The organism is Parafrankia discariae (genome assembly GCF_000373365.1).
Taxonomy (GTDB): domain Bacteria; phylum Actinomycetota; class Actinomycetes; order Frankiales; family Frankiaceae; genus Parafrankia; species Parafrankia discariae.
The window spans coordinates 115,145-230,487 of sequence record NZ_KB891103.1 but is presented as its reverse complement, the minus strand read 5'-3'; the positions used below and the strand labels follow the sequence as shown (position 1 = coordinate 230,487).

The window sequence follows — 115,343 nt, the reverse complement described above, 5'->3', positions numbered from 1 at the left end:
CGTGGGGGTGCGGCTTCGGGACGAACGCCGGCGGCATCAGCGTGTGTCGGTAGTACTCGCCCTCGAAGGCGAGCGGGGTGCCCTCCGACCAGGACGACCAGATCGCGCGCAGCGCCAGGACGAACTCGCGCAGCTGCGGCGCCGGCCGGCCCCACGGCATCGAGTAACGACGGGTGATGTGCGCCTTCACCTGCGAGCCGAGGCCGAGCCGGAGCCGCCCACCGGAGAACGCGTGCAGGTCGTGCGCGGTGTACGCCAGCGACATCGGGGAGCGCGCCAGTGCGACCGTGATCGAGGTGCCCACCCCGACCGTGGACGTCGCGTCCGCGGCGAGGGTCAGCGGGAGGAACGGGTCCTGGTTCACCTCGCCGGTCCAGACCGCGTCGTAGCCTGCGGCCTCCGCGGCGCGGGCCTGGCCGGCGGCGGCGTCCAGCGTGCCCAGGGTGCTGTCGACCTTCACGCTGCCGCCTCCCGGGTGGCTCTGCTGTCCTTGAAAGCCAGCTGTCCTGAAAGCTAGCTGTCCTGCAAGCTAACAGCGGGCGCCGTCCGGTGCCGTGATTACCCGCGAGACCCGCGCGGCCGTGGCCCGGCCGGTGGCCGAAAGAAAAACAATTCATTCGCCGCGACCTGCGTGAACGCGTTCCGGGACGCGGGCGGTCCGGACGCCGACGTTTAGTGCGGAGTGATTGGCGCAGAACGGCACGGGTGGGGCGCGCGCTCCATGACGCACACCGGAGGAAGGAACGCGAATGAGAAGAATGACCCGGGCGAGGAGAGCGATCTCGATCGCCGTGCTCGTGGCGACGGGGCTGTTGGTCGGATCGGTCGCGACCGCGTCCTCCGCCGGTGCCGCGCCGGCGGCCGTGGTGGAGGGATTCTCCACGCCGGTTTCGGGCCGGAACGGGACCACCGCCTTCGACGGCACCTTCACCACCACGGGATTCGAGCAGCGCGCCGGTGAGCTCGTCGCGCTGGGCACCGTCACCGGAACGGCCACCGACACCGCGACCGGTGCCACCGAACCGGTGAGCCAGGCCGTCGCGACACCGGTGACCGCCGCGGCGACCCCGCTCGGCTGCGACGTCCTGAACCTGGTACTCGGACCGCTTCACCTGGACGTCCTCGGCCTGGTGGTCGACCTCAACCAGGTGGTTCTGAACATCACCGCGCAGGCCGGGCTCGGGAATCTGGTGGGGAACCTGCTCTGCGGCGTGACGAACCTGCTCGACGTGCTGGGCGTGACGCAGCTGCTCAACATTCTGAACCTCCTGCTCGGCCTCTCCTGAGCGCCGCCGGTACGTGACCGGCGCCGAGCGTTGGAGGACCGCGGGGACCCGGTGTCCGGCCGTCGCGCCGCCCGGGTCCCCGCCGCGGCGCCAACCCACCCGGGCCCGGGTGGCGGGCCTTCCGGCGGTGTGTCACAGGTGGGCTCGGGGCCGGCAAAGACCGGATTCGGACAACGGTTCTTCATTTCCGCATGGCGGTGCGACCGAGCCCCGATCAGCCGGTATGTTGTGCCCCTGAACGCGGTGATCCCCGGTACCCCGGCGGTCACCGGTCCTCATCGTGGAGGTGTCTCATGAAGCGCATCGGAATGATCGTCATGCTGGTTGCTCTCGTTGGCGGCGGTTTCCTCGTGCGGCGTCAGCGCGGCAACTAGGGCGATCGCCGTCCACCAGGCGGGTATTTGTCCGTCCGGTGTCACCGGCGCTGCCCGGTGATCGTTGGATTGGTCCAGTACGCGCGCTGGTGTGATCCTTTCGGCAACGCTCCGGCGGAGACCTAGACTGCGCCGGGTGCACCCATTCGATGTGCCGATCTTCGGCGCGCAGCGCCCGGAGCTCGTCCAGGCGGTGGTGGATTACGCCCGCACTCGGATGAGTCTCGATCCCGTTCCGCTGGACGGGCCGAGCCCACCGGCCGAGCTGGCCGCGCGGGCCGGGCGCACGATCACCCCGGAGGGCATCGGCGGCCTGGCCGCCCTGCGGGTGTTCGACGAGGTGCTGTCGCGTGCCTGTATCTCGGCGGACCACCCGCGCAACCTCGCCTTCATCCCGGCCGCGCCGACCCGGGCGGCGATCCTGTTCGACCTGGTGGTCGGCGCCTCGTCGATCTACGGCGGGAGCTGGCTGGAGGGCGGCGGCGCCGTCCACGCCGAGAACGAGGCGCTGCGCTGGCTGTCCGACCTCGTCGGCTTCCCGGCGGGGGCCGGCGGGGTGTTCGTTCAGGGCGGGACGGTCGGCAACGTCTCCGCGCTCGTCGCCGCGCGGCACGCCGTCCGGGCACGCCGGGCGGCCCGTGGGCTCTCCCCACCGCCGCGCTGGCGGTTCCTGTGCGGCTCCGAGGCGCACTCCTCGCTGCGCCAGGCGGCCGAGGTGATGGACGTCGACCTGGTGGTCGTCCCGACCGACGAGGGCGGGCGGCTGACCGGCGGGGCGGTGGCCGCGGCGCTCGACGAGCTCGCCGGTGACGGCGGGGTGTTCGCCGTGGTGGCCACCGCCGGCAGCACCCAGTTCGGGATCGTCGACGACATCCGCGGTGTCGTCGACGCCTGCCGCCGGCACCAGGTCTGGGTCCACGTCGACGGGGCCTACGGCCTGGCGGGTGCCGCCGCCGCGTCCGTGCGGCACCTGTTCGACGGCATCGAGGATGCCGACTCCTTCATCGTCGACCCGCACAAGTGGCTGTTCGCGCCGTTCGACGCCTGCGCGCTGGTGTACCGGGACCCGGCCGCGGCCCGGGCCGCCCACGCGCAGCAGGCGGGCTACCTGGAGGTACTCGACACGCCCGGGGCCTGGAACCCCTCGGACTACGAGGTCGGGCTCTCCCGGCGGGCCCGCGGTCTGCCGTTCTGGTTCTCGCTCGCCACCTACGGGACCCGCGCGTACGGCTCCGCGGTCGAGCGTTGCCTGGCGACCGCGCGGACGGCGGCCGAGCACATCCGGGCCCTGCCGTTCGTGGAGCTCGTGCGCGAACCGGAGCTCTCGGTCGTCGTGTTCCGCCGCCTTGGCTGGCCGGCGGAGAACTACCACCGGTGGACGGAACGACTGCTCGCCGAGGGGCTCGCGTTCGTGACCCCGACCGTGCACCGGCAGGAGACGGTCACCCGGTTCGCGATCGTCAATCCGGCGACCACGCCGGAGGACATCGACCTGATTCTCGCCACCATGGTCTGAACGCCGGAACGGGTCTCACCGGCGGTTGTGGCCGGGCCTCCGACCGGAGTTCGGCCGGAGGCCCGGCTTTCCCTGTCGAGCTACCGAGCTACCGAGCTTGTCGGGCGGGCGGTCAGTACCCCACCGTGTAACGCTTGTTGCGGAACCGCGGCTTCTCCGCCTCGTCCAGGACGGCGAACGCGAAATCCTCGTACGAGATCCCGATGTTGCCCTGGGCGTCGGTCACCGGGCGGTCGCCGGCCGTGCGGTAGGCCTCCCGCCGGCGGCCCGGACCGAAGTTGCGCGGCGGCGGGGTGACGTAGGTCCACTTGAGGTTGTGCTTGGCGGCCCGCAGCACGTCGAGCGCGTCGGCCTGGTCGAGGGCCTCCTTGCGCTCGGCCGCGGGGAATTCCTGGGTGTCGACGATGCGCTCGCCGTCGGCGTTCTCCAGCAGCCCGCCGTTGCCGACGTGGATGACCGCGGGTGCCTTGGCGCCCAGCTTGTTCGCCACCTCGACGACCGCGCGCGCGGTGTTCGCGTGCTCGGGCCGGGCGGAGCCGGCGAGGGCGACCACGACCACGTCCGCGTTCTGCGCCTGCTGCTGGACCGTGTCGCGCGAGGTGAAGTCCCCGGTGACGGCGTTGGCCTGGCGGGGAACCCCCTTCAGCGCGTTCTGGTCCTGGTCGACCGCCGTGACCTCGTGGCCGCGCTTGACGGCTTCGGCGACGATGGACCGGCCTACCTGACCACCGGCACCGAGAACAACGATCCTTGCCATTCCTGACCTCCGGATTCGGATGACGCAGCGACCGTGGAGATATCGATCCGCTGGCGGAACGACGGTGGCATGGTCACGGATCGTTACCTTGCGCATCGACTATGACACGCTCCGGAGTCAACGCAACTCGACTTTGTTGGCGACCGGGGTTTGCGATCGGGAACAGCGATCCGCTGGAAGGGGTGACCGGGATCGGAACTGAAGACCGGAACAGGCAAACGCCGGGCAGACGACTGGTGCGTCTACCCGGCGTTTCGCTTGCTACCTGGGCGGTGGAGGTGGGATTTGAACCCACGGAGGGGTTGCCCCCTCACACGCTTTCGAGGCGTGCGCCCTCGGCCACTAGGCGACTCCACCGCGGGCTAGCTTACGCGACGTCGTCCTGGTCCGGTTAGTCGGGGGTGCGCGGACGGCGCGTGTCGCGGCGTTGCGTCCGCCGGTCGGCGAAGAAGGCGGCGAGCTGCTCCGAGCACTCCTGCCCGCGCACGCCCGCGACGACCTCGGGGCGGTGGTTCAACCGCCGGTCGCGGACGACGTCCCACAGGGAGCCCACGGCGCCGGCCTTGTCGTCCACGGCGCCGTAGACGAGCCGGTCCACCCGGGCCAGGACGAGCGCCCCCGCGCACATGGTGCACGGCTCCAGGGTCACCACCAGGGTCGCCCCGCTCAGGCGCCAGGAGCCCAGCCGGGCCGCCGCCCGGCGCAGCGCCACCACCTCGGCGTGCGCGGTCGGGTCGCCGGCGGCCTCACGCGCGTTGTGGCCACGACCGAGGACCGCCCCGTCCGCCGCCACGACGACCGCGCCGACCGGAACGTCCCCGGCGGCCCTGGCGAGATCGGCCTCGGCCAGGGCGAGCCCCATCGCCTCCCGGTAGCCGTCCGCCGCCGGTACGCGGGTGACCGCCGCCGGCGCGCCGGTACTCGCGACCGGCAGGCCGGCGGCGGCCACCGGCGAGCGGGTGTCAGCCACGGACCTCGTCGAAGATCTCCCCGGCGCCGGCCCGCTCGCTGACCGCGCTGATCACGTCGGCGGGCAGCATGCCCTCCTCGGCGATCAGCTCCAGCAGCGCCTCCGTGTTCGTCCCGAGATCCGCCAGCAGGTCGAGGTCGCCGACGGGTGACGCCTGGCCAACCGGGGCGTCGTCCTCCGCGTCGTCCTCCAGCGCCACCATGGACGGGAGCGCGTCGGCGAAGAGCCGCTCGGCGTGGTCGGAGCTCAGCAGGACCCGGCGGTCCGAGAGGAAGACCTTCGGATCGGGGTCCTGTGCGCCGATGCGCACGATGGCCAGGTACTCGTCGTCCTCCTCCACGAACGCGATGACCGTGCCCGAGGAGAGGTCGTGCATGGCGTCGACGAGTGCGTCGAGATCCTCCATGTCGGCGATGTCGAGGTCGTGAGCCGTCCATCGCTCGCCGTCACGGGCGATCGCTATCCCCTTAGTGGTCACTGTCTGTCCTCACGTCCCTTCCCGCCGGGTCCTCACGTGTCCTCACGTGATCTGTGCGTCCGCCGACCCGGGGTGATGCCCCATCACTTCTGTGATTCTCACCTCTGGGCGTCCTACTCATCCACCTGGGGCTGTGGTTGCCCGCTCATGAGTGCTCCCGAACCCCCGGCCGGGGGTTCGGGCCCGGGCTGGGTCCTACCCACTCGGCGCCGCCCCCGCCACGGGTGCGGGCCGGCCGCGCCTGCCGCGAACAGCCCGCGGGTACCGGCGAACGGCCCCGCGCATACCGCGAACCGCGTGAACGGCGCACAGCGCGGGGTGGGCACCGGTGGCGGGCGCGGGCATGGCAATCTGGAGGAGCGATGATGACCTCTCAGCCACGCCGCCGGCTCTCCGCCCGTACCCAGGCCGCGCTCGCCGTCGAGCGGTTGGCCGCCACGGCGTCCCGCCGTCTCGGCCGGGGTTCGGGCGAGATGATCGGCGGCAAGCTCGCCCTGCGGATCTCACCGAACGCGCTGGCCGAGGTCGGTTCGAACCGGCTCACGGCGTGCGTCTCGGCCACGAACGGCAAGACGACCACCACCCGCCTGCTGGCCCGCGCGCTGGGGACCCTCGGCCCGGTCAAGTCGAACAGCGGCGGCGCGAACATGGCGCCCGGCGTGATGGCGGCGCTGTCCAAGCCGCCCTACGACGCGGCCGCGGCCCTCGAGGTCGACGAGATCTGGCTGCCCAAGGTGGCGCGGGCGATCGGGCCGCGGGTGGTGCTGCTGCTCAACATCTCCCGCGACCAGCTCGACCGGTCCAACGAGACGCGGCGCATCGCGGCGCTCTGGCGCGAGCTGGGCGCCGACCTGCGCGACACCGTCGTCGTCGCGAACGTGGACGACCCGCTGGTGGCCTGGTCGGCGATGACCTGGTCCCGCCAGATCTGGGTGTCGGCGGGGCAGAACTGGACCGCCGACGCGATGGTCTGCCCGCAGTGCGCCCGGCTGCTGCACCGCAACGCCACCGGCTGGTGGTGCGAGTGCGGCCTGGCCCGCCCGGAACCGATCGTCTCCGTCGCCGGGCTGGGCGAGCTGATGTGGTTCGGGCGGCGCATTCCCGCGCACATCGACCTGCCCGGGCGGGTGAACCTCGCGAACGCGGCGATGGCCGCCGCCGCCGCGCGCGAGTTCGGCGTCGACGTCGAGGACGCGCTCGCGGCGATGCGTGGCATCGGTGACGTCCAGGGCCGCTACCAGGAGGTGCCGCTGGGCCCCGACGGGAAGCGGGCCCGCCTGCTGCTCGCGAAGAACCCGGCCGGCTGGGTGGAGATGATGGAGCTGCTCAACACCGCCCCACCCCGCCCGGTACTGATCGACTTCAACTCGCAGACGGCGGACGGGCGCGACCCGTCCTGGATCTGGGACGTCCCGTTCGAGCGGCTCGCCGGCCGCCAGGTGCTCGTCACCGGAGGCCGCAAGGAGGACATGAGCGTGCGGCTCGCCTACGCCGAGGTGCCCCACACCGTGCACGCCGACGCCGAGGACGCCGCGACCGCGGCGGACGACAAGGCACTGGACGTCGTCGCGAACTACACCGCCTTCCGCGACCTGCTCGTGCGGACGACCCGGTGAGCCGCGAGTCGGCGACCCGGATCGCCCTGATCTACCCGGAGCTGCTCGGCACCTACGGTGACGGCGGCAACGCGATCGTGCTCGCCCAGCGGCTGCGCTGGCGTGGCCTGCGGGCCGAGATCGTCGAGGTGCCGGCCGGCGAGGTGGTCCCGGCCGACTGCGACATCTACCTGCTCGGCGGCGGCGAGGACGAGCCGCAGATCCTGGCCGCGGACGGCATGCGCCGCAACCGCTCGCTCTCGCGCGCGGTGTCCGGGGGCGCGGCGGTGCTCGCCGTCTGCGCCGGCTACCAGGTGATCGGGGCGAGCTTCCCGGCCGGCAACGGCCGGGTCCACGAGGGCGTCCACCTGGTGGACATGGAGACCCGCCGCTCGTTCGACCCGCCGGACGCCCCGCCGCCCCCGCGGGCCGTCGGTGACATCGTGGTGGAGCCCGACCAGCGGCTCGGCCTGCCGACGCTGTACGGGTACGAGAACCACGGCGGGCGCACCCGCGCGCTTCCCGGGTCCCGGGGCATCCCGCTCGGCACGGTGCGCCTCGGCGTCGGCGACGGCACCCCCGCGCGCACCGACGGCATCGTCGACGGGAAGGTCATCGGCACCTACCTGCACGGGCCGGTGCTGGCCCAGAACCCGGCCCTGGCCGATCTGCTGCTCACCTGGGTGCATGGCTCGCTGGCCCCGCTGGACGCCCCGGTCGAGGCGGACACGCTGCGCCGGGCACGGGCGCGGGCACTCGCCGGGGGCTGACCGGGCGCCCGCCGGTGCCGGCCGGGGGCTGGGAAGTGCCACCGGCGTCGTCCCGCCCGGGTCCGCGTTGACGCGCTGGGCTGAATTCGGCGATTTCCTGGTGCCGGGTGTGGTTCGGTTGGATCGTGGCGTCGAATCCCCTTGCCGGCTGGTGGGGCAAGAACAAGAGAAACGTGATCATCGCCGGGGTGGCACTTGTGGCCATCTGGTGGCTCGTCGCGGCCAATGGCCGTCCCAAGGTCGAACGGGTCACAATCCCGGATGGCTATCCGTCGGCCGACCGGGAGCTGCTCGTTCAGGCGGACTCCAAACCGAACGACCCGTTGCCCCTGGTAATCATCCTGCACGATGACAATACGGATGCGAGTTCACTGGAACACGACAGTGGCGCGTCGTCGCTGGCGAACCGCCGTCACTTCGCGCTCGCCTTCCCGGAGGCGGTCGCCGGTACCTGGCGGCTCGACGACCCTAACGGAGCGGACCAGCAGTACCTGCGCGACGTCGTCCGTTACATGGACGAGGAGCGCACCGACATCGACCTGAATCGGGTTTACGTCTGGGGTATCGGGGAGGGCGCCCGGCTCGCCCTGCTCGCGGCCTGCTCGCCCGGCCCCCCCGTCTACGCGGCGGTGGGCGTCGTGGGACAGTTCGAAGCAGAGCCTGGCCCCACCTGCGACACCGTCGCCCCGCACGGGCGGGTCGCCGAGACGAACTGGAACAAAAAGGTCTCCAGCACGCTGTGGGACTTCTCCCGCGACCTTCGCCGGAAGGTCTGACCGGCTCGGTTCGGTGCACTGACTAGACAGTTCGCGCTAGTAGCAAAGAACTAGTCATTTAATGGATCGGGCGGCCGTTGGTCCTGTCGGGGACGGCTCGCTGGCCATTTCGGGGCTTGTGCCTGCCGCGGTGCTGTGTGTTCGCCGCGGCGAGGGGCCGCCCTTGGAGTCTTCCCGGAGCCCCGGCCGCCGCACCCGCGAGGGTGGAGCGGCCGGGGCCCGAGCGGTCCGTCGACGTCGCCGGGAGGGGGGGTAACGGCCCCGACGGACCAGCGGGCGGCCGGAAGGTTTACGGGGGTCCGCTGGCCGCCGGCCCGATGGGGGGGGGGATCGGACAGACGGCCAGCGGAGTCCGGGGCCTTCCGGCCGGACGGACGTCAGATGGGGGGGGATCTGACGTCCGTCCCACCGGAAGGATCGCGGAGCGGTGGGGTGTGGTTGACTTTTGTGTGGGTTTGCGTTGGGTGACGGGTTGGTCTGAATGGGGTTTTGCTGCCCGGTAGTGGCAGTCTGACCGGCTAAAGCTACATCTACGCTACTTATGCCGAAGTAGAATGATGCCGCAACGGCCTACTGCTCATGGCCGTCAACCGGCCCGATGAAGGCGTCACGTAGTGAAACCGTCACGAAAGGTGCTGGAGTCTGTCCACGGAAGTACTACCCCGGTCGTTGCGGGGCACGGACGTTCCGTGAGACAGCTCGTTCCGAGTGGACGCGACGACGATGGTCCGGCACAGGGGACCTGGTCAGCTCCGGAAGACCCGCCGGGTCGGGGTTGATCCCGACAACCCCGACCCGGCGGCGGAGCCGGGCGCGATCGGAGGGGGAGATCGCGCTGCGGCTCGTTCCGGGGGACGGGGCGTCCGTATCCTGGCAGCCCCGTCCGAGCGGTGCGTGGGCTTGTGGAACGACCGACGTCGAGAACAGCCAGTCTTCTTGCCGGGCCGCCCTGCTTAGGGGATGCGGCCGACCGAGTACGAGGTCGTGTAGATCGTCTGAAGCTTGACGACGTCACCACTGTGCGGCGCGACCCACATCTTGCCGTCGCCGGCGTAGATGCCGACGTGGTAGATGTTGCCGGGAGCCCCGAAGAAGATCAGGTCGCCGGGCGCCTTGTTGTACTGGGAGATCCGCGTGGTGGCGGCGTACTGCGCGTCGGTGGTGCGCGGCACGCTCTTGCCGAGCTGCCGGTACACGTACTGCACCAGACCGGAGCAGTCGAAGGAGCTGGGGCCCTCGGCGCCGTAGACGTACGGCTTGCCGGCCTGTAGCGAGGCCAGGTAGACGGCCTTCTCGCCGATGGTGCTGGCCGGCAGGTTGACGCTGACCACCGGGGTGCTGACGTTCACGCCCGTGCGGTCCGCGCTGCGTGAGGCCTGCGCGGGCACCGGCGGCGGAGCCGGGCGGACGTGCAGCGTGGCGTCGTTCTCCGAGTGCGCCGACTGGAGGGCGTCAGTCCCGTCGAAGATCGCCGTGACGTTCGTGGTGGTCAGCACCTTGGCGGTGTACGACGCGAAGCCGCGGTCGTCCGTGGTCAGGTGCAGGAAGGTGGCCCACCCGGTCGGCAGCTTGACCTGGACCTTGATGAGCTGGTCCGCGAGCGGGGCCTGCGTCTCCTCGTTGTAGAGCGAGAAGCCGATGTTGACGGGCTCGTCCGCGTTGACCGTGACCTCGGGGTTCGTCACGCGCAGGCCGACGTCGATCTTCGACGAGAGAGTCGGCGCGGAGATGTCCGTGGTGGCGTCGAGAACGGTTCCGGACCCGCCGCCGGTCGCGGTGGCGGCCTGGATGGCTCCGTCGACCGCCAGCCGGGACCCGATCTGGGTCGCGAGCGTCATCGGAGCGGTGTTCGTGCCGTCGTCCAGCGCGACGTCCGAGTTCACATCCTGGGCGCACCCGGCGAGTGCCACCCCGGAGACCGCGACGGTTCCGGTGGTGATGGCCGCGACGGTGCGGGCCCTGGCTCTGGCTCGGCTGGACGCCGTGGGGGCGGACGGCGCACGGTGGCGACCGCGCCCTTCCTGCCGGCGTCTCTCAGCATCAAGCTGCACACTTTGCGCAGACAACGTTGCGTTCCTTCCCGTACGCCTGCGAGGTGAGCTGTCGGGTTCGGGCTGGGCTGCCCGGTCCATAGCGCGACCTTCACGCGATGGACTTCACCCCTAGGCCAGCGCCGTGTCGTGGCGCCAGCCGGTGGAGGTGGGTCCCCCGCTCCTGCCCGTGGTGACGACTCGGAGGGGACACCAGGACCGCGGGCAGGATTCGGCGTTCGGTCCGGTGTTGTCGTGACGTCGGAAGCGAGACTAGTCCACACGGATGGTGCGGGTAAACACTAGTCCTCCTCAACTACGTCGAGTGTGCAAAGAAGGGCCCCTTGCGGCGCCGCATCTGCCCAGGTCAGGAGGGGTGCTGAGCTTCCGGTCACGTTTTTGTGCGGCCACACGAGGATCACGTCCCAACACGTTAGGTGACCAGAACTTCCTGGCTTGTGCGGGGGTTCCCAGCCTCGGCGGACCGAGCCGGTACCACCCGCCGGGCCGCTCGCGCGCCCGGTTCACTCCGTCCCCGGCCCGTCTCTTCCCGGCGGGATCCGGCGGCCGCGGACTACCGGGAGGCCCGACCCCCGGCCACCTTCACCGTGCACGTGTCACCGCGCACGTGGGACGTGAACGGAGCTCCTGGGACCGTTGAAACGGACCGGCGCGGTGCCGCCGGCCGGGAGAGCCTCCCGGGAGCCGCGTCGGGCGCCAGCCCGCAGGCGCCGCCGCCGCGGGCCGCCGCGGGCTGGCGTGGGCTGGCGTGGACCGCCGTGGGCTGGCGTGGGCTGGCCTTGACGCGCAGCGGGCCCTCGCGTGGGACGGGCCCAGCCGCCCTCGCCCTTTGTCGCCGGGCTCGCCCTTTCAGAGGCCAATCCGGCCTGATTCCGCCCCGAAGGGCGAGGCCGCCACCAAACGGCGAGCTGGACGCCGGTGGCGAGCGCGCCGCGGCCCGCCACGAACGGCGGCCGGCCGCTCACGGGCCGGGCTTCACGGATCGGGTTCCATCGAGCCGGCCGCTCCGCGGGCCGGGCTCACCAGGCCAGCCGCTCACCAGGCCAGCCGCTCACCAGGCCAGCCGCTCACCAGGCCAGCCGCTCACCGGGCCAGCCGCTCACCGGGCCAGCCGCTCACCGGGCCGGGTTCAGCGGGCTCGGTTCAGCGGGTCCGGCCGTTGCGGCGGCTCAGGAAGCCGGAGCTGTTGAGGACCTGGAGCTCGATCTCGAGCTGCTTCACCTCGGGCGGCAGCGAGCGGTAGCTGCCCTGCAGGGCCTCGACGGCCGCGCGGGCATGTTCGGCCAGGTCGTCCAGGGCCTGCTGGCGCTGGCGCATCCGGGCCCGCTCCTCCTGGATGGTCCGGACCGTGTCCTCCTGCCACTGCCGGGTCCGGATGAGGTGCTCACCGGCGTCCGCGGCCTGGCGCTCGGCGTCCTCGAGCCGGCTCAGCAGGGCGTCCAGGGCCTCGAGCCGGCTCGCCAGCTCGGCCATCAGGTCCTCGCGGTCGGGCAGGACGGAGATCTCGTGGTGCCGCGGGCGTGGGTGTGTCATGCCCGGCTCCGACGGCTGGCAGTGGCGCCGGGCCGGCCCGGGGGCGTCGTGGCGCGGTCCGGCAAGGCGTGGGATGTGCGCCACCGCGCCGCTCGCGACCGTCGCCGAAGTTCCGACACGGTTGGTTACGTTAGTCGACGCATCGGGTTTCCGGCATGCGGTCCGCCGGATCCGGCCGGTGGCCAACAGAAGGCGACGGAGACAGGTGTCACGTAACGGGTGTCGACCAACGGATACCCCCGTCCGCCCGGGATCAACCCGACTTGCCGAGCGGGCGGACGACGTTCGGACTCGATACCAACAACATGCCGTATCGCCACGGGATGCGGTCGAGGGGCGTCGGAGGTGGATCCGGTCGGTCTCGGCCATGGGTCGCACCGACGATGATGATTACTGTGAGTAGTATCTCTGGTTCCGGTGTCCGGCGTGCCGTGCTCTGCGGCACCCGGGAGACGCGGCATGCGCGGTGTACGGAGCGCGATTCCGTTGGTCTGCTGGAACGGGCCTGTTGGGTACCTCGGCGCCATCGGTGAGATCGTCGGACAATCGAATCGGGCGGCGGGAATCCGGTACGTTCTCGATCTCTGCCCAGAACAGCTACACGCAGCGCTGATCGGATCGATGCCTATCCGAGCGGCTGATGACCCGCGGTCGGATGCTCCCGGCTGGGCCGATTTGGGGTGATCTCCTCCTCTGTTCCGGGTGAGCCGAACTACGGTGTCGGGACATCGATTCGACGACCTGGGCCGGGCGGCCCGGGGCCAGCGCCGGGTGGCGTCGCAATGACCGGTCGCCGGCGCGGTCCGTGATCGGGAGCGAGGCTGTGGCGAAGCCCGGGGATCAGCCGAGGGGTTACCCGGAGGGTGAGTTCCGTTAGGCAATCCCGGTGGTGCGCCAGCTGTTGTTCCGGGCTCGGTGGAGCGCCGAACGGGCCGGTCCCCTCGAGGGTCTGATCGACGTCCGCCGGGTATTTCCGCGGCTGCGGAATATGGCCGGCAGCGGTCCCGCCGCTCCGGCGGCCGGGTATGGCGCGAATGACCCCCCCGGGCGAGCGGTCCCGCCGGCCCGGGCCCGTCGGCGGTCGGGCCGGCGCGGGGCCTGCCGCCGGCCACACGGTGACGCAAGGTCATGACCGCGGAGGATCCGGCAGCGGTCCGCCGTCTGGCGTACACGTAAAAGTGATCTTGATGTCGGTGGCTCGCCCCGCCGGGCGGGACGGGACCGGCCGCCGGGACGGCCGCCGCCGGCCGCCGATCCCCGGCTTGTGGCGGCGGGAGCGGTCCTGGTCGCCGGGACCGTGGCGCACCTTCCGGGCCCGCCTGGACGGGCGGACCCCAACGGGCCCCGGCTCCGGCGCGGCTCCGGCCCCCGAGCGCGGCTCCGGCCCGAGGTAGCCCCCGGCGGCCCCGGTCGGCGGCGAGATCAGCGGTGTCCCACGGGGACAGCGCGGTCGCCGACCGTATGGTGTCCGGATGATGTCCAGGGCGGACGGAACACCCGACATTCCCGCCGCGCCGGCGGGCGAGCCCACGGGCCGCCCGGCGGGCGCGCCGCCCGCGCTGATCCTCGACGCGCCGATCAGTGCGGTGGTCGTCTATCCCACCGCCGCACGCGTGACCCGTCGTGGCCGGTTCGACGTCGCGACGCTCGGTTCGCAGTCGGGGCGGGTGGAGGTGACGCTCGGCGGGCTGCCGCTCGAGCTCGACGAGGACTCGGTCCGAGTCAGCGGTACCGGCTCCGCGCGGGTCATCGGGGTGCGGGTCGTCTCCCAGGCCCGGGCGACCCCCGATGCCGGTGCCCTCGCGGACCTGCGTGCCCGTCAGGCCGAGCTGCGCGCGCGGCTGGCCGAGATCGGCGACGAGGACGAGACCGAGCGGGCCCGCCGCTCCTTCCTCGACGTGGCCGCCCGGGTGGGCGCCGGCGCGCTCGCCCGCGGCTGGGCCCACGAGGGCACCGACCGCCAGGGGAGCGGAGGCGGTTCTGACGGGCCGGGGGACGCCGCCGCCCGGCTGATCACCGTCGGCGACGCGCTCGCGGCGCAGATGTCGGCCGTCCACGCCCGCCGGCGGGCGCTCGCCGAGCTGCGGCAGGAGACGGAGCGGGAGCTGGCCGTGCTCGGCCGGGTCATCGAAGCCCGCCAGGCGCGGCCCGAGCCGGACACCCGCGCGATCATCGTCGACCTCGAGCCGTCGACGGCCACCGGTGACCCGTCGGACAGCCCGGCCGACGACCCGTCGGAGAGTCCGGAGCGCCCGGCCGGCGGCCCGGCAGCCGCCGGGACGGTCTCACCGGTGGACCTGGAGGTCTCCTACCTGGTCCGTTCCGCTTCCTGGAGATCCGGCTACGACGCCCGACTGGACGGCGAGCGGGTCACCCTCACCTGGTTCGCGATGATCAGCCAGCGGACGGGCGAGGACTGGCCCGTGACGGACCTGCTGCTGTCCACGGCCCGTCCGTCCAGCGGCGTGGACCTGCCCGAGCTGAGCCCGCGGTACGTCGACATCGCCCGCCCGCGGGTCCTTGCCCGGGGGCGTTCCAAGGCGAGGGCGTCCGCCGAAGGCCTGGCCGGCGGCGGCGGCGAAACGACCTTCATGCCGGCGGCGATGGCGGCGCCGGCACCGGCCGCGCCGCCGATGGTCGCCGCCGAGGCCACGCTGGAGTCGGCCGGTCCCGCGTCGACCTACCGCCCGCCGCGGCCGGTGGCGGTACCCGCCGACGGGGACCCGCACCGCACCACCGTGGCCGTGATCGAGCTTGACGCGGTCCTCGACCACGTCACCGTGCCCAGGCTCGCCGCCGAGGCCCTGCTGCGCGCCGCGGTCGTGAACACCTCGCCGCACACGTTGCCGGCGGGTAAGGCGTCGATCTTCCACGGCCCGGAGTTCGTCGGCACCACGCGCCTGCGGCTCGTCCCGCCCGGGGGGGAGCTGGAGCTCCGGCTGGGGGTGGACGACCGCGTCAGGGTGGAGCGCGAGCTGGTCAGCCGGGTCACCGGCCGGCGGGTGGTCGGCAACACCCGGCGGACGGACGTCGTCCACCGCACGACCGTCACCAACCACGCGCCACTGCGGGCCCGGGTCACCGTGCGCGACCAGGTGCCGGTCTCCCGGCACGAGAACATCCAGGTCAAGGAGGTCGAGGCCACTCCCGCCGCCGCCGAGCACACCGATCTGGGGCTGCTGACCTGGGAGCTGGAACTCGAGCCGGGCTCGAACCGCGAGATCACGCTGTCCTACCGGCTCGAGCACCCCCGCGGTGTGGAGATCACCGGCTGGGGCGACTGACGCGGCCGGTGCCGGGGGCCGTTGCCCCGCGGGCGGTCGCCAGGGGAGACCGGGAGCCGGGGGAGCCGGGCGGTCAGCGCGGGAGAGCGGCGGTGGAGGCGTCGAGCCCCCTGGTCCAGCCGCCTTCCCTGATCTGGCCGTTGTCGCCGATGATGGCCCAGTCGATCACCGCCGCGGCCGGGATGACGACGGGGCTGCCCATCCGGACGTGGAGCAGCGCGGGATGGGCACCGTCGTTGAGGCTCCGGCCGCGGATCGAGTGGATGTCCGGCCAGGACGACACGATGGCCCACAGCGCCTCCACGCCACCGGGGACGGACATCCGGTGGCGCACGATCAGGTGGCCCAGAGGTGGGAGCTCCTGGCGGATGAGAAGACTGCGAGCGTGGCCGAGCCGCGAACGGGCGGCGATGATCGCCTCGCTCAGTGGGGTGGGGGCGACGCTGCCGAGCATGTACTGAACAGTAGCCGAAACCCTCCGTACCGTAGGCATGGTCTTGTAAGGACTGGGAAAAATGTGTGATTCGGGTGGACGACAGCCGCTGGATGTGTAAGCGGCGTGATGCGGTCGGATACGCGTCGGCGTAGCCTGGTGCCACGGGAGGTCTGCAATGGCCGACAGCAGCAGAACGGACCACAGCGACCACAACGATCAGGGCAGTCACGACGCTCGGAACGGCCACGACGATCAGGGCGAGCGCGGCACGCGCGGCGATCCGGAGGGCCGGGGCCGTTCCCTGGCCGGTCTGGTCCACGCGGCGCACCGGGATGCCAGTGATCTCCTCGACCTCGCGGGCCGGGCCCAGGTGCTCCCCGCGGACCCCCGGCAGACCCTGCACGCCAGTGACGTGGCGGTCGCGGCCTTCAGCGCCCACCTGAGCGTCATGGAGAGCGTCGTGTACCCGCAGGCGGCCCGACTCGTCCCGCGTGGGCGGGCCCGGACGGCGGCGCTGCGCGGGCTGGCGCGCGAGGCGGCGGCGGTGATGCGCGGGATAGAGCAGTACGTCCAGGGGGACCTGAACCGGCCGGGCCGCGGCCTGGCCGAGCTGCGCGCCGACCTGACCGATCTGGCCATCGCCCACGCCCGCGCCGAGGACCAGCTGCTCGACGAGCTCGAGTCCGTCCTCTCCGAAGCCCGGCGCCGCCGACTGCGCACCGACTTCGAGCGGGCCATGCGGCGGGCGCCCACCCGGCCCCACCCGCACCTCGGGCACGGGTCGAGCCGCTCAAGCCGGCTCGCGGCCCGCGCGGCCGGGCACTGGGATCATCTGCTCGACACGATGGACGCCCGGGCGGTGGCGGGCCGGCCGATCCGCGCGCCGGCGCCCGCCGGCCTGTGGGGCTGGTACCTGCTGGGTCGCCCGACCGCGGACCAGCCACCGCGGGAGCCGATCCGCCACGCCGGCACGACTGTCCCCTGACCGTTTCGTACCGTCCCGCCCGGATCGGGCCGTCCCGCTGTCACCAGATGGTGAGAACTACCTGACCTTGGCGCGTTCGAGCATGTTCGCGGAGTGTGATTCGGCGTTCCATCGTTCGCGTGGCCCTTTCGTCATGCCATGCTGCGAAGTCCGGGCGCAGCCCGACATGGGTCGGTTATGCCTGATCCGACATCTGTACGAGACCTGTCGTTGACCTGTCGTCCCTGCCGAGGAGATGTGTCCGGAAGCGAGAGCCTTGCCGTGCGGCCGCCGGTGGCCGGTACGGAGGGCGTGGAAGGTGTGAGCTGGGCGGTCCTGCTGGTCGAGGATGACGACACCGATGCGTTCCTGGTGTCCGAGCTCCTCGACGAGGTGGCCGCCCCGCTCAGGCTCACCCGGGTGCGGACGGTCGCCGAGGCGATCCTCCACACCCGGAAGGCCGCGTGCGTCCTGCTGGACCTCGGGCTGCCGGACAGCGAGGGCCTGTCGGCCCTGCGCCGGCTGCTCGCCGTCGAGCGGGGCGCGCCGGTCGTCGTCCTCACCGGCCTGGTGGACGAGTACCGCGGGGCCGAGGCCGTCGCGGCCGGCGCCCAGGACTACCTGGTCAAGGGCCAGGTGGACGGGCGCGACCTGGTGCGCGCCGTCCGGTACGCCATCGAGCGGGAGCGGGCGGACACCGCGGCGCTCGCACTGCGCGAGTCGGAGCTGCAGGCCGAGGAGAAGGCACGCCTGGAGCGGGGGCTGCTCCCCAGGCCACTGGTGGACGACCCGACGCTGGACCACCGGGCCCGCTACCGGCCCGGTCACCGGCAGGCCCTGCTCGGCGGCGACTTCTACGACATGGTGTCGACGTCGGACGGCACGGTCCACGTCCTGCTCGGCGACGTCTGCGGCCACGGGCCGGACGAGGCCGCGCTCGGGGTGAGCCTGCGCATCGCCTGGCGCACCCTGGTGCTGGCCGGCGTGCCGGACGCCGACCGGCTGGGCTTCCTGCAACAGGTCCTGGTCAGCGAGCGGGAACGGGACGAGATCTTCGCGACGGTCTGCGAGCTGGCGATCGCGCCGGACCGGCGCAGCCTGCGGATGACCCTCGCCGGGCATCCGCCGCCCGCACTGCTGTTCCCGCGGATCGCCGCGCTGCGCGGTGACGTGGTCGTGCCGGCGCTGGGCATCCTCGACGAGGTGGTGAGTGACGAGGTGACCATCGAGCTCGGCGAGCGCTGGGCGCTGCTGCTGGCGACGGACGGCCTGCTGGAGGGTCGCGACGGCGAGGGCGGGGAACCGCTGGGCTGGGAGGGCGTGCTGCCCGAGGTGGCCCGGCTGTGGCCCGAGCGCGGGCCGGACGGCCTGCTCGACGACCTGATCGACCGCGTGGAGGAACGCAACGGCGGCCCGCTGACCGACGACGTGGCGCTGCTGCTGCTCATCCGGGGGCAGGTCCCGTGAGCGACCAGACCCCGCCGCCGGCCGAGTCCGAGCCCCGGCCCGAGCCCGAGCCCGGCCGTGGGGCGATCCTGCGCAGGATGCGCGGCTGGCGGCTGCGCCGGCGGCTCGCCGCGGTGTACATCGCGCTGTCGATGGTGCTGCTGCTGGCCGCCGGGATCGTCGCCTGGTCGCTGGTCCGGCTGGACGACGCCATCCACGTGCGCAGCGACGTGCTGGCACCCACGCAGACGGCCACGGCCCAGCTGACCTCCAGCCTGATCGACCAGGAGACCGGCATGCGCGGGTACCTCCTGCAGGGCGACCCCGCCTTCCTGTCCCCGTACGACACCGGACGGCAGTCCGAGGCGAGGCTGAGCTCCACCCTCGCCGACCGGGTGGCCGGCCGCCCGGAGTTCGAGCGGCTGCTCGGGGTGCTCCAGGCGCGGATCGCGGACTGGCACCGCGACTACGCCGATCCGTCGATCGCCGCGGTCCGCCGGGGGGGCACCGAGTCGGCCGGGATCCTCGACCCCGTCCTCGGCAAGTCGCGGTTCGACGCCGTGCGCGCCGCGGCCGCGAACTTCGACGACGCCGTCCGGGTGGCCGCGCTGGCGGCCCGCGACGACGTCACCGACGCGCTGCGAACGCTCATCATCTCGCTCGTCGTGGCCGCGGTCGCGCTCATCGTGCTGCTGGGGCTCATCTTCCGGGCGCTGCGGGTGTGGGTGACCCGGCCGCTAGAGGCCGTCGGTTCGGACGTCCGCGAGGTCGCCGCCGGGCGCCTGGAGCACGAGGTCGAGTCGGTGGGGCCCCCCGACATCGTCACCCTGGCCTTGGACGTCGAATCGATGCGTCTGCAGCTCATCGGTGAGCTCGAGGCGGCGCGCCGGGCCCGGCTGTCCACCGAGGCGCAGGCGGAGATCCTGCGCCGCTCCAACCGTGACCTGGAACAGTTCGCCTACGTCGCCTCGCACGACCTGCAGGAGCCGCTGCGCAAGGTGGCGAGCTTCTGCCAGCTGCTCTCCCGGCGCTACGGCGACCAGCTCGACGAGCGCGGAACCCAGTACATCCACTTCGCCGTGGACGGCGCGAAGCGCATGCAGCAGCTCATCAACGACCTGCTCGCCTTCTCCAGGGTCGGCCGCACCACCGACAGCTTCGCCGACGTCCCCCTGAACGAGGTCTTCGAACGGGTGCGCGGGACGCTGTCGCTGGCCCTGGAGAGCTCCGGGGGCGAGGTGACCGCGGGTGATCTCCCGACGGTGCCGGGTGACCCCGTCCTGCTCGCCCAGCTCCTGCAGAACCTGATCGGCAACGCGCTGAAGTTCCGCGGCGACGAGGCCCCACGGGTGCGGATCGGGGCGATCGACCGGGACGGCGAGTGGGAGCTGTCCTGCGCGGACAACGGCATCGGCATCGAGCCGGAGTACGCGGAGAAGATCTTCGTGATCTTCCAACGCCTGCACGCCCGGGACGTCTACGAGGGCACCGGCATCGGCCTGGCGCTGTGCCGCAAGATCGTCGAGTTCCACGGTGGCCGGATCTGGCTCGACGGTACGGTGGAGTACGGGACCACCTTCCGCTGGACGCTCCCGAAGCGCCCGGCCATGGTCCTGCCCGCCGACCTCGGGGCGAACGGCGCACCGCCGCTCACGGCCGCCGACGCCGTCAGCCCCGCCGGTCCTGCCAGCCCGGTCAGCGCCGCCGCTGCCGCCGCGGGTGCCGGTCCCGTCGTGGTCCCCGTCCCGCCGAAGTCAGGAGGTCCGTCGTGACCGAACCCGTTGTCCCGGTCGAGGTCCTGCTGGTCGAGGACGACCCCGGCGACGTGCTGATGACCCGCGAGGCGTTCGAGGACCACAAGCTCAAGAACAACCTCAACGTGGTCAGCGACGGCGTCGAGGCGCTGGCCTACCTGCGTGGGGAGGAGCCGTACACCAACGCGCCGCGGCCCGACCTGATCCTGCTCGACCTGAACCTGCCCCGCCGCGACGGGCGGCAGGTGCTGGCCGAGGTGAAGGCGGACGAGCGGCTGCGGCGCATCCCCATCGTCGTGCTGACCACCTCGGAGGCCGAGGAGGACGTGCTGCGCAGCTACGACCTGCACGCCAACGCCTACATCACCAAGCCCGTCGACTTCGAGCGGTTCGTGGCGGTCGTGCGCCAGATCGACGACTTCTTCATCACCGTCGCCCGGCTGCCCGCGCAGTAGCGGGTTAGCCGGGTGGGCGGCTCGTCCCCGGGGCGGCGGGTCCGAAGTGCCGTTACCCCCGCATCCATGGCCTAGAGTCACGGCATGGCTGCTGGGCGGGCAAGGGCACGACGGGAGAAGCTGGCCGATCTCCTTCGCGAGTTCGGGCCGGCGAGCCCCACACTGTGCGAGGGCTGGACGGCGCACGACCTCGCCGCGCACCTGGTCACCCGGGAGCGCGTGCCGTGGGCGGCGCCCGGTCTGGTCGTCGGCGCGCTGCACCGTGTCACCGAACGCGCCGAGCGCGCGACGATGCGCTCGCACACCTTCCCCGAGCTGGTGGAGATGTTCCGGGCGGGGCCACCGTGGTGGCACCCGACCCGGTTCGCCGTCGTCGACGACGCCGCCAACGCGATCGAGTTCTACGTCCACACCGAGGACCTGCTCCGGGCCGCGCCCGGGTCGGCCGCCGGGAGCGCGGCGGTCGGCGGTCTCGCGGGCGCTCGGGCGGGTTCGGGCGGTGCCGGCGGCTCCGGTGGTCCGGGTGCTCCGGCGGGCGGTGCCGGGCTCGGGCTGAAGCCGGGTGACGACGTGATCGCCGACCGGGAGGCGCTGTGGGGCGCGCTCCGGCTGGTCGGCCTCGCCGGCTTCCGACACAGCGCGGTCGGGGTGGTGGCCGAGCGCACCGACACCCCGGGGCGGCTGACCCTGCGGCGCCGCGAACCGGTGGTCGAGATCGTGGGACCCCCCGAGGAGCTTCTGCTGTTCGCCTTCGGCCGGCGCGGGGCGGCTCAGGTCGAGCTGCGCGGCGACCCGGAGGCGGTCAAGGCGCTGGCCGGGGCCCCCGCCGGCCTCTGACATCAGGCCCGCCGCCGCGGCCGGCCTGGCAGGCTGGACGGATGCCCGTCCTCCGCCGTGCCGCCCGGGTCGTCCTGTTCGATCCCGCCGACGCCTTCCTGCTCATCCGGTCGCACGACCCGGATCTTCCCGACGGGCCCACCTGGTGGCATGTGCCGGGCGGTGGCCTCGACCCGGGGGAGGAACCGGCGCAGGCCGCCGCGCGGGAGATTCGGGAGGAGGTCGGGGTGACCGTCGCCGACCTCGGGCCCTGCGTCGCCACCCGGACGGCCTACTTCACCTTCCTCGGCGTGGACTACCGGCAGGAGGAGTCCTTCTTCGTGGCGCGCCTGCCGCACCGGGTCGACGTCGACGACGCGGCGTGGAGCGCCGTGGAGCGCCGGGCCACCCTCGGCTGGCACTGGTGGACCCTGCCGGAGCTGCGAACCACCCCCGACACCGTCTACCCGCCCGCCCTGGCCCCGTTCCTCACCACCTGGCTGACCACCGGCCCCCCGGCCACCCCCCACTCCCTCACCTGACCGCCGCCCGAGACGACCGCGGCGGTCCGGGGAGCCGACGAGCTCCCCGAACCGCCACGTTTCGTGACAGGACGGCTACCAGAGGGACGCGTAGGTGCCGGCGCCGTTCGGGTTCTCGTTGGGGGCCACCAGCGAGGAGTGGACGTTGTTGGCCCGTGAGTCGTTGAAGTACGTCTCGTAGGCCAGGACGTCGGCGTTGGCCCGGAAGGTGTCGTACATCTTCTGGATGTACACCGGGTTGTCGCCGCCGGCCTGCCCGGCCCGGCCGGCCTCCGTGTCGGACCGCGCGACGAGGCCCCACTCGGGCACGGAGAACTGCTTGCCGTGCTGGCGGGCGAAGCGGATCGCCGAGCACAGGCCCACCGCCTGGTTGCACTGCTCGTCGAACTTGGCCGGCGTGGTGCTGGCGGGCCACTGGTCGTAGGAGTCGATCCCGATGATGTCGACGTATCCGTCACCCGGGTAGGCGGCCCACGGGCTGCTGCTGTGGGCGTTCATCGCCCAGTCGATGCGGACCTGCGGGTCGGTCGACCGGATCGCGCTGACGACCTGGCGGAAGCAGTTCACGTACGCGGTGGGATTGCCGCGCACCGCCCACTCGAACCAGTTGCCGTTGAACTCCCAGGCGAGCCTGATGATCGTCGCCGGCCGCCCCTTGGCGACCAGCCACCGGCCGAACTCCGCCCACTGGCTGTTGTAGGCGCCGGAGCCACAGGCCCCCATGCTGCCCTGGCCCTTCGGGAAGAACGGCTGCGAGATGACCCAGGTGCCGGGGAAGGTGGAGAACTTCTCCGGGCTGCCGCCGAGCCACGGGTGGGTGATCGTCTCCCAGCTGTTGCGGTCGGCGAAGGTCAGGACGACGTTCACCGGTGAGCCGCGCAGGCCCTCCCAGTTGCGGACCGTGGCCATCGAGTTCGCGTAGACGCCGCTCATCCCGCCGGGGACCCGGCCGCCGCCACCGCCGGCCGGGGCCGCCGGCGCGGCCGGTGCCGCCGCCCGCGGGACGGTGGCGGCCTGCGGGGCGCGCGTGGGCGGTGACGCCGCCGGTGCCTGGGTGGTGGCGGCCGGAGCCGGTGACGGGCTGAGGCTCGCCGCCGCGGACGGCCTGGCCGTGCCGGTGGGCCCGTTGCCGGGCGGGGTGTGCGTCCGGGTGGCGCGCAGGCCCTCGGCGTCGATGGCCGAGGCCTCGACCACCGCCGAACCGGCGCCGTCGTGTTCCGGGGCGAGCGTCCAGCCGACGGCCATGGCGACGATGGCCATGACGCCGAGCGACGCGATCCACGCGGGGTTGCGGGTGGGACGGCGCCGCTTGTGCGCGCCGGTCCGTGTGTTCGGGGGGTTGGGCTCACCCTCCGCACGATGTCTCACCGCGGATATCCCTCCGTGCCTGGCATCTGGCGTGCCGGGCGGTGTCGTTGTGGACCCCCCGATCCCCACCCGCTGCTTCGTGACGAAGCGGACGACTCCCACATGCCTTGGCTGGCGAATTCCTCCGGTCACTGTGACGTGACTAGACAGTTGTGACGGCAGAGTACACGGGTTCACATGAGCAGGTAGACGGGGGGAGGGATCCCGCATGGACTGTCGCCCTGCGTAGCGGATGGTTGTTTCGGGCCGCTCCTGTCGTCTAGGAGACAAGCAAAAGTGAAGTAGTTGCTCTTATGTAGTTCGTGTTGTTGATGGTGTCGCCTTCGGAAGCGTGTGTGTCGCGTGTGGCACAATGTCCGCCGCGTGGAGCGTCCGCGTCCGCGTGCGTAACGGTGCCTGTGTGGCGCATCGACAATTGGAGACGACGTGTCCCAGCCACCCGAGTACCCGCCGCCCGGCGGCTACGGCGGCCATGACCCCAATGCGGGCGGCCAGCACCCCCAGCAGGGCGGCTGGGGGGCGCCGCCACCCCCGCCCGGCGGCTATGGGCCGCCCCCGGGCGGCTACGGGGCCCCGCAGGACTTCGGTGGCTACTCCCAGCAGGGTGGCTACCCCCAGCAGGGTGGCTACCCGCCGCCGGTGAACGGGCCCGGCGGCTTCGGCCCGCCGCCCCCCTACGGTCAGCAGATCCCGACCTACCTGTGGCAGTCGATCGTCTGCACCCTGCTGTGTTGCCTGCCCGCCGGGATCGCCGCGATCGTCTTCGCGACGAAGGTACAGAGCCGGCAGCAGATCGGCGACTACGCCGGCGCCCTGGAGGCGTCCGGCAAGGCCAAGACCTGGTGCCTCGTCTCGTTCGGGGTCGGCCTGGTCTTCGTCGTCCTCGGCTTCGCCCTGGGGGTGACGGGCGCCCTCGACTCCGAGGCATCCGGCGCCTACGCGCCCTAGGGGCCCCGGCGTCGGTCGGCGGCGCGCCACGCGCCGCGGCGCCGACGCCTTGGGCGCCTCCGCACTCGGCGGAGACAGGTCGGCCACCCAAGTGTGATCGGTCCGGGAGCCGGCGCGGCTAGAGTCGGAGCGTGGCACGAGCCGAACTGCGGGAGATCAGGCTCACCGCCTTCAAGTCCTTCAGCGGAGCCGTGCTGCCGCTGTCCTCGTTCACTGTCCTCACCGGGCGCAACAGCAGCGGCAAGTCCAACGCTTTGGACGGCATCGAGGTGCTCGCGCGGCTGGCCGGCGGCGAGGACCTGTCGGACGCGCTGGACGGCCGGCGACGCGAAGGGGGCCCGGTCCGGGGCGGCTCACGCGGGTGCGCGCCGCACGGATCGAGCGGGTTCCAGCTTGGGTGCACTGTGAGCCTTGACGGCCAAGCGGTGCACTTCGATGTCGAGGTACAGGTCGACCCAGATCTTCGGATCATCTCGGAGACGCTCAGCGGGCCCGCGCCGACCGTTTCCGCGGCCACCGTCGACGACCACGTGCTCCTGCGGACCCGTCCGGCGCCTCCCGCGGCGACGGCGATCGAGGCGGAGACCTTCAACGGAAGGCGTGGGCGAAATCCCGTTCACACGTTTCGTGACTCACGGCTGGTTATTTCCCAGCTGGCTGGCCGTCTACCAGCCCGGAACCGGGCGGAGAAAGCCGTCCTGGACGCTGCGGACGCGGTGGTCACGGCTCTACGGGGGACTTTTCACCTGGATCCGGTTCCGCATCTGATGCGGGACTACGTCCCGGGTCGGGACCATGGTCTTCGCCGGACGGGAGAGAACCTCTCGGCCGCGATCGGCCAGCTGATCACGGAGGACCCCGGCGCATTCGCTCGCCTACAGGACCTCGTCCGGGAGGTGGCGGACGCTCCGGCCGAGGACATCATCGTCACCCGCTCCAGCCTGGGTGACGTGATGCTCGCGATCAGAGAGGGATCGGCTCCCGCCGATCTGACGCCCGCCCGCGAACTGAGTGACGGTCTACTGCGGTTCATGGCGGTGGCGACAGCGCTGCTGACGGCCGCCGACGGGCTGGATCTCGATCCCGGGGTCACCGACGGGAGCGCGGCGAAGGTGCTGCTTGTGATCGAGGAGATCGAGAACGGCCTTCATCCTTCACAGGCGTCCCGCATGCTCGCTCTGATCCAGAAGACGATCGAGGAGCGTGACACGCAGGTCGTCGTCACGACCCACAGCCCTGCCCTGCTCAACGCCCTGCCGGGATCTCTCAACCAGGACGTGATCGTCTGCTTCCGCGGCGGGGAGCACGGGTTGAGCGAGCTGAGCAGGCTTACTGATCTCGACGGCTACGCGGAGGCGATGGCGTCGGGCCGGCTCGGCGACCTGATCGCACTGGATCGGATGGTTCGCCCCGAGGTCCGCCGCCGGGATTTCGCGGATTTCGACAGGCTGCTGGGGATCGAATGAGACCTCCCATCTGGTTTGTTGACACATCCATATTATGTAACATTCTTGAGATTCCTGAGCGCGACCAGGAGCGTGCTCGGGTACTCGACGAACTCGGCAGGAGACGGAGCCTCGACGAGAGCCTGATCCTGCCCAGCGCGGTAGTCGTCGAGACTGGTAACCACATCGCGCAGGTCAAGAGTGGTTTCCATCGTCGTGATACCGCCATCCGGTTCGCCAAGATGCTCGAACTGGTGGCTGAGGGGAAGGCGCCGTGGAGTCTTAACAGCTCCGCCTGGGATGGTGATTTTCTGCGTAAGCTGGTCGATGGCGGCGCCACCGGCCTGGGTCTGGTCGATCACGCCGTGCAGGGTCTCGGCTGCGGTGACCTTTCGATTCTCGTCGAGCGCGAGATCTATCGGGAGCGGACCGGCCTTGCCGATGTTCGCATCTGGACCCTTGACCAGACGCTGGGCGCACACAGCTGACGAGACATCGCCGTCAGGGAAGGCGACGGCCAGGTCACTCGGTCGGCGGTGGGTCGGGTTCGGTGCGCCACGCGGGATGCTCGCGCAGGGCCCAGGCCCGGGGGACCACGCCGGTGCGCATCCCCAGCCGGGCGGCCGGGTCGCGGGAGGCCATCCACAGGTGGCCGCAGACTCCGGCGAACAGCCCGAGGGCCAGCAGGTCGTGCACGAACGTGGCACCGGTGCGGTAGGTGACGGCGAAGGCACCGCCGAACTGCATGATCACACCGGTGCCGAGCATGACGAGCACGGCTCCCGCGACGAACGCGGCGTACAGCTTCTGGCCCGCGTTGAACTTGCCGACCGCGGCCGGCTGCCGGCGGCGTGGTCTCGTTCGGAGCCACCTCCAGTCGGCGGGGGTGAAGCGGTCCAGCGCGGCGACGTCACGCCGGTATGCGGCGGAGAGCGCCGCGGCCAGCATCGGTACCGGCAGGGCGAGCCCGGCGTAGAGGTGCACCGTCGCGACCAGCTGGCGCCGGCCCACCAGCGTCGCCAGCGGTCCGAGGTACAGGACGGCCGCCGTCGCCAGGCACACCGCCGTCAGCGCCGCGGTGCTCCAGTGCGCCCAGCGGGTCGCCAGGCCGAACCGGCGCACGAACCCCACGGCCGGCCCGTCCCCGGCCGGGTCCTCAGACGGGCGCATCGTCGCGGCCGTTCGACTTTCCGATCCAGCCGTCGACGTCGTAGCCCTGCCGCTCCCAGAACCCGGGAGTGACGGTGTCGACCAGCTCGATCTCGGCGAGCCACTTGATCGACTTGTAGCCGTACATCGGTGCCACGTACAGCCGGACGGGACCACCGTGATCGTGCGTGACCGGACCGTCCAACATGGTGAGGGCGACCAGGACGTCGGGCCGGCGGGCCTGGTCGATCGTCAGGCTCTCGTCGTAGGCGCCGTCGAACGAGCGGAAGGTCAGCGCGGTCGCCCCCGGGCGGATGCCGGCCGCGTCCAGCAGGTCCGCGAGGCGCACACCCGTCCAGCGGACGGCGGTGACCCGCCAGCCCGTCACACACTGGAAGTCGCGCACGAGCTCGGTCTGCGGCATTCGGGAGAGGTCGTCCAGAGTGAGGGTGAGCGGCCGGTCGACCAGGCCGTGGACCCGCAGTTCGTAGTCCGCGGCCGTTCGTTCCGGCACGGAGGCGACGATCGAGTAGTAGCGGAACCCGCCGGCGGGGAGCAGGTCGATGAGCCCCGTCGGGTCGTTCTCGCGCAGCGGGACGATCAGCCGGTCGGTGCCGCGCTGCACGTCCGCGCCGACGGCGACGCCCAGCGCCCCGAGGCCGAGCATGGCGAAGACGACCCGCCGTCCCACCGGTGTGCCTTCGGTCATGCCCCCAGTCAACGCCGTGCCGGGGAGATTCGGCTACCGACCCGGGTGAGCTGGGCGAATCTCCCCACCGGACCGGACCGGGGTGGACCGGGGTGAACCGGTCCGCTCCGGAGCGGACCGGACCGGAGCCGGTGGCCTCGGCGGGCCCGGTCAGGCCGTGACGTCCCGGCGGCGCAGGCTCACCGCGCCGATCGCGGCGGCCACCAGCGCGTACGCGACGGCGGTGAGCAGCGCCGGCCGGTAGGAGGCGTCCGGCAGGCCGCCCCGGCCGACCGCGTCGAAGACGAGCCCCGGCAGGACCCGGGTGGCCCCGCTCCACGACTCCTGGACGATGTGCTCGATCGGGAACATCCACGCGATGCCGATGAGCAGCGCGGCGCTCGTCGAGCGCAGCAGGATTCCCAGCGTCGTGCCGACCAGGGCGAAGAAGACCGCCGCGAGCAGCGCGTTCGCGTAGGCGCCCGCCACCTCGCCGAACGCGGCCGACGTCCACCACGCGCTCGTGTCGACGTCCCGGACGGCGGCCATGACCGTCGCGGCGGCGACGCTCAGGCCGAGCGCGGCGACCAGCGACACCGCGACCGCGGACAGCGTGACGCCGAGCCGCCCGGCCAGCCAGCCCAGCCGGCGGGGCTCCTTCAGAAACAGGGTGCGCAGCGTTCCCTGACCGTACTCGGTGGTCATGCTGATCGCGAAGACCACGAAGACGAGCAGGCCGATGAAGGTCGTGCCGCCGCGGAAGCCCAGGATCAGGCCCTGGGACGACGCGAGCTGGGCGAGGGAGAGATCGAAGCCCGGCCCGGTGCCGGGGTCGGGCGGGGTCGGCTTCTCGTCGGCGAGGGCCATCGCCAGCACCGTCGACAGGACGGTGAGGAACCCGAGGACGGCCATCGCCAGCGCCGTGCTCGGCCGGCGCAGTTTGATCAGCTCGGCGTGGTAGCTGCGCGCCACGGTGTAGACGCCGGTCATCGGACTTCCCCTCCGTTGTCCTCGGCTCCGTCGCCTTCGGCTCCGTTGCTTTCGACCAGGCCCTGGTAGCGGTCCTCCAGGCTGGTCCGCTGGGGGGTCATCTCGACGAGCGTGATGCCGCGGGCGAGCGCGGCCCGGTTGAGCCCGGCGAGGACGGCGTCCGGCCCGCCCGGCGTTTCCGGTCCGTCCGGTCCGTCCGGCCCGGGGCCGCCGGCCGGCCCGGTGTGGTCGAGCTCGACGAGCAGGCGGTCGCCCGCGCGGTCCACGGGCAGCCCGAGGCCGGCCACCAGGTCCGCCAGCATCCCGAGGGAGTCGGCGTGCTCGGGGCGCAGCTCGACCCGGGTGGTCGTGGCGGCCATCAGGCCGTCCGTCGGGCCCTGGTAGGCGAGCCGGCCCCGCTCGACCACGATGATCCAGTCGCAGATCTGCTCGACCTCCGAGAGGAGGTGGGAGGAGACCAGGACGGTGCGCGGCCGGCCGTGCGCGCCGGTGTCCCGCTTGCCGTCGGCCAGTGAGCGGACCAGCGCCCGCATCTGCCGGATGCCGCTGGGGTCGAGGCCGTTCGTCGGCTCGTCCAAAATGAGCAGGTCCGGGTCGGAGAGCAGCGCCGCGCCGATGGCGAGGCGCTGCTTCATCCCGAGCGAATAGGTCCGGAAGGCGTCGTCGCCGCGGCCGGCCAGCCCGACCTCGGCCAGGATCGCGTCGACGCCGGCCGGGTCCTGCCCGGCGAGCACCGCCAGCGACGCGAGGTTGCGACGCCCGGACAGCGTCGGGTACAGCGCCGGGCTCTCGATCAGCGCGCCGACCCGGGGCAGGTACCGAGCTGGCGCGCCCAGCGGCTCGCCGAGGATCGTCCCGCCGCCCGCGCTCGGCCGGACCAGGCCGAGCAGCATCCGCAGCGTCGTGGTCTTGCCCGCCCCGTTCGGGCCGACGAAGCCGGCGACCACCCCGGTGGGCACGCTGATGTCGAGGTCGCGGACTACCGTCCGCCGCCCGTACCGCTTGGTCAGCCCGTGGACGTCGATCGCGGCCCGGGAGCGGCCCGGCCGGCCGCTCCCGCGGGCACCACCCGGGGTCCCGGCGGGCGGGAGGTCGATCACCGGGGCCCGCGTCCGGGCGTCCGGGCCGGTGTCGCTCGTCGTTGTCGTCATGCCGATCAGACTGGCCGTGACGCGATCCCGCGTCGTCCGGCGACGATCGTCATCCGGCTGCGCAACCGGGCGCATTCCGTGTACGCGGCTGTGCGCATCTCCTCGAAGCCGGCGCTACCGTCGCGGGCATGGAGACTCCCGCCGCGTCAGCCGCCCGGGCCTGGCGGAGCGGCCTGCCCCGTAAGCGGATGGCGGCCGGGGTGCTGTTCGTCGACGGTGCCGGCCGGGTCCTGCTGGTCCGCCCGACCTACCGGCCCGGCTGGGACCTGCCCGGCGGTGTGGTCGAGGCCGACGAGGCACCCCTGGCGGCGGCCCGCCGCGAGCTCGCCGAGGAACTGGGCCTGGACCGCCCGCCCGGCCGGCTGCTGGCCGTCGACTGGGTGCCCCCCGGGCCGGAGCGCACCGAGGGGCTGATCGTGGTGTTCGACGGCGGCGTGCTGACACCGGAGGAGACGGCCGGCATCCGACTGCCGGCCGACGAGCTCGCCGACTGGTCGTTCGTGGCGGCGGACGAGCTGCCCCACCGGATGAGACCGCCGCTGGCCCGGCGGGTGGCCGCCTGCCTGGCGGCGCGGGCCGACGGCACGACGGCCTACCTCGAGGACGGCGCGCCGCCGGGCTGACCCGTCCGGCGCGGCTGGCGCCGACGGCGCGGCGGCGGGTCAGCCGGCCAGGCCCGCCTGGTTGGCGAGGACGGCGAGCTGGGTGCGGTCCCGGGCGGAGAGCTTGACCATCACCCGGCTCACGTGGGTGCGGGCGGTCGCCGGGCTGATGACCAGCCGGGCGGCGATCTCGTCGTTGGACAGGCCCAGCCCCACCAGGCCCATCACCTCGCGTTCCCGGACGGTGAGGCTGGTCAGGTCCACCGCGGCCGGGGCCGCCGGCCGGCGGGCGAAGGTCTCGATGACGCGGCGGGTGATCGTGGGCGAGAGCAGCGACTCACCGGCGGCGACGACCCGGACGGCGCGGAGCAGGTCCGCGGGCTCGGTGTCCTTCAGGACGAACCCGGACGCGCCGTGGCGCAGCGCCTCGAAGACGTACTCGTCCAGCTCGAACGTGGTGACCATGACGACCCGGGTGGCGGTCAGCCCGGGATCGGCGGTGATCGCGCGCAGGGCGGCGAGGCCGTCCAGGACGGGCATCCTGATGTCGAGCAGGACGACGTCCGGGCGGGTGCGGCGGACCAGGGCCAGCGCGGCCTGGCCGTCCTCGGCCTCGCCGGCGAGCTCGAGGTCGTCCTCGGTCTCGATCAGCACCTTCAGCCCGAGCCGGATGAGCGGCTGGTCGTCGGCGACCACGACCCGGATCACCGGGCCGCTCCGAAACGACGGGACGCGGCCGGATTCGGGGCTGGAGCCGGTGCCGGGGCCGCGGGCGAGGCCGGGTCGGTGGGCGCGACCGGCGTGGGCAGGTCGGTGCGCACGCTCCATCCTCCCCGCGGGCACGGGCCCGCCGTCAGGGACCCGCCGAGCTCGTCCACACGTTCGCGCAGGCCGCGCAGCCCATGCCCGGTCGAGCGGACGAGCGGCTCGCCGTCGGCGGGCAGGTCGGCGCCGAGCTCGGTGGGCTCGTCGACGATCTCGACCTCCAGGCGGTCCACGGTGGAGCGGAGGGTGACCCGGGCCCGGGCCGGGCCGGCGTGCCGCAGCACGTTCGTCAGCGACTCCTGGACGATCCGGTAGGCGGCGAGATCGACCTCGGCGGGCAGGTCGGTGAGATCTCCTTCGGTGACCAGCTCCACGGCGATGCCGCACAGCCGGACCTCGGAGACCAGCCCCGGCAGCCGGTCGAGCCCGGTCAACGGCGTCCGGAGCGCCTCACCGGGGCCGGGGCCGGGACCGGTACCGCCCGCGCCGTCGCCCTCGCCTCGTCCGGCGGGCCCGCCGGACCCGGTGCCTCCGGGGCGCGCGGTGTCCCCAACGAGCACGGTGCTTCCCGTCTCCCGGGTGCTCCCAGCTCCGGCGGCTCCCGTCGGCGCGGCGGGCGGGGAGAAACGGTCCGCGCGGTCGACGCCGGTTCGGGCGTCGCGGGCGCGGGTGAGGGCGAGGGTCGCCCGCAGCTCGTCCAGCGCGTCGACGCTGGTGCGGCGGATCGCCTCCAGCGCGAGCTGTGCCTGCTCCGGCCGCCGGTCGAGCACATGCAGGGCCACCGCGGCCTGCAGCGAGATGATCGAGAGCCCGTGGCCGACGACGTCGTGGACCTCGCGGGCCATCCGCAGCCGCTCCTGCTCGATCCGCCGCCGGGTGGCCTCCTCCTCCGCCCGCGCCGAGGCGAGGCGGCTCAGCCGCAGCAGCGCGCCCAGCACTGCCGGGATGAAGGCCACGCAGAGAACACCGATGCAGGTGTAGGCGAGGTCCCACCCGCTGTCGAGATAGCCGCGGGCGAACGACACCGCGCTGGCGAGCAGCAGCACGACCGCGCACGCCTTCGCCGCGCGGCCGGCCGTCCGCGCGGGCACCCGCACGCCCACGGTGAAGGCGGCCGCGGCGACCGCCAGCATCGGTGGCCCGTGCGGATAGCCGACGGCGGTGTAACCGCCGATGATCAGGGTCTCGACGGCGAGCAGGACCCGCGGGGCGTACCTGCGCAGCGGGAAGACAACCACCGCCAGCGCCAGCAGCAGATAGGCGATCCCGTCCAGAGCGTGCCCGGGCGGGATCTGGTCGTGCGCCGCGTTCGTCGACCCGACCAGCAGGATCAGGCCGACGACGGCGGTGGGCAGGACGTCACCGGCGACCGCGGTCCCCGCTCGGCGGGCCCGCCCGGCGGGGATCCGCGCGATCAGGGCGCTGCCCGGGTAGCGGGGGAAGCCCTCGAGCCCCGCGACGGCCTCCAGCCGGTTCCACAGCCCGCGCGCCGCGGTCAGCCGTGCCGCCAGAGCGCGCACCCCGGCCCGCGGTGGGCGCTCGGCCGGCGGCGGGTGCTCAGCTCGCCGGGCTCCCTCCACCGCTCCGACGGTAGCGACCCCGGGCCGGGCGGTCATCCGTCCGCGGACGTATCCGCTCGTACCCGAGCCGACGTACGGCGCCGGTACGCGCGCTGCCGAGCAACCGTGGCGGTTGAGCGACAGCCGGGACTCACTCGACCGCCACGCATCGCCGGGCGGCGCGCCGGCCAGGCCGCTGTGGTCAGCGGCGGGCGGGGTCGCGCTGCTCCAGGCGCAGGCGGAGGCCTTCGGGGGTCGCGACGACGTCGGCGAGGCGGGTGCCTCGGGGGAAGGAGGGCAGCAGCACGACCGGTTCGGCGAAGACCGCGGTGTGCGCCGGAGTCATCAGCTCGCCGGGCAGTCGCTGGTCGCCCAGGACGATCTCCTCGGGTACCAGGGCGAGCCGGCCGTCCCGGACGAGGGGCGTGCCGATGATCCGGACCGGCAGTGAGCGGTCCGGCAGTTCGATCTCGGTGCCGATGGAGAGCCGTTCGTCCCCGCCGTAGGTGATCTCGGTCCACCGGGTGGGGGATGGCCGCCGCGCGCGGCACCCGTCGCCGACGCCGCCGCGACCCCTCAGACCACCCAGGCCTCCCAGATCGTCGAAGCCGTCCGAACCACCGAGGCCGTCCAGCGCGTCGAAGCCGTCCAGCGCGTCGAAGCCCTCGATGTCACCGAGGCGGTCGAGGGCGGCGAGGATGTCGGGATCGTCGGCGCGGCCGGCCGGGAAGGCGCCCCCGTCGCCGCCCCTGACCGTGCCCCGGGTCCGGCCGGGGCGGACGACCGGCCCGCAGGAGTCGCCGAACACCCCGGCGTAGCCGCCGAACAGTGACATCAGCGCGAACGACGGGTCGTCCCAGGTGTTGCCCTGAGCGTCGCAACCGCTGCGCAGGCGGCGCAGCTCACCGTAGGTGGCGGTCGCGGAGAGCTCCAGGGTGGACGGCCGTCCGGTGGCGGCGTTGAGCAGGTAGGGGAAGCTCGGCGGGCGGACGCGGATCGTCGCGCCGAGCTCGCCGAGACGTCCGCCGAGACGGCGGTTCGCCCGCGACACGGCGATCCGGGCGGCCAGCCTGTCGGCGAGGGTGCCGACCACCGCGCCGCAGATCACCGCCAGCACGGCCGCCTCGGCCCGAGCACGGGTGGTGGTGGGTGGGCGCGGACCGGTGGTGGGCGGCGTGGCGGGCGGCATGGCGGCTCCTCGAAGATCCGTGCTGGAGGCCAGGTGCTCGTGTTCGTCCGATCACGCTCACGTCGGCCGGGCTCGGCTGGGTCCTGAGCCGAGCGCACACCGTCCGTCTGTGAGCCGGATGCGAGAAGAAACAGAATTACCTGTGCACCCTCTGGTACGTCAGGAGGCCGTGTCAGACCTCACGCCGACCCGGGTACGCCGTCGGGAGCCAGCCGCCGACATCGTCCGGACCGCCCCCGCGCCCCTTCCCTGTGGGCCGGAACGGGCCGTCCACCGCAGGTCAGGCCTGGTCAGCGGGGGTCTGGTCGGAAACACCCCCAGGCAGGTACACCCGAAAGGAGGTGCCCCCCTCGGGGGTGCTGCTCACTTCGGCGCGACCGCCGTGCGCGGCCGCCGTGGCCGCGACGATCGACAGCCCGAGGCCGCTGCCGGAGCGGCCCCGGGCCCTGCTGCCGGCCGCCCGGTAGAAGCGGTCGAAGACGTGCCGCGTGACCTCCGGCGGCATGCCGGGCCCGCCGTCCTCGACCGCCAGGACGGCCGTGCGGTCCCGGGCCGGGGTGGCCGTGTCCCAGCCGGTGACTCGCACGGTCACCGGGGTGCCCGCGGGGGTGTGCACGCGCGCGTTGGTCAGCAGGTTGCCCAGCAGCTGGCGCAACGCGTCCGGATCACCGGGGACGTGCCGGCCGGCCTCGGGACCGGTCTCGACCTCGACGGTGACCGGGCGGCCGGGATCGACCGCCCGCAGGTTCGCGGCCGCGTCCTCGGCGATCGTCACCAGGTCGACGTCCACCCGGTCGCGGGGGCGCAGCTCGTCGAGGTGCGCGAGGTAGAGGAGGTCGTCGACGAGGGTCTGCATGCGGGCGGTCTCCTCGGCCACCCGCCGCAGCGTGTCGTCGGTCTCGGCCGGCGGGACCATGCCGGCCCGCAGCAGGTCGACGTAGCCGCGGATCGACGTCAGCGGCGTGCGCAGCTCGTGCGAGGCGTCCGCGGCGAAACGGCGCAGGTTGTTCTGGGAGGCGACCCGGGCGGCGAACGCGGCCTGGATCTGGCCGAGCATGATGTTCAGCGCCCGGCCGAGCTGGCCGGTCTCCGAGCGTGGCGACCCCTCCGGCACCCGGCGGGACAGGTCGCCGGCGGCGATCGCGGACGCGGTGCGCGCGGTGGCGCGCAGCGGGCGCAGGCCGCGGGTGAGCAGCAGCCAGGCCAGCGCGGCGATGGCGGCCAGCACCACCAGTGCCGCGACCGCCGCCGCGGCGACCAGCCGGCGCAGGGTGTCCCGGACGGTCGTCAGCGGCTGGGCGATCAGCGTCTCGCCGCCCGGGAGGTGGTCGAGCACCGCCCGGTACCGCTCGCCACCGTAGGTGACGGTGAACGGGGTGCCGTCGACGGCCGGCGGCACGGTCCGCCCCGCGGGGGATCTCTCCGTGGCCGCCGCCACGCCCCGCTCCGCGGCCGGCCCGGTGTCGATCCGTGTGAGCAGCGGCTGGGTGAGGTCCGCCGGGCCGGCCACCCGCAGGATCCGGCCGTCGGAGCGGCGGGCCTCCACCACGTAGTCGGTGGGCGCGACCGCCCGCTCCAGGACGGGCCGGCTGTCCGCGGGCGCCCCGGCCAGCAGCGCCGTCAGCGGCAGCCGGGTGACCTGCTCGACGGCCCGCAGCCGGACGTCGACGCGGTCGACGAGGTAGCCGCGCAGCGCGACGACGGTCGCGACGATCGTCAGGCTGAGGCCGATGGCGGTCAGCGCCACCAGGCCGAGCATGAGCTTCAGCCGCAGCGTCATCGAGAGCGCTCGGGCCCGCCGGTCTCGGGCCCGGGGGCGCGCAGGGCGTAGCCGAAGCCGCGCTGGGTGTGGATGAGCGGCGGCCCGTGCTGGCCGAGCTTGCGCCGCAGGTAGCTCACGTACTGGTCGACGACGGTCGGTTCGCCGTCGAAGTCGCTGTCCCACACCGCGTCCAGGATCTGGGCCCGGGAGAGCACCCGGTTGGGGTTGTGCAGGAAGTAGCGCAGCAGCGAGAACTCGGTGGGGGAGAGCTCGACCGGCCGGCCCGCGCGGCGCACCAGGTGGGCGTCCGGGTCGAGCTCCACGTCGGCGTAGGAGAGCAGGCCGGGCGCGGACGACGGCTCCGGTTCCGGGCGGCGGGTCCGGCGCAGCACCGCCCGCACCCGGGCGATCAGCTCCTCCACGGCGAACGGCTTGGTGATGTAGTCGTCGCCGCCGTAGGTGAACCCGGTGATCTTGTCCCGGTGCGCGTCGCGGGCCGTGAGGTAGACGACGCCGACCTCCGCCCCGTCCGCGCGCAGTCGCCGGCACACCTCGAACCCGTCGGCGTCGGGCAGCATGACGTCCAGGATCAGCAGGTCGGGCCGGTCCGCGGCGGCGCGGGTGAGCGCCTCCCGGCCGGTGGCCGCCGTGACGACGTCGAAGCCGTGGAAGCGCAGCGCCATCCGGACGAGGTCGACGATGTTGGGCTCGTCGTCGACGACCAGGATCCGGGGGGCCCGGGCCGGGGCGGTGGCGTCCTCACCGGGCCGCGGCGGCGGTGGTGGTGCGTCCCTCATCTCACCCATCCTCGAACAGCCGGCGTCCGGGACCGCGTCCCGGCGTGGCGGGTCGGCGGGGCACGGCGTGCACCGAGGAAACCCGCCCGACGTGAGAGGAACGTGTGAGGCGGTGGCGCCGAGAGCCGCCGGCGCCGACCCCGCCCGGCGGTGGGCGGGTGGCGGCAGTCGCGTGGCGTCAGCGGCAGTTGATGACGCAGGTGGGCACGGCGACCGGGGGGAGCCGGAGGTCGAGCACCGGCTCCTGGCCGTGACCGCCGCCCGGGCGCGGCCGCGGGGAGCGCGCGGACCCCGCCGCCCCGGCCGGGCGGGTGCCCGCCGTGGACGTCGAACCGGCCGGCCGGGTGCCCGAGCCGCCCGCCGCGACGGTCTCGCCGCCGGCACCCGAGCCGGGCGGCGGAGACCCCTGCCGCTTGGCCCCGGAGTCGGGAGTGCCGGTGACGGTGCCACCGGCGGGTGCGCTGGTCGTCGTCGGGGCCGGGGAGGGGGACCGGGCGGCGGCGGTGCTTTCCGGGCTGGCGCCCTTCTGACTGATCAGGACCGCCACCAGCAGGACGACTCCCGCCAGCACTCCGAACGCCGCCTGGATCGGGGAGATCCGGCGCGCGGACCCGCGATGCTCGCTCACTGCGCTCCGTCCGTCACAGCGCTCCGTCCGTTCCGTCCGTTGTCGGGCCGGTGCGACCGGATCATCCGGCCGGCACGCCACGGACACTACGGATGTCGGGCAGCCGTTACGAACACCACCCCCGCGTTCCCCCGGCCGGGCTGTTCCCCCGGCTCAGCCGACCGGAACCGCCGCGTCCTGCCGGTCCTGCCGGTCGCGGCCCTCGCGCGCCTCGCGGCGGGCCTGGGCGGCGGCCTTCTTCTCTTCCTGCCGGGTGGCCAGCGCGTCGAGGCCGGCCATGAACTCGCCGATCTCGTCCCGGGCCTTCGCCGCCTCGCCGGACAGCCCCTCCAGGTCGAGGAGCTTCCAGTGCCGAAGGATGGGCGAGACGACGTCGTCGTGGTGGATCCGCAGGTCGTAGATGCCGGCCTGGGCGATGTAGCGGGCCTTGCGGCCGAAGTCGCGGATGCCCGTGCCGGGCATCTGGAAGTTCACGATCTCGTCGCGGATGACCGGCACCATGCGGTCGGGCGCCAGCCCGAGGGCCGCGGCCACCAGGTTCCGGTAGAAGATCATGTGCAGGTTCTCGTCCGCCGCCACCCGGGTGAGCAGCTTCTCGGCGAGCGGCTCGCCGGTGACCCGTCCGGTGTTGCGGTGGCTGACCCGGGTGGCCAGCTCCTGGAACGACACGTAGGCCATGGCCTCCAGCGGGGTCTTGCCGCCCGAGTCGTAGCCGCGCTGCATCTGCAGCATCCGGTCGCGTTCGAGCGTCACGGGATCGACCGCCCGGGTCACCAGGAGGTAGTCACGCATGGCCATCGCGTGCCGGCCCTCCTCGGCGGTCCACCGCCCGACCCAGGTCCCCCAGGCGCCGTCCCGGCCGAACGCGACGGCGATCTCACGGTGGTAGCTGGGCAGGTTGTCCTCGGTGAGCAGATTGACCTCGAAGGCTATCTGGGCGGCCTCGGACAGCGCTGACTGGCCGGGCTCCCACGGGGTCGTGTCGAAGTCGCGGCCCAGGCTCCACGGCACGTACTCGTGGGGCATCCACTCGGCGGCGAGCCCGAGATGCCGGTTGACGTTGGTCTCGGCGACCGGTTCCAGCTCGCGCAACAAATCGATGTCCGTAGGTGATCCCATAGGTGAACTCTTGCATCGCGCCATGATTCGCCGCCATGGCCGCAGGGTGTGGAATCCGGGGACGGATCTGTTCCCTCGGAACAGATCTGGTTGGCTACTGTCCGGCCGGTCAGGGACCATCTCGCCATCTGGGGACAACTCGGGGACGAAATGTGGGTCCCGCGGCCGCGCGGTGGCGCGCTCGGGGTCAGGCGAACAGGGTGCTGAGGATCTTCGGGGCGCCCGTCTCGCGGTCGACGACCATCCAGGGCGCGACCCAGCCGTCCGCGGCCAGCGACAGGTAGATCTCGGCGCAGCGCGCCTGCAGGCCCGCGTCGCTCTCGAAGGTGTCCAGCGCCCGGGCGGTGTCCCGCGCCGCGCGGGCCCGCGCGGCGGCCCGCGCCGTCTCCACCGGGACGTCCAGCAGCACCTGCAGGTCGGGCCGGGGCAGGCCCAGCCGGGTCAGCTCCAGCTCGGCTATCCAGTCGAGGAACTCGGCGCGCTCGGGAGCGGGCAGCCGGGCGGCTCCGTAGGCCGCGTTCGAGCCGAGGTAGCGGTCCACGAACAGCACGTCGTGCGCGGCCACGCACCTTGCCAACTCGGGCAGGGCGTTCGCCCGGTCGAGCGCGAACAGCACCGCGGTCGCGCGGGCCGAACCGGCCAGGCCGGCGAGCCGTTCGTCGCCGTCGAGCATCGCCCGCACCGCCGTGCCCAGCGGGCCCGCGGTGTAACGGGGGAAGGCGAAGGTGCCGGCGGTGCGCCCCGTCGCGGTCACCGCCTCGACCAGGCGGGTCGTCAGCGTGTTCTTGCCCGCGCCGTCGACCCCCTCGATCGCCACGATCATCGGCCCGGCCGCCCGGTTCTGGTCACCGCGGGTACGCCGGTCACACCACAGCGGCCGAGGCGCTGGTCAGGCTGGTCAGTCCGGGTGCTGCTCATCAGTCGTCGAGCGTAGCGGGCGCCGGCGTGGTGACCCGGGGCCCACTCGACCGGCCGGGGGAACGCGACGACGTGACGGCGGTCGTCTCGCGCCCCGCCTCGGCGAGGCGGTAGATGCGCCGGGCGTTGCCCGCCCCGATGAGCTCGGCGACGCGCCCGGCGTCCTCGTCGGTCCAGTCGCCGTCCGCGACGCCGTCGCCGAGCACGGTGGACAGGGCCTGCCGGAACAGCCGGGCGCCGAGCAGGTAGAGCTCGGCGAGCCCGAACGCGTCGGTGGAGAACAGGAACCTGCTGAACGGGGCGAGCTCGAGCGCCTCGGCCAGCAGCGCCGGGGCGCGGCGCCCGACGTTGTGCAGGGCGAGCCCGACATCGAGGTGGACGGTCGGGAACACCTGGGCCAGGTAGCCGGCCTCCCGGTGATAGGGGTAGCAGTGCAGCAGCATCACCGGCACCCCGGTCGGCGCGAGGGCCCGCAGCAGGCCGGTGAGCAGCAGCGGGTTGCACCGGAGCAGGTCGAGCTCGGCGTCGCCGTACCCGACGTGGATCTGCACCGGCAGGCCGGCGTCCACGCCCGTCCAGATCAGGAACGCGTGCAGCACCGGGTCGGCGAGCCGGATGGGGACCCCGCGGCGGATCAGGCCGAGCCAGTCGCGGACGGCGGCCGCCACCTCCCGGTCGGTCGGGCGGCTCGCCGGCAGGTCGAGGCCGACCCGGTAGGCGGCGACCGACTTGAAGCCCACGGTCGTCGGGCTCGCGCCGGCCACCCGCTCGCGGACGGTGTCGGCGAAGTGGGTCACCCCGAGCTGGCCGGTGAGGATGTCGACCGCCAGCGCCTCGGCGAGGCGCTCCAGCCGCAGGATGTCGTGGCCCGTGCCGCCGCTGGCGGTGGCTATCTCGGTCGCCGACGTCAGCGGCTCGGGCAGGTAGCCGGCGTCCACGCAGAACGCGCCGATGCCGGCGGCGCGCAGGAAACGCCGGTTGACCTCCTCGACGCCGAGCTCCTGGCGCCGCGCGAGGTAGACGTCCGGCGCGGCGTGCCGGGGCAGGTCCAGGACGGGGGCGCACCAGCGGCGCACGGCGAACCCGAGGTGGCTGTCGAAGAGGGTCGTCCCGGCCGGGCCCGGCTCGTCGGCCTCGGTGAGCATCCGCTCGAAGCCGGGACGGTCGAGATCGCGCAGGAGCAGCCCGTGACAGTGATGGTCGACCAGGGAGAGGCTCTCCACACACGGCAGCACCACATGATCGTGCCCGTTTCACCGCCCGCGCATGCGTGCTGACGGAGGTTAGTCGGCCGCCGCCGTCCACCGTCAGCCACAGCCTGTGGATAACTTGTGGATGAATGCCCTCGCTCTGGGGACAACCGAACCGCGAAGCCAGGATGTCCGCTGCCCACCGGGGATTTCGGGGGTACCCGCCTGTGGACGACACCGGTGTGCGACCGGCCCCGATTCCGAGGATCATGCCGGTCATGAACCAGGACATGGCCGGGCCGGTGGCGGCCGAGCTGACCGCCCGGGACGTCGTGGCGGTCGCGCTCACCTGGGTGGACAACGCGGGCGTAACCCGGATGAAAGGCGTGCCGGTGGCCCGGCTGGCCCACGCGGTGAAGCACGGCGTGGGCGCGTCACCGACCTTCGACGCGTTCCTCGTCGACGACTCCACACTCGTCACCCGGTACGCCGGCGGGCCGGTCGGTGACCTGCGCCTGCGCCCCGACCTCGGCCGGCTCACCCCGCTGCACGCCCAGCCCGGCTGGGCCTGGGCGCCGGCCGACCGCTTCGACCTCGCCGGCCGGCCGCACCCGCAGGACTGCCGGGCCCTCGTCCGGGCCCAGACCGCGCGGCTGGCCGGCCGCGGGCTGCGCTGCCTCGCCGGGTTCGAGATCGAGTGGACGGTCTCCCCGGCCGGCCGGGACGACTTCGTCCCCGCCTGCTCCGGGCCCGCGTACGGGATGACCCGGGTGGTCGAGCTCTCCGACTACCTGCGGGATCTGACCGTCGCCCTGACCAGCCAGCGGATCGCCGTCCTGCAGATCCATCCGGAGTACGCCGCCGGGCAGTTCGAGGTGTCGGTCGCGGCGGAGGACCCGCTCGGGGCCGCCGACACCGCCGTGCTGACCCGGGAGACGGTGCGGGCGGTGTCGCTGCGGCACGGGCTGCGGGCCTCGTTCTCGCCCAAGGTCCTCGCCGGCAGCGTCGGCAACGGCGGTCACCTCCACCTCAGCCTGCACCGCACCGGCACCGGCACCGGCACCGGCACCGGCACCGGCACCGGCACGGGCACGGGCACCGGCAACGGCGATGGCGACGGCGACGGTCCCGGCGGCGGCACCGATGCCGGCGACGGCCTTGGTGGGACGAGTCTGATGTCCGGCGGGACGGGGCCGTGCGGCCTCACCGCGGCGGGCGAGGCGTTCGTCGCGGGCATCCTCGGACGGCTGCCCGCCCTGATGGCTCTCGGTGCCCCCAGCGTGGCCTCCTACCTGCGCCTCGTGCCGTCCCACTGGGCCGGGGCGTACGCGTGCTGGGGCCTGGAGAACCGGGAGGCCGCGATCCGGCTGATCGTCGGGGCCGAGGGGGCGCCGGGGGCGGCGAACGTCGAGGTCAAGTGCTTCGACCTGGCCGCGAACCCGTACCTGGCCGTCGGTGGCGCGCTGGCCGCCGGGCTCGCCGGCCTGGAGTCCCTGGAGGCCCTGGAGTCCCCGGGGTCTCCGGACGATCCGCGCCGGGCCGGCACCGCCGTACTGCCCGAGCCGGTCGGGTGCGATCCGGCGGGTCTGGCCGGCCCGGAGCTCGCCCGGCGCGGGATCCGCCGGCTGCCGACCGGGCTGGGTGAGGCGGTCGCCGCCTTCGAGGCGGACGAGGTGCTGCGCGACGCCCTGGGCATCGAGCTGCACGCCACGATCATCGCGGTCCGCCGCGGCGAGATCGAGCTGTTCGCCGGCGAGGATCAGGCCGAGATCGTCGCCCGGCTCCGCTGGCGCTACTGAGCCGGGCGCGGGCCCGGACGCGGGCCGGACGCGGGCCCGGGCGGGCCCAGGCACGGGCATGTGGCCGGTCGTGGCCGGCTCCCGGACCGGTGGCGTGGTTGGGTACCACCGAGTCGGGGGTAGGCAAACCTGTGCCCGCGCGTGGCGTCACATGTCACGACCTTTGGCGCCCGGCGGGGAATCCGCACAGAATTGGCGGACCTTCGGTCTGTGCGAGACGTACCGCCGACGTTCGTGAGGAGCCGCGCGTGCGCAAGGTACTGGTGGCAAACCGCAGTGAGATCGCGGTGCGGGTGTTCCGGGCCGCGCACGAGCTCGGGTTGCGGACAGTGGCCGTCTACACCCCCGAGGACGTCTCCGCGCTGCACCGCACGAAGGCGTCCGAGGCCTATGAGCTGTGCGAGCCGGGTCACCCGGTCCGCGGCTACCTCGACATCGACGCGCTGTTGCGGGTCGCCAAGCAGGCGGACGCCGACACGCTGCACCCGGGCTACGGGTTCCTGTCGGAGTCGGCGGTGCTGGCGGAGGCATGCGCGGCGGCCGGCGTGACGTTCGTCGGCCCGCCGCCGGCGGTTCTGCGGCTGACCGGTGACAAGGTGGCGGCGCGGAACGCGGCGATCGCCGCGGGGCTGCCGGTGCTACGGGCCTCCGAGCCGCTGCCGGACGGCGTCGGCGCGCGGGAGGCCGCGGCCGAGGTCGGATTCCCGCTGTTCGTGAAGGCCTCGGCGGGTGGCGGTGGGCGTGGTCTGCGCCGGGTCCTGCGCCCGGAGGACCTCGCCGACGCGGTGGCGAGCGCGTCGCGGGAGGCCGCGGCGGCGTTCGGCGACGGGACGGTGTTCCTGGAGCAGGCGGTGGAGCGGCCCCGTCACGTCGAGGTGCAGGTCTTCGCCGACGGCTACGGGAACGTCATCCACCTGTTCGAACGGGACTGTTCGGTCCAGCGTCGGCACCAGAAGGTCGTCGAGATCGCCCCGGCCCCGGCGCTGGACGGCACGCTGCGCGACGCCCTGTGCGACGCCGCGGTGCGCTTCGCCCGCCACGTCGGCTACGTCAACGCCGGGACGGTGGAGTTCCTGGTGGGCGCGGACGGCGCGTTCACGTTCATGGAGATGAACCCGCGCATCCAGGTGGAGCACACGGTGACCGAGGAGGTCACCGGCGTCGACATCGTCGCCGCGCAGCTGCGGGTCGCCGCCGGGGAGAGCCTGACCGACCTCAACCTCACCCAGGACGCGATCGCCCTGCGCGGCACCGCCATCCAGTGCCGGGTGACGACCGAGGACCCCTCGGACGGCTTCCGCCCCGACACCGGGACGATCACCTTCTACCAGTCGCCGGGTGGGCCCGGGGTCCGCCTCGACGGCGCCACCTACCCGGGCGCGGAGGTCAGCCCGTACTTCGACTCGCTGCTGGTCAAGCTGACCGCGCGCGGCTCCACGCTGGAGAAGGCGGCCCGGCGGGCCCGGCGGGCGCTGGGCGAGTTCCGGGTCCGCGGCGTGCGCACCAACATCGAGTTCCTCAGCCGGCTGCTCGAGGACCCCGACTTCCTCGCCGGCGGGGTGACGACCTCGTTCATCGACGAGCGCCCCGGGCTGGTGAACGCCCTCGACAACGGGGACGCGACGAGCCGGATGCTCGCCCGGCTGGCGGAGAGCACCGTCAACGGGCACGCCCGCCCGGCGGGGGTGGCCCTGACGGAGCCGCGCACGCTGCTTCCGCAGCTGCACCCGGCCGACACTCCGGCGGCCGGGTCGCGTCAGCTGCTCACCGAGCTGGGGCCGGCCGGCTGGGCCGCCGAGCTGCGGTCCCGGACCGCGCTGGCGGTCACCGACACCACCCTGCGCGACGCGCACCAGTCGCTGCTGGCGACCCGGCTGCGCAGCTTCGACATCCTGGCCGCCGCGCCCGCGCTCGCCGAGCTCACCCCGAACCTGCTGAGCCTGGAGTGCTGGGGCGGGGCCACCTACGACGTCGCGCTGCGTTTCCTCGCCGAGGACCCGTGGGAGCGGCTGAGCGCGGTGCGGGCGGCGGTACCGAACATCTGCCTGCAGATGCTGCTGCGCGGGCGCAACGCGGTGGGCTACACCCCCTACCCGGACGACGTCGTGCGCGCGTTCGTCGCCGAGGCCGCCGCCAACGGCCTCGACATCTTCCGGATCTTCGACGCGCTCAACGACATCGAGCAGATGCGCCCGGCGATCGCCGCGGTGCTGGAGACGAACGCCGTCGCCGAGGGCACCCTGTGCTACACCGGCGACCTGACCGACCCCGGCGAGCGGATCTACACCCTCGACTACTACCTGCGCCTGGCCGACCAGCTCGTCGAGGCCGGCGTGCACGTCCTGGCGATCAAGGACATGGCCGGGCTGCTGCGCCCGGCCGCCGCGCACGCGCTGGTCGCCGCGCTGCGGGAGCGCTTCGACGTACCCGTCCACCTGCACACCCACGACACCGCCGGCGGCCAGCTCGCCACCCTGATCGCGGCCAACGACGCGGGGGTGGACGCCGTCGACGCGGCGGCCGCGCCGATGTCCGGTGGCACCAGCCAGCCGAACCTCTCCGCGCTGGTCGCGGCCACCGACCACACCCCGCGGGCGACCGGCATCCGGCTCGGCGCGCTGTCCGCGATGGAGTCGTACTGGGAGGCCGTGCGCGACCTGTACTCGCCGTTCGAGGCCGGGCTGCGCGCCCCGACCGGGGCGGTGTACCGGCACGAGATCCCCGGCGGGCAGCTCACCAACCTGCGCCAGCAGGCCATCAGCCTCGGCCTCGGTGACCGCTGGGCCCAGGTGACCGAGTGCTACGCCGTCGCCAACGACCTGCTCGGCAAGCCGATCAAGGTCACCCCGACCAGCAAGGTCGTCGGTGACCTGGCACTGTTCATCGCCGGCGGCTCGGTGGACGTCGACCGGCTGCGTGAGCATCCCGAGGAGTACGACCTGCCCGCCAGCGTGCTGGGCTACCTGGCCGGCGAGCTCGGCACCCCGCCGGCCGGCTTCGCCGAGCCGTTCCGGGAGCGGGCACTGGCCGGGCGCCACCCCGAGCCGCCCGCGGCCACCCTCGCCCCCGAGGACGCCGCCGCGCTCGCCGAGCCCGGCCCGGGGCGGCGCGCGGCGCTGTCCCGGCTGCTGTTCCCCGGCCCGTGGAAGGACTACCAGCAGGCCGTCGCCACCTACGGCGACTCCTCGGTGATCCCGACCGAGGCGTTCCTGTTCGGCCTGGAGCCCGGCCGCCCGGCCAGCGTCATGCTCAAACCCGGCGTCGAGATCATCGTGACGCTGGAGACGGTCGGCGAGCCGGACAGCGCCGGCATGCGGACCCTCTACCTGCGGGTCAACGGCCAGCCCCGCCCGGTCCGGGTCCGCGACAACTCGATCAAGGCAACGGCCACCGCGGCCCGGCACGCCGACCCGTCCGACCCCACCCAGGTCGGCGCCGGCCTGCCCGGGATCGTCACCTTCGCCGTCGCGGCCGGCGACGAGATCGAGAAGGGCCAGAAGCTCGCCGTGGTCGAGGCGATGAAGATGGAGGCCGCGGTCACCAGTCCGGCCGCCGGGAAGATCGCCGAACTCGTCCGCTCCAGCGGCGAATCGGTCGAGGTCGGCGACCTGCTCCTGATCCTGCGCCCCTGACCGGCCCCCGCCCCCCGTTCCCCGTTCCCGGTGGGGCGGGGCCGCCGGGGCCTCAGAGCCGGTGCGCGCCGTGCCCGGAGCGGCCCGGGACGTCGCCCGGGCGGTCCGGGCCGCCGTCCGCTGACGGGTTCGCCGCGGCGGCCGGGCGGCGCAGCCGGGACGGGTGGAACACCCAGGCGCGCATCAGCAGGAACCGGATGACCGTCGACGCCAGGTTCGCCAGCACGAGCACGCTGACCTCCGGGAACCGCCCCGGGGAGTCGCTCGCCGCGTGCAGCGCGGCCAGCGAGCCGCTGGTCAGCGCCAGCCCGATGGCGAAGACGAACAGCCCCTGCAGGTGATGGCGGCCGGCGTCGCCGCGGCCGGTCACCCCGAAGGTGAGCCGGCGGTTCGCGGCCGTGTTCGCGACCGCCGTCACCAGCAGCGCGATCAGGTTCGCGGCCTGGGCCCCGGCCGCGGTGCGCAGCAGCACGAACAGCACCAGATACGCCAGCGTGCTGGCGATCCCCACCCCGGCGAACCGCAGCAGCTGCCCGGTCAGCCCGGCGGGCACGCCGATCACCGTGGCTCTTCTCCCCGCCGCTCCGGTCCCGCCGATCTCCGCCACTCCGGCTCCGCTCGTGGTCGTCTCCGGCCCGGCCGGCTGGCCCGGGCCCGTGTTGGCCGCCCAGGTCAGGGGGGCGCGTCCGAACTCGTGGCGCAGCTGCGCGACGGGCAGCGCGCCCGTCCCGAGGGCCCGGGTGAGCCGGACGACGCCCTTCAGGTCCGCCAGCGCGGTCGCGAGGACGTCCACCCGGCTGTCGGGGTCGTCCACCCAGTCCACCGGGACCTCGTGGATGCGCAGGCCGCACCGCTCGGCGATCACCAGCATCTCGGTGTCGAAGAACCATCCGGTGTCCTGCACCAGCGGCAGCAGGCTCGCGGCGACGTCCGCGCGGATGGCCTTGAAACCGCACTGGGCGTCGGTGAAGCGAGCGGCGAGGGTGCCGCGCAGCAGCAGGTTGTAGCAGCGGGAGATCACCTCCCGCTTCGGCCCGCGCACGACTCGGGACGACGGCGCGAGCCTGGTCCCGATCGCCAGGTCGGAGTGCCCGGAGATCAGCGGGGCGACCAGGGGGAGCAGCGCGGCCAGGTCCGTCGACAGGTCGACGTCCATGTAGGCCAGGACGGGCGCGGCGGAGGCGCCCCAGGCGGTGCGCAGCGCGCGGCCGCGCCCCTTCGCCTCGAGATGGATCACCGAGACCTCGGGCAGCTCCTGCGCCAGCGCCTGGGCGATGGCCAGCGTGGTGTCGGTGCTGGCGTTGTCCGCGACCGTGATCCGGAACGGGTACGGAAAGGCCCCCCGCAGATGGGCGTGCAGCCGGCGCACGCAGGGCGCCAGGTCGTTCTCCTCGTTGTAGACCGGGACGACCACGTCGAGCACGGGCTGGCCGGCCGGGAGCAGCCCGACCCGCGGCCTGGGCACCAGGTCGGTCCGTTCCGCCGGGGCGGAGCGGGTGGCCGTCACGTGGGAGCTGGTCACCCTGCTGTCGCTGGTCCTGGCATCCGTCGTCATGTTGTTCACGGTCCGCCCGGGGCCTGTGCCCGGAGTGTGCCATCCCTGTGCCCCCGCTGTGAGACCGCCTCCCGGGCGGGCCGGGAGGCGGCGGTGTCGCCGCGCTCTGGCCGGGCCGGGGTGTCGCCGGTGCCTCGGCCGTCGGCGATCCTCGGTCTGGCGGTGGAGGCCCCGGGGCCGATGCCGGTGCTCGGCTACTCGCGATTTGGTTTCTTTCTCGCCGTTTCAGGGGGCATTCCCGGCGCAGTCAGCTCTGAAGGGGCGAGCAGGATGCCAAACGGCGAGCAGGCTGCCCCGATGTCGGGGGTTTTTATCCGTTAGATGCAGGTGTGGGGTGCGCGTAACGCCGCGTGGCGGGCGGGTGAGTCCAGGGACTCGCCCGCCCGCCACAATTGTGCCGATTCGGGGTCAGGCTGTGGTGGTGCCGCCGGTGGTGGTGTCGGTGGTGGTCGTGGTGGTCGGGGTGGTCAGGTTGTAGAGGGTCGTGCCGTCGACGGTGGTGGCGGTGAAGTTCGCCGCCACCCAGGCGGCGATGTCACTGGACGCCTGGCTGCCGCCGTTCTGCCCGCCGAAGCCGCCGCCGCCGATGAAGTAGTGGATGCGGCCGTCCGCCACGTACTGCTTGAACTGTTCGAGGGTGGGGGAGGGGTCGCTGCCGTTGAAGCCGCCGATCGCCATCACCGGATCACCGCTGGCGAGCTGGTAGCCAGCCGCGGTGTTCGACCCGACGGACGCCGCCACCCAGGTGTAGGACGAGGCGTCCGCCTTCAGCAGCGCGAGGACCTCATCGCTGGGCTTACCGGCGTCGAGCAGGCCGCCCATGCCGCCACCCATACCGCCGCCGGGCCCGCCCTGAGCCGTGCCGCCCTGAGCCGCGCCGGCGCCGCCGGGGGCCGTGCCGCCCGTCCCGCCCGGGGCTGTGCCGCCGCCGGGGACCTGCGTCGTTCCCTGCTGCGCCCCGCCGTTGCCGCCGAACAGCTGCCGTCCGCCACCACCACCGCCCGGGCCGCCGCGGCCACCCGGGCCGCCGAAACCCGAGCCGGCCGGGCCCGCGGACGGGATGGAACCGGTGTGCGGGGTGGCCGCGGTCGCGACCGAGTAGCCGAGTGGCCCGAGCAGCGCCGCGACCAGCGCGGCCGCGACGACCACCAGCCGGGCCGCCCGCGGCAGCCGGGAGAGCACGATGAGCAGCAGGGCCGCCGCGAAGCCGACGATCAGCACCACCCAGCGCATCCACGGGTTCCAGTCGGGCGTGCGATCCAGCAGGACGTACGACCACAGGGCGGTCAGCACCAGGATGCCGGCCATGGTGGCCGCGGCGACCGGGTGCTCCCGGCGGCGCCACAGGGTCGCGGCCCCCATCCCGACCACGGCGCCGACCGCCGGCGCGAGCGCGACCGTGTAGTAGGCGTGGAAGATGCCCTGCATCTGGCTGAACACGATGCCGGTGACCAGCAGCCAGCCGCCCCAGACCGCGAGCGCGGCCCGTCCGGGGTCGGTGCGGGGTGCCCGCCGGGTGATCCACAGACCCGCCACCAGCAGAGCGAGCGCGGTCGGCAGCAGCCAGGAGATCTGCCCGCCGACCTCGGAGCCGAACATCCGGCCCCAGCCGGTAGCGCCCCACATGTTGCCGCCGCCACCACCGGCACCGCCCGGCGCGCCGCCACCGCCGACGCTGCCGGACTCGTTGCCGGTCAGCCGGCCCAGGCCGTTGTAGCCGAGGGTCAGCTCCAGGATGCTGTTGTGCTGCGACCCGCCGATGTACGGCCGGGCCGAGTCGGGGACGAGCTCGACGATCGCGATGAAGATCCCGGCCGGGACGACCAGCCCGAGCACACTCGCTCCGACCTGCCACAGCCGCCGGGTGAACCGCGTCGGCGCGGTGACGAGGTAGACGAGGCCCAGCACCGGGACGATCAGCAGCGCCTGCAGCATCTTCGTCAGGAAGCCGAAGCTGATGAACACCCCGGCCCAGACCAGCCAGCGGGTGCTCGCGGTCTCGACGGCGCGCAGCGTCGCGTACGCCGCGGCGACCAGCAGCAGGACGAGCAGGGCGTCCGGGTTGTTGAACCGGAACATCAGCGTCGCGACCGGGGTGATCGCCAGGACGGCCCCGGCGAGCAGCGCCGCGCCGGCGGGGAAGGCCCGGCGCACCGCGGCGTAGAGCAGGCCGACCGTGGCGACGCCCATCAGCGCCTGCGGGACGAGGATGCTCCAGGCGTTCACCCCGAAGACGCGCGCGGACAGCGCCATCACCCAGATCGAGGCCGGGGGCTTGTCGACGGTGATGGAGTTCCCGGCGTCCGAGGAGGCGTAGAACATCGCCTTCCAGCTCACCGAGCCGGCCTGCACCGACGCCGAGTAGAAGGCGTTCGCCCAGCCGGAGGCGCCCAGCCCCCACAGGTAGAGGACGGCCGTCGCCGCGAGCAGCCCGAGCAGCGCGGGCCGCACCCACCGCGGGTCGTCGGGACGCCCCCGCGCGAACCGGCCGATCCGACCGTCACCGGCCAGATGCCGCCCGGACGCCCCGCCCGCCCGGCCGGGAACACCGGCGGGCCAGCGCGTGCCCGGAACGGTCGCGTGGTCGGTCCCCGGGTAGGCCGCGTGGTCGGCCCTCGGGTAGGCCGCACGGTCAGCCCCCGCGTAGGCCGCGTGGTCGAACTGGTCGGTCGGCGGTGACGGCGTCGGTGAGGTCGGCATAAGGATCAGGGTCGGACGTCGACCTTTCCCGACCTTGTGCCCTGCCTGTGCATCACCTGTGGGTACTGGCGCCCAAGTCGCGCAGCACATCGCAAGAACGGGCCGCCGGGGCACCGGGCGGCCCGGCCGCCGGGGCAGCGCCGTTCCGAGTTGCCCGGGCCAGTCCATCTGCTGGTGGCGCGACTTGCTTCGACGGGCACACCCCGGCGGCCCGACAGACCTGATCTCGCCACGTCAGCCCAGCGCCGTCAGGCCGGGGAACCGCTCACCGAACGAGAGTGGCTGCCCGACGCCGTCCCGCCGCGCGGACTGGTCTCCGCGGCCGTCACGGCGGGGTCGGGGGCGTCGGGCGGGCAGCTGTCGACGGTGTCCGGCGGGTCGGGAGCGCCCGGGTCCAGGGCGCTTGGGTCGGGGGTGTCCAGGGGCAGGACCACGGTGAAGGCGGTGCGGCCGGGACGGCTCGCCGCCGAGACCCGTCCATGGTGCGCCTCGACCACCGCCGCCACGATGGACAGGCCGAGCCCGGTGCTGCCGGCCGCGCGGGAACGCGAACTGTCCCCCCGCGCGAAGCGCTCGAACACCTTCGGGAGCAGCGCGTCCGGGATGCCCGGCCCGTCGTCGATCACCGAGAGCACCGCGGACGGCCGGTCCGCGCCCGGCTCGTTCGCCGCCGGAGCGGAAGGCGTCGAGGCGGAAGGTCCCGAAGCGGAAGACGCCGGAGCGGAAGGTCCCGGAGCGGAAGGCCCCGGCTCGACGGTCAGCCGGGCTGTCACCCGGCTGCCCGGCGGGGTGTGCGTGCGGGCGTTGGCGAGCAGGTTGGCGAGGACCTGGTGCAGCCGGGCCGGATCGCCCGCCACGGTCACGGGCATGCTGGGCAGGTCCAGCTCGAAACGGTGTTCGGGCGCGGCCACATGGGCGTCGCTGACCGCGTCCACCACGAGCCGGGAGAGGTCGACGGCCTCCCGCACGAGCGGGCGTCCCGAGTCGAGGCGGGCCAGCAGCAGCAGGTCGGAGACGAGCGCGGTCATCCGCGCGCTCTCGGACTCGACCCGGCCCATCGCGTAGGCGACGTCCGGCGGGACGGTGCCGCGGGTGCGCCTGGTGAGCTCGGCGTAGCCGCTGATCGCCGCCAGCGGGGTGCGCAGCTCGTGGCTGGCGTCGGCGAGGAACTGGCGCATCCGCGTCTCGCTGGCGTGCCGGGCCGAGAAGGCCGCCCCGATGTGGCCGAGCATCCGGTTCAGCGCCGCGCCGACCTGCCCGACCTCCGTCCGGGGGTCGGTGTCGACGTCCGGCGCCACCGCCATGAGGTCGACGGCCCCGCGGTCGAGCGGGAGCTCGGCCACCCGGCTCGCGGTCGCCGCGACCCGGCTCAGTGGCCGCAGCGTGACCCGGATGATCGCCGCGCCCGCGATCCCGGCGGCCAGCACCCCCAGCGCCGCGACGATCGCGCCGGCGATCCCGACCTCGGTCAGGGTCGCGCTGACCTCGTTCATCGGCACGCCGGTGACGAGCACCGTCTGCCCGTTGGGGTCGAAGTGCGCGACGAGGCGGTAGTCGCCCCGGTCGGCGATCGCGCGGGTGTGCTCCTGGCCGTCGAGCGGGATCTGGGCCACCACGGCGGCGTCCACTCCGGTGAGCGGCTGCACTCCGCCGTCGCTGTCGATGACGGCGACGGCGGCGTTCTCGATCAGGGAGGTCAGGTCCGGGGCCGCCGCGCCCGGCGGTGGCGCGCCTCGCAGCGCCTCGCGCGCCGAGCCCTGGGCGGCGGTGTCGGGATCCCGTAGTTCGAAGACCGCGCCGAGGGCCCCCGGCGGCTGACCGCGAAAGTCCAGGAAATCGTTCACCCGCTCGTCGGCGGTCCGGGCGGGCCTGGGCTGGGTCAGGCCGGGTGTACCTGCGCCTCCCGGTCCGGCGATGCCGTAGCCGGGCAGCAGGACCGGTCCGGACTGGCTGGTCGGCCCCCAGCGGCGGCTCGCCTCCTCCAGCCGGTCGTCGAGCTGCTGGATGAGCACCCCGCGCAACGCGACCGCCGTCACGAAGACGATCACCGCGGACATCACGGCGAGCAGCGCGAGGAGCAGCGCGAGGAGCCTGGTGCGCAGCGACCAGCCGGCCGGGCCGTGCCGCCGGTGGGCGCCCGTGGAGCCGGCGGTGCTTACGGGGCCCGTGGCGTCTGCGGTGCCCGTGGTGCCTGTGGTGCCTGTGGCGCCTGTGGCGCCCGTCATCGTCACGGGCCCGGTCAGGTCGCCGGCCGGAGCACGTAGCCCGCGCCGCGCATCGTGTGGATCATGGCGGGACGGCCGGCGTCGATCTTCTTGCGCAGGTAGGAGACGTACAGCTCGACGACGTTCGCCTGACCGCCGAAGTCGTAGTTCCACACCCGGTCCAGGATCTGCGCCTTGCTCAGCACCCGGCGCGGGTTGCGCATGAAGAAGCGCAACAGCTCGAACTCGGTCGCCGTCAGGCGGATCTCGCGGCCGGCCCGGGTCACCTCGCGGCTCTCCTCGTTCATGATGAGATCGCCGACGACCAGCACCGCGCCGTCCCAGATCGTCGAGCGGTGCAGCCGGCGCAGCAGCCCGCGCAGGCGCGCGACGAGCTCCTCCAGGCTGAACGGCTTGGTGACGTAGTCGTCGCCGCCGGCGGTGAGGCCGGCGACCCGGTCCTCGACGGCGTCGCGGGCGGTGAGGAACAGCACCGGTACCTCCGGGCTGTCCGCGCGCAGCTTGCGCAGCACCTCGAGGCCGTCCATGTCGGGCAGCATGATGTCGAGCACGACCGCGTCCGGCCGGAAGTCGCGGGCGACGCGCAGCGCGCCGCGCCCGTCCGGCGCGGTGCGGACCTCCCAGCCCTCGTAACGCAGGGCCATGGACAGCAGCTCCGACAGTGTGTTCTCGTCGTCCACGACCAGAATCCGAGGGCTCGACGGCTGCATTCCGTCAGCATGAGGCGCATTCCTGTGGGCTTCCTGAACGTCGCCTGTGGGTTGGCTGTGCCCCGTGTGGGCGGTGTGCCCGGCCGGCCGGGCGCGGCCGGGCACATATCCAGCGCTCAGCGTCGTCACAGGCTGCGCACAGGTTGTCGGCCAAATCTCCTTCCGACGGCCGGGACCGACCCGCCGGGACGAGGAGTTCGGACATGAGTCACGTCGGGCCCGACGACCCGCCCGAGTCCTCGCCGTCGAGCGGGCCGGCCCCGTCGCCGGCCGGTGGGAATCCCCAGCCGCCCGGCTGGACCGGGTCACCGGCCTGGAGTGGGCCGCCGCCGTCGCCGGGATCAGCCCCGAGCGGGCCTGGGCCGGGTGTGCCTGTGCCTGGACCGGGCCCGGGGGCGAGCGCGCAGCCGCGGGTGGCTTCGGGTGCGCTGCCCCGGTGGAGCCTGGGGCGGACGGCCGTGGCCGGTGTCATCGCGCTCGGCCTCGCCGTCGGCGCGGCGGCCGCGGTGAACGCCAGCAGCCTCGGCTCGGACGGAGCCGGTGGTGGTGCAGGTGGGGCGCGCGGCGGGCCGTTCCAGCTGATGAACCCGGCCGGCTCGGCGGTGACGGGCGGTGTCGGCACCGGCTCGCTGCACGGGGAGTTCGTCACCGCGGACCGCTCCGGGGGCTACACGACCGTCCGGACCCAGTCCGGCGCGGTCACGACGGTGCAGCCCACCGCCGTCACGGTGCGCAGCACGGACGGTTTCACCGCGACGTACACGGTCACCGACGAGACCCTCGTGGACGGCCGCACGGGCGGGATCGACAACGTCGACGTCGGCGACACCGTCGGGGTCACCGCGACCGTGCCCGACGACAACCCGGCCGACGGCACCACGTCGACGGCCGCCGCGACCGCGACCGCGATCATCGAGGAGACGACCGGCCAGAGTCAGGGCCAGAACCAGAACCAGAACCAGGGTCAGGGCCAGGGAGGTCAGGGCCAGCTGCCGAACGGAGCGGGTGGCCCGATGGGAGGCGGCGGGCTGAACGGGGGCACGTTCCCCGGCTCGCAGCCAGGGCAGGGCGCGCCGTCGGGGCAGGGCACCGGGTCGACGAGTGGGGTGGCCCCGACCTCCCGGGGCGGAGCACCAGTGCCGCCCCCGCCCGGCATGGCCGGCCCGGTCGCGCGGCAGACCGCCCTCGTCCCGTCAGCCATCCGGCTGGAGGGCGGCCGGGGCGGCACCGAGACCGGCACGGCCGTGGCCACCGCCGCCTAGCCCTGGCCACCGCCGTCTGGTCCTGGTCGACAACGCGGGCGACATTTCCTCGACACCCGCCGGTCCGGGCCCGGACCGGCGGGTGTCGTCGGGACGACGGCATCGTGTCCAGGTGGCCCGCTATGGGTGTCAGGCCGCGCCTACAGTGGACCAATGGCCGTTCGTGTAGTCCTCGCTGAGGACAACGCCCTGCTCCGGCATGGTCTGGCGACGCTGATCGAGCGGGCGGACGGCCTGGAGCTCGTCGGCACGGCGACCGACCGGCCGTCCTTGGAACAGGCGGTGCGCGACCACGATCCGGACGTGGTGGTGACCGACATCAGGATGCCGCCGTCCCGTTCGGACGAGGGCATCAAGGTCGCCGGGTGGCTGCGCCGGGAACGCCCGGCGGTCGGCGTGGTCGTCCTCAGCCAGCACGCCGAGGCCACCTACGCCCTCGCGCTGCTCGAAGGCGGCTCATCCGGGCGGGCGTACCTGCTCAAGGAGCGGGTGGCCGGCGTGGACGACCTGCTGCGGGCCATCCGCGCGGTCGCGGCCGGGGAGTCGGTGATCGACCCGGCCGTGGTGGAGGGGCTGGTCGCGGCGAACGCGCGCCGCCAGCACACCGAGCTGGACCGGCTCACCCCGCGCGAGCGGGAGGTGCTGAGCCACATGGCCCAGGGCTGGAGCAACGCGGCGATCGCCGGGACGCTCGTCCTGTCCGAACGGGCGGTGGAGAAGCACAGTAACTCGATCTTCGCGAAGCTCGGCCTGACCGACGAGCCGGACCTGAACCGGCGGGTGAAGGCCGTCCTGCTCTACCTGCACTCGGGGCATCGCCCCGCAAGCGGGTCGACGGGGAAGGTAGCCACACCGACCTGATGACATGGTCGCACCCTTGGTCACCGTGAGCCGCACCGCGAGACTGTGTCCATGAGCTCCCCTCCGGCGGTCTCCGTGCTGGTCGTCGACGACCAGCGGCCCTTCCGGCTCGCCGTGCGCGCGGTCCTGCGCCGCGCCGCCGGTTTCGTCCTCGCCGGTGAGGCCGAGACGGGCGAGGACGCGCTTACCGCCGCCGCCGAACTGCGCCCTGACCTGGTGCTCATGGACGTCAACCTGCCGGGTATCGACGGCGTGGTCGCCGGCGCGCGCATCCGCGCGGACGCGCCCGACACGGTCGTCGTCCTGTGCTCGACGTACGGGCGGACGGACCTGCCGGCGGCCGTCGCGGCCAGCGGGCTGGACTACCTCTGCAAGGAGGACCTGGCGCCGAGCGTCCTGCGCGAGATCTGGAGCCGGCGCACGCCGCCGTCCGAGCCGCCCCGATAGCCGGGGCTGGCCCCTGCGGGGGGTGGTCACTCCCCGCGCAGGACGGCCCCCGGGAGCAGCCGCCACGCGCGCCAGGCGGGCAGGGCGGCGACGAGCAGGCCGACGACGATCGCGGCCGGTGGGAGCGTGACCAGCATCCACACCGGGATCGCCAGGTCGGCGGACACCCCGGTCGCGGTCGCGATCTCCCACCAGATCAGGCGTCCGATCAGCATTCCGGCCGGCAGGCCGACGGCGACGGCCAGCGCCGCGCTCACACACGAGGTGGTCAGCGGGATGCGGGCCGTCTGGGACGGCGTGAAGCCGAGGGTGCGCAGGATCGCGAGCTCGCCGTGGCGGCGCCGCCAGGTGGTGCCGGCGGCGTGGCCCGCGGCGGCCACGGCCAGCGCGGCGAGCACGGTCTGCAGCAGGGCCGGGAGCCGGCCGATGCCGCCCAGGTTGGCGATCTCGGTCGGCGGACGGCCGACGTCCAGCTCGTACTCGGTGCCCAGCGCGGCGGCGAGGTTCACCGGGTCCACCCGGTCGACGGCGCGGACGAGGGCGCTGCGCAGCGGCTGCGTCCGCTGGATCCGGGCGAGGGTGTCCGGCTCGACGAGCATGCTCTCGCCGAGGCGCTCCCCGCCGGGGACCGGACCGACCCCGATGCCGACGAGGGTGAGCAGGGCGTGCCCGCCGTCGTTCGCCGTCACGCTCACCGTGTCGCCCACCCCGAGGGCGAAGCGCCGGGCGGCCCGCGGGCCGAGGACGGCCTCGTCCGGGCTCCGTGGCGCCGCGCCCTCGAAGATCGTCCACCCCACCGGCTCAGTGGACGTGCCCGGTGTGGCCTTCGGTGTGGTCGCCTTCGGCGAGAGGGCGTAGACGGCGACGTCCTCACCGGGGCCGGTGTCGCCCCGCCCGATCGCGCCGGGGCCGGCGTCGCCCGGGCCGTCGCCCTGGACCGGGTCCGGTGCCCGCAACGCCCGGCCCGCGGCGTCGACCTCGACGGTCGCGGTCGACGCGTCGAGCATGCTGACGGCGGCGATCCGGGGGTCGGCCGCGAGCCGGTTGACGATCTCCGGGCGGGCGTCGGTGACCTCCAGGTCCGCGTTCCATCCGTACCGGTGCGGCTCGTCGACCAGGCGGTTCAGGCCGGCGGCGATCGTCGCGGCGGCGACCAGCCCGGTCACGCCGATGGCCGCGCCCGCGACGGCGGGCCGGCGGGTGGCCGGCGAGCGGTCCCGGCGGCGCCCGAGCGCGAACGCGGTGCCGATCCACAGCCAGACCGGGCCGCGCATGCCGGCCGCGCCGTGGGCCGGCGAAGAGCCGGCCCCGCCCCGGCCCGTCGCGACCGCAGTCGCCGACGCCGACGCGGGGTCGGCCGGGCGCCGTCCGACGCGGGCCGCGGTGCCGCCGGCGAGCAGCAGGGTGATGACCACGGCCGCCGCGCCGGCGCCGCACACCAGCGCGAGGTGCGGCGCGTAGCCGGGGTGGGGCTCCATCCCGGCGAGCGGCCCGAGTGGTTCGAGCAGGCCCGCGAGGAGGGGACCGGCGGCGGCGGTCACCCCGGCCAGCCCGGCGGCGGGCAGCGCCGCCAGGGTCCGCGCGCCGGCCCGGCCCGGCCCGGTGAGGCCGAGGACCGCCTCGATGCGCTGGGCGTGCGCCCCCGCCGCGTGGTGCCGGTAGAACGCCTGCCCCGCGGCGGCGAGGCCGGCGACGCCGACCACGACGGCGAAGACGACCAGCCCGGTGACGAGGACGCGCTGGGTCGCGCCGATGCGGGCGTCGCCGTCGGTCGCCGGGCTGGACACCTGAAGCGCGGGGAACTCCCCGGCCAGCGGGTCCCGTGCCAGGCCGTCCCCCAGCCGCCGCAGCGCCGTGCTGACGGCCGCGGCGGTCCGCGGGCCGGGCTCGAGCCGCAGCATGACCGAGGTGGAGACGGGATCGAGCCGGCCGGCCAGGGCCGGGCTGACGGTCAGCGGCATCTGCCGGGCGTTCTCGCCGGCCGTCCGGGTCAGGCCGGTGATCGTCAGCTTCAGGACGGGCCCGCCCGGGGTGCCGAAACCGGTGTCGAAGCTGAGGAAGTCCGACGGGGTCAGCAGCCGCAGGTGCAGCGTGTCGCCGACGGCCACCCCCCACCGGGCGGCCGCCCGCTCGTCGAGGACGGCCTCGTCCGGGTCGGCCGGGTCGTACCCGTGACCGCTGACGACCACGGGCTCGTACAGGCCGTGGTGATCGGCCGGGCCGCCGATGATGCCGAGGTAGGCGAGGGAGGGCTGGTCCTCCAGCCGGCCGACCATGCCGACGCCCGTCCACGCCTGGGCGACCCCCGGGACGGCGGCCACCCGCCGGGCCAGCTCCGGGTCGTGGCTGAAGTAGCTCACCTGGAGGTCCGCCACGGCGGAGGCGCGTTCGAGGCGGTCGTGCGCCGTGGCGGTGCGCCGGATCAGCGCCGCCGTCCCGGCGACCACGGCGACGACCAGGCCGATGAGCACGCCGAGGGCGACCAACGCCGCCCACCGCCGGCGCAGCTCACCGCGCGCGATCATCCCGATCGCGCCGAGGACGGCCATCAGCCGCCGCCCACGGGCACGACGCCGATGACGCCCGTCCCCGAGCCGGGGGACGACTCCCAGCGCAGCGTGCCGCCGATCGCGCCGATGCGGTCCGCCATGTTCGTCATGCCGTGGCCACGCGCCGAGCCCTCCGGTTCGAAGCCGGCGCCGTCGTCCCACACGGCGAAGGTGAGCGACCCCTCCCGCTCGCCGAGCGTGACGTCCACCGAGCTGCCGGGGGCGTGCTTGGCCGCGTTCTGCAGCGCCTCCAGGCAGCAGAAGTAGACGGCGGCCTCGACGTCCGGGGGGTAGCGGCCGATGTCGTCGGCCCGCACCGTCACGCCGACCGTGGAACGCTGCCCGGCGGCCCGCAGCGCCTCGGTCAGGCCCGAGGAGCGCAGCAGCGGCGGGTAGATGCCGTGCGCGAGGTTGCGGACCTCGGTGATCGTCTCGGTCACCTGTTCGGCCATGGCGGTGAGCAGCTCGTCGGCGGCGGCCAGGTCCTCGTCGCGTTCCGGCGCGCCGGGCACGCCGGCGCCGCCGCCGGTCGGGCCGCCGCCGTCCGAGTCGCCGCCGTCCGAGATGAGGTCGCGGACCAGCCGGAGGCCGACGGCGAGCGAGACCAGCTGCTGCTGGGCGCCGTCGTGCAGGTCGCGCTCGATCCGCCGCCGCTCGGCGTCCGCGGTGGCGACCAGCCGGGCCCGGGAGCCGCGCAGCTCCTCGTTGGCGTGCCGCAGGTCGGCGAGCGCGTCGCGCAGGTTGGCGTCGAGCTGGCGGTTGTGCAGCACGGTGCCGACCCGCGTGCCGAGCTCGGCGAGCATCCGGTCCTCCGCCTCGGAGAACCGGGGAGCCTCCGGCGGCCGCTGGGCGACGAGCATCCCGAGCAGGGCACCACCGGCGCGGGCGGGAACGACCCGCACCTGGGTGTCCAGGTACCGGCGGGCGAGCTGGGGGACCCACAGCGACAGCCAGCCGGGCCCCGCCACCCTGGTCCGGGCGAGCACGATGAGATCACCGGCGGTGAGGGCGATCGCCGAGCCGACCTCGGCGGGCCCACCGACGTCCGGTGTGCCGGCGGGTGGGCTCTCCGGGGTCACGACGGCGGCGGTGAGGCGACCGGCCGCGCCGGTCCAGATCTCCACCCGTTGCAGGGAGAGGCTGCGCCGGAGGGCGTCACCCAGCCCGGCCAGCGCCTCGTCCAGGCTGGTGCCACGGCTCGCGTCCTCGCCGAAGGTCCGCAGGACGTCGTCGGGCGCGTACCGGGCGCCCCGCACGGCGTGCCGGACGAGCGCCGCCGTCCGGGCCCGCGCCCCGGCCGCCAGGACGGCGGCGAGGGCCGCCGCCATCAGGACCGGGCCGGTGAAGCTCTCGCCGCCGTCCGGCGGGCGGTGCCCGAGGGTGGCCAGCGCGCCCGCGAGCCCCACCGCCGCGATCGCGGCGAGACAGGCGAGGTCGGCGGCGATCGTCAGGACACGTTCGGAACGGCGCCGCGCCCGGGGCGCCCAGCCGGCGGCCACCCCGGCGGTGAGCAGGACGGCGTCCAGGGCCAGCGGGGCGGACCACGGCGGCGTCCCGGCGCCGAGCAGGCGCGGGGCCGCGCACGCGGCGCTCACCGCGGCCCCGGCCAGCACGGCCGCGGTGAGCAGCTGGCGCCGCGGGTGCGTCACGCCGGCACCTCGGCCCGGCCACGACCGGCACCCGCGCCGCCGCCGGCGGCACCCGAACCGCCGCCGCCGCCGGCGCGGGTGCCGCTGACGGAGACACGGCCGTCGCGCATGGTGACGATCCGCTGCGCGCCGGCCGCCACCTGCGGGTCGTGGGTGACCATCAGGATGGTCTGCCCGCGCTCGTGCAGCCGGGTGAACAGATCCAGGACCTCGGCCGCCCCGGCCGAGTCGAGCGCCCCGGTCGGCTCGTCGGCGAGCAGCACGGTCGGCTCGTTCGCGAGCGCGCGGGCGATCGCGAGGCGCTGGCGCTGGCCGCCGGAGAGCGTGCCCGGCATCGAGTCGGCCCGCTCCAGCAGCCCGAGCAGGTCGAGCAGGTCATGCCCACGCCGGACGGCGGCGCGCCGGCCCGCGCCCGACAGCCGGGCGGCGAGCACGACGTTGTCCGCCACGGACATCGCCTCGAGCAGGTGGAAGAACTGGAACACCATCCCGACGTGGCGGCGGCGCAGCCGGGCGAGATCGGCCTCGGACAGCGCGGTCAGCGCGATGCCGGCGACGGTGACCGACCCGTCGTCGACCCGTTCGAGCCCGGCGACGACGTTCAGCAGGGTCGACTTGCCGCTGCCGGACGGCCCCATCACCGCGACGAACTCGCCGCGGGCCACGGTCAGGCCGGCGCCCCGCAGTGCGTGCACCGGGGCGGTCTCGGCGTCGAAGGTGCGGTACACCGACCGTAACCGGACGGCGGGCTCGTCCGCCCCCGTGCCCGACACCCCGGATGACCCGGATGACTTCGGCGTCCCGGGCGCCCCGGGCGAGGACGAACCGGATGACCCGGTCGAGTCCGACACGGCAATCGCTCCTCACACCCACCACCCGGCGACTTCCGCTGGGAACTGACCATTTCACCCGACCGGAGCGCTCGGCGGTAGGCCGGCACCCAGTCGGCGCGGGTGGTGGTGGCCTCACCTGAGTCGGGCCGTCGAGTCGGGGAGCGGGTGGGCCGGATGGTGTCCTCGCCCCGGTCCACCGGGTGGCATGTCGCATCTGGTGGTACTGGCATCCCTTGCACCGCAACGTGATCTTATGCGTGCAGTGGGTGGGATGTGGTCTGTCGGCAGCCTGACCGGTAACTCGCTCGATTTGGTGGGTTCATCTGCGCAGACTGGGTAGGTGCACCCCATGGCCCGACACCGCAGTCCTGCCTCGCCGCGCCGGTCGACCCGCCCCGGCGGGTCCCGGCGCGCCGCGCGTCCCGTTGTCACCGCCGCCACGGTCGTGGCCGCGGGTGCCGTCACGGTCGGTACGGCGTTCGCGGTGTCGGGGTCCACCTCGGCCGCGCCGCCGGTGCCCGCGCAGCGGGTCGGCGTCGTCACCGCGACCGCCAGCGGGCCCGGCACCGTGGCCCCCTCGGCGCAGGAGTCGTCGGTGATCGTGAACGCGGTCCGGAGCAGCGCCCTCACGTCCGCAGTCCCGCCGGAGAGCTACCGGGTCACGGGCACGGTCCTCGCCCGCAGCGACCAGAGCTGGGCCTGGGTCGAGCTCGTGCCCGTCACCGACGAGGTCGACCGGGCCGAGGGCGTCCTGCACCGCGGCGACTCGGGGTGGGAGCTGATCCAGATCGGCAGCTACGAGGTCGGCTGCGGCATCGTCCCGACCACCGTCGCGGCGGATCTCGACCTGGAGTGCCCGAGCGACCAGCCCGACTTCGACGCCTGACCGGCGTCTCGGCTGAGGCGCCCGTCCGGCGCGTGCGCCCGAAGTTCGAGTGACCGGCGGCTGAGCCCCGGGTTCGAGGCCGCCGGGCTGGGCCCACGGGGAGCCCAGCCCGGCGTCGGCCTTCTGCCCGCTCTCCGTCAGCTGTTCTGCGGCGGCTGAGCGACCAGCGGCACGGCGGCGGGGTGGCCGTTCGCCGCGAGCAGGTCGCGGATCTCGGTGAGCAGTCGGGCCTCGTCGCTGATCACCGGCTCCTCCTTGGGTTCCGGCTCCTCGCCGCGCCGGCGCATCTCGTTCGCCTTGGCGAGCGGCAGGACGATCACGAAGTAGATCACCGCGGCGACCACGATGAACGTGATCACATCGTTGAGGAACGTTCCGTAGTTGAACTTGCTGTCGTTGATGGTGAACGTCAGGCTGGAGAAGTCCGGCTCGCCGCCGATCGCGGCGATCAACGGCGTGAAGATGTTCTTCACCAGCGACTGGACGACGGCCGTGAACGCCGTGCCGACGACCACCGCGATGGCCAGGTCGACGATGTTGCCCCGCATCAGGAACTGCTTGAAGCCCCGCAGCCCCGGAGTGATCAGCCGCGTCGGGGGCTCGACGACACCGCGACCACTACTGACGACCTTCCGCCACCCGAACACGCCTGTTCCTCCACAACCTCGGGCCAAAACCGCCGAGGGGAGGCTATATCCGGATGATCGTGAGTAAAACCCCAGGTCATCGGATGCGTGAGATCCGGGCCCGCGGCCCGGTCAGCGCGCCGCGTCCGGCGTGTAGGTGATGTCCCACAGGCGGGCGGTCTTGTCCGTGCTGGTGGTGGCCAGTAGCAGGCCGTAGGGCGCGAACGCGCAGGCCATGACGGTGCTGCTGTGGCCGGTCAGCGTCGCCACCGCCGTCCCGGTGGCGACGTCCCACAGCCGGGCGGTGTCGTCGGTGCTCGCCGTCGCCAGCAGGACGCCGTCCGGGGAGAACGCGCAGCTCTGCGCCGAGCCGGGCAGGGTGAGCGTGGTCGTCCCGGTCGGGGTGTCGGTGAGGCGGGTGCCGTCGTTGCTGGTCGTGGCCAGCAGCAGGCCGTCGGGGGAGAACGAGCAGCCGTTCGCGAAGTTGGTGTGCCCGGCCAGACTGGTGATCGTCTCGCCGACGGTGACGTCCCAGAGCAGGGTCGACTCGGCGCCCGCGGTGACGAGCAGCCGGCCGTCCGGGGAGAACGCGCACCCGTACACCGAGCCGCGGTGCCCGGTCAGTGTGGCGATGTTGGTCCCGGTCGAGACCCCCCACAGCTTGACCGTCCGGTCCGTGCTGACCGTGGCGAGCAGCCGGCCGTCGGGGGAGAACGCGCAGCCGTAGACGGGGCCCTTGTGGCCGGTGAGGGTCAGGGTCAGCCGCTCGGTGGCGATCTCCCAGATCCGGGCGGTCTTGTCGCTGCCGGTGGTCGCGAGCAGGTCGCCGTCCGGGGAGAACGCGCAGCCGTGCACGGCGGAGATTCTGCGTCCGCTCAGCCGGCCGACGGTGCGCCCGGTCGTGGTGTCCCACAGCCGGGCGCCGTCCCGGCTGGTGGTGGCGAGCAGCCGGCCGTCGGGGGAGAACGCGGCCGAGGTGACGTCGCGTTCGTGGCCGGTCAGCGTCACCCGTGTGGTGACCTCGACGTTGCGGGACGGCCGGTTGCTGCGCTCGAACCCGCGCAGGTCGGCGGGGCGGGCCGAACCGGCCGGCGCCGGGCCGGACGGCAGCGTGGTGGCCAGCCAGTCGACGTCGCGCACCACCGAACCCGGCTCGGCGTGGGTCTCGACGAGGCTGCCCGGACCCTCGGCGGCCAGGTCGAACAGCGCGCCGTCGGTCAGCCGGACCCGGGCGAGCACCGCCCCGGCGTCGAAGCGGGCACCGGGCTCGACGAGCCAGCGGACCATCGTGGCCCGCCCGCCGGGAATGTCCCAGCGGGCCGGGCGTACCACCGGGTCGGGCCGCGCGGCGACGGTGCGCCGGGTCGAGACCGTCGCCGCCCAGGAGGCCGCGCCGAGCACGACGGCCTGGTCCGGCTCCGGGGCGGTGAACACGTGCTGGTGCGGCCAGTCGGTGCCCACCCCGAGCCGGCCGGCGAGGATCTCGGTGACCACCGGCATCCGCGACGAGCCGCCGACCGGCAGCACCCCGTCGAGCTGCTCCGGGCTGATGCCGGTGCTCTCCAGCAGGTGCTGGCAGCAGGCCATCGTCCGGGCCAGGGTCGGTGAGGCGAGCTTGTCGAACCGGTCCCGCTCCAGGCTGACCAGCAGGCCGGCGGGGCTGAAGACGTCCTCGACGAAGGCGACGTCGGTGAGCTGGTGCTTCACCGCGCGGGCGAAGTCCAGCAGCTCGTGGCGGGTCCGGCTGGCGGCGGTCTGGAACACCTCGCCGACGCCGGTCGGGTTGAGCAGTGGTTCGAGGCCCGGCCCGTAGTGGCCGAGGATCTCGTCGAACAGCAGCTGGTCGAAGTCGCGCCCGCCGCAGTCGTGCAGGCCGGCGTGCCCGAGCAGCTCGTGCCGGCCGTCCTCGCCGACCACGATCAGGGACGCCTCGAACGTCCCGCCGCCGAGGTCGTAGACGAGGACGAGGTTGCCGGGCTGCGGGCCGGCGGGGCCCATCGGCGCCCAGGCGGCGGCGACCGGTTCGGCGAGCAGGTCGACGTCGACGAAGCCGGCCTCCTCGGCGGCCCGGATCATCGTCCGCCGCAGCGGCCCGGCCGGGTCGTAGCTGGCCGGTACGGTCACGACCGCCCGGTGCAGCGCCTCCCCGGCGAGCTGGACCTCGGCCTCGGCGCGCAGCGCCGCCAGAACCGCGGTGACCAGCGCGGCCGGCTGGTGGGCCCGGCCGTCCAGGGCGATGGCGGTGTTCCTGGTCAGGTCGCGTTTGACCCCACCGCGGTAGGCCGCGGGCCAGATCCGCTTGCGGCGCTCGGCGAGGGTGCCGACCACCAGAATCTCGCCGTCGGCGAAGACGGAGGCCGGCCAGCCGGCGGCGCCGCTCGCGGGCTCCCGGACCGTGGCCACCTTGCCGTCGACGACCAGCGCCGCGGACGCGCTGTAGGTGCCGTAGTCGATCGCGAGGATCGGCTCCACCACCGGCACCCTCCCCGTCGACGTCGCAGGCCTACGTCACCGGACCACGTCACCGGACAGAGGTGATCCCTCACCGCCGGTCGGGTGTCCGACCTGTTGATCAAGATGAGTTGTCCGGAGATGGCCGAAGTATTCCGGGAATCGTAGCGACGGCCGCCCACGCGCCGCCGGGCGCGTCCCGCCCGGGAGGTCGGTGACCGCTCGGCGTGGCCGTCCGACGTCAGGGCGCGACCGGGCGGGTTCGGGGAAAGCCGGGTGGGGGGTGTGCTCCGCGGTGACGCGGGTAGGCGACGAGAGAGATCACCAGGCGTCGGGCGCGCGGCGAGCGGGTCCGGGGCACCCGGCGACGAGGAGGTTCCGGCCATGTTGATCAGGAACGTGGAGTCGATCGCCAGCGGGGACGTCGCGGTGACGCCGCCCGGCCCGGGGCCCGATCCCGTCCCGCCCAGCCCGATTCCCGATCCGGTGCCCCCCGGCCCGGGCCCGGATCCGGTGCCGCCGGGTCCGGGTCCGGATCCGGTGCCGCCCGCTCCCGACCCGGATCCCGTCCCGCCCGGTCCGGTGCCCGACCCCGTCCCGCCGGTGCCGGGGCCTGATCTGCTGCCCGGTGGTGCCCCGGCGTGAGCGCGAAGTGCATCGGGGAGTGGGAGACACGTCCGCACGGGGTAGTGGTCCTTCATGAGCCACCGCCCCGAGGGAATTCCCGCGCCCGAGCTCTCCGACTCCGACCTCGTCCGTGAAGTCCGGCATCTGCACCTGACCAGGCACGACACGTTCCTGGCCGGGAGCGAGGACGCCTTCGAGACCCACACCCAGCGGATGCTGGAACTGGAGCGGGAGTACCTGCGCCGGTTCCCCGACGCCGGCAGCCCGGACCCGCGGCGGACCCGGGCCGGCCGTCGCCGCGCCGCCGGCGTCGGGGGCTAGCACCGGGCACCCGCCGGTCGACACCGGGCGCCTGTCGTCGGTGGCCGTCGGCACGGGGATCATCCACCGTCGGCGGGCGTCACGCGGGGGACGCGGGGGAGAGGAACCCGCGGACCTCGTCGTCCGTGGTGGCGCCGAAGTCGCGGTAGTACGGCCCGACGGCCACGAAGCCGTCGGGGACGGCCAGGCAGACCAGGGCGTCGACCTCGGGCCGCAGGGCCCGCGCGCCCTGGTCCGAGGCGACCGGTACGGCGGCGGTCACCCGCGCCGCGCCGGCCGAGCGCATCGCGCGCACGGCCGCGATCATGGTCGCGCCGGTCGCGAGGCCGTCGTCGACGACTATCACCTCGCGACCGGCGGCCGCGGGTGGCGGCCGGTCACCGCGGTAGGCGCGTTCGCGGCGGGCCAGCTCGTGCCCCTCGCCGTCCGCGATGGTGTCGATGACGTCGGGGGCCAGCCCGAGCCGGCGCACCACGGGCTCGTTCACGATGCGGATCCCGCCGGTCGCGATCGCCCCGATGGCGAACTCGGGCTGGCCGGGCGCGCCGAGCTTGCGCACGGTCAGGGCGTCCAGTTCGGCGCCGAGCCGGCGGGCGACCTCGGCGGCGACCGGGACACCGCCCCGGGGCAGGCCCAGGACGAGCCCGCCCGGGGCGGCGCCGGCGAGCCGGTCCGCCAGCAGCGCGCCGGCCTCCCGCCGGTCGGCGAACAGGTACATGCGGGTGGGCCTACCCCGCCGTGCCCGCCATGACCCGAGCGCCGCGATCCGCGGCCCGTCCGGCGGCGCGGCCCGTCGCGCGGGCCGCCCGGCGGTCGTGGGTCAGGCGGACGGCGTCGTGGGCGCCGGCTTGTTCGGGCGCCACGCGGTCGCGAGGAGGCCGGCCGAGCCGCCGATCCCGAGCACGAGGGCGATGATCGCGCCCACCCAGCCGTCGAGGTCGTCGTCGATCCCGATCGCGTGGTCGAGCGAGGCCTTGCCCGGGCCGAGGATGGCGATTCCCGCGCACAGGACGGCGATCATGAGCACGTACTCGTAGCCCTGGCCGGGCTTGAAGATGAAGAAGCCGTTCTTGCGGTGCGCGGTGATCCCGGCGACCACCATCGTCCCCATGATCGCGCCGGCGCTGAACGGGTTCAGGAAGCCGAAGGCGAGCCCGAAGCCGGCCGCGATCTCCACCAGACCGGACGTCCAGGCGTGCACGATGCCGGGCCGCAGGCCCATGCTCGCGAACCAGCCCGCGGTGCCCTGGATCCCGCCGGGCCCGAAGACGTGGTTGTAGCCGTGGGCGACCAGCGTGAGGCCGACGATGATTCTGAATATGAGCGCCGCGGTGTCGGGCGAGGTCACGGGTACTGCCTCCCAGGAGGGGACCGGCCGGTCCGGACCGGTTCGGACCATCGGGTGTAGGTGATCGGTTGTGGGTGCCCGGTTTCGGATGCCTGTGGAACCGGCGCCGTCGTGGGTCAGGTGGACGATGAGATCAGACGGTAGCGGTACTCCGGCCCAGATTCGACAGCTTGGGTGACAAAGTAACCGCTCACTCCCTCGGTGGTGACGCTACGGCGGACATCGATCGGCACCGGCTGTCAGGCACCGGCCCCGAGCTGGCGCGGCACCCGTTCCGGGCGGACCCCGTCCACCTGTCCCAGCGAGGTCAGCGCGGCCACGGTGCGCAGCCAGGACGCCGTCAGCTCGGCCCGGGCCGACCCGGTGGTGCCCGGGTCGTCGAGGGCGTCCGCGACCGGGCGGACGGCTCCGTCGGAGCCCGTCCAGGTCGGGCTGTAGGTGAGGCCGACGATCATCCAGCCGAGCGCGGTGCGCCGTACCCGGGCGTGCAGGAGGGCGCCGTCCCGGCCGCGCCCGGCGGCGCCACCGCCGGCGGCTCCGGTGGTGGCGTCCGCCGCCGGGGTGGTGATCGACCCCGTCCCGTAGGCGACGTACTTGCCGTCGACGCGTTCGACCGGCCGCACGGTGCCGGTGCCGGTGCCCACGACCAGGTCGACGAGCGGTGAGTGGAGCAACTCACGCGCGGTCGCCCGCTGCCGCTGCGTCGGCGCCGTCCCCGGCGGTGCCGACGCGCCCGGCGGTGTTCCCGGCGGTCCGGTCGCCGGTGGTTCGGTCCGGTCCGGTCCGGTCTGGTCGGGGGCCCAGGACAGCGCGACCACGACCAGATCGGCGCCGGCCGCGCGGGCGCGGGCGGCGTCCCGCAGGATCCGGGCCGAGTCCAGTCCGCTCACCGTCCAGCCGGCGGCACCCGGGTCCGCGGGGGTGGTCCCGGTGGTTCCGGTGGTTCCGGAGTTCTCGGTGTAGGAGAGCAGCGAGATCTGCGCGCCGCGTACGGGCAGCAGTGACAGGGTGCCGGCCTCCAGCGGGTCGCGGGCCGTGCCGCTGTGGTCGATCGCCGCGCCGTCGAGGGCGTCGAGCAGGCCGCGCACCCCGGCGCCACCGAGCCGGGCGGCCCGGTTGGAGGCGGTGGCGCAAGCGTCGAAACCCACCCGCCGCAGGGCCTCGGCGACGGCCTCCGGTCGGGTGGTGGGCGTCGGCCCGCGGCAGATCGCGAGGTCGGCGGAGGACAGCAGACTGCCGAGCGGCGCCAGCGCCGCGCGGGCGCCGGACGGGTCGAGGTCCAGATCACCGCTGAAGGTGAGGGTGAGTTCGGTCGTGTCCCCGGCACCGGACGCGCTGCCCGCCCGCGGTGGCCAGACCGGTCCCGGTTGCTCGCCGGCCGGGGTGCCCCAGGGGGGCTGTCCCGCCTCGTCCGCGGTGGCGCCCAGGCCGGGTGGTCCCTTGGCGGCGCCCACGGATGGTGGGCCGCCGGCCCGGCCGGGACCGAGGGTCAGGACGTGCCGGGTCAGGACGTCGGAGAACAGCCCGAGGCCCACGGCCGCCACCGCCAGGACGCAGACCGCCACCACCAGGGGCCGCGTCGGCGGCAATTCGTGCCGCGTGGGCCGGGGGCTGTGCCGCGTGGGCCGGGGTTCCTCGGGCCGCGCCGACGGCGGGTCGTCGTGACCCGCCGCCGGCGGTGACTCGTGGTGTTCCGCGGCTCCCGCCAGCCCGGAACGGCCCGCCTGGAGCGGTGGGCCGCGGCGCGGGCCGCGTGCGGAGCGTCTGCGGAACATCGTTCCCATCGCCTGGGTCTGATCGGAGGGGTGGACCCTTCCAACCTAGGCGACGGGTGTCTGGCTCACTACTTTGAGTAGTTGGATCCGATGTTGATCGGATCTTGTCGGTGTTACGGCCGATCCCGCCGTCAGACGGCGGCGTTCCCCTCGGCCGCCGAGATCGCCGGCACGGACTCGACGATCCGCGTCAGCATGGAGAGCAGGGCGGTGCGTTCGTCCGCCGAGAGCGGGGAGAGCAGGAGGTCGTTCATCCGCTCCACCCGCCCAGCGACGTGGCTGTGGGTCGACTCGCCGCGCTGCGTGAGCCGCAGTACGTTGCGGCGGCCGTCACGGGGGTCGCGCACGCGGCGGATCAGCCCCCGCTGCACCAGTCGCGCGACCACGTCGGCGACGGTGGAGCGGTCCAGCGACGCCCGTTCGCCCAGCGTGCGCTGGTCGATGTCGGGGTCGGCGAGCAGGCTGTTGAGAACCACGAACTGTGGCGGGGTTGTCTCGGTGGACACGGTGGCGGTCCACAGTTGATATGTGACCTGCTGCAGACGGCGGGCAAGCTGTCCGGGGTGTGTCGACAGGTCTGCGACGGGCCGCGCGCGGCCGGGGTCGGTCTCCTCGGCCGGCCGTCTCGGTCCCGGGTATCGCTGGTTCACGGCGTCCTCACCGGTCTCGATGGTCACATGCTCGGATCGTGCGGGCGGGGTCAGGGCTTCGTTCCATTCCTGGATGGTGGGCGGGGACGTTCGAGCGCGCGACGGCAGGGCTTCGCGTTGGTCATCATCTCGCATCTGTACGCCCGTTGCCGGCAAGCCGGAGGAATCGAGTCAGGACGACCCCCCGGAACGGGTAACTCATCCGGCATGCACCAAAACATCGCTACTCGACGAAAGATATCCGCCGGCTGGTCTTCGGGCGCCTCGCCGCGTGTCTCTCGTGGTGTCCGTGAGGTCCCGGCGGCGGCGCCGACTGTGCCGCCGCACGGGCCGAGCTATGCAGGACGGACAGTTTCCACTGGCCCGACAGTGTCATCGCCGACAGCTCGGCGTAGCCCGTCAGGGCCGTTGCCGAAGTGCTCGACCAGCGGCTTCAAAGCACGCTCCGGCGCAGCGCGGCGGCATGTGGCGACTGTTGGAGTGCATATGTCCGCGGGACCTATGTCGGCAAATATCGTCGGCGGCTACCGGATGGTGCGTACACTCCTCGCTCCGAGGGATGCGTAGGTCACGCCCGTCCCGCGCGGGAACAACAAGGCGCACTTCTTCGTCTCGGTCGTGAAGAACGGTCCGGGCGCGGGCGCGGGCGCATGTTCCGCCCGACGTTCCGCCCGGCGTTCCGTGGAAGCGGTAGGCGGTGGAACGGCGTCGGCCGTGTGCAGTTGGCGCCGGCGGAAGACCGTGTGCGTACGTGTCGTGAACACGACATGGGGTCGGCTCTGTCACCGAGGTGCTGCCGCGCGGTTGTGTCCGAATTGGCGGTGATGCGCCCGAGCGCCGCCCGATGCGGGGGGGCCCGGCACCGGATGCGGCCTTCGGGGAGTCAGGACGATCGGCGCGGGTACCCCGATGGTCATGGATGATGCGCCCCGCGGTCTGCGGGAAAGTCTCAAACGTGTCGCCGTGACGTTGAAAGAGGCGGAGATCCCCTTCGCGCTCGGCGGCAGCTACGCGTGCTGGGCCCGCGGCGGGCCGGAGCCCGTGCACGACGTGGACTTCATGCTCCGCGAGGCGGACGTCCCGCGCGCCGTGGAGGTCCTCTGCGCGGGTGGGCTGCGCCCGGTGGACCCGCCCGAGGACTGGCTGACCAAGGTCTTCGACGGCGACGTCCTGGTCGACCTGATCCACCATCCGGTCGGTCGGGCGGTCACCGACCAGATGCTGGCCCGCTCGAGCGAGATGTCCGTCGACTCGGTCCGGATGCCCGTCCTCGACGCCACCGACTGGTTCGAGATGACCCTGCTCGCCCTCGACGAGCGGTACTGCGACCTCGGCCGGGTGATCCCCATGATCCGCGCGATGCGCGAGCAGGTCGACTGGGAGCAGGTCCGCCGGGCCACCGCCGAGTCGCCGTTCGCCGAGGCCGCGCTGCTGGTCGCCACCCGGCTGAAGCTGATCCCACCGCCCGCCGTGGGCGGCGGCGAGCCGGTCACCGTCCTGGACGTCAACGAGCCGGCGGAGTACCTGGCCGGTGACCTGCACGAGCGCCTGGCGGAGGATCCGCGGGTCGCCGAGCTCGGCCTGGACGTCGCCGTCGGCCCGGAGGGGATCACCGTGCGCGGGGAGGTGGCCACCGAGGGCCGCCGCCGCGCGGTCGACGCGGTGCTGGCCGACGCGGTGCCCGGCCGGCCCGTCCGCAACGACGTCGTCGTGTCGAAGCGCGACTCACCGTCGACGATGGAGAGTGTGTCGTGATCCGGATCGCCGCGGTCGGGGACATCCACCTGGGTACCGACTCGCGCGGGTCCTTCGCGCCGTGCCTGGCCGGGATCGGCGACCTGGCTGACGTCCTGCTCGTCGCCGGTGACCTGACCCAGCACGGACGGGTGTCCGAGGCCGAGGTGGCCGCGGCCGAGCTCGCCGCGTCGGAGATCCCGGTGATCGCCGTCCTCGGTAACCACGACCATCACAGCGACCGTGCCGACGAGGTGGCCGCCGTGCTGGGGCAGGCCGGTGTCGAGGTGCTTGAGGGCTCCGCGGCGCTGGTGCGGGTCGGTGGGCCGCGGGCGGGCGGGTGCCGCCTCGGCGTCGCCGGGGTCAAGGGCTTCGGCGGAGGCTTCGCGGGTGCCAGCGGCAGCGACTTCGGCGAGCCGCTGATGAAGGCGTTCGTCCGGCACACCAAGGAGGTGAGCGCCGGTCTGCGAACCGCCCTGGAGAGCCTGGAGTGCGACGTGCGGGTGGCTCTCACTCATTACGCGCCCGTCCCGGACACCCTCGCGGGCGAGCGACCAGAGATCTTCCCCTTCCTCGGCAGCTACCACCTGGCGGAGGCGGTGGACGCCGGCGGCGCCCAGCTGGCGCTGCACGGGCACGCCCACGGGGGGACGGAGAGGGGGCGGACGGCCGGCGGGGTCCCGGTGCGCAACGTGGCCCGTCCGGTGATCGGGAAGGCGTTCGCGCTGTACGAGGTGGGTGCCCGGCTCGACCCGGCGCCGGCGGTGCCGGCCTCCGTTTAGTCGCCGTGAGTGCTAGTTCCGTCGCGGAGGGGAACTCCATCGGTGCAACGCGCATCCGTTGAGGGACACACCTACCGAGAGGCATGACATGCCTGAGCGAGACGTCGTCGATGTGCTGACCGCTGACCACGCGCGGGTCGAGCGGTGGTTCCGCGACTACGAGGGGACGCCGTCGCCGGCCGAGCGCAGGCGCCTGATCACCAACATCGTCATCGAGCTCGTCCGGCACGCCGAGGCCGAGGAGATGTACGTCTACCCGCGGGCCCGGCTCGTCCTCCCGGACGGCCCGGCGGTCATCGACCGGGAGATCGCCGAGCACTCCGAGGCCGAGCGGATCATGCACCGGCTGGAGCGGTGCAAGCCGATGGACGCCGAGTTCGACCCGTTGGTGCGCGACCTGATGCGGGTGATCCGGGGCCACGTGCGTGAGGAGGAGAAGGACTGGTTCCCGCGGCTGCGCCGGCTCATGCCCGCCGCGGAGCGCCGCCGGCTCGCCGAGCTCGTCGAGGGCGCGAAGGTCGTCGTGCCGACCCGCCCGCACCCGGCGGCTCCCGACCGGCCGCCGTTCAACGTCCTCCTCGGGGTCGGGACGGGCATGGCCGACCGGGCCCGTGACCTGCTCTCCGGGCGTCGACAGCGCTAGGCCTGACCCGGAGGTGGGGTCCGGCGGCGAAAAGTCCGTGCCCGGAGTGCGCGGACCGGCCGAGGCCGGGTAGGTCCCTGACACACCGGTGGTACCGGGCGGCGGGTGGCCGCTCGGCACCACCGGATGCCACCGGATGCCACAAGGGGCGCCCGCCACCGGCGCGGTGCCCGGCGCGACGAGGCATCACGAGGAAAGAGGACGCCACATGTCGATGGATCGGGGCAGCGCCAAGCACGGGGCCGTGCGCGACGAGCTGATGGCCCACGAGGTCGAGGGCCTCGTCCGCGCCCGCCGGGACACCCGAGCCGACGAGTGGAGGTCGCCGGAGCCACCGGGCGAGGACGTTCCCGCGCTCGCGGCCCGCCCGGACGGCGCCGGCGTCCTCGGCAGCGCCCCGCCCGGGATGACGACGGTCGATGTCGAGGAGCGTTCGGAGCTGGCCCGGTGGCTCGGGCGCGCGGTCTTCCCCGCCGAGCGGGACGAGGTGATGGACCACCTGCGTCACTACCACGCGCCGGACCGGGTGGTCGACGAGGTCCGCGCGGCACCCGAGGGGGTCCAGTTCACCTCGCTGGGCCAGCTCTGGCGCGCGCTGCGCGACGACGCGCACGTCGAGTCGCACCGGTACTGAGCCCGAGTCGAGCCCGCGTCGGGTGAGTCGCGTGGGTGAGCTGGCGGTGCGCGGTGCGGGGGGTGCCGCGCCGAGGCCGTAAACCGGGAACCGGGGTGAGGAACGCCGCGGGTGAGGGGGCATATCGGTGGGCGAGGCAGGCATGACGCTCCGGAGCACGGGCACAGACGCTGGCATGGATGGTCCTGTCCTGGAACGACGCTCCCGTCAGCGGCGCCGGCCCTTCGGCGGCCCGCAGGTACCCAGCCCGATCGGCGTGCGCCCCGACCCCGTCGCCGAGGACGGCGCGCGTGCGCCCGCTGCACGCCGGCCGCGGCCGGCCGCGGTGGGCGCCGGCAAGGTGGGCGCCGGCAAGGTTCCGCGGCGCCCCGCCTCGGCCGGGTCCGTGGCGGTGCGGGGCGGGAACGGAGTCACCGGGTGGGTGGGTGCGCATCCGGTCGCGTTCGGGCTGATCGGGGCGGGTGTGCTACTCGTCGCCTCGGCGCTGGTCGGCGCGCTGGACCTGTTCGCGGTGGGCGCCGTCCTCGGATTCTGGACGCTCATCGCCGCGACGGGGCTGGTGCTCGGCCGGCCGGGGGTCGACTGGCAGGTCCCGACGGAGGAGCTCCGGGCCGGTGCCCGCCGCGCCGCCGTCGTCGGCCGGCGGGAGGCCGGTCGAGCGGCCCGCGGCCTGGCGCGGACGGGGGGCAGGACGGCCCGTCGCGTCGAGAACCGGGCCCGGCGCGACCGGCCGGCCGGCGACTGACAGCCGGCGGCTGACAGCCGGCCGCCGGCGACTGCTCGCCGGCCACAGGTCGGGTCGTTCGCGGGGCGGTCGGTCACCCCAGGTAGTCGAGGCGGCACGCAGGTCGTCGTGCCCAGGCGTGCCGGCGGGCAGACCTGGGTAGGGGACTGCCATGGCTGGGACCTTGGGCGGTGTGTGCGGGCCGGGATCCTCCGACCTGCTGGCGACATTGGCGGACGGCCTCGACGAGCGGGAACGCGACGAGACGCTGCGGATCATCACCAGGCGGCTCAACGCGGAGCGCGCGGCTGCTGCCGGGGGCCAGCGCGACCGGCAGGTCGACGTCGGTACCCGCAGCCGGGCCGCGCGCAGCCCCCGTGGCCCGCACGCCGCCCCCTGCGAAACCGTGGCGGGTGAGTGAGTCCCAGGGACTCACTCACCCGCCACGCATCGGCTTGGCCGGGGTGTCAGGCGCAGCAGCCGCCGCCGCAGCAGGAACCGCCGCCACCGGCGGCAGGGGCGGGGGCCGCGGCCATCGCGGGGGCGGACGCGCCGCGGCTCACCGCGACCGCGGAGAAGATCCGTGAGGTCTCGGCGTGGCCGGCCGGGCAGGGTGCCGGTGCGGTCGTGTCACTGTTGATTCCGCGGCGGACCTCGAAGGACGCGTCGCAGACACGGCATCGGTACTCGTAAGCGGGCACCGGCCCAGGATAGGCCGGCGATCGGCCGTGGCGCCGGCCGATCGCCCACCCGCAGCGCCAACCTGTTCGGAGCGCTCGGTCCGCCCGCGCGCCCGATCGGCGGTGCCTGGTCAGAAGTGCCTGGTCAGAGGCGCCTGGTCAGAGGCGCTCGATGATGGTGGCGTTCGCGAGGCCGCCCGCCTCGCACATCGTCTGCAGTCCGAACCGACCGCCGGTCTGGTGCAGCGCGTGCACGAGGGTCGTCATGATCCGGGCGCCGCTGGCGCCGAGCGGATGGCCGAGCGCGATCGCGCCGCCCCGGGCGTTGACCTTCTCCGCCGGGGCGCCGATCTCGGCGCGCCAGTCCAGCACGACGGCGGCGAAGGCCTCGTTCACCTCGAACAGGTCGATGTCGTCCAGGCTCAGCCCGGAGCGCTCCAGCACCCGGCGGGTGGCCGGGATGACACCGCGCAGCATGAGGAACGGGTCGTCGCCGACGACGGCGAAGCTGTGCAGTCGGGCGAGGGGCCGCAGTCCCAGCTCACGGGCCCGCTCCGAGGTGGTGATCAGCAGCGCGGCGGAACCGTCGCTGATCTGCGAGGCGTTGCCGGCCGTCACGTTCCAGCCGATCTCCGGGAAGCGCGCGGCGGTGGCCTCGTCGTAGAACGCCGGGCGCAGACCCGCGAGGGCCCGGGTGTCCGACGCCGGGCGGATGCCCTCGTCGGCGGAGAACTCGACGACCGACCCGTCCGGCCCGGTGACCTTCACCGGCGCGATCTCCGGGGTGAAAAGGCCGTCCCGGGCCGCGGCGGCGGCGCGCTGGTGGCTGGCGAGGGCGAACTCGTCCAGCTCGGCGCGGCCGAGGCCGCGCCGCGCGCCGATCAGTTCGGCGCTGATGCCCTGCGAGATCAGCCCGTCCGGGTAGCGGGCGTTGATCCGGGTGCCGTGGCTGTCTCCGGGGAGCGTCGCCGAGCCCATCGGGACCCGCCCCATCGACTCGACCCCGCAGGCCAGGGCCATGTCGTAGGCACCGGAGATCACGCCCTGCGCGGCGAAGTGGACGGCCTGCTGGGACGAGCCGCACTGGCGGTCGACGGTGGTTCCGGGCACGGACTCGGGCAGCCCGGCGGCCAGGGTCGCCCACCGGGCGATGTTCGCGGCCTGCTCACCGCTCTGGGTGACACAGCCGGCGATGACGTCGTCGATCAGTGCCGGATCGACGCCCGACCGCTCGACGGCCGCGGAGATGCTGTGCGCCAGCAGGTCGATCGGGTGGACGGGGGCGAGGCTGCCGTTGGCGCGTCCCCGCCCGATCGGGGTCCGTACCGCTTCGACGACGACGGCGTCACGCATCGGAGGCTCCTTTTCCAGGAGTGAGTTCGAAAACCAAACTCACTGGTGGTCCCAGTGTGCGCGTAGTCAGTTGGAAAAAGCAACTGATGCGGATCGCCCAGGTGCGGGTCCCGGGCGGTGGCGGGGGGCGCGCTTACCCTGATGTGCATGACGGATTCGCGATCATGAACGATTCCGGATCGTGAGCGAGTCCGGAGGAGACGCCGCCCCGCCCGTGGTCGCGTGGATCGAGCGGGACACCGGCGATGACACGGTTCTGGTCGAGAGCCGGATCCGGGGGACGGTCGTCGGGCTGGACCCGACCGGCGCGGTGGTGCTGGCCGTCGGCGACCCGACCGCGGTGATCTCCCCGCGGTCCACGGTGAAACCGCTGCAGGCCGTCGGGATGCTGCTCGCCGGGCTCGACGCGGCGTTCGGCCCGGGCGGTGGCATTCCGCCCGAACTGCTCGCGATCGTGTCCTCCTCACACAGCGGTGAGCCCGAGCAGCTGGCGGCCGTGCGGGCCGTGCTGGCGGCGGCCGGGTGCGGCGAGGACGCGCTGGCCTGCCCCGCCGACCTCCCCATCGGGCGGCTCGCCCACGAGCGGCACCTGGCCGCCGGCGGCGGGCCCGAACGGCTGCTGATGAACTGCTCCGGCAAGCACGCCGGGATGATCGCCACCTGTGTCGCCGCCGGCTGGCCGGTGGCGGGCTACACCGCCCCGGCGCATCCGCTGCAGCGCCGGATCCGGGCCACGATCGAGGAGCTCACCGGTGCCACGATCGAGTCCACCGCGGTGGACGGCTGCGGCGCCCCGCTGTTCGGCGTCCCCCTGCTCGGCCTCGCCCGTGGGCTGCGCGGGATCGCTCTCGCCGCGGCCGGCCCGAGTTCACCCCGGCAGCGCGTCGCGGTGGCGATGCGGGCCTTCCCGGAGCTCGTCGGTGGTCCCGGGCGACCGGACACGGAGCTGATGCTCGCCGTCCCGTGGATCATCGCGAAGGACGGCGCCGAGGGGGTGACCGTCGCGGCGACGGCGACCGGGTACGCGGTGGCGGTCAAGATCGAGGACGGTTCCCAGCGCGCGGCGATGCCCGTCCTGGTCACCGCGCTGCGCCGGATCGGCGCGCTCGACCCCGGCGCCGTCCCGGGCGCCGGCACCGGCCCGGCTCCGGCCGCGAGCCCGGACGTCGGCAGGCTCGACGCCCTGTCCGCTCCCGTGGTGCTCGGCGGTGGGGTTCCGGTCGGCCGGCTGAGGTGCTCGTCGCCCGGTTGAGGTGTCCGGTTGCCGGCTCGCCGGGCCCGGCCTCGGCGGGGCTCGACCGCGGTGGTTCAGTGAGGACCGGTGGCCGGTGCGCGGTGGCCGGAGAGCGGATTCCGGGCCTCCGGCCGTGGTGCTCGCCCGGCGTTCGGGGGTTGGCTGGCGCTTGCTCAGATGGTTTGACGTGCCTTGGAGCGGTGTCGCGTGCGCGTGATGGCGCCGGTGTGCAATGCTGTCCGTCACATAAGCCTCACTCTGGGACATGGTCTGGGGGCGGGAGTAGCCCGGACAGTTCGTCCGGTGACACATCAGGCGACACGCGTGATCCGCTTCACAGGATGGGGATATGTCCGACCAATCGATGATCGCCGCCCAGGTCGCGACGCTCGTCGACGAACCGGGAGTAACCGACCGCCTGACCGTGACCGGCCCCCCGGACGTCCTGCCGAGCCTCTACCGGGTGACAACCATGGCGGCGGCCAGCGTCGCCGCCGCCTCCGTCGGCGCGGGCCGGTTACTGGCCGCGCGCAACGCCAGCCCGTCCCAGCCGGCGGTCACCGTCGACACCCGGCATGTCAGCGCGGCCTTCCGCAGCGAGCGCTACCTGCGCCTCGACGGCCGTCCGCTGCCGAATCCCTGGGACCCGATCTCGGGCTACTACCGGACGGCCGACGACCGGTGGATCCAGCTGCACTGCAATTTCCCGCATCACCGCAACGGCATCCTGGAACTGCTCGACGCGCCGAACGACCGGGCGGCGGTCGAGCGGTCGGTGGCCCGATTCGAGGCCGAGTCCCTGGAGCTTGAGCTCCAGGCGATGGGCATGTGCGCCACGATGGCCCGCGACGAGGACGAGTGGCGGGCGCACCGGCAGGCCAAGGCCGTCGCCGAGCTGCCCGTGCTGGAGACCGAGCGGATCGGGGACGCCCCCGCGCAGCGGCTCGAACCGGCGGACCTGCCGGCCGAGGGCATCCGGGTGGTCGACATGACGCGGGTCATCGCCGGCCCGGTCTGCGGGCGGACGCTGGCCGCCCACGGCGCCGAGGTGCTGCGGGTCGGTGCCGCGCACCTGCCGGAGGTCCGGTCGTTGCTGATGGACACCGGGTTCGGCAAACGCAACACCTTCCTGAACCTGCGCGTCGCCGCGGACGCCCGCCGGCTGCAGGAGCTCGTCTCGACGGCGGACGTCGTGCTCCAGGCGTACCGCCCGCGGGCCCTCGACCGGCTGGGCTTCGGCCCGGACGCGCTGGCGCGGCTGCGCCCGGGGATCGTCGTCGCGACGATCAGCGCCTACGGTCGCAGTGGGCCGTGGAGCGGCCTGCGGGGCTTCGACAGCCTGGTCCAGACGGCGTCCGGTATCTCGTGGGCGGCGGCCGAGGCCAGCGGTGAGGAGACGCCGCGCCCGCTGCCCGCCCAGGCCCTCGACCACGCGACCGGGTACCTGGCGGCGTACGGCGTGCTGTCGGCGCTGGCCCGGCGCGCGGTGGAGGGCGGCAGCTGGCAGGTACGGGTCTCGCTGGCCCAGACCGGCCGATGGCTGCAGAGCCTCGGCCACCACGACACCCTCGCCGCCCCGGACCCGACCCGGGCCGACGTGGAGGAGTTCTGCCGGCGGCTGCGCAGCGAGTTCGGTGAGCTCTCCTACGTGGCCCCGACGGGAACGGTCGACGGCCGGGCACCGGCGTGGACGATGGCGCCGGCCTCGCTCGGCACCAGCCCACCCGAGTGGGAGCCCCGCCCGCTCTGAGCCACCGGCCCGGACGCCCGGCCCGTTCGGCGTGGCCGTCCGGCCCGGGCGTCCGGCCTGGCCGTTCGGCCCGGGCGTGCGGCCCGATCGGGCCGTTCGGGCCATGCGGCGGGTCGACGTCGCGTAGGACTGGGTCTGCGACATCTCGACGGTGGCACCCGGAGGAGAGACAGCATGATCAGGCGACCGGCCGTGGGCGCGATCGTCGCCGCCGCCCTGACGGCGGTGATCGTCGCGGCCTGTAGCGGTGACGGGGTCTCCTCGTCCGGTGACGGCCGCCGGACGGTCACCATCGGGTTCCAGGGCGTCCTGTCGGGCGGCGACAAGCAGCTGGGGGTCAACGCCCTCTACGGGGTGCGCACGGCGATCGAGGAGATCAACGCGGACGCCAGCCTGCCGTTCCGGGTCGAGCTCGTCTCCGCCGACGACGGCGGGTCGCCCGAGCGGGCGCCGGCCGCCGCGCGCGAACTCATCGACGACTCCGACGTGGTCGCCGTCATCGGCCCGATGCTCTCGGACGCGACGGAGGCCAGCGAGCCGTTCTACAGCGAGGCCGGTCTGCTCTCGGTGAGCCCGTCCGCCACCGCGCCGGCGCTCACCGACCTCGGCTTCACCACGTTCTACCGGGTCGTCGCCCCCGACTCCGTGCAGGGCCGGGCCGCGGCCGACTACCTCTCCACCGTCCTCGACGCGGGCAAGGTGTACTCGGTCGACGACCGCAGCGAGTACGGCGTCGGCCTGTCGACCGCGCTGGAGGCGGAGCTCTTCTCCGACGGCGTGGACGTCGTCCACGACGGGATCGACCCGACCCGGGACTACACGCGCGAAGCCGCGAAGATCCTCGCCGAGAACCCGGACGTGCTTTTCTACTCCGGCCGGTACGCCGAGTTCGCGCTGCTCAACAAGGCACTCGAGGACGGCGGCTTCACCGGCGCCGTCATGGGCGGGGACGCGGCCCGCGACCCGCGGTTCGTCACGCGGTCGGGCGCGGCCGCCGCCGAGGGCGCCTATTTCTCGTGCGCCTGCTCCGACGTCGGCACCGACCCGGCCGCGAAGGAGTTCGTGGCGTCGTACAGGGACGTCAACGGCGGTGCGCTGCCCGGGACCTACTCGGGGGAGGCCTACGACGCCGCCCGGGCCCTCGTCGACGTCCTGCGGCGGCTCGGGAACGGCATCAGCCGGGAGTCCGTCGCGCGGGCCTTCCGCACCGTCAGCTGGGACGGCCTCACCAGGAAGATCGAGTTCGAGGAGAACGGCGAGCTCAGGCGCTCGACCGTCTACCTCTACAAGGTGCAGGACGGCGAGATCACGGATCTCGGGCGGATCTCGGACCTGATCACCTCCTGACCGCTTCTCCGGCGCGCGCTCCTGGCTGGCCCCGTCGCTGTCCGCGGGGGACGATGTGCTCTCCGTTCCGCGGAGGGGGCAGGCCATCGGATGACCGCGTCGACGCCGGCGGCGGTGCCCTCGGGCACGAGCCTCGGCCGGCTGGCCGAGCTGTCGATCGAGCGGACCGGCGGCACCGGCCCGCTGATCTTCGAGGGGCAGCGCTGGACGGCCGGGCAGCTCGCGGCCCGGGCCCGGCGCCTGGCCGGCGGGCTGCGCTCAGCCGGGCTCGCGCCGGGGGAGCGGGTCGCGGTCTGCATGGCGAACTGCCCCGAGGTCGGCATCACCTACCAGGCGACCTGGCGGGCCGGCGCGGCCGTCACACCGGTGCTCTTCCTGCTGGGGGACACGGATCTGCGCCACGTGCTGGCCGACAGCGGCGCCTCGTTCGTCGTGACCACCCCGGACCTCCTGGGCAGGGTCCACGCGGCGGCCCGGGGCCTGCCCACGCTGCGCGCCGTCGTGCTGGCCGAGCGGCCCGACCGTGCGCCCGAGCCCGCCGGCCACGACGAGCCCGCGGGCCGCGACGGGCCACCGGTGCTGCTGTTCGCCGAGCTGGAAGCCGCGGCCGAGTCCGCCCTGGTGGACGTCGACCCGTCCGACATGGCCGCGCTGCTCTACACCGGGGGGACGACGGGGCGGGCCCGCGGCGTGGTGCTCTCCCATGACAACGTCTCGGCGGCCGCCTGGGCGGTGCACTCGACGCGGCTGGGCGAGGGCCTGCCCGGCCTGCTGCCGCTGCCGATGTCGCACGTCTACGGGATGACCGTGAGTGTCATGGCCACCTACGCCGAGACCCCGGCGACGGCTGTCCTGATGCGCTGGTTCGAGCCCGTCCGGTTCCTGGAGCTGGCGGTCGAGCACCGGGTGGCGCAGACGGCGGTCGTCCCCGCCATGGCCCGGATGATCCTGGACCAGGATCTCGACGGCTACGACCTGTCGGCGCTGCGCCAGGTGGTCTCCGGGAGCTCGGCGCTGCCGCGCGAGCTGGCCGACGAGTGGGCGCGCCGGCTGCCCGGGGTCGAGCTCGTGGAGGGCTACGGCTGCACCGAGGCGTCCGCGATCGTCACGGTGATGCCACCGGGGCGGGCCCGGCTGGGCAGCGTCGGCCGCCCGGCGCCCGGCGTGGAACTCCGGATCGAGCCCTTGACCGACACCGACACCGGCGGCGACACCGACGGCGACCATGACGGCGCGGATGACTCCCCGGTCGGGGAGATCTGCGTGCGTGGGCCGGGCGTCATGCTGGGCTACTGGCGTGATCCCGCGGCGACCGCGCGCACGGTCCGCGCCGGCTGGCTGCACACCGGCGACGTCGGCCGCCTCGACCGGGACGGCTTCCTCCACCTCGTCGACCGGCTGAAGGATCTGATCATCCGGGGCGGGTTCAACATCTACCCACGCGATGTCGAGGACGCGCTGCGGGAGCACCCGGCCGTCGCCGAGGTGGCCGTGGTGGGCCGTCCCGACCGCCGGCTCGGCGAGGAGATCGTCGCGTTCGTCCAGCTCGGGCCGGGTGCGGCCGTCCCGGCGGAGGAGCTCGTCCGGTTCGGGCGGGAGCGGCTCGGGCCGCTGCGGTACCCGCGGGAGGTCCGGATCGTCCCGGAGATCCCGCGCACCGGCATGCTCAAGACGGACCGGGCGGCCCTGCGGACGACGCTCACCCGGCCAGCCGCGCCGACCCCGCCGGCGGATCGCGGTTCCGCGGCGCGGCGCGGCGGGCCGGTTGGACCCGCGCCGCGGGTTTGGTCGTAGGGTGGGACCGACTGAACCTTCCACTAACGTAAGGGTTGTTCGTCTCCCATGGTGCGGTCGCCACTCAACGGAGTTCTCCCGCCCCCGGGCCGCCTGGCCGGCCGGGCGGCCGTGGTGACCGGTGCCTCCAGCGGCATCGGTCACGCGATCGCGCTCGAGCTCGCCGCCGCCGGGGCCCGCGTCCTGGCCACGGGGCGGGACGGCGCGGCACTGTCCCAACTAGCCCACACGGCCGCCGCCGACCAGGTCGACCTGCGCGTCTTCGCCACCGAGATAACCGACGCCGGTGGCCGGGAGCGACTCGTCGCGACGGCCCGGGCGGAGCTCGGTGAGATCTCCGTGCTGGTCCACTCGGCCGGGGTCTACCACAGTGGTCCGATGACCATGGCGAGCCTCGCCGACCTCGACGATCACTACGCGGTCAACCTGCGGGCCCCGTACGCGCTGACCCAGCTGCTGCTGCCCGATCTCACCCGCACCCTGGGCGACATCATCTTCGTCAACTCCACCCAGGGCCTGTCGGCGAGCCCGGAGGTCGGCCAGTACGCCGCGACGAAGCACGCGCTGCGCGCGATCGCGGACAGCCTGCGTGGCGAGCTGGGGCCGACGGGGCCGCGGGTCTGCACGATCCTGCCCGGCCGGACGGCCACCGCGATGCAGCGGAAGATCTTCGAGACGGAGGGCCGGGCCTGGGATCCCGAGGCCCTCATGCAGCCCGAGGATGTCGCGGCGATGGTGCTCTCGGTGGTGGAGCTGCCGCGCCGCGTCGAGGTGACCGACATCGTGATGCGGCCGGCGCAAAAGGTCTCCTGAGTCGGCGGGGGCGGCCCACCCTCCGGGTTCGGCGGAAATTACCCGGGAATTCCATCGGGATTTCCGCGGCGGTGCCGTGCCAACGGCAGGTTGGCCGGTCCGGCAACCGTTGGTGAACGTCCTGCTGATTTACCGGGAGCTTCCCGCGGGGCTGTAAGACTTCGACGCGCTGACCCCGCAACCCGACAGGAGCTCCCATGTCCAGAGCGGCCAGGATCCTTGGCGCTCTCGCGGTCGCCACCGCGGCTCTGCTCGGCTCGTCGACCGCCGCCTCCGCGGCGACACATGAACCCGTAATCTTCGTCTACGGTTTCAACGGATCGACATCCACCTGGACCGACATGGTCGCCGACTTCCAGGCGAACGGCTGGTCCTCGTCCGACCTGGTTATCTTCACCTATGACTCGCACCAGTCGAACGTCACCACCGCGAACCAGCTGGCAGCCAAGGTATCCGCCGTGCGCAGCGCCACCGGCGCGGCCAAGGTGGACCTCGTCACCCACTCCATGGGAGCGCTTTCCGCGCGCTATTATCTAAAAAACCTCGGTGGTACTTCCGTCGTCGACGAGTTCGTGTCGCTGGGCGGCCCGAACCACGGGACCACCACCGCGACCCTGTGCGGATGGCTCTACACGGCCTGCTCGGACATGAGCCCGGGGTCGTCCTTCCTGAACACCCTGAACTCCGGTGACGAGACGCCGGGCGCGGTCAACTACCGCACCTGGTGGTCGTCCTGTGACGACACCATCAATCCGGATTCCAGTGTCGCCCTCACCGGCGCCACGAACACCGCGGCCGGCTGCCTCGGCCATTCCGAGCTGCACGACGACAACACCGTGGCCAGTCAGGTCCGGGCCTTCATCGGCTGAGTCGGGCCGAGCCGCCGAGCGGGCGGTTCTCGAACGGTCCTGTCCGGCCGCGGTCGGTTCCGTCCCGACCGCGGCCGGACGGGTGTTGGTCCGGTGTGTGCGAAGGTCCTGGGAACGGGTACGCCGACATCCACCATGAATGGTCATGATCCGGCACGCACCCGGCTGGCGGGCTGGTTGCGCCGCCTACCGCTGCAACGCCGCCACCGCGACAGCCCCGCCCTGCCTTCCGCGCCCCCGCCGCCTTCGGTGGCTCCGCCGCCTCCAGCACCGGTCGAGCAGGCCACACCAGTCGACGAGCTGGCGCTGGTCGAGAAGCCGGCGTCGACCGAGGCGGTGGTGGCGGACGCCGCCCGCCCCGCTTCGCCGCGAGCCGGCGAGGATCACGGTGAAGACCGTGCCGAAGACCGTGCCGAGCTGGATGACCTGCTGCGGGCCGTGGCCCGGGAGGGTTTCGGGTTCGCCGAGCTGCGCCCCGGCCAGCTTGAGGCGATGCGGGCCGTGACCGCGGGCCGGGACACGCTGTGTGTCCTGCCGACCGGAGGCGGCAAGTCGGCCGTCTACCAGATCCCGGCCCTGCTCACCGCCGGGCCGACCGTGGTCGTCTCGCCGCTCATCGCGCTTCAGCGCGACCAGGTGCGCGGGCTCACCGAGCGCCTGGGCAGCCTGCTGGACGCGGTCCCCGCCGGCGGGCCCGGGTCCGGTGAGTCCGCCACCGACCAGCCGGCCGGGGCCGGAGCCGAGGCGGCCGCGCCCGCGGTGGCGGCGAACTCGCAGAGCGGGCGCGGCGGGGCGCTCGCGGCGATCGACGCCGTCCGCCACGGCCGGGCCGAGTTCCTGTTCCTGGCGCCCGAACAGCTCGCGCGCGACGACGTCCGGGAGGCGCTGCGCGCGGCCCGGCCCTCCCTGTTCGTCGTGGACGAGGCGCACTGCATCTCCAGTTGGGGCCACGACTTCCGCCCCGACTACGCCCGTCTGGGCCAGGTGATCGACGACCTCGGCCGGCCGGTGGTCGTCGCGTTGACGGCCACCGCGTCGCCGCCGGTGCGCCGGGAGATAACCGAACGCCTGCGGCTCGCGGACCCGGTGGAGATCGTCCGGAGATCACCCTGAGCGTCGAGTCCTTCGTCGACGACGATGACAAGAAGGCCCGGCTGGTCGAGCGGATCGCCGCCGAGACCAAGCCCGGCCTGGTCTACACGGCGACCCGCCGCGGCGCGGAGGACCTCGCCGCCGAGCTCGCGGACCTCGGGCTCACCGCGAGCGCCTACCACGCCGGGCTGCGCGCGGCGCGGCGCCGTGAGGTCGAGGAGGACTTCATGGCCGACCGGTGCGACGTCGTCGTGGCGACGACCGCGTTCGGCATGGGCATCGACAAGCCCAACGTCAGGTTTGTGATCCACGCCGAGGTGGCCGACTCGATCGACTCCTACTACCAGGAGATCGGGCGCGCCGGCCGCGACGGCCGGCCGGCCCTCGCCTGCCTGTTCTACCGGCCCGAGGACCTGGGGCTGCGTCGTTTCTTCGCCTCGTCACACCCGGACGAGACCGTGCTGCGCCGCGTCGCCGTGCTGCTCGGCCACGCCGAGGAGCCGGTCAGCGCGCGTGCCCTGGCGGAGGCCGCCGGGGTCGGCGACACCGCGCTGACCCGCATGGTGGACCTGCTCGAACGGGCGGACGCGGTCACCGTCCACGACGACGGGCGGATCGAGCGCAGCGCCGGGGCCCCGGAGCCCGAGCAGGCGGCGCGGCGCGCCGTCGAGCTGGCCGCGGCGCGGGTCGAGTTCGAGCGGTCGCGGGTGGACATGATGCGCGGGTACGCCGAGACCCGCGAATGCCGGCGGCGTTATCTGCTCGCCTACTTCGGCGACACGTCCCCCGCCACCTGCGGGAACTGCGACGTCTGCCGGTCCCGGCTGCCCGGGCAGCGAACGCCGGGCGGGGACGGCGCGGCGGCCGCTACCGCCACCGCGGCCGGATCGTCGGCTCCGGCGGGCGACGACGGGGCCCCGGCGGAGGACTCCCCGTTCCCGGCCGGGCTGGCCGTCCGCCATGTGCGGTGGGGGGCCGGCCAGGTGATGAAGGAGGACGGCGACCGCATCACCGTCCTGTTCGACGAGGTCGGCTACCGCACGCTGTCGGTGGCGGCGGTGACCGAGCGGGGCCTGCTGGCGGTCGCCGACTAGCCCCGCTGTAACGTCACCGCCGGCCGTCGACCTGTCGACCTGAGGAGCTGCGCTCGCGTGACCGACTTCCGGAACCGGACCGCGCTGGTCACGGGGGCCTCGTCGGGGATCGGGGCCGCGTTCGCCGAGGCGCTCGCGGCCCACGGGGCCGATCTCGTGCTCGCCGCGCCGTCCGAGGAGAGGCTGCGGCCGGTGGCCGAGCGGCTGCGCGCGCTGCACGGGGCGCGGGTGTGGGCGGTCCCGGTCGACCTCGCCCGGGAGGACGGCCCGGACCTGCTCGTCGAACAGGCCCGGGCGGCCACCGGTGACGCGGTCGACGTGCTGGTGAACAACGCCGGGTTCGGCACCTACGGCCGGTACGAGGAGCTGCCCGCGGACCGCGACCACCGCGAGGTCATGCTGGACGTCGTCGCGGTCGAACGGATGACGCACCTGCTCCTGCCGGCGATGGTCGAGCGGGGCCGCGGCACCGTCGTCAACGTGTCGTCGACGTCGGGGTTCCAGGCCGTCCCCTACATGGCCGTGTACGGGGCGTCGAAGGCGTTCGTGCTGTCCTACTCGATCGCACTGTGGGCGGAGTACCGGTCGCGGGGCGTCCAGGTGCTGGCGGTGTGCCCGGGGCCGACCGACACGCACTTCTTCGACGTCCTCGGCCGGCGGATGAGCGCCGGGGGACGGCTGCGCACCACCGACGAGGTCGTCACGGCCGCCTTCCGCGGCCTCGACCGCGGCCTGCCCTACGTGATCGACGGCCGGCTCAACTACCTGACCTCGAACGCGTCCCGCCTGCTGGGTCGGGGGCTCGTCGCGGGGATCACCGCCCGGACGCTCCGGCCGCGCGGAAACCCGTGACCCGCTCGCCGTCCCGCCCGCCGGCCTCGCCGTCCCGCCCGCCGGCCGGCTCCGCCAGCGCCAGCCGGGCGACCAGCTCGTAGGAGCGGATCCGGTCGGCGTTGGAGTGCACGTTCGTGACGATCATGAGCTCGTCGGCCTCGGTCGCCTCGAGCAGGGCGTTCAGGCCCTCCCGCACGGTCTCCGGCCCGCCCACGATGTGCGAGGACGTCGCCGACTCAGCCACCTCGCGCTCCCGCGGCGTCCACGGGTAGGCCGCGGCCTCCTCCGGCGTGGGATAGGCACCGGGACGTCCCAGGCGCAGGCGCAGCATCGTCAGGCGGGTGGGCCCGGCCAGCCACCGGGCCCGCTCGTCGTCCTCGGCGCACAGCACACCGGCGGCGACCATCGCGTACGGACGCTCCCGGCCGGGTGACGGCCGGAACGAGTCGCGGTACAGCCGCAGCGCGGGCAGCGTGCTGGCCGAGCTGAAATGGTGCGCGAACGCGAACGGCAGGCCGAGGAACCCGGCGACCTGGGCGCTGTAGCCACTCGAACCGAGCAGCCAGATCGGCGGCGCGTCCGCCCGCGGGTACGCCTCCACCCCGTGCAGCGGGTGTCCGGCGGGGAACGACCCGCCGGAGAGGAAGGTCGTCAGCTCGGCCAGCTGGTCGGGGAAGTCGTCCGCGGACAGCGGCCCCGGGCCGCGGCGCAGCGCCCGCGCGGTGCTCTGGTCCGTCCCGGGGGCCCGGCCGATGCCGAGGTCGATGCGGTCGGGGAAGAAGGCGCCCAGGGTCCCGAACTGCTCGGCGATCGTGAGCGGGGCGTGGTTGGGCAGCATCACCCCGCCCGAACCGACCCGGATGGTGGACGTCGCCGCGGCCACCTGGCCCATCAGGATGGTCGTCGCGGAACTCGCGATGCCCGGCATGCCGTGGTGCTCGGCCAGCCAGTAGCGGGTGAAACCGAGCGCCTCGGCCCGCCGGGCCAGCTCAAGGCTGCCGCGGACGGCCTCGCCGGCGGAGACACCGGTGCCCACCGGCACCAGGTCGAGGACGGACAACGGCACCGGTCTCGTCAGGCTCACCCTTCGGCCAACCGCCGCACCCGCGCCCGTCTTCCCCGCCGGGGCCCGGCCTTCCCCATCGGGGCGTCGCGTTTCCCTTCGAGGCTTGGCTCCGAAGTGCCTGGACGGCCCGGCGGGGAGCGAGAGGATGACAGGCATGGGCGAATACCGGCGGGCGTACGAAAACGAGCGGACCGACCCCGAGGCCTTCTGGGCCGCCGCCGCGCGGGACATCGACTGGACCCGCGCCCCGGAGCGGATCCTCGACGCGGGCGCGCCACCGTTCTACCGCTGGTTCCCCGACGCTGAGCTGAACACCTGCGCCAACGCCCTGGACCGGCACGTCGCCGCCGGCCGCGGGGACGCGCTCGCCCTGGTCTACGACTCGCCGGTCACCGGGACGTCCCGCCGGTACACGTTCGCGCGGCTCACAGACGAGGTGGCCCGGGCCGCCGGCGCGCTCGCCGCACTCGGGGTCGACCGGGGCGACCGCGTCATCATCTATATGCCGATGATCCCCGAGGCGGTCGTGGCGATGCTGGCCTGCGCCCGCCTCGGCGCCGTCCACTCGGTGGTCTTCGGCGGGTTCGCCGCCCCGGAGCTCGCCGCCCGGATGGACGACGCCCGCCCGAAGGTCGTGGTCAGCGCGTCCTGCGGGATCGAACCGACGCGGCTCGTCCCCTACAAGCCGATGATGGACGCGGCGATCGAGCTGGCCGCCCACAAGCCGGCCGGCTGCCTCATCGTGCAGCGCGAGCAGCACCGCTGTGATCTCGTGGCCGGCCGCGACCACGGCTGGGACGCCCTCGTCGGCTCCGCGGCCCCGCTGGACCCGGTGCCCGTCGCGGCCACCGACCCGCTGTACATCCTCTACACCTCCGGGACGACCGGGCGGCCGAAGGGCATCGTCCGGGACAACGGCGGCCACGCCGTGGCGATGTCCTGGTCGATGCGCAACGTGTACGGCATCGGGCCGGGTGACGTGATGTGGGCGGCCTCCGACATCGGCTGGGCGGTCGGCCACTCCTACACGGTCTACGCGCCGCTGCTGGTCGGCGCCACGACGGTGCTCTACGAGGGGAAGCCGGTCGGCACCCCCGACGCCGGGGCGTTCTGGCGGGTGATCGCCGAGCACGGGGTGAACGTGCTGTTCACCGCGCCCACCGCGATCCGGGCGATCAAGAAGGAGGACCCGGCGGCCGAGCTCGTCGGCCGGTACGACCTGGGGACGCTGCGGGCGCTGTTCCTGGCCGGCGAGCGGCTGGACCCGGCCACCTACGAATGGGCCTCGGCCGCGCTGGGCCGGCCCGTCGTCGACAACTGGTGGCAGACCGAGACGGGCTGGCCGATCTGCGCCGCGCCGATCGGGCTGGAACCGCTGCCGCTCAGGGCCGGGAGCCCGTCGGTGCCGATGCCGGGCTACGACGTCCGGGTCCTGGACGCGACCGGGGCTGAGGTCCCACCCGGAACCGAGGGGGCCATCTGCATCCGCCTGCCACTGCCGCCGGGCGCGCTGCCCACACTGTGGGAGGACGACGAGCGTTACATCGCCTCCTACCTCTCGGCCTTCGACGGCTACTACCTGACCGGCGACGGCGGCTATGTCGACGACGACGGCTACGTGTTCGTCCTGGGGCGCACCGACGACGTCATCAACGTGGCCGGGCACCGGCTCTCCGCCGGATCGATGGAGGCGGTGCTGGCGGCCCACCCGGCGGTGGCGGAGTGCGCCGTCGTCGGCGTCACCGACCCGTTCAAGGGCCAGGTGCCCCGCGGGCTCGTGGTGATGAAGAGCGGCGCGGAGATCACGCCGGACACGCTGGCGGCCGAGCTCGTCGCGCGGGTCCGCGCCGAGATCGGGCCGGTCGCCTCGATGCGACGGGTGGACGTCGTCGCCGCCCTCCCGAAGACCCGGTCCGGCAAGATCCTGCGCCGCACCATGCGTGAGCTGGCCGACGGCCGCTCACCGGCGATCCCCTCCACCATCGAGGACGTCGCCGTGCTCGACGCCCTGCGGCCCGTTCTCCTCCCGGACGCCTGACCGGGTCACGCGAGGTTGTCGGTGGCCTCCAGGTGGTCGACGTAGGCGTCGGCGATCTCGTCCAGCTCGTCCGGCGGGAAGCCGAGGCCCCGGCGGATCGCGCGGCGCCCGATCAGCAGCAGGTGGAGCATGTACACCGGGATGTCCGCGTCCTGGCAGCGGTGGAAGCCCATCGTGAACCAGGTGAGCGCCTCCTGCTGCCGGCCGTGCTCCGCGAGGGTCTCCGCGACCGCCGCGTAGACGTCCGGATTGGTGGAGCGACTCGACTTGATCTTGGCGCGCAGCGTCGTGGCCTCGGCCTCGTCGCCCTTGCGTACGAGCGCGTCATGGAGCCAGACCCGCGGGTCGATGTCCGCCGCGTCGGCCGCCGTGGCCTCGGCGGTTGCCGCGTCGTTGGCGACCACCGCGGCGCGGTAGCACCGCACCGCCTCGCCCCACTCGTCGGCGAGGCCGAACTGGCCGCCGGCGTGGACCAGCAGTGTCGACGCGCTGACCTGGCCGTGAAGCTCAGGCCGCGCGGCGAGACCCTCGAACTGTGCCGCGGCCTGCCGGTGGCGGCCGTCGCCCGCGGCCTCGATGACGATCTCTTCGATGTCGTCCTCGGTGAGGATGTCGTCCTCGGTGAGCGTGCGCATGACGGCCATTGTTCTCCGCCCGCGCCCCGTCCCGGCCGGGCGGGGAGGAGGAGGCCACAGGGGGGTGCAAGCGTCGCCCGACCACCGGGTTCCGGGCCGAACCGGCGGGGTAGCAGGCTGCGGTGACGAGTATTCCGCCCGAGAAGACGAGGATTCCGCCTGAGAAACAGCCGGGGCCGGTGGCGTTCGTGCTCGGCGGTGGCGGCGTTCTGGGCGCCGCCGAGGTGGGAATGCTCGACGCACTGCTGGCCGCGGGCGTCCGCCCCGACCTGGTCGTCGGGACGTCCGTCGGTGCCATCAACGGTGCCGCCGTCGCCGCCGACCCGTCCAGAGCCGCGATCGAGCGACTGACCGACCTGTGGGCCGACCTGGGCAGCTCGGACGTCTTCGGCGGCGGGCCGGCAAAGCGGCTGGCCACCGTCGTCCAGCACGGCTACCTGCACTCGAACGCGCCACTGCGCCGGATTCTGAAGGCGAACCTGCCGTCCTCGTTCGATCGGCTGGCGGTGCCCTTCCAGTGCGTGGCCGCCAGCGTCGAACGGGCGGCGGCCCACTGGTTCGACCGCGGCCCGCTGGTCGACGCCGTGCTCGCGTCGTGCGCGGTGCCCGCGCTGCTACCCCCGGTGAAGATCGGGGACGAGCACTTCGTCGACGGCGGCCTCATCGACAGCACCCCGGTGGGCCGGGCGGTGGCGCTGGGCGCGCGAACGGTCTACGTCCTGCACGTCGGGCGGATCGAACGGCCGCTGCGCCCCGGCCGCTGGCCCTGGGAGGCCGGCCTCGTGGCCTTCGAGATCGCCCGCCGCCGCGGCTTCGCCGACGCGATGGCAGCCCTGCCGGCGGACGTCGCCGTCCACCTGCTGCCGATCGGTGACGCCACCGGGGTACCGCTGGTCGGGCTGCGGTACCGGTCCGCCAACGGGGTCCGCCGCCGGGTCGAACGGGCCCGCCAGGCCACGGCCGACTATCTCGACCTCCTGGCCGCCCCGGGGCGTGGGGCGTGAGAGTGCCGCCGAGGGCGATCCGCCGGCTCGTGGTCGATCCCCTGTTCGTCCCGGTCGCGGCGGCTGGCGCGGTGCTGGGTGTGCTGGTCGCTTTGCTCGGCCTGGCCAGCGTGCCCGTCGACCGCCGGTTACGGGTGTCCCGGGTGGCGGCCCTGGCCGGGGCCTATCTCGCCGCCGAGGTCGTCGTGATCGTGAGCGGTTTCGGGCTGTGGCTGGCCCGGCCGCTGCTCCGGGCCAGGTGGGAGGAGGTCCACCTGCGCCTGCTGCGCGGCGTCCTGGGCTTTGTCACCGCCGCCGCCGGGCGGCTGGTCGCGTTCCGGCTGACCGTGCGCGAACCACCGGCGGGCACTGTCGACTGCGCCGGCCGACCCGTCCTGGTCGCCAGCAGGCACGCGGGGGTCGGCGACTCCTTCGCCTTGGTCCACCTGCTGCTCGACCGTTACCAACGGACGCCGCGGGTCGTGCTCCTGGCGAGCCTGCAGCTCGACCCGGCGATCGACATCCTGCTCGGCCGGCTGGGCGCCTGCTTCCTGCGCACGGAGGGCGCCGACCCTACGGCGCCCGCCCGGGTGCACGACCTGGCCACCAGGCTGACGTCCCACGACGCCCTCGTCATCTTTCCCGAGGGGGCGAACTTCACCGCGCGACGCCGCCGGCGGGTGATCCGCGGGCTGCGGCTGCGCGGCCAGTCGAGCCGGGCCGCGGTGGCCGAGAACCTCACCCACGTCCTGCCGCCCCGCCCCGCCGGCGTGCTCGCCGCACTGGACGCGCGAACCGTGGGGGGAACGGCCGTGGTCGCCCACACCGGCCTGGACCTCCTGGTCACACCAGGTCTCGTCTGGCGGGCCCTGCCCCTGACCGCCCCGATGGAACTGCGCTGGTGGTGGTTCCCCACACCCGAACTACCCCCCACCGGAACAGAACGCGCCGACTGGCTGACCATGAACTGGGCGGTGGTGGACGCCTGGATCGACTCCCGCCGCCCCCCAACCCCCGAATCCCCGGGTCCCGAACCGATGCGTGGCGGGTGAGCGCGTCATCCTTATGGCGAGAGAGAAATCAAACGGCGAGCAGGACGCCCTGGCGCGTGCCGGTTTTATCTGATGGATGACGCTCTGGCGGTGCTGTGGGCCGTGGCTTCGCTTCTCGCGCGGGCGGGGGCGGCATCGCCGGCTGGCCGGGTGTCTCCAAAAAAGTGTGGCGGGTGGGTGAGCCCATGGGCTCACCCACCCGCCACACATCTGGAGCGGTGGGGATATTGAGTCAGCTGGGGAGGGGGCGGCGGCCGGCGAAGCCGAGGTCGGCCCGGTGGTACCAGGCGAGGTTTGGCTCGCCCTCGATCCAGCACAGCAGCACGTTCTCGCCGTCGAGGACGGCGGGGAAGTCGATCAGCAGCGGGGCCGCGCCCTTGACCTGGATGCCGTGGTCGGGAAACCAGGCCAGCGCTTCGGACAGCCAGGCCTGCAGGGCTTTCATCTCGGCGAGTCCCCCTTTGGGGGACGACGCGCCATCCGCCAGTGCGGCGCTGAGTTCGGTGAGGTCCGCCCGCCGCGCGACGAACTCGGCGGCGCGCTCGTGGATTTCGGGCATAAGGGCACGGGCCTCGTCCACGGAGAACATCTGGTCCACGTAGTCCAGTCCATCATGCCCGGACGTCAATGGGCCCAGGCGGGTGGCACCGACCGGCACGCGCGTTCGTGGATCATCGGGTCCGCCGCGGGCCCGCCAAGCCGGTCGGGGGAGGGCGGGGTCAGGATCGGCGGGCCATCTTGATGGTCTTCTCGAGCTGGTCCCGGTCCACTTCGGCGGAGCGGCCGTTCGTGGCGACGGTCGGGATCTGGTGGCCGCCGCCGAGGACCAGGTCGGTGGTGTGGCGCATGCCCATGTCGCGCTGCTCGACGTCGAGGATGGTCTCCTCCACCCGGTACAGCTTCTCGATCTTCGCGACCTTGGCCTCGACCTGCGCGGCGACGATCCGCAGCCGCCGTTCCGCCTTGGCGAGCCGGCGCTCCAGCCGCCGGTCGACGACGTTGGGCATCGGCTCGTCGCGCTCGGTCGGGTCGTGCAGGTAGAGCTCCACGGCCACCGCCACCAGCGGGATGAGCGCGGTGAACAGGATCGCCGGGCCGTCGCCGCCGTCGCCGGACGCGCCCTGGATCCGCACCAGCACCCCCGCGATCGACAGCAGCAGGAAGATCGTCGAGGTGAGGGTGAGGGCGAGGGCGGACGTCCTGGTGGTGACGAGCTGTTCGCGGACCTCCTGGTCCATCTTGACCTCGCCGACGTCCGCGGCCTTGAGGAGCTGGATCTGGGCCCGGGCCAGGATCGCGCTCTTGATCGCGTGGGCGAGCACCATTCCGGCGATGAAGACCGCGATGCCCAGGATGCCGCCGAGGAACCAGCTGACGCCGTAGTCGGCGGCGTCGGTGAGCACGCCGTAGGCGTCGGCGAAGACGAAGAAGTCGAGGGAGGCGAGCACCAGCAGGATGAGGTGGCGGACCGCCGGCGCGAACTGCATCTGCGGGATGCGTTCCTGGATGCCGACGCTGCGCCAGAGCCGGCCCTGTTCGACCTTGTTCTTGATCAGCTCGGTCCGGCGTTCCCGCCGCTCGGCCCTGGAGTCGATTTCCATCCGGAGCTCGGCGATCAGCTCCTCCAGGGTCCGGGCGTCCGCTCGGACGGCGGCGCGGACCTCCTGGATCTCCGCTTCTTCCAGGCTCTTCAGGACCTTGGGGCGGGTCTCGGCCCCCGCCAGGGCGATGTCGGCGTCCCCGACCTGGCGGATGAGCTGCTTGGCTAGACGGCCTGGCCGATTTCCCCTGCGCAGCACCTGAGGGTCTCTCTTCCGTGTCTTCGTTCGGGCGGCCTCAGCTGTCTGGACGGTTGCAGCCGGCTGGACGGCTTGCGCGGTCTGGACGGCCTCGTCGAGTCCGGTCAGCCTCAGAAATCAGAAATCAGAAAGCAGGACGGTCCTGGAACCTGGGACGGGCGGGAGAACGTCAGTCGATCGGCCGGGCAAAGGTCCCCCCCACGAAACAGAGCATCGCGCAGACGATCCCGAGCACCGAGGCGACCATGGCCTCCCGGGCGCCCTCCGTCTCGTCGCCGGCGAAGACCATGGTCAGGACGAGGGTGCCGACACCGACGACGGCACCGATCGCGCCGAGCAGGAAGCGTCGGGCGATGGTCTCCCGCGGCGGCAGGCTCGACAGCGCGTCGATGGGGGCGATCCGGCCGGCGCGGGCGCGGTTACCGACCCGGCGGCGGATGTCGCGCAGGCGGAAGGTGTTGCCGGCGATGAAGAAGCTGACAGCGGTCACGATCATCGACCCGGTGACGGACACCCGGGCGAACGGCGACGACAGGGTCAGCCAGACCCACGTCTCCAGGACGGCGAGCAGGGCGAGGCAGGTCAGGATCACCACGGTCGACCGCATCAGGGCCGGACTGAAATGTTGGTCCTCGGGCTCGAACAGCAGGCCCATCGGTCGTCTCCTCGCGGTTGCGTCGGCCACGGGCACTCGCGGCACCGCGGTGTGCGTCCCGGCGGAGGGCGTGGCTGCGATCCCCGGGCTTGGCGCACCCCCCAGCTGGGTGATGGGGGCGGCGTCAGCCGCAGTCACTGCTGATCCGTCGACACAGCTCGCCCTTCAGATAGCGGGCGATATCCTGCTGAGGCCTGGTCGCCGCCCCCTCGTTCACACCGATGAAGCGGACCTTGCTGTTCGCGATCGCCGTGAGCTGCTGGGTCTCCGGGGAGAAGCAGCGGCGCACCATGGCCTCCGCGATCTGCACCGACGCCTTCTTCCCGTCCACGTTGAGGCAGTCGGAGGCCTGGCCGGTACCGAGCAGATCGCTCCAGACCACGACGGTGACCGCGCCGATCTCGACGTTGGGCGCCGCCCGCAGCGTGGCGATCTCGTCGTTCACGCCGGAGAGCAGGCCGGTGACGCTGCCTGTGGGGCGGACCTGCTCGCTCTGCACGACGTGGTCGACCTCCTCGGTGAGCGCGTCGGTCGCCGCGGTGCGGTCCTTCTCTTCGCGGGTGTCGTTGTTCCGGTCGATCCTGAAGACGGCTCCGCCGTCGAGGCAGTCCGAATAGGTCAGGCCGGCGTCCCCGCCGCCGCTGGCGACGAGGCGGATGTACTGGCCCTCCCGCAGCGCGGCCTCGAAATAGGGCCGCAGGCCCTCGGAGACGCGGGTGGCGTTCTCCGGCGAGTTGTCGGAGACGTCCAGATAGAGCATGAGCAGCGGGGCGCCGCCCTTGGGCGCGTCCTCCTGGTAGCGGGTGCAGTCGAGCGGGCCGCCGGCCTCCCGCCCGAGCATCGTGTCCATCGCGTCGCAGGAGGTGAGCAGGGGCAGTGTGAGCAGCGCGGCGGCGAGCAGACCGGCCCCGCGGGCGCGTGGGCGTCCCGCCCCGCCGCGGCGCCGGGATGTCACCGGTGCCGCGGACGTCGTGGTCTTCGCGGACGTCGTGGTCGTTGTCGTCGCCCCGGTCATCGCAGCACGATCTCCACTCGGCGCCGGCTGGCGTCCGCGACCCCGTCGGTGGCGCCCTCCTCGCCCTTGGCCTCGACCTCGAGCAGCGAGGCCGGGATGTCCTGGCTCGTCAGGTAGGCCTGGACGGCCACCGCCCGCCGGCGGGAGAGGTCGAGGTTGTGCTCCGTGGACCCGAGGCCGTCGCTGTATCCGACGACCTGGACCCGCCCGTCGTGCTCACGGATCTGCGGGACGATCCCGGCGAGCGCGGTGGCGGCCGCGGGCCGCAGGTCAGCGCTGTTCGCGTCGAAGAGGTAGTCCGCGCTGACGGTCGAGACCCGGCTGCCGTCCGGCTGGGTGATGAAGCTGCTCAGCGGTGGGAGCGGGTCCGGAGCGACCGACGGGGGCACTCTCGTGGCATGCGGCGCGGGAGTGAAACTGGACGCGGCCGCGTCACTCGAGCAGGCTGCGGCGAGTCCGAGGACGACGGTGAGCGCGAGTGCCGCGCACGCCGGAACCCCGGACCGCCGACGTCGCCTGGACGCGGCACGTCCGGCGGTGCGAAACGCGTGATACACGGTCGGCCCCCAACGGCAAGTGCGGGGCCAACCATAACCGTGCCGAAAAGCACCTTGTCACCCAGGCTTGGGCGTTGTGTCGACTGTGGGATTAATCCGTATTGCGTTGATGTATGACATGTATCGATCATGTTTGTCGCTGTTCGGTCCGGTGGGTGCCAGTCACCGGTGATTGCGGTGCCGTGTGCCGTATCGGCCGAACAGGGTGGGGCGCGACACCGTGTGTCCGGTGTCGCGCCCCACCCTGTTGTCGCGTATTTCTGTTCCGGGGCGGCCGATCAATAGCTGGTGGTGGTCGTCCCGCGGCTGTGCGAGCGCCGACGGAGCCGCCGAAGCCCGCGAGCTCCGGCACGGTCGGCCTTGTTGACGTCGCGTCGGGCCTCACGGCGAATCCTGGGCAGCAACCTCATCGCCTTCTCCTTCGGCTCGTTACCGGGTGTTCTCCCCACATGGGGTCGCATTGTCCGTTCGTCGACCTGTTGCAGGGATTCCCCAAACGATGCCGTTAACACCTGCGATTTCGGAACTGTCCGGCAGACCGTGAGCGGCCCCCGCGCGGCAGCTGAGCGAAGCGTCTCAGCGGCGGCGCGCGGCGTTGACCGCCAGGACCGCCAGCGGCGGGATCACCATCGAGGCCAGCATCATGCCCAGCGCCACCGGGATGGAGTAGAGCCGCACCACCGCGCCCGCCAGCACGAACAGCGTCAGGCACAGCGCCATCGAGACCAGGTACCTGCGCTGTGCCCGCCGGCCGAGGTCCCGCCTGAGGTGGTCCTCGTCCGACCAGGTGGCCCAGGTCTCGGCCCCGCCGGTCACCTCGTACGGCGGCGGCCCGGCCGGACCGCCGTCCGGTGCCGTGGCCTGGCCGGGCGGCACGACCCACTCGGCGGCGTCGGCCGGTGGGCGCCGGCGCGAGCGGCGCCGCCCACCGGAGACCCCGCGCGGCCCGGGGTGTGCCCGCCGGTCCGGGCCGCCCCGGCCGCCGGGAGCCCGGCCCTCAGCCGACCGGGGATCGGCAGCGGCCTCGCCCCAGTCACCGGCGCTGCCCCAGCCGCCGGCCTCACCCCAGCCGCCGGCGGTGTCCGCGCCCTGGCCGGGCCCCCACTGATCGGAGGCCCGCCCGGACGCTCCCCGCCGGCCCGGGGCGGCACCCCCCGCGGGGGGTGTCCGGTCATCCGAGGTGCCCCGATTGCCGGGAGCCACCTGCCCGGGGTTGTCCGCCTGCCCGCCGGGCGTCGTGCGCCCGCCCGGGTTCGTTCGTCCGTCGGATCCGGGACGTCCGTCGGCGGGGTGGCGTCCGGAGGGCGGGGTCCGCCCGCCGGGCGAGCGCCCGCCGCCGGTGCGTCCCGGCTGGTCATATGCGTCGAGCAGATGGGCGAGCCACAGATCGTGGGCTCGCCGCATACCGGGGTCGCTCAACACCCGGTACGCCGCGTTCACCCGGAGGAACGCGCGTTGGGATCCGCCGGCGTCCGGATGGGCGCGTTTCACCACGCGCCGATAGGCGGCATGGACCTCCTCGTCCGAAGCCGTAGGTGCGATCCCGAGCACCTCGTACATCGAGGCCCGCAAGTACTGGGCCGACTGGCTTCTTGGCGTATCACGCATGGCGATCACCTCCCGGCGCCCGTGCAGTGGGGCGTCGCGTCGACCTGCACCCACCGTAGGCGGGATCTCGCGGGTCGACCGCCGGCCGTCGCGGTGAGCGAGACCACGGATGGCCCGAAGGTCGGTCGCCGTCAGCCCGGTTTGGCCGTGACGAAGATCGACGTCGACGGAACGAACTGCCCCCGAAGGGGTCCCCACTGGCCCCACACCCGGTTGTGACCCTCAGGCCATTCCGGCTCGATGACGTCGAGTAGGACCAGGCCGGCGGCGATGATCTCGCGCACGCGGTCGCCCATCGTCCGGTGTGCCTCTATGTAGGTCGGTTCCCCGGTGCCGGAGTGCTCCGTGTACGCCCGGCGGTCGAAGTAACTGTGGAAGACGACTAGCCCGTTGGCGTCGGGGGCGTCCGGCAGGCACCACACGAAGGGGTGGGTGGTCGAGAAGACCCAGCGGCCGCCGGGCCGCAGGGCCCGGGCGACCTCCCGCATCAGGGCCGCGCTGTCGGTGACGAACGGGACGGCGCCGAACGCCGAACAGGCGATGTCGACGCTCTCCGAGCGCACCGGCAGCGTGATGGCGTCGGCCTGGAACAGCGGAACCGACACTCCGGTGCGGTCGTTCAGCGCGCGCGCCTGCGCGAGCTGGCCGGTCGACAGGTCGGTGGCGACGACGGTCGCGCCCTGCCCGGCCAGCCACCGCGAGCACTGCGCCCCGCCGCAGCCGACCTCCAGGACGACCCGGCCGGCGACGTCCCCGAGCAGCCGCGCCTCGGACTCGCGCAGCCCCTCCGGGCTCCAGCAGAAGTCGACGTCACCCAGGAAGTCGCCGTGCTCGGCGTAGTAGGAGGGGGCTTCGGAATCCCAGTAGTGCCTGTTCGCGGCGCGGGCGCCGGCGGAGTCGATCTCGGTGTACCCGTACGCGGGCCGGGCGCCCTGCTCGTCGGCCACGGGCTCGCCGCCGTCGAGGCCGTCGCCGGTGCTGTCGAGGCCGGTGCCGTCGAGGCCGTCGCTGTCGAGCCGGTAGCTGTCGTCGCCCTGCTCGCCGTGCTCGGCGCTGTCGTTCCCGTGGGCGTCGATCTCGGAGGTGGAGATGTTCACGGCGGCCATGCTCGCATCGCGCCCCGACAGCTCACGGGGCGGTGTGGGTGACGGCGGTGCCGATCACCGCCCGGTCCTCCGCGACGCTCACCGGGGTGTAGACCACCGTGCCGGTGCTGTCCCGGTCGATCAGCCGGCCCCGCCGGCTCTCACCGACGAGGCGGGCCCGGCCCTCCAGGGAACCGAGGCCGACCTCGCGGTCCACCGGGCCGAACGGGCCGGTGCCGGCCAGGCCCGCCTGCTCCGGAGCCTGGGTGGCGTACACGCGGACCACAGATCCGGGCACGGTCGTCCAGCGCAGCACGGTACCGCCGAGGGTCTCCCGCGCCTCCAGGTCGACGACGGCGCGCGGTCTGGCGATCACCCGGGCGGTGACCTCGGCGCACGCCGCCGGGCGCAGCCCGTCCGACTCCTCGCCCGCCGCCACCCACACGCGGTAGCGGTAGACCGCGCCCGCCTGCACGTCGCTGTCGACGAAGGCCCCGCCGAAGCCGCGGTACCGCCGCATCGCCCCGCGCATCGAGGACGTCTGGTCGTGCGTCCGTTCGATGATCACCTCGTCGCGGCCCGGGACGGGACGCCAGGACAGCGCGACGGCGTCGTCCGTCATGTCGGCGCGCAGCGCGGTCACCGGCGGCAGCACCACCCGGGCGGGGCCGCGGGCGGGTGCCGACCGGGCGCCACCGCCCGCACCCGGCCCGATCGCGATGACCTCGTGCCACACCTGGACGCCCTTGGGCACCCCGGCGTCGAACAGCTCGGTCGCGGTGGTGCTGCCGAGACTGCGCTCCCGCCGCCCGCCGGCCGCGGCGGCGTCCGGGACGACCCGGATCACCCGGTAGGCCGCGGCGCCCGGCGAGGGCTCCCAGGTGATCAGCAGCGCGCCGTCCTGCTCGACGACGGAGACTTCGGTGGGCGGTGGCGGCGTGCCGACCGGCTCGTCCGCGGCACTGTGCCGCTCGGCGTCATCGTGCCCGTCGGGCTCAGCCCCGGTCTCGACGGGTGCTGGCCCGCCGGGACGGACGGGCGGAATGCCGGCGAGGGTCGTCGGGGCCTCGGGGTCCACCCGGGGTACCAGCCCGGGTGGCTGGATCCGACCGCTGCCGAACTCCGGCTCGCCTTCCAACGTGCCCGGCGCCCGCCAGGATTCGGCACCGTCCGCACCGTCCGCACGAGCCTGCCAGCCCAGCCCGTCGGCGCGCACGACCGGACGGCCGGCCCGGTTCCCGAGCACGGCGGTACCGGTCGCGGTCGCGCCGCCGACGGGCGAGCCGCCTCCGCCTCCCGCGGCCATCCCGCTCCTGATCAGTGTGTCGAGCATCGACCAGGCCACCCCGGCCGGCAGCCGCCGCTCCGGCTCCTTCTCCAGCAGTCCGGTCAGGACGTCCGCCAGCGGGCCGGCGAGCCGCATCGGCGTCGGCGGGTGCAGCAGCACCGAGGCGAGCATCGCGCCGAAGCTCTCCCGCTCGAACGGCGGTCGGCCCTCGACGGCGAAGTACAGCGTTCCCCCGAGACTGAACAGGTCGGCCTCGAAGGTGGCCGGAGCGTTGTTCAGCCGCTCGGGTGCCATGTACAGCGGGGTGCCCAGTACTCCGGTCACGGTGAGAGTCGGATCGCCGTCGCCGGTGGCGATTCCGAAGTCGGTGAGCACCACGCGCCCGTCCGTGCCGATCAGAACATTGGACGGTTTCACATCCCGGTGCACGATTCCCTGGGCGCGGGCGGCGAGCAGCGCGTCGATCATCGCGACGCCGATCCGGGCGACCTGCGGCACCGGCAGCGGCCCGTCGTCCCGCACCACCTCGAACAGCGACCTGGACGGGACGAGCTCCATCACGATCCACGGCAGGCCGTCCTCGAGGACGACGTCCAGGATGGTCACCACGTGCGGATGGCCGCGCAGCTTGGCCGCGTGCCGCGCCTCGCGCAGCGCCCGCTCGACCCGTTCGGCGCGCTCGTGGTCGGGCACGCCGCCGGCGAACTCGATCTCCTTGAGCGCCGCCTCGGTCTCCAGGACCTGGTCGAAGGCGCGCCAGACGGTTCCCATCGCACCGGCTCCGAGCCGTGCCACCAGCCGGTAACGACCGGCCACGACCCGTGCGCCATCCGGACCGACCGCCACCTGACCCCCTCGGCCGCACCCATCGCCCGAAGCCAGCATCCCAGGCCGGCGCCCGGACCGGGACGCGAGGACACATCGTAGACATCCAGCGGCCTTGACACGGCGGCGGTGGACCACAGCGGGCGGGTGGTCCACCGCCGGCAGCCGACTGTTACTTACGAGTAGCCGCCGTGCGGCCGCAACGACTGGGGCGGCCGACGAGTCGTCACAGGTCGAGGTCGAGAATCCGTACCGGACGGGCGGCCCACCGCTGCGGTGCCGCGGTCGCGATGACCGCGCCGTCGGGACGGCCGGGGGCGGGGTCGTAGCCGTTCCACTCCCGCGTCAACAGCGTCTGCGCGAGACGCGCCAGGTAGGCCCGCAGAGACAGACCCTCCGCCGCGGCCACCTCGGTGAGCCGGTCCCGGGCCTCCGCGGGGATACGAACATCGGCGTCGGCCACGCCGGACTCCTCTCCCGCTCACGTCTCCCGAACGGATACGGGCACGTGAAAGTACCCGCGATCCGTCGGACGGTAGGGGCCATGGCGCGGGGCAAGGCTCAGCCGGAGTAGGGATTACGCAGCGTCATGGGTTTGCGTGCGAGGTCGAGTGCCGGCTGAGGGAAGCGGGGGCCGGCCGTGTAGTAGCGGGCCCGGGTTCGGCCGACCGGTTCCAGGACCTGGGCGGTCGTGAGGTCGCGCAGGTCGCGTTGCGCCTGCTGCAGGCTCAGGCCCTCGGCCTGCTCGTAGCGTGAGCGGCGGACCCGCCCGGCCATGGCCACATCGTGCAGGGCGCTCACCACACGCTCGTCCAGACCGGTGCTCTCGGTGAATTCCGCGAGCGCCCCCCACACCCGCCCGGAGCGGTCGAGTCGGCCCTGAACGGTCTGGGCCTGCTGGTGGTAGGCGGTCAGATTGAACCGGATCCAGCTGGAGACGTTTTGGCCGGGAAGGTACGTCGCGCCCCGGTCGCTGAGTTCGCGGTAGTACTCCCAGGTGTTGCCGGGCCGGCCGAGCCACGCCTCGACCGACGAGAACTCCGGGGCCAGGACACCTTCGCGGGCGATCATGAGCGTCTGCAGCGAACGGGACATCCGGCCGTTCCCGTCAGCCCAGGGATGGATGGACACCAGGTGCAGGTGAGCCATTGCCGCCCGTACCAGCGGATGGGCGCCGTCGGCGGCGTCGAGCCAGCCGATGAGCTCGTTCATCAGCGCGGGGACGCCCTCGGCGCCCGGGGCTGTATAGGCCGCGATGCCGGGGTCGCGGGCGTCGGTGACGTAGACCGGGCCCCGGCGCCACTGCCCGGCCGGCTTGCGCACGGTGTGCCGGTGACCCTGCAGCATCCAGTGCAGCGCGTTGAGCAGCCCTTTGCTGTAGCTGAAGTCCTCGGCATCGTGGAGCGTCTGGATGTACGTCATCATCCGCTGATAGGCGAGGGTCTCCTCGCGGTTCTCGTCCGAGACCTCGACATCCCGCTCGCCGGCCATCAGATCCTGGACGTCGATCGTGGACACCTTGAAACCCTCGATGGAGTTCGAGGCCGCGACGGCATCGGCGGTCAGGAACTTCCGGAGCCCGTCAGTCCATTTCGGCGATGTGGTCTGGATCTGGTGCCGCAGCGCATCCCGCAGGCCGTCGATCTCGCCGAGCACCTGATCGTCGGCGGGCCCGAGGGCCGGAGTGGGATAAAGCATGCATCAACGATAGATTGACACAGTCATCACGTCGAGCGAGTCGGGGAGACCCGCGTGGCGTGGCCTGCCGCTCCACTGTCAGACGGCGCGGGGCAGCGTGATCCGGCCGTGCGCGGTGAGCGTCTCCAGCGCTTGCAGCGTGACGAGACCGCGCCACTCGACGGACTGTCCCGGTGACCAACCGAGCCAGTCGAACGTCCAGCCGCCGTCGGCGCGGGCCGGCTCGGGAACCTGGTCGAGGAAGGCGAGGGCGAACTTCAGCAGATAGCCGCTCAGCTCGTCCGGGCGCTTCAGCGTCGCCCAGCACCACTCGGTCGCGCGCCGCAGCCAGGGCTCGCGGGAACCCGCCTTCCACAGCGCGGCCGCGATCCAGGCGGCGGCATCGGTGACCATCGGATGGTCGATCTCGCCGATCGTGATGATCACATCCAGGGGGGCCTCCGGCAGCGGCACGGCCTGCTCACCCCACACGAGCGCCGCGTCGACCTGCCGGTCGCGCAGCTCCGAACCAAGGCCGTCCGGCGGCTGACCCGCCCGAGAGAACCCTGATCGAGCACCGCCGTTTCGGTTACTCGCTTCAATCTCCCCATTGATCGGTTTTTGGATACGTTCCGTATCCGAACTGGGCATTGGGTTCTTTGGGGGGACGGGGCATGAGAGTTCAATATGTGGGGCGTCGGCTGCGGAGAACCGGCCGGAGCAGACGTATGACGGTGGTCGGTGCCGTCGCGGCGCTCGCGGTTTTCGTCACGGTAAGTAGCGCTCTGGCGGCGACGGTCCGTCCAGGGCAGTTGCGGCTGACGACCAACTCGGTGGTGAGCGGGGCACAGGGCGTCGGGTTGAGCCTGGTCTACACCGCTCCCAGCGGGGCGGTACCCGGCACGGTGGGCGTGCGGGTGCCGGCGGGCTTCTCGACTCCGCAGACCGGTTCGGCGTCCGCCGAGGGCTTTCTGAGCACGAGTTCGGCGTGCGCGCAGTTCCAGATCACGGGGACCGCCGCGCAGCCGGACGGGTCGACCGCCGTCACGGTGGCGACGAACTGCGCCGCCGGGCAGACCGGAACCATTTCGTACGCCGGCGTCACGGTGCCGACCGCGCCGGGCAGCTACGCGTTCCCGGGCACGTTCACGCCGGTCGGCGCCGCGCCGATCCCGTTCCCGACGACCGACACGATCACGGTGAAGGCCGGGGTACTGGCCACGCTGGCGATCAGCCCGACCACCGCGACGATCGCCCCCGGGGCGACGCGGAACTACACGGTGCAGGGCTTCGACGCGGCCGGTAACCCGCTGTCGAACCTGGGCGCCTATCTCACGATCGCCCCCGACGGCAGCTGTACCCAGTCGACCTGCACCGCGACCGTGCCCGGCGCGCACACCGTCACGGCCAAGGCCAAGGGGCTCACCGCCACCGCGACGCTCACCGTCGTCGGTTCATCGGACGCGGACCTGTCCATCGCCCAGACGGTCAGCACCGCCACGCCGGCCTACGGCAGTGCGGTGACCTTCACGACCACGGTGACGAACACCAGCGCCACGGTCACCTCGACGGGTGTCACCGCCACCGTCCCGGTACCCGCCGGGCTGGCGTCGCCCGCCGCGGCCCCGTCGGGTTCCACGTCCTACAACCCGTCGACCGGTACGTGGACGGTCGGTTCCCTGGCTCCCGGGGCCAGCGTGACGCTGGCGCTGGACGGCCTCGCCGGCGACGTGTCCCTCGGCGCGCAGACGGTGACCGCCAGCGTCACGGCGGACACCCCCGACGCGAACTCCGCCAACAACACCGCCTCGGCCAGCGCGACGCCCCGGCCGGCGGCGATCGGTGTCGTCATCACCGCCGACCCCGGAAACCCCCCGCCGGACAACGTCGACATCGGTGTTCCCGGCACGGTGAGCTGGACGGCGACCCCCGTCAACGCGGACAGCCCCGCCGCGGCCACTCCGCCCGGGACGATCTTCTGGACCTGCGAGTCGGTGAGCGGCAATCCGTGCCCGGTCGTCCCGGCGCTCCTCCCGGGAAGCGACATCCGGGTACTGACGTTCGACCGCGGTCAGTTCTCCGGCGTCGACACCATCGTCATCGCCGCGCTGTTCGTTCCCGACGGCGCCACCACCGACTACGTCCCGGACCCGGTCTTCGCGACCACGACCTTCACCCTCACCAACAACGGCGCCGGCTGACAGCGGCGGCGCCGCTCGCCGGCTCGGCCGGGCCGTTCCTCGGCTCGGCCGGGCCGCGTGGAGCCTGAGCGGGTTCGGCCGGACGGGGTGGGCGCGTGCGGGTCGGCGGTGTGCGGGGCGGGCCCGCCATCACGATCGCGACGGCGCTCGCCAGCAGACAGGCGGTCGTGATCTCGGTCAGGACGGGGATCGGCGCGTCGAGGTGGGCGAGCCGGGCGAGGACGAGACCGCCGGCCGCGCCGACGGCGGCCGCGAGAACGGCGGTGAGGGCGCGCCGACCGCGGGCCGGGGCGAGCGCGTGGGCACAGGCCGCGGCGACCCCGCCCGCGCCGACCGGCCCGGTCACACCGGCCGCCAGGCCCGCCGCGGCGGCCCCGAGCAGGGCGGCGCCGGCCAGGCCCACCGCGGTCAACGACATCAGCAGGAACCACGCGGACGACACCGCGGAGCCCTGGTGATCAGAGCGATCCCGCGACGAGCCGGAGTCGGGGTGGCTGGGGGCATCGGGTGGCGCCGCGGAACCGGACGAGAGGGGAGCGGCGGGCGGGCCGGGGCGACCGCGGGGGTCGGAAACGTGCGCGATGACCGGGGGTGGATTCGTGCCGGCCCCGATCGAGGCCGTCGCCCGGGTCGCGTCGGCGTCCGCCTGGGGGCCGGCGCCGGCCCCCAGGCGGACGCCGACCGGCCGGCGTCCGCCTGTCGGCGCCGCGCGCGGGCCGTCGCCGGTCAGCATCGCGAGGAGGTCGCGGGCGTCCGGGCGTTCGTCCGGTGACTTGTCCAGGGCGGCGCGCACCGGTCCGAGCAGGTGCTCGGGGATGTCACTCAGGTCGGGTGGCACGGAGCTGATCTGCAACGCCACGATCTCCTGGGTGTCGCCGCGGAAGAGCCGGCGGCCGGTCGCGGCGAACCCGACGCAGAGGGCCCAGGCGTGGACGTCCGCCGCGGGCCCCGCGGTGTGCCCGCGGATCTGCTCCGGAGCCATCCACGCGACGGTGCCGACGACCTCGCCGGCCCGGGTGTAGCCGCTGTAGTCGGCGGAGCGGGCCACCCCGAAGTCGATGACCTTCGGGCCGGACCAGGACATCACGATGTTCGCCGGCTTGAGGTCGCGGTGCACCACGCCGGCCTGGTGGATGGCGACCAGGGCCTGGGCCAGGCCGACGGCGAGCGTGTCGAGCTGGCGGTCGACCAGCGGGCAGCCGTCGTTCACCGCCGCGTTCAGGCTCGGGCCCTCCACGTACTCGGTGGCCAGCCACGGCTGCGGGCCGTTCAGCTCGGCGTTGATGACGCGGGCGACCGTGGGGCCGTTCACGCCCCGCGCGGCCGACACCTCCGCCCGGAACCGGGCGCGGAACTCCGGGTCGGTGGCGTGCTGCGGGTTCGGCACCTTCACCGCGACCGGCCGGTCGTCCGGGCTGAATCCGAGGTAGACGATGCCCATCCCGCCGGCGCCGATCCGGTTGTACAGCCGGTAGGGGCCGATGACGCGCGGGTCGGAGTCGGTCAGCGGGCTCAGCACGGGTCACCGGCCACAGTCGGGTCCGCGGTCGAACCGTAGCCGGTAGTACTCGGCGGCGGCCGGATGCAGCGGGACGTAGCAGAACAGCGGGCTCTCGTAGACGGTCAGCGCGTCCGGGACGCGGCGGCCGGCCGGGTTGTCGCCCCACAGGGCGCGTTCGTACTCGGCCGGATCGGCGAAGAGGTCGGCTGTCGCCCGCCGGACCAGCGCCGGGTCGGCCCGCTCGTGCGCCAGGACGCCGTTGGGCAGCGAGACGGTGTCCACGTCCGTCATCCCCGGGTAGTCCCGTGGCCCGAGGTGGCCGGGGGGGAAGACGGTGCCGGGGAAGTACCGCCCGGGTGGGTGGTAGACCTCCTCCCAGTTCGCCGCGATCGCGTCGCGGAACTGCCCCAGGTCGAGGACCTGCAGTTTCGCGCCGCTCGCGAGCTCGGTCCGGATGCGCTCGGTGCCGGCGCCACCGGCCCAGAACACCGCGTCGACGGCGCCGGCGACCAGCAGCCGCAGCCCGTCGTCGATGGAGCCGTCCTCCAGCCGCGGTCGGCACCCGCTGCTCGGCAGGCCGACGTGCAGGAGGACGTCGCCGATCTGGCGGGTGCCCGAGTTCTGCTGCCCGGCGGCGATGGCCCGGTCGCAGAGGTCGGCGAAGGTCCGCACGTCCGCGCCGGTGCCGGGCGGGCTGGTCCCGGGCGCGCGGACGATCACGTGGAGGAGGTCGTCGTGGGCGGGCCCGAGGGTGCGCAGCCCGTCGACGAGGTGGCCGCCCCGCTGGGGGGAGAACTGGTGGATGGCGGACCCGGCGTCCACGGTCGTGCTGAGCTGGGCCAGCGCCAGGGAGCACGTCCGGTACTGCTGTTCCTCCAGGTGGTAGATGTTCTCCGCGGAGCCACCGGTCGTGACGACCTCGACGTCCCAGTGCTCGGGGGCGGCCTGCAGCCGGGTGCGCAGCACCCGCGCGAACCGGTTGTACGGCGAGTCCACCTGGCCGGTGAAGATCTTCACGTTCTGGCAGGACGTCGACTGCCGCCCCGGTGGCCAGGCCGGGCTCGGCGGGTCGTCGCGGGCGGTCAGGCCGAGGCCGACCGCCACCGCGGCGCAGAGCGCCACAAGGCTGACGACCGTGGCCCGTTGCAGGGTCGTCAGCGTTGCGCCCGACCGGTCGGGTCGCGGCCGGCCGAGCCTGGATTCCGTGGACAACCCCGCATCCTTAGAACGACCTCAGAATGACGATCCGTGCCGGACGCTGTTCGGAGCGGGCACGTCCGAACCGGACGCCGAAACGTTGCGCCGCAGGCTATCGACCGGCGATTAACCGGCAGTCAACAGCCGGGCCCCCGTCCTGTCCCGCGGTTTGGCTGTCGAACTCCGGACACCTGGTCACAGCGCGTCGCACGGGCGGGCCACACCGGGGTACCGGTGGCGCGCACGGGACGGTGCTCAGAGCACGGTGTTCAGTCGCAGTGTTCAGATCACGGTGATCAGGGCGTTGTCAGCCACAGCCGGACCCCGGCGACGTCCGCCGGCCCGGCGCCGGCCAGGCCGGTGACCAGCCGGGCGAGCTCGTCACGGTGCGCGGTCGGGCCGAGGATCACCGCGGCGGGCGCGAGCCGGTCGAAGGCGGCGCGCACGGCGGGATCGGCCAGCGCGCCCGCCGCGTCCGCCCGGCCCTGCTCGATCGCGACCAGCGCGCTGTTGAGCGGGTCGGTCCACGCGTTGAACACGGCGCGCCCGTCCGGCCCCGGGACGGTGCAGTAGCAGCCCGCGAGCCGGAACCGGTAGCCCGCCTCGGCCTGCCAGAGCATCGCCTCGGTGCGGGTCGGATAGGGATAGGGCAGCACCAGCGCCGTCGAGCCCGCGGGAACGGCCCGGACGGCGTCGCCGGTGAAGAAGGCGGGTGTCGAGACCGGCGTCGCCACGTGGCTGCGCGGCACGAGCGGCGCCAGCAGTACCGCGGTGAGCAGCACCAGCCCGGCCCGGGCGACCGGCCACGGCAGCCGGGCGGAGTCGGCCAGCCGGGCGGAGTCGGCCAGCCGGGTCAGGCCCACGGCGAGCACGATCGCCACCGACATCGCCAGGTAGAGCGCGAGCCGGGACGGGAGCGCGCTGCTGATCACCGGGAGGCTCTCCAGCGGCAGCCAGGGCAGGCGGATCCCGGTGACCCGTCCGTCCACGTGCAGGTGCCCGCCCAGGGAGAGCAGCGCCGTCACCGCGCCGAGCGGGGCGAACAGCGCCACCAGCGGCTCGCGGCGGAACCGGACGGCGATCGCGGCCACCCCGAGCAGCAGCGGAAGCCCCAGGTAGCCGGTCACCTCGACCGCGTTGCCGGTGAAACGCACGCTGTGCCGCAGCGCGACGTCGGGCGCGATCCGCTGGGCCGGGGTCGGTGTGACGAAGGTCAGCAGATCGGACACCGCGACGTTGTGCGGCTGGATGTTGCCGTGGACCCGCTGGCCGCCGAGGAACTGCGCGGTCAGCGGCCAGGCGAGCAACGCCCCGGCCGTCGCGCCGCAGGCCGCCAGGCCACGCAGGAGCGCGCCCACCCGCGCGCGGACGGCGGCGCGGTGGGTCAGCCCGGCGATGACGAGCCCGAGCGCGCCGAGCAGCGCGGCGGTGGCGAGGACCTCCTCGCTGATCATGGCCTGGGCGGCGACCGCGAGGCCGAGCCGCACCCCGGTGCGCACCGGCGGGCGCCGGCGCACGATCAGGTCGTCGAGCAGGAGCAGCAGCAGCGGCGGGAAGACGGCGAAGGTCAGATGCAGGTGCCCGTACGACTCGCCGACCAGGTACGGGCCGAAGCCGTAGAGCAGGCCGGCGACGGCGGCCGGCGCCGCCGGCACCCAGCGCCGCAGCACCCAGAACAGGGCGAACGCGGAGAGCGCCGGCGCCAGCGTCAGCAGCAGGGTGAGGGAGACGACGGGGCCGAACAGCGCGGTCACCGGCGCCGTCACCAGCCCGAGCAGCGGGACGGGTGTGCTCCACAGGATGTTCGTGCCAGTCGGGGCGTTCAGGTACGAGGTGACGAACGGGTCGAGACCTTCGGACAGGGCGTGCGGAACCCAGCCGAGATACCACGCGAACAGCACGGAATCGCTGTAGCCGTAGACCACGCCGCCCGGATCGGCCCACGCGGAGCGGAAGACGACGACGGCGAGCGTGAGGTACCCCGCGAGGACCGCGACCGGAACCAGCCCCGCGCGGCCCCGCGGCGGCCTGCGCCGGCGGTGACGGCGGTGGTGATGGCTCGGCCGCGGCCCGTCCGAGGGCTCGGCGGACTCGCCGGTTTCGGTGGGGTCCGCCGCGGTGCCGGTTGTCCGCACGGTTCCCCCTCGCTGCGCGCCCGTCGCGCCACCTGGGGTCGGGCGCGCTCCACCAGGGAGTGATCTGCCGCGACGAGACCCGGTTAAGCCCGCCTCGTGGCGTTGCGTGCTGATCTGACCCTAGCCGGCCAGGTCGTATTCCTGGTCGCCGCGTGTGACCTGGTATGGGCACAAAGACACTTCTGGTCACCCCCGTTCAGGTATTGGTCAGATTTACGCCACGTTGGGTGACCATTTCTGGGTGGGTGATCACGGGTGCGCCCATCGGTCATCGGGCTATTCGCCCGGCCCGGCGGGGCCCGGGTCGGCCGGCTCGCCGCCGCGGGGCCCCGCGGCGTGCCACTCGGCGACCAGAGCCGGCCACCTGCGGTAACGCGCGACCGCGTACCGGGGGGAGACGACGCCGCGGGGGTCGAAGACCGCGACCGGGTAGCCCAGCTGTGCCCGGTAGCCGCGCTCGGCGACGACCACCCGGCCGCCGAGCCGGGCCACGCCGATCACGCAGGGGCATCTCGTCCACCGGGGCAGCCGCGCCGTGATCAGCAGGGACGGATCGCGCCAGGCGTAGAGGCCGCACACGCAGTCCGCGCCCGGCAGGCGGTCGTGCTGCTCCTGCCCGGAATCGTCGGTGCGCAGGCAGTGCGCCTCGGTCAGGCCGTCCGGACGCCACAGCAGGAACTCGGGCGGGAAGGGTGACCAGGGGGTCCAGGCGGGGCGCAGCAGGCCGTCGGAGTCGACCGCCCACTGGCGCCACCCGAGCAGGCTCACCGCGGGAGCGGCCCGCGGCCGTCCTGCCCGGCCCGCCCGGTGCGGGCCGGCTCCTTCTCCGGCTCGGCCGGCACCGGCACCGGCACCGGTGGTGCGGTTGCCGGTGGTGCGGGGACCGGCGCGGGAGCCGTCAGCGGCTCCTGTTCCGGGAATCCGATCGGTTCGTCCTCGACGATGCGTTCCGGCTTGCCGACGTCGCCCATCAGACGACGGTCCTCCGGGATTCCCGCTGGGGTCAATGCCCCGATTTGCCTGTCTCGCCGGGGCAAGCGGGCTACCCGGGGTCCCGGCGCGGGGCCCCGGGTAGCGTTTCGACCTAGGCTGACCGCATGAAGGTGCGCATCGGTATCGGGTTCGCCGCCGTGCCCGGCCGGGATTTCGCCGCCCGCGTCGACGCCGCCGAGGCCCTCGGTGTGGACTCGTTGTGGCTTTCCGAGCAGCTCTCCGCCGCGAACGTCGACCCGCTCGCCGGAATGGCGTACGCCCTGGGCCGCACCAGCTCGATCAAGGTGGGTACCGGGGTCGCCGTCCTGCCCGGCCGCAACCCCGTTCTGCTGGCCAAGCAGCTCGCCACCATGGCCGCGCTGGCGCCGCGGCGGGTCCTGCCGGTGCTCGGGCTCGGGCCGGCCCGCCCGGCCGAGCGCGACGCGTTCCCGGTGCCCGCCGGGCGGCGCGGCGCGGTGTTCGACGAGGCGCTCCAGCTCCTGCGCCGGATGCTCGCCGAGGAGACGGTGACCTTCCACGGCGAGTTCTTCGACGTCACCGACATCGGGATCGGGGACCGCCCGGACCGTCCACTCGACATCTGGCTCGGCGGGGCCGCGCCGGCCGCGCTGCGCCGCATCGGCCGGTACGGGGACGGCTGGCTGGCCAGTCTGCTCGACCCCGCCGAGGCCGCCGCGGGCATCGCCGCGATCAACACGGCCGCCGCGCAGGCCGGGCGCGAGGTCGATCCGGAACACCACGGGCTGAGCCTGCGGATCGCGTTCGGCGAGGTTCCCGGGGCGACGGCGGCGGCACTGCGGGGGCGGCGCCCCGGGCGCGACCCGGCCGACCTCGTCCCGCGCGGCTGGGCGCAGGCCCGTGAGATCGTCGCCCGGTACGTGGACGCCGGGGTCAGCAAGTTCGTCGTGTACCCGCTGATCGACTCCGCCGGCTGGCCGGAGTTCCTCGACGGGTTCGCCCGCGAGCTCATGCCGCTGGAGACCTGACCGGCTCCCCGGGGCGGCACGGTCCCCGGGACAGCGGGATCACCGTGGGCGGCGCGGTCAGGTGATGGAGACGCCGCCGTCCACGACGAGGGTCTGCCCGGTGACGTAGCCGCCGGCGTCGGAGGCCAGGAAGACCAGCGCGGCGGTGAGCTCCTCGAGGTCGCCGAAGCGGCCGGCGAGGATGCGTCCCGACTGGCTCTCCAGGTACCCGGGCCGGTACTGGTCGGTCATCTCGGACTCGAAGAACCCCGGGGCCAGGGCGTTCACCCGGATCCCGCGCCGTCCCGTCCACTGCTGGGCGAGGTCGCGGGTCAGCCCGAGCAGCGCCGCCTTGCTGGCCGAGTAGGCGGCCTGCGGGAGGCCGGCGGTGGTCAGGCCGAGCACGCTGGAGATGTTGATGATGCTGCTGCCCGGTCGCATGACGGCCGCGGCGGCCTGGGCCATCCAGTAGCAGCCGTTGAGGTTGACGTCGATGACCGAGCGGAACTGCTCCGGGGTCTCCCGCAGCGCCGGGTGCGCCGAACCGACTCCGGCGTTGTTGACCAGGATGTCGACCCGCCCGAAGGCGTCCATGGCGGCCGCGACGAGGGCCTGGCACGACCGCGGGTCGGCCACGTCGGTGCCGACGGCGACGGCGCGGCGGCCCGCCGCCTCGACCAGCGCGGCGGTCGAGGCCAGGCGGTCGGTGCGCCGGGCACCGAGAGTGACGTCCGCGCCGGCCTGGGCGAGCCCGCGGGCGAAGCCGACACCGATCCCCGACGAGGCGCCGGTGACGATGGCGACTCGGCCGTCGAGGCGAAATCTGTCCAGGACCGACATCTGCCGCCGCCTTCGCTCCGCTCGGATGACATACCGGACGGACGGCGCGTACCCGCTGGGTGAGCTCCGCCGGTCGCGCCCGGGATCTCAGGATTCTCGGCCCCGCGGCGACCGGCCGCGACTGGTCCGCGTACGAGCGATCGGGGTGGGGCAGAAAGAAGATGACGGCGCCCGGATCACGTGGTAAGGGCAGGTCCGCGGATGCGGGGTGATCGAAGGGATGACGAGTCGGATGAGTGAACCACGAACGTTCCGCAAAATCAGATCTCCTTCGGCACTTCCCCTTTCTGGTGTTTCCCATCACAATCGTGGCCACCATCCTCGGCGGTAACTCGACCGGGACGGCGCCGGCGGAGGAGGAACCGTGGAGCAGGCTGAGGGACGTCGACTCGCCACGCGGACGACGTCGGGAAGTCATGTGATCGTGGGCCTACGCGCGGGTGACGCCGGAGATCTCGCCGATGTCCTGCTCGCCGCCGAGCTCGCGGCGCGCATGGGTTCCCGCTTAGTGGTGGTCGCCGTGCGTGACCGCTGGACGAGATGGGCCCGGTGGTCGGCCGGGATGTACGGAGCCTTCGGCATGGAGGGCGTGGCCTACGCGTCCCGCAGTGCCGAGCAGGAGGTCGACGACGAGTTCCAGCAGCGTGTCGCCGACGTCGTGGGCCTGGTGAACGTCGAGTGGACGCTGGAGTGGGTCAGCGGCTCCTGCGAACGGGCGGCCCTGCGCTACGCCCGCCGAAACCCCACCGCGCTGGTCATGTTCCGGCCCCCGTCGGCCCGGTAGCCGCGCCCGTCCCGGTCCCGGTCCCGGGCCGCTCCCGGGCCTGGGCCGTGTCCGGGCCGCCCCGGTCAGCCCCCGTTCAGCGGCCGCCGGCGACGTCCAGGATCGCCCCGGTCGTGTAGGACGCGGCCGGCGAGCACAGCCAGGCCACGGCCTGGGCGACCTCGTCGGCGGTGCCCACGCGGCCGATCGGGATGCTGCCCGCCATCCGGGCGGGCCGCCCCGGGTCCCCGCTGCTGGTGTGGATGTCGGTGGCGATGATCCCCGGTCGGACGGCGTTGACCCGCACGCCCTCGCCCGCGACCTCCCGGGCCAGGCCGAGAGTCAGCGTGTCGATCGCGCCCTTGCTCGCCGCGTAGTCGACGTACAGCCCCGGACTGCCGAGCCTGGCCGCCGCCGACGACATGTTCACGATCGACCCGCCGGCGCCGCCGTGCCGGGTCGACATCCGGCGGACGGCCTCCCCGGCGCACAGGATCGGCGAGACCGTGTTCACAGTGAACATCCGGGTCAGCCGGCCGGCGGTCATCTCGTCCAGCCGCGTCTGGCGGTCGACGATCCCGGCGTTGTTCACCAGGACGGTGAGCGGGCCGAGGCGGTCCGCCGCGGTGAAGACGCCGGGGACCTGCTCCGGGTCGGCGAGGTCCGCGGCGACCGCGACGGCGCCGGTCGGCGTGCCGAGGGCCCGCGCGGCGGCGTCGCACTCCCGGACGACCGCCGCGGCGGCGGCCTCGTCCGACCGGTAGGTGACGCAGACCGTCCACCCGGCCCGCGCCAGCAGACGGGCGCAGGCGGCGCCGATGCCCCGGCTGCCCCCGGTCACGACGGCGACCCCCCGGCCCCCGCTCGGCGGTGTCGCCTGGTCTGCCCACTCCGGCTGCGTCATCGTGATCCTCCCGATCAGCCGGGATCCTCCCGGCGGCCCCGGCCCGAGTTCCGGGGCCCATCCTGCATCGGGCGGGCTCGTCCCCGGGACTCAGGCGGCGGGACTCAGGCGGCGGAGCGGGCCAGCAGGCGGCGGCGGCGCGGCGGCGGGACCGGGACGGTGGCGGGACCTGAGACGGGGGCGGGGGTGGGGGCGGAGTCGCCGCCGGCGACGATCTGGTAGGCCCGGACGTCCCCGACCCGTCCCTTGACCGGCCGCGGGTCGAGGGGGACGACGACATCCGCGGGCAGCGCCGACGCGGTCGCCGCGCTCACGATCGTCACGCCCGCCTCCGCCATCGTCTGGAGCCGCTGCGCGAGGTTCATCGTGTCCCCGACCAGGGTGTACTCCCGGTGCGCGTCGCAGCCCAGCAGGGCCGCCGCGACCTCGCCGGTGGAGACCCCGATGCCCAGCCCGAACGGCTCCAGGCGACGCCTGGTCCACCGCTCGTCCAGGACGCGCTGGCGCCGGTGCATCGCGGCGGCGGCGCGCACCGCCCGCTCCCGGTGGTCGCTGGTCGGGTCCGGCGCGCCGAAGACGGCGATCACCGCGTCCCCGGCGTACTGCAGCACGGTGCCGCCCTCGGCCAGGATCGCCGCGTTCATCTCCCGCCGGTGCTCGTCGAGCTGGTGCGCCAGCACCATCGGGTCGGTGCGCTGCGCGATGCCCGAGTACCCGCGGACGTCCGACATCAGCACGGTGACGACGAGGCGTTCGGCGCGGCTCGCGGCGGTGGCGTCGTCGCGCAGCTTCTGCGCCAGGCCGCTGGGCAGCAGCCTGGTCAGGGCGACGTCCTGTTCCGCGCGCTTCATCAGCGCCTCGTGCAGCATGCGCAGCCGACGCAGCGCGCCGGCCTGGCCCGAGCTCGCGCCCTGGGCGAGCCGCAGCAGCAGCGCGTCGATCGCCGCGTTGACGGCGGCCGGGGTGTCGCCGTGGTCGGCGGCGATGGCGGCCACGGGACGCCCGTGGGCGACGTCGCGCAGCAGCTCCTCCTGCTCGCGGGTCAGCGTCCCGGCCTCGCGGACGGGCGTCATCACCGCGGCGACGATGTCCGGGTCCAGCATGGAGCCGCCCCCGGCGACCTCGCGGATGGCGCGGGCCAGCAGGTCCGGGTCGGCGACCCGCTCCTTGAGCAGGTAGGCGTAGCCGGACAGGCCGTCGCGCAGCA

100 protein-coding genes, 1 tRNA gene, 1 pseudogene and 1 riboswitch (2 of these 103 running past the window's edge) are annotated in these 115,343 nt (G+C 73.7%); of the genes and pseudogenes, 44 read left to right on the top strand and 58 right to left on the bottom strand.

Going from position 1 to position 115,343, the window contains the following annotated elements; genetic code table 11:
• On the bottom strand, positions 1–460 hold the 5' end (the start) of the coding sequence (locus B056_RS0103060; RefSeq protein ID WP_018500433.1) for a TIGR03617 family F420-dependent LLM class oxidoreductase. Its footprint begins 599 nt before the window's first position; 460 of the gene's 1,059 nt are visible here — the first part of the coding sequence; it begins with the start codon at positions 458–460; the stop codon falls past the left edge of the window.
• 289 nt (positions 461–749) lie between these two features.
• On the opposite strand from B056_RS0103060, the gene B056_RS0103055 reads away from it, so the two are divergent.
• Both B056_RS0103055 and B056_RS0103050 read left to right on the top strand, forming a co-directional pair.
• Positions 750–1,286 (top strand): hypothetical protein, encoded by a 537-nt coding sequence (locus B056_RS0103055; protein WP_230202796.1) that lies wholly within the window; start codon positions 750–752, stop codon positions 1,284–1,286.
• A gap of 591 nt (positions 1,287–1,877) precedes the next feature.
• Positions 1,878–3,176 (top strand): pyridoxal phosphate-dependent decarboxylase family protein, encoded by a 1,299-nt coding sequence (locus B056_RS0103050; protein ID WP_230202812.1) that lies wholly within the window; start codon positions 1,878–1,880, stop codon positions 3,174–3,176.
• A gap of 112 nt (positions 3,177–3,288) precedes the next feature.
• On the opposite strand, the gene B056_RS0103045 is transcribed toward B056_RS0103050, so the two are convergent.
• The 4 genes from B056_RS0103045 to B056_RS0103025 form a co-directional block, all read right to left on the bottom strand.
• Complete coding sequence (locus B056_RS0103045; RefSeq protein ID WP_018500430.1) at positions 3,289–3,933, bottom strand: NAD(P)-dependent oxidoreductase; 645 nt, start codon at positions 3,931–3,933, stop codon at positions 3,289–3,291.
• Positions 3,934–4,203: 270 nt separating this feature from the next.
• Positions 4,204–4,290: transfer RNA gene (locus B056_RS0103035), tRNA-Ser, on the bottom strand.
• A 34-nt stretch (positions 4,291–4,324) separates the two neighbouring features.
• Entirely contained in the window at positions 4,325–4,795 is a 471-nt protein-coding gene (tadA, locus tag B056_RS34875) for a tRNA adenosine(34) deaminase TadA (protein WP_051105528.1), read from the bottom strand.
• A 100-nt stretch (positions 4,796–4,895) separates the two neighbouring features.
• Positions 4,896–5,381: a tRNA adenosine deaminase-associated protein gene (locus tag B056_RS0103025; protein WP_020572285.1), complete on the bottom strand. Its 486-nt coding sequence runs from the start codon at positions 5,379–5,381 to the stop codon at positions 4,896–4,898.
• A 362-nt stretch (positions 5,382–5,743) separates the two neighbouring features.
• On the opposite strand from B056_RS0103025, the gene B056_RS0103020 reads away from it, so the two are divergent.
• The 3 genes from B056_RS0103020 to B056_RS0103010 all read left to right on the top strand — a co-directional run bounded on the left by B056_RS0103020 (position 5,744) and on the right by B056_RS0103010 (position 8,522).
• Complete coding sequence (locus B056_RS0103020) at positions 5,744–6,997, top strand: MurT ligase domain-containing protein (RefSeq protein WP_018500427.1); 1,254 nt, start codon at positions 5,744–5,746, stop codon at positions 6,995–6,997.
• A complete protein-coding gene (locus tag B056_RS0103015) occupies positions 6,994–7,746 on the top strand; it encodes a type 1 glutamine amidotransferase (RefSeq protein WP_018500426.1) in 753 nt (250 codons plus the stop codon). Before B056_RS0103020 ends, B056_RS0103015 begins: the two co-directional genes overlap by 4 nt.
• 107 nt (positions 7,747–7,853) lie before the next feature.
• On the top strand, positions 7,854–8,522 hold the full coding sequence (locus tag B056_RS0103010; protein WP_026239264.1) for a PHB depolymerase family esterase: 669 nt from the start codon (positions 7,854–7,856) through the stop codon (positions 8,520–8,522).
• Positions 8,523–9,475: 953 nt separating this feature from the next.
• Here B056_RS0103010 and B056_RS0103005 read toward each other — a convergent pair.
• Both B056_RS0103005 and B056_RS0103000 read right to left on the bottom strand, forming a co-directional pair.
• Complete coding sequence (locus tag B056_RS0103005) at positions 9,476–10,432, bottom strand: C40 family peptidase (RefSeq protein ID WP_018500424.1); 957 nt, start codon at positions 10,430–10,432, stop codon at positions 9,476–9,478.
• 160 nt (positions 10,433–10,592) lie between these two features.
• A riboswitch (cyclic di-AMP (ydaO/yuaA leader) is annotated at positions 10,593–10,769 on the bottom strand.
• Positions 10,770–11,716: 947 nt separating this feature from the next.
• Positions 11,717–12,106 (bottom strand): hypothetical protein, encoded by a 390-nt coding sequence (locus B056_RS0103000; protein WP_018500423.1) that lies wholly within the window; start codon positions 12,104–12,106, stop codon positions 11,717–11,719.
• A 1,472-nt stretch (positions 12,107–13,578) separates the two neighbouring features.
• On the opposite strand from B056_RS0103000, the gene B056_RS0102995 reads away from it, so the two are divergent.
• Positions 13,579–15,390: a DUF4139 domain-containing protein gene (locus B056_RS0102995; RefSeq protein WP_018500422.1), complete on the top strand. Its 1,812-nt coding sequence runs from the start codon at positions 13,579–13,581 to the stop codon at positions 15,388–15,390.
• A 73-nt stretch (positions 15,391–15,463) separates the two neighbouring features.
• Here the strand turns inward: B056_RS0102995 and B056_RS0102990 are convergent, their stop codons facing one another.
• Positions 15,464–15,844: a hypothetical protein gene (locus tag B056_RS0102990; RefSeq protein WP_018500421.1), complete on the bottom strand. Its 381-nt coding sequence runs from the start codon at positions 15,842–15,844 to the stop codon at positions 15,464–15,466.
• A gap of 157 nt (positions 15,845–16,001) precedes the next feature.
• Between B056_RS0102990 and B056_RS0102985 the strand changes: the two genes are divergently transcribed.
• The 6 genes from B056_RS0102985 to B056_RS0102960 all read left to right on the top strand — a co-directional run bounded on the left by B056_RS0102985 (position 16,002) and on the right by B056_RS0102960 (position 21,803).
• On the top strand, positions 16,002–16,811 hold the full coding sequence (locus tag B056_RS0102985; RefSeq protein ID WP_018500420.1) for a hemerythrin domain-containing protein: 810 nt from the start codon (positions 16,002–16,004) through the stop codon (positions 16,809–16,811).
• Positions 16,812–17,048: 237 nt separating this feature from the next.
• Entirely contained in the window at positions 17,049–18,257 is a 1,209-nt protein-coding gene (locus tag B056_RS0102980) for a PP2C family protein-serine/threonine phosphatase (RefSeq protein WP_035749943.1), read from the top strand.
• Between the two features lie 77 nt (positions 18,258–18,334).
• Positions 18,335–20,008 (top strand): sensor histidine kinase, encoded by a 1,674-nt coding sequence (locus B056_RS0102975; RefSeq protein ID WP_035750040.1) that lies wholly within the window; start codon positions 18,335–18,337, stop codon positions 20,006–20,008.
• On the top strand, positions 20,005–20,445 hold the full coding sequence (locus B056_RS0102970; protein WP_018500417.1) for a response regulator: 441 nt from the start codon (positions 20,005–20,007) through the stop codon (positions 20,443–20,445). Before B056_RS0102975 ends, B056_RS0102970 begins: the two co-directional genes overlap by 4 nt.
• A gap of 84 nt (positions 20,446–20,529) precedes the next feature.
• Positions 20,530–21,282: a TIGR03085 family metal-binding protein gene (locus B056_RS0102965; RefSeq protein ID WP_018500416.1), complete on the top strand. Its 753-nt coding sequence runs from the start codon at positions 20,530–20,532 to the stop codon at positions 21,280–21,282.
• A 41-nt stretch (positions 21,283–21,323) separates the two neighbouring features.
• Positions 21,324–21,803 carry an NUDIX hydrolase gene (locus B056_RS0102960; RefSeq protein WP_018500415.1) on the top strand — a complete coding sequence of 160 codons (480 nt, stop codon included), beginning with the start codon at positions 21,324–21,326 and terminating at the stop codon, positions 21,801–21,803.
• A gap of 75 nt (positions 21,804–21,878) precedes the next feature.
• Here B056_RS0102960 and B056_RS0102955 read toward each other — a convergent pair whose 3' ends face one another.
• Positions 21,879–23,171, bottom strand: a complete 1,293-nt coding sequence (locus B056_RS0102955) for a glycoside hydrolase family 26 protein (RefSeq protein WP_026239261.1) — start codon at positions 23,169–23,171, stop codon at positions 21,879–21,881.
• Between the two features lie 426 nt (positions 23,172–23,597).
• Between B056_RS0102955 and B056_RS0102950 the strand changes: the two genes are divergently transcribed.
• From B056_RS0102950 to B056_RS34870, 3 genes are all read left to right on the top strand, one after another.
• The gene (locus tag B056_RS0102950) at positions 23,598–24,119 is read left to right on the top strand and encodes a CD225/dispanin family protein (RefSeq protein WP_018500413.1); all 522 of its coding nucleotides are present in this window, start codon (positions 23,598–23,600) and stop codon (positions 24,117–24,119) included.
• Positions 24,120–24,250: 131 nt separating this feature from the next.
• On the top strand, positions 24,251–25,585 hold the full coding sequence (locus B056_RS0102945; protein ID WP_018500412.1) for an AAA family ATPase: 1,335 nt from the start codon (positions 24,251–24,253) through the stop codon (positions 25,583–25,585).
• On the top strand, positions 25,582–26,052 hold the full coding sequence (locus tag B056_RS34870) for a hypothetical protein (protein WP_035749940.1): 471 nt from the start codon (positions 25,582–25,584) through the stop codon (positions 26,050–26,052). The genes B056_RS0102945 and B056_RS34870 overlap by 4 nt, the downstream gene beginning before the upstream one ends.
• 34 nt (positions 26,053–26,086) lie before the next feature.
• Here B056_RS34870 and B056_RS0102935 read toward each other — a convergent pair whose 3' ends face one another.
• The 4 genes from B056_RS0102935 to B056_RS34865 all read right to left on the bottom strand — a co-directional run bounded on the left by B056_RS0102935 (position 26,087) and on the right by B056_RS34865 (position 29,542).
• Positions 26,087–26,734, bottom strand: a complete 648-nt coding sequence (locus tag B056_RS0102935) for a cytochrome b/b6 domain-containing protein (RefSeq protein WP_018500410.1) — start codon at positions 26,732–26,734, stop codon at positions 26,087–26,089.
• Positions 26,721–27,422 (bottom strand): molybdopterin-dependent oxidoreductase, encoded by a 702-nt coding sequence (locus B056_RS0102930; protein ID WP_018500409.1) that lies wholly within the window; start codon positions 27,420–27,422, stop codon positions 26,721–26,723. The genes B056_RS0102935 and B056_RS0102930 overlap by 14 nt, the downstream gene beginning before the upstream one ends.
• Positions 27,423–27,572: 150 nt before the next feature.
• A complete protein-coding gene (locus B056_RS0102925; protein WP_018500408.1) occupies positions 27,573–28,391 on the bottom strand; it encodes an ABC transporter permease in 819 nt (272 codons plus the stop codon).
• A complete protein-coding gene (locus B056_RS34865; RefSeq protein ID WP_018500407.1) occupies positions 28,388–29,542 on the bottom strand; it encodes an ABC transporter ATP-binding protein in 1,155 nt (384 codons plus the stop codon). Before B056_RS34865 ends, B056_RS0102925 begins: the two co-directional genes overlap by 4 nt.
• Positions 29,543–29,670: 128 nt before the next feature.
• Here B056_RS34865 and B056_RS0102915 point away from each other — a divergent pair, with 128 nt between their 5' ends.
• Positions 29,671–30,165 carry an NUDIX domain-containing protein gene (locus B056_RS0102915; protein ID WP_026239259.1) on the top strand — a complete coding sequence of 165 codons (495 nt, stop codon included), beginning with the start codon at positions 29,671–29,673 and terminating at the stop codon, positions 30,163–30,165.
• A gap of 39 nt (positions 30,166–30,204) precedes the next feature.
• Here B056_RS0102915 and B056_RS0102910 read toward each other — a convergent pair whose 3' ends face one another.
• The 9 genes from B056_RS0102910 to B056_RS0102870 all read right to left on the bottom strand — a co-directional run bounded on the left by B056_RS0102910 (position 30,205) and on the right by B056_RS0102870 (position 40,119).
• The gene (locus tag B056_RS0102910) at positions 30,205–30,852 is read right to left on the bottom strand and encodes a response regulator (protein WP_018500405.1); all 648 of its coding nucleotides are present in this window, start codon (positions 30,850–30,852) and stop codon (positions 30,205–30,207) included.
• Positions 30,849–32,489, bottom strand: coding sequence for a histidine kinase (locus B056_RS0102905; protein ID WP_020572281.1), 1,641 nt, complete (start codon positions 32,487–32,489; stop codon positions 30,849–30,851). The genes B056_RS0102910 and B056_RS0102905 overlap by 4 nt, the downstream gene beginning before the upstream one ends.
• A 181-nt stretch (positions 32,490–32,670) precedes the next feature.
• The gene (locus B056_RS0102900) at positions 32,671–33,657 is read right to left on the bottom strand and encodes a hypothetical protein (RefSeq protein ID WP_018500403.1); all 987 of its coding nucleotides are present in this window, start codon (positions 33,655–33,657) and stop codon (positions 32,671–32,673) included.
• A gap of 280 nt (positions 33,658–33,937) precedes the next feature.
• Positions 33,938–35,437 carry a sensor histidine kinase gene (locus B056_RS34860; protein WP_018500402.1) on the bottom strand — a complete coding sequence of 500 codons (1,500 nt, stop codon included), beginning with the start codon at positions 35,435–35,437 and terminating at the stop codon, positions 33,938–33,940.
• Positions 35,434–36,216 carry a response regulator transcription factor gene (locus B056_RS0102890; RefSeq protein ID WP_020572280.1) on the bottom strand — a complete coding sequence of 261 codons (783 nt, stop codon included), beginning with the start codon at positions 36,214–36,216 and terminating at the stop codon, positions 35,434–35,436. The genes B056_RS34860 and B056_RS0102890 overlap by 4 nt, the downstream gene beginning before the upstream one ends.
• 178 nt (positions 36,217–36,394) lie before the next feature.
• A complete protein-coding gene (locus B056_RS0102885) occupies positions 36,395–36,844 on the bottom strand; it encodes a hypothetical protein (RefSeq protein ID WP_018500400.1) in 450 nt (149 codons plus the stop codon).
• A 153-nt stretch (positions 36,845–36,997) separates the two neighbouring features.
• Positions 36,998–37,963, bottom strand: coding sequence for an acyl-ACP desaturase (locus B056_RS0102880; protein ID WP_026239258.1), 966 nt, complete (start codon positions 37,961–37,963; stop codon positions 36,998–37,000).
• A 187-nt stretch (positions 37,964–38,150) separates the two neighbouring features.
• Entirely contained in the window at positions 38,151–38,786 is a 636-nt protein-coding gene (locus B056_RS0102875; RefSeq protein WP_018500398.1) for a dTMP kinase, read from the bottom strand.
• Between the two features lie 94 nt (positions 38,787–38,880).
• Positions 38,881–40,119, bottom strand: a complete 1,239-nt coding sequence (locus tag B056_RS0102870) for an amidohydrolase family protein (RefSeq protein WP_018500397.1) — start codon at positions 40,117–40,119, stop codon at positions 38,881–38,883.
• 230 nt (positions 40,120–40,349) lie between these two features.
• Here B056_RS0102870 and B056_RS0102865 point away from each other — a divergent pair, with 230 nt between their 5' ends.
• On the top strand, positions 40,350–41,870 hold the full coding sequence (locus B056_RS0102865) for a type I glutamate--ammonia ligase (RefSeq protein ID WP_154676795.1): 1,521 nt from the start codon (positions 40,350–40,352) through the stop codon (positions 41,868–41,870).
• Between the two features lie 248 nt (positions 41,871–42,118).
• Positions 42,119–45,502, top strand: coding sequence for a pyruvate carboxylase (locus B056_RS0102860; RefSeq protein WP_018500395.1), 3,384 nt, complete (start codon positions 42,119–42,121; stop codon positions 45,500–45,502).
• A gap of 52 nt (positions 45,503–45,554) precedes the next feature.
• Here B056_RS0102860 and B056_RS0102855 read toward each other — a convergent pair whose 3' ends face one another.
• From B056_RS0102855 to B056_RS0102840, 4 genes are all read right to left on the bottom strand, one after another.
• The gene (locus tag B056_RS0102855; RefSeq protein WP_230202794.1) at positions 45,555–47,057 is read right to left on the bottom strand and encodes a bifunctional glycosyltransferase family 2/GtrA family protein; all 1,503 of its coding nucleotides are present in this window, start codon (positions 47,055–47,057) and stop codon (positions 45,555–45,557) included.
• A 408-nt stretch (positions 47,058–47,465) separates the two neighbouring features.
• Positions 47,466–49,757 (bottom strand): glycosyltransferase family 39 protein, encoded by a 2,292-nt coding sequence (locus B056_RS0102850; RefSeq protein ID WP_018500393.1) that lies wholly within the window; start codon positions 49,755–49,757, stop codon positions 47,466–47,468.
• Between the two features lie 248 nt (positions 49,758–50,005).
• Positions 50,006–51,988 (bottom strand): sensor histidine kinase, encoded by a 1,983-nt coding sequence (locus B056_RS34855; protein ID WP_018500392.1) that lies wholly within the window; start codon positions 51,986–51,988, stop codon positions 50,006–50,008.
• A gap of 8 nt (positions 51,989–51,996) precedes the next feature.
• Entirely contained in the window at positions 51,997–52,692 is a 696-nt protein-coding gene (locus B056_RS0102840) for a response regulator transcription factor (protein ID WP_026239257.1), read from the bottom strand.
• Between the two features lie 374 nt (positions 52,693–53,066).
• Between B056_RS0102840 and B056_RS34850 the strand changes: the two genes are divergently transcribed.
• The 3 genes from B056_RS34850 to B056_RS0102825 all read left to right on the top strand — a co-directional run bounded on the left by B056_RS34850 (position 53,067) and on the right by B056_RS0102825 (position 55,262).
• A complete protein-coding gene (locus tag B056_RS34850) occupies positions 53,067–53,954 on the top strand; it encodes a hypothetical protein (protein WP_230202792.1) in 888 nt (295 codons plus the stop codon).
• A 153-nt stretch (positions 53,955–54,107) separates the two neighbouring features.
• Positions 54,108–54,815 (top strand): response regulator transcription factor, encoded by a 708-nt coding sequence (locus B056_RS0102830; protein ID WP_018500389.1) that lies wholly within the window; start codon positions 54,108–54,110, stop codon positions 54,813–54,815.
• Positions 54,816–54,866: 51 nt separating this feature from the next.
• Positions 54,867–55,262 carry a response regulator transcription factor gene (locus B056_RS0102825; protein WP_018500388.1) on the top strand — a complete coding sequence of 132 codons (396 nt, stop codon included), beginning with the start codon at positions 54,867–54,869 and terminating at the stop codon, positions 55,260–55,262.
• A 26-nt stretch (positions 55,263–55,288) separates the two neighbouring features.
• Here B056_RS0102825 and B056_RS0102820 read toward each other — a convergent pair whose 3' ends face one another.
• Genes B056_RS0102820 through B056_RS34845 form a run of 3 tightly spaced genes read right to left on the bottom strand, consistent with a single transcriptional unit; the run spans position 55,289 to position 60,233 of the window.
• Positions 55,289–57,811, bottom strand: a complete 2,523-nt coding sequence (locus tag B056_RS0102820) for an ABC transporter permease (RefSeq protein ID WP_018500387.1) — start codon at positions 57,809–57,811, stop codon at positions 55,289–55,291.
• On the bottom strand, positions 57,811–59,460 hold the full coding sequence (locus B056_RS0102815) for a sensor histidine kinase (RefSeq protein WP_018500386.1): 1,650 nt from the start codon (positions 59,458–59,460) through the stop codon (positions 57,811–57,813). The genes B056_RS0102820 and B056_RS0102815 overlap by 1 nt, the downstream gene beginning before the upstream one ends.
• Positions 59,457–60,233, bottom strand: a complete 777-nt coding sequence (locus B056_RS34845; RefSeq protein ID WP_020572279.1) for an ABC transporter ATP-binding protein — start codon at positions 60,231–60,233, stop codon at positions 59,457–59,459. Before B056_RS34845 ends, B056_RS0102815 begins: the two co-directional genes overlap by 4 nt.
• A gap of 409 nt (positions 60,234–60,642) precedes the next feature.
• On the opposite strand from B056_RS34845, the gene B056_RS0102805 reads away from it, so the two are divergent.
• Positions 60,643–61,179: a hypothetical protein gene (locus B056_RS0102805; protein ID WP_026239256.1), complete on the top strand. Its 537-nt coding sequence runs from the start codon at positions 60,643–60,645 to the stop codon at positions 61,177–61,179.
• 137 nt (positions 61,180–61,316) lie between these two features.
• On the opposite strand, the gene mscL is transcribed toward B056_RS0102805, so the two are convergent.
• Complete coding sequence (gene mscL / locus B056_RS34840) at positions 61,317–61,826, bottom strand: large conductance mechanosensitive channel protein MscL (protein WP_018500383.1); 510 nt, start codon at positions 61,824–61,826, stop codon at positions 61,317–61,319.
• 111 nt (positions 61,827–61,937) lie between these two features.
• On the bottom strand, positions 61,938–64,280 hold the full coding sequence (locus B056_RS0102795) for an Hsp70 family protein (protein WP_026239255.1): 2,343 nt from the start codon (positions 64,278–64,280) through the stop codon (positions 61,938–61,940).
• 360 nt (positions 64,281–64,640) lie between these two features.
• Here B056_RS0102795 and B056_RS0102790 point away from each other — a divergent pair, with 360 nt between their 5' ends.
• Positions 64,641–64,901 (top strand): hypothetical protein, encoded by a 261-nt coding sequence (locus tag B056_RS0102790; RefSeq protein WP_051105512.1) that lies wholly within the window; start codon positions 64,641–64,643, stop codon positions 64,899–64,901.
• 54 nt (positions 64,902–64,955) lie between these two features.
• Complete coding sequence (locus B056_RS0102785) at positions 64,956–65,204, top strand: DUF6158 family protein (RefSeq protein WP_018500380.1); 249 nt, start codon at positions 64,956–64,958, stop codon at positions 65,202–65,204.
• Positions 65,205–65,283: 79 nt separating this feature from the next.
• Here the strand turns inward: B056_RS0102785 and B056_RS0102780 are convergent, their stop codons facing one another.
• From B056_RS0102780 to B056_RS34835, 4 genes are all read right to left on the bottom strand, one after another.
• Complete coding sequence (locus B056_RS0102780) at positions 65,284–65,922, bottom strand: phosphoribosyltransferase (RefSeq protein ID WP_018500379.1); 639 nt, start codon at positions 65,920–65,922, stop codon at positions 65,284–65,286.
• A 102-nt stretch (positions 65,923–66,024) separates the two neighbouring features.
• The gene (locus B056_RS0102775) at positions 66,025–66,552 is read right to left on the bottom strand and encodes a DoxX family protein (protein WP_026239254.1); all 528 of its coding nucleotides are present in this window, start codon (positions 66,550–66,552) and stop codon (positions 66,025–66,027) included.
• Positions 66,553–66,791: 239 nt separating this feature from the next.
• Entirely contained in the window at positions 66,792–68,120 is a 1,329-nt protein-coding gene (locus tag B056_RS0102770; RefSeq protein WP_230202791.1) for a CapA family protein, read from the bottom strand.
• A 338-nt stretch (positions 68,121–68,458) separates the two neighbouring features.
• The gene (locus tag B056_RS34835; protein WP_018500376.1) at positions 68,459–69,004 is read right to left on the bottom strand and encodes a MarR family winged helix-turn-helix transcriptional regulator; all 546 of its coding nucleotides are present in this window, start codon (positions 69,002–69,004) and stop codon (positions 68,459–68,461) included.
• Between the two features lie 936 nt (positions 69,005–69,940).
• On the opposite strand from B056_RS34835, the gene B056_RS0102760 reads away from it, so the two are divergent.
• The 6 genes from B056_RS0102760 (at position 69,941) to B056_RS34830 (ending at position 73,915) form a co-directional block, all read left to right on the top strand.
• A complete protein-coding gene (locus tag B056_RS0102760; RefSeq protein ID WP_230202789.1) occupies positions 69,941–70,732 on the top strand; it encodes a nucleotidyltransferase family protein in 792 nt (263 codons plus the stop codon).
• Complete coding sequence (locus B056_RS0102755; RefSeq protein WP_018500374.1) at positions 70,729–71,493, top strand: metallophosphoesterase family protein; 765 nt, start codon at positions 70,729–70,731, stop codon at positions 71,491–71,493. Before B056_RS0102760 ends, B056_RS0102755 begins: the two co-directional genes overlap by 4 nt.
• A gap of 88 nt (positions 71,494–71,581) precedes the next feature.
• Complete coding sequence (locus B056_RS0102750; RefSeq protein WP_018500373.1) at positions 71,582–72,136, top strand: hemerythrin domain-containing protein; 555 nt, start codon at positions 71,582–71,584, stop codon at positions 72,134–72,136.
• Between the two features lie 208 nt (positions 72,137–72,344).
• Positions 72,345–72,770, top strand: a complete 426-nt coding sequence (locus B056_RS0102745) for a DUF2795 domain-containing protein (RefSeq protein WP_018500372.1) — start codon at positions 72,345–72,347, stop codon at positions 72,768–72,770.
• A gap of 175 nt (positions 72,771–72,945) precedes the next feature.
• Positions 72,946–73,515: a rhomboid family intramembrane serine protease gene (locus tag B056_RS0102740; RefSeq protein ID WP_230202788.1), complete on the top strand. Its 570-nt coding sequence runs from the start codon at positions 72,946–72,948 to the stop codon at positions 73,513–73,515.
• Positions 73,516–73,666: 151 nt separating this feature from the next.
• Positions 73,667–73,915 (top strand): hypothetical protein, encoded by a 249-nt coding sequence (locus B056_RS34830; protein WP_051105511.1) that lies wholly within the window; start codon positions 73,667–73,669, stop codon positions 73,913–73,915.
• Between the two features lie 46 nt (positions 73,916–73,961).
• On the opposite strand, the gene B056_RS0102730 is transcribed toward B056_RS34830, so the two are convergent.
• Together B056_RS0102730 and B056_RS0102725 are read right to left on the bottom strand one after the other, a co-directional pair.
• Complete coding sequence (locus B056_RS0102730; protein WP_018500369.1) at positions 73,962–74,195, bottom strand: FmdB family zinc ribbon protein; 234 nt, start codon at positions 74,193–74,195, stop codon at positions 73,962–73,964.
• A 138-nt stretch (positions 74,196–74,333) separates the two neighbouring features.
• On the bottom strand, positions 74,334–75,527 hold the full coding sequence (locus tag B056_RS0102725; RefSeq protein ID WP_018500368.1) for a thiolase family protein: 1,194 nt from the start codon (positions 75,525–75,527) through the stop codon (positions 74,334–74,336).
• 181 nt (positions 75,528–75,708) lie between these two features.
• On the opposite strand from B056_RS0102725, the gene B056_RS0102720 reads away from it, so the two are divergent.
• The 8 genes and pseudogenes from B056_RS0102720 to B056_RS0102680 all read left to right on the top strand — a co-directional run bounded on the left by B056_RS0102720 (position 75,709) and on the right by B056_RS0102680 (position 86,372).
• A complete protein-coding gene (locus B056_RS0102720; RefSeq protein WP_018500367.1) occupies positions 75,709–76,779 on the top strand; it encodes an asparaginase in 1,071 nt (356 codons plus the stop codon).
• Positions 76,780–77,110: 331 nt separating this feature from the next.
• Positions 77,111–78,511, top strand: a complete 1,401-nt coding sequence (locus B056_RS0102715) for a CoA transferase (protein ID WP_020572278.1) — start codon at positions 77,111–77,113, stop codon at positions 78,509–78,511.
• A gap of 174 nt (positions 78,512–78,685) precedes the next feature.
• Positions 78,686–79,858 (top strand): branched-chain amino acid ABC transporter substrate-binding protein, encoded by a 1,173-nt coding sequence (locus B056_RS0102705; RefSeq protein ID WP_026239252.1) that lies wholly within the window; start codon positions 78,686–78,688, stop codon positions 79,856–79,858.
• Between the two features lie 90 nt (positions 79,859–79,948).
• Positions 79,949–81,652: a class I adenylate-forming enzyme family protein gene (locus B056_RS0102700; RefSeq protein WP_018500363.1), complete on the top strand. Its 1,704-nt coding sequence runs from the start codon at positions 79,949–79,951 to the stop codon at positions 81,650–81,652.
• Between the two features lie 48 nt (positions 81,653–81,700).
• Complete coding sequence (locus tag B056_RS0102695) at positions 81,701–82,465, top strand: SDR family oxidoreductase (RefSeq protein ID WP_018500362.1); 765 nt, start codon at positions 81,701–81,703, stop codon at positions 82,463–82,465.
• A 197-nt stretch (positions 82,466–82,662) separates the two neighbouring features.
• On the top strand, positions 82,663–83,334 hold the full coding sequence (locus tag B056_RS0102690) for an esterase/lipase family protein (RefSeq protein WP_018500361.1): 672 nt from the start codon (positions 82,663–82,665) through the stop codon (positions 83,332–83,334).
• A gap of 135 nt (positions 83,335–83,469) precedes the next feature.
• Positions 83,470–85,520, top strand: a pseudogene (locus B056_RS45905) (RecQ family ATP-dependent DNA helicase).
• Between the two features lie 57 nt (positions 85,521–85,577).
• A complete protein-coding gene (locus tag B056_RS0102680; RefSeq protein ID WP_018500360.1) occupies positions 85,578–86,372 on the top strand; it encodes an SDR family NAD(P)-dependent oxidoreductase in 795 nt (264 codons plus the stop codon).
• Here B056_RS0102680 and B056_RS34820 read toward each other — a convergent pair.
• Positions 86,335–87,438 (bottom strand): LLM class flavin-dependent oxidoreductase, encoded by a 1,104-nt coding sequence (locus tag B056_RS34820; protein ID WP_051105510.1) that lies wholly within the window; start codon positions 87,436–87,438, stop codon positions 86,335–86,337. The two genes, B056_RS0102680 and B056_RS34820, sit on opposite strands and share 38 nt — an antisense overlap.
• 136 nt (positions 87,439–87,574) lie before the next feature.
• Here B056_RS34820 and B056_RS0102670 point away from each other — a divergent pair, with 136 nt between their 5' ends.
• The gene (locus B056_RS0102670) at positions 87,575–89,458 is read left to right on the top strand and encodes an AMP-binding protein (protein WP_018500358.1); all 1,884 of its coding nucleotides are present in this window, start codon (positions 87,575–87,577) and stop codon (positions 89,456–89,458) included.
• 5 nt (positions 89,459–89,463) lie between these two features.
• Here B056_RS0102670 and B056_RS0102665 read toward each other — a convergent pair whose 3' ends face one another.
• Positions 89,464–90,102: a hypothetical protein gene (locus B056_RS0102665; RefSeq protein ID WP_018500357.1), complete on the bottom strand. Its 639-nt coding sequence runs from the start codon at positions 90,100–90,102 to the stop codon at positions 89,464–89,466.
• Between the two features lie 170 nt (positions 90,103–90,272).
• Here B056_RS0102665 and B056_RS0102660 point away from each other — a divergent pair, with 170 nt between their 5' ends.
• Both B056_RS0102660 and B056_RS0102655 read left to right on the top strand, forming a co-directional pair.
• Entirely contained in the window at positions 90,273–91,097 is an 825-nt protein-coding gene (locus B056_RS0102660; protein WP_018500356.1) for a patatin-like phospholipase family protein, read from the top strand.
• Positions 91,094–92,128, top strand: coding sequence for a 1-acyl-sn-glycerol-3-phosphate acyltransferase (locus tag B056_RS0102655; RefSeq protein ID WP_035749929.1), 1,035 nt, complete (start codon positions 91,094–91,096; stop codon positions 92,126–92,128). The genes B056_RS0102660 and B056_RS0102655 overlap by 4 nt, the downstream gene beginning before the upstream one ends.
• Positions 92,129–92,360: 232 nt before the next feature.
• Here the strand turns inward: B056_RS0102655 and B056_RS0102650 are convergent, their stop codons facing one another.
• The 11 genes from B056_RS0102650 to B056_RS34810 all read right to left on the bottom strand — a co-directional run bounded on the left by B056_RS0102650 (position 92,361) and on the right by B056_RS34810 (position 103,111).
• On the bottom strand, positions 92,361–92,726 hold the full coding sequence (locus B056_RS0102650; RefSeq protein WP_026239250.1) for a DUF2203 domain-containing protein: 366 nt from the start codon (positions 92,724–92,726) through the stop codon (positions 92,361–92,363).
• A 121-nt stretch (positions 92,727–92,847) separates the two neighbouring features.
• Positions 92,848–93,927, bottom strand: coding sequence for a hypothetical protein (locus B056_RS0102645; protein WP_018500353.1), 1,080 nt, complete (start codon positions 93,925–93,927; stop codon positions 92,848–92,850).
• Positions 93,928–94,096: 169 nt separating this feature from the next.
• Positions 94,097–94,582 (bottom strand): hypothetical protein, encoded by a 486-nt coding sequence (locus B056_RS0102640; RefSeq protein ID WP_018500352.1) that lies wholly within the window; start codon positions 94,580–94,582, stop codon positions 94,097–94,099.
• 124 nt (positions 94,583–94,706) lie between these two features.
• Positions 94,707–95,597, bottom strand: a complete 891-nt coding sequence (locus B056_RS0102635; protein WP_018500351.1) for a hypothetical protein — start codon at positions 95,595–95,597, stop codon at positions 94,707–94,709.
• The gene (locus tag B056_RS0102630) at positions 95,594–95,986 is read right to left on the bottom strand and encodes an OmpA family protein (protein ID WP_018500350.1); all 393 of its coding nucleotides are present in this window, start codon (positions 95,984–95,986) and stop codon (positions 95,594–95,596) included. The genes B056_RS0102635 and B056_RS0102630 overlap by 4 nt, the downstream gene beginning before the upstream one ends.
• 744 nt (positions 95,987–96,730) lie before the next feature.
• Positions 96,731–97,762 (bottom strand): DnaJ domain-containing protein, encoded by a 1,032-nt coding sequence (locus tag B056_RS0102625; RefSeq protein WP_026239248.1) that lies wholly within the window; start codon positions 97,760–97,762, stop codon positions 96,731–96,733.
• 131 nt (positions 97,763–97,893) lie between these two features.
• Positions 97,894–98,868, bottom strand: a complete 975-nt coding sequence (locus B056_RS0102620) for a class I SAM-dependent methyltransferase (protein WP_018500348.1) — start codon at positions 98,866–98,868, stop codon at positions 97,894–97,896.
• A 22-nt stretch (positions 98,869–98,890) separates the two neighbouring features.
• Complete coding sequence (locus B056_RS0102615; protein ID WP_018500347.1) at positions 98,891–100,981, bottom strand: serine/threonine-protein kinase; 2,091 nt, start codon at positions 100,979–100,981, stop codon at positions 98,891–98,893.
• Between the two features lie 205 nt (positions 100,982–101,186).
• Positions 101,187–101,423, bottom strand: coding sequence for a hypothetical protein (locus tag B056_RS34815; protein WP_018500346.1), 237 nt, complete (start codon positions 101,421–101,423; stop codon positions 101,187–101,189).
• A 98-nt stretch (positions 101,424–101,521) separates the two neighbouring features.
• Positions 101,522–102,658, bottom strand: a complete 1,137-nt coding sequence (locus B056_RS0102605; protein ID WP_018500345.1) for a Fic family protein — start codon at positions 102,656–102,658, stop codon at positions 101,522–101,524.
• 78 nt (positions 102,659–102,736) lie between these two features.
• Positions 102,737–103,111: a hypothetical protein gene (locus B056_RS34810; protein ID WP_195905812.1), complete on the bottom strand. Its 375-nt coding sequence runs from the start codon at positions 103,109–103,111 to the stop codon at positions 102,737–102,739.
• 254 nt (positions 103,112–103,365) lie between these two features.
• Between B056_RS34810 and B056_RS34805 the strand changes: the two genes are divergently transcribed.
• On the top strand, positions 103,366–104,838 hold the full coding sequence (locus B056_RS34805; protein WP_020572277.1) for a DUF11 domain-containing protein: 1,473 nt from the start codon (positions 103,366–103,368) through the stop codon (positions 104,836–104,838).
• On the opposite strand, the gene B056_RS0102590 is transcribed toward B056_RS34805, so the two are convergent.
• The 5 genes from B056_RS0102590 to B056_RS0102570 form a co-directional block, all read right to left on the bottom strand.
• Positions 104,816–106,357 carry a serine/threonine-protein kinase gene (locus tag B056_RS0102590; RefSeq protein WP_018500343.1) on the bottom strand — a complete coding sequence of 514 codons (1,542 nt, stop codon included), beginning with the start codon at positions 106,355–106,357 and terminating at the stop codon, positions 104,816–104,818. The two genes, B056_RS34805 and B056_RS0102590, sit on opposite strands and share 23 nt — an antisense overlap.
• A gap of 3 nt (positions 106,358–106,360) precedes the next feature.
• Positions 106,361–107,551, bottom strand: coding sequence for a TAXI family TRAP transporter solute-binding subunit (locus B056_RS0102585; RefSeq protein ID WP_026239247.1), 1,191 nt, complete (start codon positions 107,549–107,551; stop codon positions 106,361–106,363).
• A gap of 281 nt (positions 107,552–107,832) precedes the next feature.
• A complete protein-coding gene (locus B056_RS34800; protein WP_018500341.1) occupies positions 107,833–109,671 on the bottom strand; it encodes a hypothetical protein in 1,839 nt (612 codons plus the stop codon).
• Positions 109,672–109,947: 276 nt separating this feature from the next.
• Positions 109,948–110,439: a hypothetical protein gene (locus B056_RS0102575; protein WP_018500340.1), complete on the bottom strand. Its 492-nt coding sequence runs from the start codon at positions 110,437–110,439 to the stop codon at positions 109,948–109,950.
• Entirely contained in the window at positions 110,436–110,642 is a 207-nt protein-coding gene (locus B056_RS0102570) for a hypothetical protein (RefSeq protein ID WP_018500339.1), read from the bottom strand. Before B056_RS0102570 ends, B056_RS0102575 begins: the two co-directional genes overlap by 4 nt.
• 126 nt (positions 110,643–110,768) lie before the next feature.
• Here B056_RS0102570 and B056_RS0102565 point away from each other — a divergent pair, with 126 nt between their 5' ends.
• Positions 110,769–111,650: a TIGR03854 family LLM class F420-dependent oxidoreductase gene (locus B056_RS0102565; RefSeq protein ID WP_018500338.1), complete on the top strand. Its 882-nt coding sequence runs from the start codon at positions 110,769–110,771 to the stop codon at positions 111,648–111,650.
• Between the two features lie 57 nt (positions 111,651–111,707).
• On the opposite strand, the gene B056_RS0102560 is transcribed toward B056_RS0102565, so the two are convergent.
• Positions 111,708–112,469, bottom strand: coding sequence for an SDR family NAD(P)-dependent oxidoreductase (locus B056_RS0102560; protein ID WP_018500337.1), 762 nt, complete (start codon positions 112,467–112,469; stop codon positions 111,708–111,710).
• Positions 112,470–112,833: 364 nt separating this feature from the next.
• Between B056_RS0102560 and B056_RS0102555 the strand changes: the two genes are divergently transcribed.
• Entirely contained in the window at positions 112,834–113,253 is a 420-nt protein-coding gene (locus B056_RS0102555; protein WP_026239246.1) for a hypothetical protein, read from the top strand.
• A 76-nt stretch (positions 113,254–113,329) separates the two neighbouring features.
• Here B056_RS0102555 and B056_RS0102550 read toward each other — a convergent pair whose 3' ends face one another.
• Together B056_RS0102550 and B056_RS34795 are read right to left on the bottom strand one after the other, a co-directional pair.
• Positions 113,330–114,136, bottom strand: coding sequence for an SDR family oxidoreductase (locus B056_RS0102550; RefSeq protein ID WP_018500335.1), 807 nt, complete (start codon positions 114,134–114,136; stop codon positions 113,330–113,332).
• Positions 114,137–114,240: 104 nt separating this feature from the next.
• Positions 114,241–115,343 carry the 3' portion of an adenylate/guanylate cyclase domain-containing protein gene (locus B056_RS34795; protein ID WP_018500334.1) on the bottom strand. 373 nt of this gene lie beyond the right edge of the window, so 1,103 of the gene's 1,476 nt are visible here — the last part of the coding sequence; its start codon lies off the right edge, out of view; it ends in the stop codon at positions 114,241–114,243.

Coding starts and splice junctions, on each gene's coding strand:
- B056_RS0103055 (WP_230202796.1), top strand. CDS start 750: ATGAGAAGAATGACCCGGGCGAGGAGAGCGATCTCGATCGCCGTGCTC.
- B056_RS0103050 (WP_230202812.1), top strand. CDS start 1,878: ATGAGTCTCGATCCCGTTCCGCTGGACGGGCCGAGCCCACCGGCCGAG.
- B056_RS0103045 (WP_018500430.1), bottom strand. CDS start 3,933: ATGGCAAGGATCGTTGTTCTCGGTGCCGGTGGTCAGGTAGGCCGGTCC.
- tadA (WP_051105528.1), bottom strand. CDS start 4,795: ATGGGGCTCGCCCTGGCCGAGGCCGATCTCGCCAGGGCCGCCGGGGAC.
- B056_RS0103020 (WP_018500427.1), top strand. CDS start 5,744: ATGATGACCTCTCAGCCACGCCGCCGGCTCTCCGCCCGTACCCAGGCC.
- B056_RS0103000 (WP_018500423.1), bottom strand. CDS start 12,106: ATGACACACCCACGCCCGCGGCACCACGAGATCTCCGTCCTGCCCGAC.
- B056_RS0102995 (WP_018500422.1), top strand. CDS start 13,579: ATGATGTCCAGGGCGGACGGAACACCCGACATTCCCGCCGCGCCGGCG.
- B056_RS0102990 (WP_018500421.1), bottom strand. CDS start 15,844: ATGCTCGGCAGCGTCGCCCCCACCCCACTGAGCGAGGCGATCATCGCC.
- B056_RS0102985 (WP_018500420.1), top strand. CDS start 16,002: ATGGCCGACAGCAGCAGAACGGACCACAGCGACCACAACGATCAGGGC.
- B056_RS0102975 (WP_035750040.1), top strand. CDS start 18,335: ATGCGCGGCTGGCGGCTGCGCCGGCGGCTCGCCGCGGTGTACATCGCG.
- B056_RS0102965 (WP_018500416.1), top strand. CDS start 20,530: ATGGCTGCTGGGCGGGCAAGGGCACGACGGGAGAAGCTGGCCGATCTC.
- B056_RS0102960 (WP_018500415.1), top strand. CDS start 21,324: ATGCCCGTCCTCCGCCGTGCCGCCCGGGTCGTCCTGTTCGATCCCGCC.
- B056_RS34870 (WP_035749940.1), top strand. CDS start 25,582: ATGAGACCTCCCATCTGGTTTGTTGACACATCCATATTATGTAACATT.
- B056_RS0102935 (WP_018500410.1), bottom strand. CDS start 26,734: ATGCGCCCGTCTGAGGACCCGGCCGGGGACGGGCCGGCCGTGGGGTTC.
- B056_RS0102930 (WP_018500409.1), bottom strand. CDS start 27,422: ATGACCGAAGGCACACCGGTGGGACGGCGGGTCGTCTTCGCCATGCTC.
- B056_RS0102925 (WP_018500408.1), bottom strand. CDS start 28,391: ATGACCGGCGTCTACACCGTGGCGCGCAGCTACCACGCCGAGCTGATC.
- B056_RS34865 (WP_018500407.1), bottom strand. CDS start 29,542: ATGACGACAACGACGAGCGACACCGGCCCGGACGCCCGGACGCGGGCC.
- B056_RS0102915 (WP_026239259.1), top strand. CDS start 29,671: ATGGAGACTCCCGCCGCGTCAGCCGCCCGGGCCTGGCGGAGCGGCCTG.
- B056_RS0102900 (WP_018500403.1), bottom strand. CDS start 33,657: ATGCCGCCCGCCACGCCGCCCACCACCGGTCCGCGCCCACCCACCACC.
- B056_RS34860 (WP_018500402.1), bottom strand. CDS start 35,437: ATGACGCTGCGGCTGAAGCTCATGCTCGGCCTGGTGGCGCTGACCGCC.
- B056_RS0102890 (WP_020572280.1), bottom strand. CDS start 36,216: ATGAGGGACGCACCACCACCGCCGCCGCGGCCCGGTGAGGACGCCACC.
- B056_RS0102880 (WP_026239258.1), bottom strand. CDS start 37,963: ATGGGATCACCTACGGACATCGATTTGTTGCGCGAGCTGGAACCGGTC.
- B056_RS0102875 (WP_018500398.1), bottom strand. CDS start 38,786: ATGATCGTGGCGATCGAGGGGGTCGACGGCGCGGGCAAGAACACGCTG.
- B056_RS0102865 (WP_154676795.1), top strand. CDS start 40,350: ATGAACCAGGACATGGCCGGGCCGGTGGCGGCCGAGCTGACCGCCCGG.
- B056_RS0102855 (WP_230202794.1), bottom strand. CDS start 47,057: ATGACGACGGATGCCAGGACCAGCGACAGCAGGGTGACCAGCTCCCAC.
- B056_RS0102850 (WP_018500393.1), bottom strand. CDS start 49,757: ATGCCGACCTCACCGACGCCGTCACCGCCGACCGACCAGTTCGACCAC.
- B056_RS0102840 (WP_026239257.1), bottom strand. CDS start 52,692: ATGCAGCCGTCGAGCCCTCGGATTCTGGTCGTGGACGACGAGAACACA.
- B056_RS0102830 (WP_018500389.1), top strand. CDS start 54,108: ATGGCCGTTCGTGTAGTCCTCGCTGAGGACAACGCCCTGCTCCGGCAT.
- B056_RS0102825 (WP_018500388.1), top strand. CDS start 54,867: ATGAGCTCCCCTCCGGCGGTCTCCGTGCTGGTCGTCGACGACCAGCGG.
- B056_RS0102820 (WP_018500387.1), bottom strand. CDS start 57,811: ATGGCCGTCCTCGGCGCGATCGGGATGATCGCGCGCGGTGAGCTGCGC.
- B056_RS0102805 (WP_026239256.1), top strand. CDS start 60,643: ATGGCCCGACACCGCAGTCCTGCCTCGCCGCGCCGGTCGACCCGCCCC.
- B056_RS0102790 (WP_051105512.1), top strand. CDS start 64,641: ATGTTGATCAGGAACGTGGAGTCGATCGCCAGCGGGGACGTCGCGGTG.
- B056_RS0102785 (WP_018500380.1), top strand. CDS start 64,956: ATGAGCCACCGCCCCGAGGGAATTCCCGCGCCCGAGCTCTCCGACTCC.
- B056_RS0102780 (WP_018500379.1), bottom strand. CDS start 65,922: ATGTACCTGTTCGCCGACCGGCGGGAGGCCGGCGCGCTGCTGGCGGAC.
- B056_RS0102750 (WP_018500373.1), top strand. CDS start 71,582: ATGCCTGAGCGAGACGTCGTCGATGTGCTGACCGCTGACCACGCGCGG.
- B056_RS0102745 (WP_018500372.1), top strand. CDS start 72,345: ATGTCGATGGATCGGGGCAGCGCCAAGCACGGGGCCGTGCGCGACGAG.
- B056_RS0102740 (WP_230202788.1), top strand. CDS start 72,946: ATGGATGGTCCTGTCCTGGAACGACGCTCCCGTCAGCGGCGCCGGCCC.
- B056_RS34830 (WP_051105511.1), top strand. CDS start 73,667: ATGGCTGGGACCTTGGGCGGTGTGTGCGGGCCGGGATCCTCCGACCTG.
- B056_RS0102725 (WP_018500368.1), bottom strand. CDS start 75,527: ATGCGTGACGCCGTCGTCGTCGAAGCGGTACGGACCCCGATCGGGCGG.
- B056_RS0102715 (WP_020572278.1), top strand. CDS start 77,111: ATGTCCGACCAATCGATGATCGCCGCCCAGGTCGCGACGCTCGTCGAC.
- B056_RS0102705 (WP_026239252.1), top strand. CDS start 78,686: ATGATCAGGCGACCGGCCGTGGGCGCGATCGTCGCCGCCGCCCTGACG.
- B056_RS0102700 (WP_018500363.1), top strand. CDS start 79,949: ATGACCGCGTCGACGCCGGCGGCGGTGCCCTCGGGCACGAGCCTCGGC.
- B056_RS0102695 (WP_018500362.1), top strand. CDS start 81,701: ATGGTGCGGTCGCCACTCAACGGAGTTCTCCCGCCCCCGGGCCGCCTG.
- B056_RS0102690 (WP_018500361.1), top strand. CDS start 82,663: ATGTCCAGAGCGGCCAGGATCCTTGGCGCTCTCGCGGTCGCCACCGCG.
- B056_RS0102670 (WP_018500358.1), top strand. CDS start 87,575: ATGGGCGAATACCGGCGGGCGTACGAAAACGAGCGGACCGACCCCGAG.
- B056_RS0102665 (WP_018500357.1), bottom strand. CDS start 90,102: ATGGCCGTCATGCGCACGCTCACCGAGGACGACATCCTCACCGAGGAC.
- B056_RS0102640 (WP_018500352.1), bottom strand. CDS start 94,582: ATGGGCCTGCTGTTCGAGCCCGAGGACCAACATTTCAGTCCGGCCCTG.
- B056_RS0102635 (WP_018500351.1), bottom strand. CDS start 95,597: ATGACCGGGGCGACGACAACGACCACGACGTCCGCGAAGACCACGACG.
- B056_RS0102625 (WP_026239248.1), bottom strand. CDS start 97,762: ATGCGTGATACGCCAAGAAGCCAGTCGGCCCAGTACTTGCGGGCCTCG.
- B056_RS0102620 (WP_018500348.1), bottom strand. CDS start 98,868: ATGGCCGCCGTGAACATCTCCACCTCCGAGATCGACGCCCACGGGAAC.
- B056_RS0102605 (WP_018500345.1), bottom strand. CDS start 102,658: ATGCTTTATCCCACTCCGGCCCTCGGGCCCGCCGACGATCAGGTGCTC.
- B056_RS34805 (WP_020572277.1), top strand. CDS start 103,366: ATGACGGTGGTCGGTGCCGTCGCGGCGCTCGCGGTTTTCGTCACGGTA.
- B056_RS0102570 (WP_018500339.1), bottom strand. CDS start 110,642: ATGGGCGACGTCGGCAAGCCGGAACGCATCGTCGAGGACGAACCGATC.
- B056_RS0102565 (WP_018500338.1), top strand. CDS start 110,769: ATGAAGGTGCGCATCGGTATCGGGTTCGCCGCCGTGCCCGGCCGGGAT.
- B056_RS0102560 (WP_018500337.1), bottom strand. CDS start 112,469: ATGTCGGTCCTGGACAGATTTCGCCTCGACGGCCGAGTCGCCATCGTC.
- B056_RS0102550 (WP_018500335.1), bottom strand. CDS start 114,136: ATGACGCAGCCGGAGTGGGCAGACCAGGCGACACCGCCGAGCGGGGGC.